The 92,346-nt window shown below is 72.6% G+C and carries 60 protein-coding genes and 50 pseudogenes (1 of these 110 cut by a window edge); 70 read left to right on the forward strand and 40 right to left on the reverse strand.

Annotation, left to right across the window (positions count from 1 at the left end; all coding sequences use genetic code 11):
* The 3 genes and pseudogenes from FF86_RS46600 to FF86_RS11745 form a co-directional block, all read right to left on the reverse strand.
* Positions 1–1,261: part of a transglycosylase domain-containing protein coding region (locus FF86_RS46600; RefSeq protein ID WP_242418610.1), annotated on the reverse strand (this coding region is incomplete at its 5' end). The annotated region extends 661 nt beyond the left edge of the window; the window shows 1,261 of its 1,922 annotated nt.
* A 1-nt stretch (position 1,262) separates the two neighbouring features.
* A pseudogene (locus FF86_RS46605) lies at positions 1,263–2,390 on the reverse strand (transglycosylase domain-containing protein); the annotation flags it as partial.
* Positions 2,391–2,593: 203 nt separating this feature from the next.
* Positions 2,594–2,983, reverse strand: a complete 390-nt coding sequence (locus FF86_RS11745; RefSeq protein WP_255355766.1) for a MerR family transcriptional regulator — start codon at positions 2,981–2,983, stop codon at positions 2,594–2,596.
* 348 nt (positions 2,984–3,331) lie between these two features.
* Here FF86_RS11745 and FF86_RS62200 point away from each other — a divergent pair.
* From FF86_RS62200 to FF86_RS11750, 3 genes and pseudogenes are all read left to right on the forward strand, one after another.
* Positions 3,332–3,440, forward strand: a 109-nt coding sequence (locus FF86_RS62200) for a hypothetical protein (protein ID WP_255355767.1), incomplete at its 3' end; no start/stop codon positions are given.
* A 1-nt stretch (position 3,441) separates the two neighbouring features.
* A pseudogene (locus tag FF86_RS46610) lies at positions 3,442–3,612 on the forward strand (adenosylhomocysteinase); the annotation flags it as partial.
* 1 nt (position 3,613) lies between these two features.
* A pseudogene (locus FF86_RS11750) lies at positions 3,614–4,626 on the forward strand (adenosylhomocysteinase); the annotation flags it as partial.
* An 87-nt stretch (positions 4,627–4,713) separates the two neighbouring features.
* Here FF86_RS11750 and FF86_RS11755 read toward each other — a convergent pair.
* Together FF86_RS11755 and FF86_RS46615 are read right to left on the reverse strand one after the other, a co-directional pair.
* Positions 4,714–5,483 (reverse strand): RDD family protein (locus FF86_RS11755; protein WP_242418612.1); only part of this gene is annotated, 770 nt, incomplete at its 5' end.
* Position 5,484: 1 nt separating this feature from the next.
* Positions 5,485–5,694: pseudogene (locus FF86_RS46615) on the reverse strand (RDD family protein); the annotation flags it as partial.
* Positions 5,695–6,369: 675 nt separating this feature from the next.
* Between FF86_RS46615 and FF86_RS11760 the strand changes: the two are divergent.
* From FF86_RS11760 to FF86_RS11780, 9 genes and pseudogenes are all read left to right on the forward strand, one after another.
* On the forward strand, positions 6,370–7,065 hold the full coding sequence (locus FF86_RS11760) for a response regulator (protein ID WP_044884621.1): 696 nt from the start codon (positions 6,370–6,372) through the stop codon (positions 7,063–7,065).
* 491 nt (positions 7,066–7,556) lie between these two features.
* Positions 7,557–8,142: beta-ketoacyl synthase N-terminal-like domain-containing protein (locus FF86_RS46620; protein ID WP_396229840.1), on the forward strand; the 586-nt coding region annotated here is incomplete at its 3' end.
* A gap of 1 nt (position 8,143) precedes the next feature.
* Positions 8,144–8,831, forward strand: a pseudogene (locus FF86_RS46625) (ketoacyl synthase); the annotation flags it as partial.
* A gap of 176 nt (positions 8,832–9,007) precedes the next feature.
* On the forward strand, positions 9,008–12,681 hold a 3,674-nt coding region (locus FF86_RS46630), incomplete at its 3' end, for a type I polyketide synthase (RefSeq protein WP_255355764.1).
* A 1-nt stretch (position 12,682) separates the two neighbouring features.
* Positions 12,683–14,383: pseudogene (locus FF86_RS62205) on the forward strand (zinc-binding dehydrogenase); the annotation flags it as partial.
* Position 14,384: 1 nt separating this feature from the next.
* Positions 14,385–15,078, forward strand: a pseudogene (locus FF86_RS46640) (KR domain-containing protein); the annotation flags it as partial.
* A gap of 1 nt (position 15,079) precedes the next feature.
* A pseudogene (locus FF86_RS46645) lies at positions 15,080–15,724 on the forward strand (beta-ketoacyl reductase); the annotation flags it as partial.
* Between the two features lie 109 nt (positions 15,725–15,833).
* Positions 15,834–16,844: a stage II sporulation protein M gene (locus FF86_RS11775; RefSeq protein ID WP_044884620.1), complete on the forward strand. Its 1,011-nt coding sequence runs from the start codon at positions 15,834–15,836 to the stop codon at positions 16,842–16,844.
* Between the two features lie 71 nt (positions 16,845–16,915).
* A complete protein-coding gene (locus FF86_RS11780; RefSeq protein WP_044884619.1) occupies positions 16,916–17,395 on the forward strand; it encodes a PPOX class F420-dependent oxidoreductase in 480 nt (159 codons plus the stop codon).
* Positions 17,396–17,526: 131 nt separating this feature from the next.
* Here the strand turns inward: FF86_RS11780 and FF86_RS11785 are convergent, their stop codons facing one another.
* Positions 17,527–17,907 (reverse strand): VOC family protein, encoded by a 381-nt coding sequence (locus FF86_RS11785; protein WP_044884618.1) that lies wholly within the window; start codon positions 17,905–17,907, stop codon positions 17,527–17,529.
* A gap of 160 nt (positions 17,908–18,067) precedes the next feature.
* Here FF86_RS11785 and FF86_RS65860 point away from each other — a divergent pair.
* The 5 genes and pseudogenes from FF86_RS65860 to FF86_RS65865 form a co-directional block, all read left to right on the forward strand.
* Positions 18,068–18,129: hypothetical protein (locus tag FF86_RS65860; protein WP_396229841.1), on the forward strand; the 62-nt coding region annotated here is incomplete at its 3' end.
* Position 18,130: 1 nt separating this feature from the next.
* Positions 18,131–18,406 (forward strand): annotated as a pseudogene (locus FF86_RS46650) (alkene reductase); the annotation flags it as partial.
* 1 nt (position 18,407) lies between these two features.
* Positions 18,408–19,231 (forward strand): annotated as a pseudogene (locus tag FF86_RS11790) (alkene reductase); the annotation flags it as partial.
* A 73-nt stretch (positions 19,232–19,304) separates the two neighbouring features.
* Positions 19,305–19,727: a nitroreductase family deazaflavin-dependent oxidoreductase gene (locus tag FF86_RS11795; RefSeq protein WP_055406666.1), complete on the forward strand. Its 423-nt coding sequence runs from the start codon at positions 19,305–19,307 to the stop codon at positions 19,725–19,727.
* A gap of 102 nt (positions 19,728–19,829) precedes the next feature.
* A pseudogene (locus tag FF86_RS65865) lies at positions 19,830–19,913 on the forward strand (DUF5990 family protein); the annotation flags it as partial.
* A gap of 82 nt (positions 19,914–19,995) precedes the next feature.
* Here the strand turns inward: FF86_RS65865 and FF86_RS46660 are convergent.
* The 5 genes and pseudogenes from FF86_RS46660 to FF86_RS11815 form a co-directional block, all read right to left on the reverse strand.
* Positions 19,996–20,232: pseudogene (locus tag FF86_RS46660) on the reverse strand (DUF58 domain-containing protein); the annotation flags it as partial.
* Position 20,233: 1 nt separating this feature from the next.
* Positions 20,234–21,291 (reverse strand): annotated as a pseudogene (locus FF86_RS11800) (DUF58 domain-containing protein); the annotation flags it as partial.
* 5 nt (positions 21,292–21,296) lie between these two features.
* Positions 21,297–22,322, reverse strand: coding sequence for an AAA family ATPase (locus FF86_RS11805; RefSeq protein WP_370657229.1), 1,026 nt, complete (start codon positions 22,320–22,322; stop codon positions 21,297–21,299).
* 302 nt (positions 22,323–22,624) lie between these two features.
* The gene (locus FF86_RS11810) at positions 22,625–24,046 is read right to left on the reverse strand and encodes a DUF4350 domain-containing protein (protein WP_055406668.1); all 1,422 of its coding nucleotides are present in this window, start codon (positions 24,044–24,046) and stop codon (positions 22,625–22,627) included.
* Positions 24,043–24,804, reverse strand: a complete 762-nt coding sequence (locus tag FF86_RS11815; RefSeq protein ID WP_044884613.1) for a DUF4129 domain-containing protein — start codon at positions 24,802–24,804, stop codon at positions 24,043–24,045. The genes FF86_RS11810 and FF86_RS11815 overlap by 4 nt, the downstream gene beginning before the upstream one ends.
* Positions 24,805–26,390: 1,586 nt before the next feature.
* Between FF86_RS11815 and FF86_RS11825 the strand changes: the two genes are divergently transcribed.
* The 8 genes and pseudogenes from FF86_RS11825 to FF86_RS46690 form a co-directional block, all read left to right on the forward strand.
* Positions 26,391–27,200 (forward strand): ComF family protein, encoded by an 810-nt coding sequence (locus tag FF86_RS11825; RefSeq protein ID WP_044884611.1) that lies wholly within the window; start codon positions 26,391–26,393, stop codon positions 27,198–27,200.
* 328 nt (positions 27,201–27,528) lie between these two features.
* Positions 27,529–28,170 (forward strand): ribosome hibernation-promoting factor, HPF/YfiA family (gene hpf, locus FF86_RS11830; protein ID WP_242418613.1); only part of this gene is annotated, 642 nt, incomplete at its 3' end.
* Position 28,171: 1 nt separating this feature from the next.
* Positions 28,172–28,323, forward strand: a pseudogene (locus FF86_RS46665) (ribosomal subunit interface protein); the annotation flags it as partial.
* Positions 28,324–28,455: 132 nt separating this feature from the next.
* A partial coding sequence (locus FF86_RS46670; protein WP_396229842.1) for a response regulator transcription factor occupies positions 28,456–28,627 on the forward strand: 172 nt, incomplete at its 3' end.
* Between the two features lies 1 nt (position 28,628).
* Positions 28,629–28,831 (forward strand): annotated as a pseudogene (locus tag FF86_RS46675) (response regulator transcription factor); the annotation flags it as partial.
* A gap of 1 nt (position 28,832) precedes the next feature.
* Positions 28,833–28,916, forward strand: a pseudogene (locus FF86_RS46680) (DNA-binding response regulator); the annotation flags it as partial.
* Between the two features lies 1 nt (position 28,917).
* A pseudogene (locus FF86_RS46685) lies at positions 28,918–29,048 on the forward strand (LuxR C-terminal-related transcriptional regulator); the annotation flags it as partial.
* A 1-nt stretch (position 29,049) separates the two neighbouring features.
* A pseudogene (locus FF86_RS46690) lies at positions 29,050–29,169 on the forward strand (response regulator transcription factor); the annotation flags it as partial.
* A gap of 4 nt (positions 29,170–29,173) precedes the next feature.
* Here the strand turns inward: FF86_RS46690 and FF86_RS11840 are convergent.
* On the reverse strand, positions 29,174–29,743 hold the full coding sequence (locus tag FF86_RS11840) for a GNAT family N-acetyltransferase (RefSeq protein ID WP_044884608.1): 570 nt from the start codon (positions 29,741–29,743) through the stop codon (positions 29,174–29,176).
* 344 nt (positions 29,744–30,087) lie between these two features.
* Between FF86_RS11840 and FF86_RS46695 the strand changes: the two are divergent.
* The 4 pseudogenes from FF86_RS46695 to FF86_RS46710 all read left to right on the forward strand — a co-directional run.
* Positions 30,088–31,051: pseudogene (locus FF86_RS46695) on the forward strand (preprotein translocase subunit SecA); the annotation flags it as partial.
* A 1-nt stretch (position 31,052) separates the two neighbouring features.
* Positions 31,053–31,372 (forward strand): annotated as a pseudogene (locus FF86_RS46700) (preprotein translocase subunit SecA); the annotation flags it as partial.
* Position 31,373: 1 nt separating this feature from the next.
* Positions 31,374–31,513: pseudogene (locus FF86_RS46705) on the forward strand (hypothetical protein); the annotation flags it as partial.
* A 1-nt stretch (position 31,514) separates the two neighbouring features.
* Positions 31,515–33,048, forward strand: a pseudogene (locus tag FF86_RS46710) (SEC-C metal-binding domain-containing protein); the annotation flags it as partial.
* A gap of 94 nt (positions 33,049–33,142) precedes the next feature.
* On the opposite strand, the gene FF86_RS65870 reads toward FF86_RS46710, so the two are convergent.
* Positions 33,143–33,607 (reverse strand): Rv3235 family protein, encoded by a 465-nt coding sequence (locus FF86_RS65870; protein ID WP_370657175.1) that lies wholly within the window; start codon positions 33,605–33,607, stop codon positions 33,143–33,145.
* A gap of 1,921 nt (positions 33,608–35,528) precedes the next feature.
* Between FF86_RS65870 and FF86_RS46715 the strand changes: the two are divergent.
* Positions 35,529–36,011, forward strand: a pseudogene (locus tag FF86_RS46715) (hypothetical protein); the annotation flags it as partial.
* A gap of 92 nt (positions 36,012–36,103) precedes the next feature.
* On the opposite strand, the gene FF86_RS11865 reads toward FF86_RS46715, so the two are convergent.
* Entirely contained in the window at positions 36,104–36,340 is a 237-nt protein-coding gene (locus tag FF86_RS11865; RefSeq protein ID WP_009740318.1) for a helix-turn-helix domain-containing protein, read from the reverse strand.
* Between the two features lie 504 nt (positions 36,341–36,844).
* Here FF86_RS11865 and FF86_RS11870 point away from each other — a divergent pair.
* The 9 genes and pseudogenes from FF86_RS11870 to FF86_RS46740 form a co-directional block, all read left to right on the forward strand.
* Positions 36,845–37,383, forward strand: a 539-nt coding sequence (locus FF86_RS11870; protein WP_242418614.1) for an SAF domain-containing protein, incomplete at its 3' end; no start/stop codon positions are given.
* 1 nt (position 37,384) lies between these two features.
* Positions 37,385–37,618, forward strand: a pseudogene (locus FF86_RS46720) (flagellar biosynthesis protein FlgA); the annotation flags it as partial.
* A partial coding sequence (locus FF86_RS46725; protein WP_242418615.1) for a chromosome partitioning protein occupies positions 37,615–38,552 on the forward strand: 938 nt, incomplete at its 3' end. The pseudogene FF86_RS46720 and the gene FF86_RS46725, both read left to right, overlap by 4 nt.
* 1 nt (position 38,553) lies before the next feature.
* Positions 38,554–38,911, forward strand: a pseudogene (locus FF86_RS46730) (MinD/ParA family protein); the annotation flags it as partial.
* Between the two features lie 478 nt (positions 38,912–39,389).
* A complete protein-coding gene (locus FF86_RS11880; RefSeq protein ID WP_041938893.1) occupies positions 39,390–39,890 on the forward strand; it encodes a transcriptional regulator in 501 nt (166 codons plus the stop codon).
* 250 nt (positions 39,891–40,140) lie between these two features.
* A partial coding sequence (locus FF86_RS46735; RefSeq protein WP_396229837.1) for a patatin-like phospholipase family protein occupies positions 40,141–40,354 on the forward strand: 214 nt, incomplete at its 3' end.
* Between the two features lies 1 nt (position 40,355).
* Positions 40,356–41,331 (forward strand): annotated as a pseudogene (locus tag FF86_RS11885) (patatin-like phospholipase family protein); the annotation flags it as partial.
* Between the two features lie 137 nt (positions 41,332–41,468).
* Positions 41,469–41,963 (forward strand): DUF6912 family protein, encoded by a 495-nt coding sequence (locus FF86_RS11890; protein WP_044884600.1) that lies wholly within the window; start codon positions 41,469–41,471, stop codon positions 41,961–41,963.
* A 449-nt stretch (positions 41,964–42,412) separates the two neighbouring features.
* Positions 42,413–43,294, forward strand: a pseudogene (locus FF86_RS46740) (hypothetical protein); the annotation flags it as partial.
* 1,221 nt (positions 43,295–44,515) lie between these two features.
* On the opposite strand, the gene FF86_RS11900 reads toward FF86_RS46740, so the two are convergent.
* From FF86_RS11900 to FF86_RS46750, 3 genes and pseudogenes are all read right to left on the reverse strand, one after another.
* On the reverse strand, positions 44,516–45,277 hold the full coding sequence (locus tag FF86_RS11900) for a PAS domain-containing protein (protein WP_313954322.1): 762 nt from the start codon (positions 45,275–45,277) through the stop codon (positions 44,516–44,518).
* Positions 45,278–45,568: 291 nt separating this feature from the next.
* Positions 45,569–45,912 (reverse strand): annotated as a pseudogene (locus FF86_RS46745) (histidine kinase); the annotation flags it as partial.
* Between the two features lies 1 nt (position 45,913).
* Positions 45,914–46,123: pseudogene (locus FF86_RS46750) on the reverse strand (PAS domain-containing protein); the annotation flags it as partial.
* A gap of 593 nt (positions 46,124–46,716) precedes the next feature.
* On the opposite strand from FF86_RS46750, the pseudogene FF86_RS46755 reads away from it, so the two are divergent.
* From FF86_RS46755 to FF86_RS11930, 11 genes and pseudogenes are all read left to right on the forward strand, one after another.
* Positions 46,717–46,960: pseudogene (locus FF86_RS46755) on the forward strand (CpaF family protein); the annotation flags it as partial.
* Position 46,961: 1 nt separating this feature from the next.
* Positions 46,962–47,168, forward strand: a pseudogene (locus FF86_RS46760) (CpaF family protein); the annotation flags it as partial.
* Position 47,169: 1 nt separating this feature from the next.
* Positions 47,170–47,387: pseudogene (locus FF86_RS46765) on the forward strand (ATPase, T2SS/T4P/T4SS family); the annotation flags it as partial.
* 1 nt (position 47,388) lies between these two features.
* Positions 47,389–48,024: pseudogene (locus FF86_RS46770) on the forward strand (ATPase, T2SS/T4P/T4SS family); the annotation flags it as partial.
* Positions 48,024–48,878, forward strand: a pseudogene (locus FF86_RS11910) (type II secretion system F family protein); the annotation flags it as partial. The pseudogenes FF86_RS46770 and FF86_RS11910, both read left to right, overlap by 1 nt.
* A 182-nt stretch (positions 48,879–49,060) precedes the next feature.
* Positions 49,061–49,528, forward strand: a pseudogene (locus FF86_RS46775) (pilus assembly protein TadB); the annotation flags it as partial.
* Between the two features lies 1 nt (position 49,529).
* Positions 49,530–49,846 (forward strand): annotated as a pseudogene (locus tag FF86_RS46780) (type II secretion system F family protein); the annotation flags it as partial.
* A 1-nt stretch (position 49,847) separates the two neighbouring features.
* Positions 49,848–50,011, forward strand: a pseudogene (locus tag FF86_RS46785) (pilus assembly protein TadB); the annotation flags it as partial.
* Positions 50,012–50,064: 53 nt separating this feature from the next.
* Entirely contained in the window at positions 50,065–50,307 is a 243-nt protein-coding gene (locus tag FF86_RS11920) for a hypothetical protein (RefSeq protein ID WP_044884594.1), read from the forward strand.
* 43 nt (positions 50,308–50,350) lie between these two features.
* Positions 50,351–50,863 (forward strand): TadE/TadG family type IV pilus assembly protein, encoded by a 513-nt coding sequence (locus FF86_RS62210; protein ID WP_370657228.1) that lies wholly within the window; start codon positions 50,351–50,353, stop codon positions 50,861–50,863.
* Between the two features lie 215 nt (positions 50,864–51,078).
* A complete protein-coding gene (locus tag FF86_RS11930; protein ID WP_044884657.1) occupies positions 51,079–51,522 on the forward strand; it encodes a hypothetical protein in 444 nt (147 codons plus the stop codon).
* A gap of 653 nt (positions 51,523–52,175) precedes the next feature.
* On the opposite strand, the gene FF86_RS64070 is transcribed toward FF86_RS11930, so the two are convergent.
* Together FF86_RS64070 and FF86_RS11945 are read right to left on the reverse strand one after the other, a co-directional pair.
* Positions 52,176–52,556, reverse strand: a complete 381-nt coding sequence (locus FF86_RS64070; protein WP_313954323.1) for a PASTA domain-containing protein — start codon at positions 52,554–52,556, stop codon at positions 52,176–52,178.
* 1,635 nt (positions 52,557–54,191) lie between these two features.
* Positions 54,192–54,341 (reverse strand): annotated as a pseudogene (locus FF86_RS11945) (AlpA family phage regulatory protein); the annotation flags it as partial.
* A 170-nt stretch (positions 54,342–54,511) separates the two neighbouring features.
* Between FF86_RS11945 and FF86_RS11950 the strand changes: the two are divergent.
* From FF86_RS11950 to FF86_RS46795, 3 genes are all read left to right on the forward strand, one after another.
* Positions 54,512–55,021 (forward strand): hypothetical protein, encoded by a 510-nt coding sequence (locus tag FF86_RS11950; RefSeq protein ID WP_199865360.1) that lies wholly within the window; start codon positions 54,512–54,514, stop codon positions 55,019–55,021.
* A 1,859-nt stretch (positions 55,022–56,880) separates the two neighbouring features.
* Entirely contained in the window at positions 56,881–57,108 is a 228-nt protein-coding gene (locus FF86_RS11970; protein WP_044884586.1) for a hypothetical protein, read from the forward strand.
* A gap of 578 nt (positions 57,109–57,686) precedes the next feature.
* A partial coding sequence (locus tag FF86_RS46795) for an FtsK/SpoIIIE domain-containing protein (protein WP_304438136.1) occupies positions 57,687–59,074 on the forward strand: 1,388 nt, incomplete at its 3' end.
* A gap of 2,287 nt (positions 59,075–61,361) precedes the next feature.
* On the opposite strand, the gene FF86_RS34210 is transcribed toward FF86_RS46795, so the two are convergent.
* Together FF86_RS34210 and FF86_RS34215 are read right to left on the reverse strand one after the other, a co-directional pair.
* Entirely contained in the window at positions 61,362–61,523 is a 162-nt protein-coding gene (locus FF86_RS34210) for a hypothetical protein (RefSeq protein WP_157866943.1), read from the reverse strand.
* Between the two features lie 84 nt (positions 61,524–61,607).
* Positions 61,608–61,793 (reverse strand): hypothetical protein (locus FF86_RS34215; RefSeq protein ID WP_206778926.1); only part of this gene is annotated, 186 nt, incomplete at its 5' end.
* A 1,906-nt stretch (positions 61,794–63,699) separates the two neighbouring features.
* Between FF86_RS34215 and FF86_RS46800 the strand changes: the two are divergent.
* The 4 genes and pseudogenes from FF86_RS46800 to FF86_RS65875 all read left to right on the forward strand — a co-directional run.
* Positions 63,700–63,810, forward strand: a pseudogene (locus tag FF86_RS46800) (GNAT family N-acetyltransferase); the annotation flags it as partial.
* A 1-nt stretch (position 63,811) separates the two neighbouring features.
* Positions 63,812–64,242, forward strand: a pseudogene (locus FF86_RS12000) (GNAT family N-acetyltransferase); the annotation flags it as partial.
* 530 nt (positions 64,243–64,772) lie between these two features.
* On the forward strand, positions 64,773–65,186 hold the full coding sequence (locus tag FF86_RS12005; protein WP_128423281.1) for a DUF6941 family protein: 414 nt from the start codon (positions 64,773–64,775) through the stop codon (positions 65,184–65,186).
* Positions 65,187–65,439: 253 nt separating this feature from the next.
* A partial coding sequence (locus FF86_RS65875; protein ID WP_396229838.1) for a DUF2283 domain-containing protein occupies positions 65,440–65,749 on the forward strand: 310 nt, incomplete at its 3' end.
* Positions 65,750–65,835: 86 nt separating this feature from the next.
* On the opposite strand, the gene FF86_RS12015 is transcribed toward FF86_RS65875, so the two are convergent.
* The 15 genes and pseudogenes from FF86_RS12015 to FF86_RS12120 form a co-directional block, all read right to left on the reverse strand.
* Positions 65,836–66,807: a tyrosine-type recombinase/integrase gene (locus FF86_RS12015; protein WP_199865359.1), complete on the reverse strand. Its 972-nt coding sequence runs from the start codon at positions 66,805–66,807 to the stop codon at positions 65,836–65,838.
* Positions 66,808–67,373: 566 nt separating this feature from the next.
* Positions 67,374–67,562 carry a helix-turn-helix domain-containing protein gene (locus FF86_RS12025; RefSeq protein WP_044884576.1) on the reverse strand — a complete coding sequence of 63 codons (189 nt, stop codon included), beginning with the start codon at positions 67,560–67,562 and terminating at the stop codon, positions 67,374–67,376.
* Positions 67,559–68,002: a hypothetical protein gene (locus FF86_RS12030; protein ID WP_044884575.1), complete on the reverse strand. Its 444-nt coding sequence runs from the start codon at positions 68,000–68,002 to the stop codon at positions 67,559–67,561. Before FF86_RS12030 ends, FF86_RS12025 begins: the two co-directional genes overlap by 4 nt.
* A 1-nt stretch (position 68,003) precedes the next feature.
* On the reverse strand, positions 68,004–68,567 hold the full coding sequence (locus tag FF86_RS12035) for a hypothetical protein (protein WP_128423279.1): 564 nt from the start codon (positions 68,565–68,567) through the stop codon (positions 68,004–68,006).
* A gap of 15 nt (positions 68,568–68,582) precedes the next feature.
* The gene (locus tag FF86_RS12040; protein ID WP_044884573.1) at positions 68,583–69,314 is read right to left on the reverse strand and encodes a hypothetical protein; all 732 of its coding nucleotides are present in this window, start codon (positions 69,312–69,314) and stop codon (positions 68,583–68,585) included.
* A gap of 1 nt (position 69,315) precedes the next feature.
* Positions 69,316–69,585 (reverse strand): hypothetical protein, encoded by a 270-nt coding sequence (locus FF86_RS12045; RefSeq protein WP_044884572.1) that lies wholly within the window; start codon positions 69,583–69,585, stop codon positions 69,316–69,318.
* Positions 69,582–70,187 carry a hypothetical protein gene (locus FF86_RS12050; RefSeq protein WP_044884571.1) on the reverse strand — a complete coding sequence of 202 codons (606 nt, stop codon included), beginning with the start codon at positions 70,185–70,187 and terminating at the stop codon, positions 69,582–69,584. Before FF86_RS12050 ends, FF86_RS12045 begins: the two co-directional genes overlap by 4 nt.
* Entirely contained in the window at positions 70,187–70,843 is a 657-nt protein-coding gene (locus tag FF86_RS12055) for a hypothetical protein (protein ID WP_128423278.1), read from the reverse strand. Before FF86_RS12055 ends, FF86_RS12050 begins: the two co-directional genes overlap by 1 nt.
* Before the next feature lie 656 nt (positions 70,844–71,499).
* Positions 71,500–71,826 (reverse strand): hypothetical protein, encoded by a 327-nt coding sequence (locus FF86_RS12065; RefSeq protein ID WP_044884569.1) that lies wholly within the window; start codon positions 71,824–71,826, stop codon positions 71,500–71,502.
* A 496-nt stretch (positions 71,827–72,322) separates the two neighbouring features.
* Positions 72,323–72,832, reverse strand: a complete 510-nt coding sequence (locus FF86_RS12075; RefSeq protein ID WP_044884567.1) for a helix-turn-helix domain-containing protein — start codon at positions 72,830–72,832, stop codon at positions 72,323–72,325.
* Between the two features lie 933 nt (positions 72,833–73,765).
* Complete coding sequence (locus FF86_RS12090; protein ID WP_044884564.1) at positions 73,766–74,545, reverse strand: SprT-like domain-containing protein; 780 nt, start codon at positions 74,543–74,545, stop codon at positions 73,766–73,768.
* Positions 74,546–75,362: 817 nt separating this feature from the next.
* Positions 75,363–76,973 (reverse strand): hypothetical protein (locus FF86_RS12100; RefSeq protein ID WP_242418617.1); only part of this gene is annotated, 1,611 nt, incomplete at its 5' end.
* A gap of 1 nt (position 76,974) precedes the next feature.
* Positions 76,975–77,117, reverse strand: a pseudogene (locus FF86_RS65880) (hypothetical protein); the annotation flags it as partial.
* Positions 77,114–77,311 carry a hypothetical protein gene (locus FF86_RS12105; protein ID WP_044884562.1) on the reverse strand — a complete coding sequence of 66 codons (198 nt, stop codon included), beginning with the start codon at positions 77,309–77,311 and terminating at the stop codon, positions 77,114–77,116. The gene FF86_RS12105 and the pseudogene FF86_RS65880, both read right to left, overlap by 4 nt.
* A 1,351-nt stretch (positions 77,312–78,662) precedes the next feature.
* Positions 78,663–78,884 carry an AlpA family transcriptional regulator gene (locus FF86_RS12120; RefSeq protein WP_242418618.1) on the reverse strand — a complete coding sequence of 74 codons (222 nt, stop codon included), beginning with the start codon at positions 78,882–78,884 and terminating at the stop codon, positions 78,663–78,665.
* A 1,542-nt stretch (positions 78,885–80,426) separates the two neighbouring features.
* On the opposite strand from FF86_RS12120, the pseudogene FF86_RS46805 reads away from it, so the two are divergent.
* From FF86_RS46805 to FF86_RS12135, 4 genes and pseudogenes are all read left to right on the forward strand, one after another.
* Positions 80,427–80,738, forward strand: a pseudogene (locus FF86_RS46805) (site-specific integrase); the annotation flags it as partial.
* Between the two features lies 1 nt (position 80,739).
* Positions 80,740–81,282: pseudogene (locus FF86_RS65885) on the forward strand (hypothetical protein); the annotation flags it as partial.
* Between the two features lie 407 nt (positions 81,283–81,689).
* Positions 81,690–81,914, forward strand: a complete 225-nt coding sequence (locus tag FF86_RS12130) for a 4-oxalocrotonate tautomerase family protein (protein WP_044884651.1) — start codon at positions 81,690–81,692, stop codon at positions 81,912–81,914.
* Between the two features lie 658 nt (positions 81,915–82,572).
* A pseudogene (locus FF86_RS12135) lies at positions 82,573–83,713 on the forward strand (RCC1 domain-containing protein); the annotation flags it as partial.
* A gap of 115 nt (positions 83,714–83,828) precedes the next feature.
* Here the strand turns inward: FF86_RS12135 and FF86_RS34735 are convergent.
* Positions 83,829–84,017: a hypothetical protein gene (locus FF86_RS34735; protein ID WP_199865711.1), complete on the reverse strand. Its 189-nt coding sequence runs from the start codon at positions 84,015–84,017 to the stop codon at positions 83,829–83,831.
* A 582-nt stretch (positions 84,018–84,599) separates the two neighbouring features.
* Between FF86_RS34735 and FF86_RS65890 the strand changes: the two genes are divergently transcribed.
* From FF86_RS65890 to FF86_RS12160, 7 genes and pseudogenes are all read left to right on the forward strand, one after another.
* A partial coding sequence (locus tag FF86_RS65890) for a terpene synthase family protein (RefSeq protein ID WP_396229839.1) occupies positions 84,600–85,342 on the forward strand: 743 nt, incomplete at its 3' end.
* Position 85,343: 1 nt separating this feature from the next.
* Positions 85,344–85,589: pseudogene (locus FF86_RS65895) on the forward strand (hypothetical protein); the annotation flags it as partial.
* A gap of 323 nt (positions 85,590–85,912) precedes the next feature.
* Positions 85,913–86,575 carry a response regulator transcription factor gene (locus FF86_RS12150; protein WP_011602538.1) on the forward strand — a complete coding sequence of 221 codons (663 nt, stop codon included), beginning with the start codon at positions 85,913–85,915 and terminating at the stop codon, positions 86,573–86,575.
* Position 86,576: 1 nt separating this feature from the next.
* Positions 86,577–87,183: pseudogene (locus FF86_RS46810) on the forward strand (two-component sensor histidine kinase); the annotation flags it as partial.
* A gap of 47 nt (positions 87,184–87,230) precedes the next feature.
* Positions 87,231–87,317 (forward strand): annotated as a pseudogene (locus FF86_RS62215) (hypothetical protein); the annotation flags it as partial.
* Positions 87,318–87,443: 126 nt separating this feature from the next.
* Positions 87,444–88,151, forward strand: coding sequence for a sensor histidine kinase KdpD (locus tag FF86_RS46820; RefSeq protein WP_242418628.1), 708 nt, complete (start codon positions 87,444–87,446; stop codon positions 88,149–88,151).
* On the forward strand, positions 88,148–89,083 hold the full coding sequence (locus FF86_RS12160) for a TAXI family TRAP transporter solute-binding subunit (RefSeq protein WP_044884555.1): 936 nt from the start codon (positions 88,148–88,150) through the stop codon (positions 89,081–89,083). The genes FF86_RS46820 and FF86_RS12160 overlap by 4 nt, the downstream gene beginning before the upstream one ends.
* A 37-nt stretch (positions 89,084–89,120) precedes the next feature.
* On the opposite strand, the gene FF86_RS12165 is transcribed toward FF86_RS12160, so the two are convergent.
* Both FF86_RS12165 and FF86_RS12170 read right to left on the reverse strand, forming a co-directional pair.
* Positions 89,121–89,846, reverse strand: coding sequence for an ABC transporter permease (locus FF86_RS12165; RefSeq protein WP_044884649.1), 726 nt, complete (start codon positions 89,844–89,846; stop codon positions 89,121–89,123).
* 86 nt (positions 89,847–89,932) lie between these two features.
* Positions 89,933–90,936: pseudogene (locus tag FF86_RS12170) on the reverse strand (ATP-binding cassette domain-containing protein); the annotation flags it as partial.
* 412 nt (positions 90,937–91,348) lie between these two features.
* On the opposite strand from FF86_RS12170, the gene FF86_RS46825 reads away from it, so the two are divergent.
* Together FF86_RS46825 and FF86_RS46830 are read left to right on the forward strand one after the other, a co-directional pair.
* A partial coding sequence (locus FF86_RS46825) for a TetR/AcrR family transcriptional regulator C-terminal domain-containing protein (protein WP_242418630.1) occupies positions 91,349–91,767 on the forward strand: 419 nt, incomplete at its 3' end.
* 1 nt (position 91,768) lies between these two features.
* Positions 91,769–91,930, forward strand: a pseudogene (locus tag FF86_RS46830) (TetR/AcrR family transcriptional regulator); the annotation flags it as partial.
* 269 nt (positions 91,931–92,199) lie between these two features.
* Here FF86_RS46830 and FF86_RS31860 read toward each other — a convergent pair.
* Positions 92,200–92,346, reverse strand: a pseudogene (locus tag FF86_RS31860) (IS4 family transposase); the annotation flags it as partial.

The raw sequence follows: 92,346 nt of genomic DNA on the forward strand, positions 1-92,346 counted from the left end.
ACGTCGATCGGGTCCTTGCTGGAGTCCACGGCCCCGGTGGCGAATCGCGGAGCGCAGCGCAGGCCGCCGCCGGCGATCGTCGCGTAGGCGTCGGCCATCTGCAGCGGCGAGACGTACATGTACTGGCCGCCGCCGATGGCGGTCGCCCCGTCCGTCGGCCCGATCTTGTCGGCCTTCGGCGGGACGACGCCGAGCCGCTTGGCCATCTCCATCACCGCCGGGATGCCGGTCTTCTCCGCGAGCTGCACGTAGAAGGTGTTCACCGAGTCCCAGGTGCCGCGCGGGATGTCGTAGATGCCCGCCTCGGCCGGGTCGGAGTTCGAGAAGCCCTTGGCGCAGTCGCCCTCACCGCGGTCGAGCGGGAACTTCGGGCTGACGTAGCAGGCCGGCGAGTAGAAGGCGGTCGACGTGCCGTAGCCCTGCTCCATGGCGGCGGCGAGCACGAACGTCTTGAACGTCGACCCGGGCTGGAACGTCGCGTTCGTGGGCAGCGGCACCACGGTCTGGTTCAGTCCGGCGTTCGACCCGTACACCCGGTTGACCGCCATCGCGAGGATGTTGCCGGTGCCCGGTTGGATGACCACCTCGGTCGCCGACACCCGGTTGTCCGGGGCGATCGTCGAGTTCACCGCGTCCTGCGCCGCCTGCTGGACCAGCGGGTCCAGGGTGGTGCGGATCACCAGGCCGCCCTCGTAGATGCGCCGGTTGCGTTCCTCCACGGTGGTGCCGAGAGCCGGGCTGGCCCGCAACTGCGAGCGGACGTAGTCGCAGAAGAACGGCGCGGTCGACGTCTCGCAGGAGTCCGCGGCCGGCGGCGGGGCCGGCACCACGTTCAGGGGCATCTGCTTCGCCGCATCCGCCTGCGTCGGCGAGACGTAGTTGTTCTCCGCCATCTTGTCGAGCACGGTGTTGCGCCGGACCAGCGCCGCCTGCGGGTGCGCGGCCGGGTTGTACCGCGACGGGCTCTGCACCAGCCCGGCGAGCAGGGCCGCCTGCTCGAGGGTGACCTGGGAGATGGGTACCCCGAAGTAGTGCTCGGCGGCCGTGCCGACGCCGTACGCACCGTCGCCGAAGTAGGCGATGTTCAGGTAGCGCTCCAGGATCTCGTCCTTGGAGAAGCGCTTCTCGATGTCGAGGGCATAGCGGAGCTCCTGGATCTTGCGGTCCAGTGAGTCGCCGGCGGCCACCTCACGCTCGTGGGTCGTGCGGGCGTTCTGCAGCAGCACGTTCTTGACGTACTGCTGGGTCAGCGTCGACCCGCNCTGGGCGACCCCGCCGGCCTCGCTGTTGCGCAGCGCCGCCCGCAGGACGCCCTGTGGGTCGACCCCGCCGTGCTCGTAGAAGCGGGCGTCCTCGATGGAGACGATCGCCTCCCGCATGATCTTCGGGATGTCGCTGCCCGGGACGACGATGCGGTTCTCGGCGCCCCGCAGCGTCGCGATCACCGAGCCGTCGGAGGCGAGAATCGTCGAGCTCTGCGGCAGCGGGGGGGTGACGAGCTCGCTCGGCAGCCCGAGGAAGTGGTCCGCGCTGCCCTTGGCGAACAGGCCCACCGCCCCCACGAACGGCAGCGACAGCAGGGCGACGACCACCCCGAGCGCGCTCGCCGTCAGCGCCATCTTCTTCAGCACGCGGCGCCGGTCGACCGGCGGCCGCGGCAGGGTGCGGGCGCCCGGCCCGCCGCCCTGCGCGGCTCCGGCCGGCGCCTGGGAGTCGAGGGTGTCCGGACCGCTCGCGGGCCCGTCCTGGCCGCGGATGGCGGTGCCGGTCGATGCCACCGAGGCCGTGCCGGTTGCCGGGCTGACAGTCGTCGCGGCCGCGGTGGCGGCCGCGGTCGTACCGGTTTCGGCCGGCTCCGAACGCGCCGCCGTGCGGCCACGGATCTTCGCGCGGACTCCGGCCTCAGCGGCCGGCCCTGCCTTACCTGCCGGCCCTGTCTTACCTGCCGGCCCTGCCTTACCCGCTGGTCTCGCCTTACCTGCCGGTCCCGCCTTACCTGCTGGTCTCGGCTTACCTGCCGGTCCCGCCCCAGGCGTCGCTGCTTCCGCCGTGGGCGCCGCCGATCCCGGCGTCGCCGGTCCGTCCTTGGACGTCACCGGTCCCGACTTCGGTGCCGCCGGTCGTGGCGGTGCCGCCGGTCGTGGTGGCGCCGCCGGTCGTGGCGGGGTGGCCGATCTCGGCGGGGTGGCGGCGCGTTCGGCCGCGACCCCGCGGGGCGTGCCGTCGGCGCGGGGCGGCACCCCGGCGGATCCCCCTCGCGACGAACCACCCGCCGGTACGGGCGGGCTGGGCCGGGATGGAGTGCTCGACTCCCGTCCGCCAGACGTCGACGTCACCCCCTCGGTGGGCCGGCGGAACCGCCGGGATCTTCGTGGGACCTCAACCAGCATGCGTGACCCGGCGCTTGGTCGCTCATCGGCACCCGGGTGCTCGCGGGCTGACCGAACAGTTCGGGCGAAGCGAACCTGGCTGCGGACGGGCGCCGATTCACGGCAGTTGNCATGGACGGTCCGATACCGCTGGTAACGGTAGACGAGCGTTTCCCGCGCGGGCGACCCGGCGGGCCAGGTGTGTGCGGTACGCCTCGGATTGTTTAGCGACCGTTAAGGGAGTGGGGCTCCGATGGTCCGGATCCGGGGGGCCCGGCCGGGCCCGGCATGCGCAGCAGCCGGCGGCCCTTCTGTGCCTCGAAGTCGAGGGCGGCGACCGGCGGGGACGGCGGGATGCGCCGGGTGAGCTGCCCGAGTCGGCGGACGTCGGCGGCGACCTCCGCCTCGGCCAGCACCCGCACGGCGAAGGCCAGGTCGCTGAGGCTCACGTGGTAGCGCCGCTCCAGCTCGTCGGCGTAGGCGGCGGCGAGCAGCTCGCGCTCGCCGTACTCGCGATGACCGCCGGGGGAGCGGGCGGGCACGAGCAGGCCCAGCGACTCGCGGTAGCGCAGCATGCGCGGCGTGGTGTCCAGCACCGCCGCCGCCCGCGCGATGGGGAGCCGCTGCTCGGNCCGGAGCTGGACCCGCTGACGTAGTCGCTCCAGCACGTGCCGCACGAACGAGTCCTCCCGGCGGGGTGGGGCGGCACCCTCCCGGCCTCTCACGTCGTTCCGATCATGCGACGAAGAGTACGGGCGAGGCGCCGCTTGTGGCCCCGATTCTAACAACAGGCTGTCAGGTTCTTTGACATCGTCTCGGCGGGCTCGTCATCGTTCGAGTTGTCGACGCGGCGTCCGTGAATCCAGTCGCCGCCACGGCGTCCCCAGCCACGGCATCCCCAGCCACGGCGTCGCCAGCCANGGCATCCCGGCTTCGGCGTCTCATCCCACGACAGGAGCACCATGTCCGATCTGGCCGATCTTCCCGAGCTACTGCCCGACCCGTCCGACCGACCCGACGCCGCCGGGCTGCCGCGCCACGACGTCGCTGACCTGGCCCTCGCCGCGCAGGNGCGATCCCGGATCGACTGGGCCGACCGGGCGATGCCCGTGCTGCGCCAGATCCGGGAGCGCTTCGCCGCCGAGCGCCCCTTCGCCGGGGTGCGCATCGCGGCCTGCATGCACGTCACCACGGAGTCGGCGAACCTCATGCGGGCGCTGGCGGCCGGCGGCGCGCAGGTCACNCTGTGCGCGTCGAACCCGCTGTCCACCCAGGACGACACGGCCGCGGCGCTCGTCGCCGAGTACGGCATCGCCACCTTCGCCCGCAACGGCATCGACCGCGACGGCTACTACGCCCACATCGGCGCCGCCCTCGACGCCGCGCCGCACTATGTCTTCGACGACGGCTGTGACCTGGTCAACATCCTGCACACCGAGCGCACCGACGTGCTCGGCGGCGTCCGCGGCGGCTGCGAGGAGACGACCACCGGGGTGATCCGGCTGCGGCAGATGGCCGCTGCCGGAGCCCTGCGCTTCCCCATGGTCGCGGTCAACGACACCGACACCAAGCACATGTTCGACAACCGCTACGGCACCGGCCAGTCGACCCTGGACGCGATCTTCCGGGCGACGAACACGCTGCTGGCCGGCCGTACGGTCGTGGTCGCCGGCTACGGCTACTGCGGCCGGGGGGTGGCGTCGCGGGCCAAGGGTCTCGGCGCCGCGGTGATCGTGACCGAGATCGACCCGACCAAGGCGCTGGACGCGGCCATGGACGGCTTCCAGGTCATGCCGATGAGCGCGGCGGCCCGGCTCGGCGACGTGTTCATCACCGTCACCGGCAACCGGGACATCGTGCGTCGGGAGCACTTCGCGGTGATGCGCGACGGCGCGATTCTGGCGAACTCCGGCCACTTCGACATCGAGATCGACATCACCGCGCTCGCCGAGCTCGCTGTCGAGGTACCGCGTCGGGTGCGGCCCTCGACCGACGAGTACGTCCTCGCCGACGGGCGCCGGCTGCTGTTGCTCGCCGAGGGTCGCCTGGTGAACCTGGCCGCGGCCGAGGGGCACCCCGCCGCGGTGATGGACATGTCCTTCGCCGACCAGGCGCTGACCGCGGAGTGGCTGCACACCGCTGGGCGGGACCTCATTCCGGGCGTCTACGACGTCCCCACCGCGATCGACAAGGACGTCGCTCGGATGAAGATCGAGACGATGGGCATCGAGATCGACACCCTGACTCCGGCGCAGGTNGAGTACCTGAGCTCCTGGGAGCACGGATCCTGACGCGATGATGTGAGGTTTAGCGACCTCGGGGTGTCGAGTCTGACAATTTGATGTCAGGAGTGGGGTCGACCGTTCAGTGAGGGTGCCTGCCTGGGCCAAGCGCCGCCCGGACCGGGCGTGGGCGACCCGGTGCCCGTCCATGAGGCACCCGGCGGCGGGGGGAAGGGGGCCCGCGGGGGAGCCACGCCCGGGGGAGCCGCGAGCGGGCGCTGCGCGGCGAGCCTGGCGTAGGCCCGGCGGGTGCGTTCGGCGAGCACCGCCGACAGGTAGGCCCACCCCGGCGTGCCCGGGGGCGGCGGCGGCGTGACCACCGCGCGCACCTCGTCGACCAGGCCGCGCCCGAGGCGGTCCAGCGCCTGCGGCGACAGGGCGTGCGAACGGCTCAGGAACTGGCGGGCGCGCAGGGCGAGGCCGTCGTCGAGTCCGGTCAGGTCGAGCAGGGACGCCCACCCGAGCAGCGGCGGCGGCACGAACGGCGCGGCGCCGACGGTGCGCGGGACGCTCACCTGCAGCACCACCGTCCCGGCGAACACGTCGCCCAGGCGCTTGCTGTGCCGGGAGGAGATCATGCTGATGATGGCGGGCAGGCCGAGCAGAGGTCCGGGGCGTTCGACGACCGCGCCGATGAGGCCCCGGGTGAAGGCGTGCCGGAACCGGATGGGCCCGCCGTCGTCGCGAACCACCCGCAGGCCCAGCGCCATCTTGCCGAGGGTCCGCCCGCGACTCAGCGTCTCGCACGCCACCGGGTAGCCGAGCACCATGGCGAGGTAGACCAGCAGAAAGATGGCGGCGACCAGCGCGTCGTCCTCGGGTCGTACGACGANCACGACCAGGGCGCCGAGTACGTACAGGATGTAGAGCTGGGCGAGCAGGTCGATCAGCCCGGCCACCAGCCGCGACCCCAGCCTGGCCACCCGCAGGTCGATGGCGACCGCCTCGCCGGTGACGATCGCTTCACCGGCAACGATCGCCTCCGCGCCCGGCGCGCCGGCGTGGCCCGCTCCGCTGGGACCGCTCCGGACGACCTGGTTCATGGGGCCCCCGGGAATCTTGGTGTGCGTGCGGATCTCACCATATGGTCTCCGGCGGGCATCGAGGGCCGCCCGTCCGGGTGATCCAGGACGGCTCCGGCGCTCCCCGTCGGCTGTCAAAACGGTCTGCATCGGCATACTACCGTCACTTACCGCATGCCCGGACCAATCGCGTCGGTCTACAAATCCTGGTTCGGTATCGGGTGTTGCGGGCGTAGTCGGCACCGGCCGTCGCCTTCTTCGGGTAACCCGGCCGGTCTGGTGTGCCGGCTCTTGACGGTGCCGCGGAAATCCCCTCATGATGCAGTGGTGATCTCTGTTCCGTAGTACCGAGAGAAAATGGCCGGCGGTGCGTTCGGCGGCTTTCTTGGATCTCTGGCGGGCTGGGGACATGGCGGTGGATGTGGCCGCGGTGCCCCCGGCCCGATCGGATCCATCATCGGGGATTTTGTGGTTCGGGCGATGCCGGGTTGTCTTCCGCCGGCGGACCGGACGGTGTGGGACCGGTGACTGCGGATGGGTACCGGGTCGGCGCCGAACCAGGCGCTGAATGGTCGACGGCCGCCGATAACCCGCGGCCCGGGTTGCGTCGGACAGCCGGTCGATCATGGCCGAATTTCGGCGGCCCGTTCGTGTTCGGCCGGCCTTCGCGTGCGGATTCCTTTGGAGCGTGACAACATGCCCGACCAGCCGATCCACACGTTGGTAGTGGAGGATGACCCCGTCCTCGCCGCCAGGCTGCGCGGCTATGTCGACAGCGTCCCCGGGTTCGTCGTCAGCGGGGTGGCTCGCAGCGGAGAGCAGGTGCTGTCACCCGCCCTGCACGGTCGGCTCGACCTGATCCTGTTGGATTTCTTCCTGCCGGACATGAGCGGGCTGGACGTGTGCCGGGCCCTGCGTGCCCGCGGCTCGACCCTCGACATCATCGCCGTCTCCCTCGTCCGAGATCTGGCCATGGTGCAGACGGCGATGTCCTACGGCGTCATCCAGTACGTCGTGAAGCCGTTCACCGCCACGGCGTTCCGGCACTGTCTGGAGCGGTACTCGGCCTTCCGGCGGCAGATCACGGCCAGCCCCGGCGGTCTCGTCCGCCAACATGACGTGGACCTCGCCCTGTCCCGGCTGCGACCCGACGGCTCCGGCGTGACGCTGCCCAAGGGGCTGTCCGCCGCCACGCTCGACACCGTGGTCGGTTACCTGCGCGGGGCGGTGCGGCCGTTGTCCGCGGACGAGGTCGCCGGGGGCGTCGGGCTGTCTCGGGTGACGGCGCGGCGTTACCTCGAATGGCTGGCCGGGCAGCGCCTGGCGATCCGGACGATGAGCTACGGCCACATCGGCCGGCCGCGCCACCTGTACCTGTGGCGTCGGCCGTGACGTCCGCCGCCGGATCGGGCCGGGCAGACCACAATGACCTAAACAGCGACAGCGCCCGAGCCGCGCGCAAAGGTAGGTGTTGGCGGCCTCATCGGCCGTTTCCGTGACTGCGGTCGTCCCGCCTCCTCCATCAACCGTCGCCTTGCTCTCCTCTCGGGCCCGGCATCCGCGCGGCGCCTTCCAGGGAATGCCGCATCAGGCGTAGTCACGTCGCCGGCACCGGCCATCAGCCATTCATCGCGCTCACTGATCCGGCAGCCCGGCGCGGTGTGGACGGTTCCCGCTTCTGTTGCGTCCCAACCTGCGCGCCCGGCGCCGCTGTGCGCGCCGCGACCCATGCCTTGCCGACCGGACCACCCGTCTTGCCGACCGGACCACCCGCCTTGCCGACCGGACCACCCGTCTTGCCGACCTGACCACTTGGAGTGACCGCGATGGCCAGTGATCGCCCTGTCGCCGCGCCCAGGGAACGAGACGTGTTGCTGACCGGGATGGGATTCTGCCTGCCCGGTCTCGAACGCCCCTGCCTCACCGCGGACGACGTCTGGGCGGTGGCGTCGAAAGGTGTTTCCTGCCTGCCGCAGGGTGACATCCACTACGGCTCCGTCGCGCTCACCGAGGAGATGTTCGACGACCGGCTGCCCGACATCCCGGCGCTCTACCGCCAGCAGCTCACCCGATCGCACCGGCTCGGACTGGTCTCGTTCGTCCAGGCATGCGAGGACGGCGGGCTGGACTTCCGCGCCGGCGACCTCACCGAGGCGGCCATCCTCACCGGCCGCGGCAGCGTCGACGACAACGTCCGCGTCTACCGGGATCTGATCGATACGCGCCCCGAGGAACTCACCCCGGCCGCCGCCGTCGGGATTTTCATCCAGACCCAGCTCGGGGTCACCCCGTACGACGTCGCGCTGCTGCAGGCGTCCCTCGCCCGCACCCGCGGGCCGAGCTTCTCGGTCACCTGCGGCTGTTCGTCCTCGACGATCCAGCTCGGGAACGCGCTGCGCATGATCCAGAGCGGTGAGGTGGAGGTGGCGGTCGTCACCGGCGTCGACTCCGGCAACGCGGATCTCGCCCNCCGAGGGCAGGGGATCTTCCTCGCCGCCGAGCGGGGCGGCCCGGCGGGCGCCCCTGGGTTCGTCCCGGACCAGCTTCCCTCCACCGACCACCCCATGCACCCATACGACGAGCGGGCGGGCGGCGTCGGGTTCGGCGAGGGGTCGGCGACGGTGGTGCTGGAGAGCCGGGCCCATGCCGAACGCCGCGGCGCCCGTCCCCATGGGCGGCTGCTCGCGCAGGCCACGACCCGCGACGGACTGTTCAGCCCGCTGTCGGTGGACATCACCGGAACGGCTCTGGTGACCGGGGTCCGGCGCTGCCTGGGCGAGCGGTGGAGCATCGACCAGATCCCCTACATCAACGGGGGCAGCGACGGTGACCCCAACGTGACGAACATCGAGGTCAACGCCGTACGGGAGCTGTACGGGCCGAGGGTGCCGGCGGTGCTGCTCAGCTCCCAGGAGGCGTGCTTCGGCCACAGCGGCGCGCCGGCCGGTGCGCTGGGCGCGGCCCTGACGACCCTGATGATCGCCAGGGGCGAGGTGTGTCCCACCGCCGGCTGCGAGCGGCCGGCGGCGGACCTCAGCTTCGACCCGATCCCGGGGACGAGCCCGCGTCCGCTCGACTTCGACTACGCGCTCAGCTTCACCTACCAGATCGGCGGCCTCAAGGCCGTGATCCTGCTGGGCTCTCCGGACGCGACCTGACGTCCCTTTCCTGATTTCCCGTTCCCTCCCCGTGCTTCCCGTTCCCTCCCGTCTCCCCGCCCATCGTGGCCGGGCCCNACGGGCCCGGCGCGGCTCCGCTGATTTCGCCATGTCTGTGTGCCGCCCGAGGCCGGGATGTGCCGTCAAGAGCCGTCAAGAAAGGAACTGCACCCGTCATGAGCGAGGCACCCGTTCAGAGTGTTGACGTGGCCACCCGGCCCGGTGAGCAGCCGGCGTCCGCGGTCGGTGCGGCCGAGGACGGCATCGCGGTGATCGGGATGGGCTGCCGGTTGCCCGGGGGAGTGGACTCCCCGGCGTCTTTGTGGGAGCTGCTGGTCGCCCGGCGCGACGCCATCCGCGAGCCACCGCCCGGTCGCTGGGTGGCCGAGGAGTACCTCGACCCGACCCTGACGGCGCTCGGCCGGTCGGTGCCGCGCCAGGCCGGCTACCTGGACGACATCGCCGGCTTCGACGCGGACTTCTTCGGCGTCTCCCAGCGGGAGGCCGACGTGCTCGACCCGCAGCACCGGCTGCTGCTGGAGGTGGCCTGGGAGGCGTTCGACCACGCCGGCCTGCCGGCGGATCGGCTCGCCGGCACCTCCACCGGCGTGTTCATCGGGCTCAACGGCTCTGACTACGCCGAGCGGCTCGTCGGGCGGCCCGAGGAGCTGGAGGGGTCGCTGCTCGTCAACGGGCCGTGCGTGGCCAGCGGCCGCATCGCCTACCTGCTGGGCCTGCACGGGCCGTGCCTGACGGTGGACACGGCCTGCTCCTCCTCGCTCGTCGGCGTGCACCTGGCCTGCCGCAGCCTGGCGGGCGGCGAGTGCGACGTCGCGATCGCCGGGGGCGTGGCCATGATGCTCTCTCCCCGGGCGTCGAAGTCGATGGTCCGGATGAGCATGCTGTCGCCGACGAGTCGCTGCCACGCCTTCGACGCCGCCGCCGACGGCTTCGGCCGCGGCGAGGGCGCCGGCCTGGTCGTGCTCAAGCGCCTCGCCGACGCCAGGCGCGACGGCGACCGGGTGCTCGCGGTGATCCGCGGCACGGCGGTGAACCAGGACGGCCGCACCGACGGGCTGAGTGTCCCCTCCGAGCAGGCGCAGTACGCCGTGGCGAAGGCCGCGCTGCGCCGGGCCGGCGTCGACCCGGCGGACGTCGGCCTGGTCGAGGCGCACGGCACCGGGACGACGGTCGGCGACCCGATCGAGTTCAGGGCCCTGTCGCGGGCCTACGGCGCGGGAACCCAGCGTTGCGCCCTGGGATCGGTGAAGACGAACCTCGGCCATCTCGAGCCCGCCTCGGGCGTCGCCAGCCTGATCAAGGTCGTGCTCTGCCTGCAGCATGCACAGATCCCGGCGAACCTGCACTTCCACGAGTGGAACCCGGCGATCGCGAGCGTCGAGTCCCGGTTCTTCATGCCCACCGACCTGGTCGAGTGGCCCGTGCGGGACACGGGTCGGGTCGCGGCCGTGTCCTCCTTCGGATTCTCCGGCACCAACGCGCACGTCGTCGTCGCGCAGGCGCCGCCGTCCGCCATCGACCCGCTGTCCGCCACCGACTCGCTGTCCGCCACCGACCCGCTGTCCGCCACCAACCCGCTGTCCGCCACCGACTCGCTGTCCGCCACCGACCCGGGGGCGGCCCGCGTCGCGTCGGGGCCGGGCGGCCCGGACGTCGTCGTCGTCCCGGCCGGCTCGGCCGAGGTGTTGCCGGCCGCCGCCACCCGCCTCGCCGACTGGTTGGCTGCCGGCGCCGACCCGGTTGCCGGCGCGGTGCGCGACGTCGCCTACACGCTGGCCCGTCGGCGCGCGACGGGACGCGGCCGGCTCGGGGTGGTCGCCACCTCTCGGGAGGAGCTGGTCGCGGGCCTGCGCGCGTTCGCCGCCGGTCGCCCCGCGCCGAACGTGGTGACGGGCACCGCCAGCGCCGGCGTGCCGCGGGACACGGTCTGGGTGTTCTCCGGGCAGGGGTCGCAGTGGGCCGGCATGGGCCGCGACCTGCTGGTCGTGGAGCCGGCATTCGCCGCGGCCATCGCCGAGGTCGACCCGCTGATCCTGGCGGAGACGGGGTTGTCGGTCCTCGACGCGTTGCGGGCCGGCGAGGAGCTGGCGGGCTGCGACCGCATCCAGCCGGTGCTGTTCGCCGTGCAGCTCGGGCTGGCGGCGCTGTGGCGGGCGCACGGCGTGCGGCCCGCCGCCGTGATCGGGCACTCCATGGGGGAGGTCGCGGCGGCCGTCGTCGCAGGCGCGCTGAGCGTCGCCGACGGCGCCCGGGTGATCTGCCGCCGGTCGCGGCTGCTCACCCGCATCGCCGGGGCCGGCGCGATGGCCACCGTCGGGCTCGACCGGCGGGCGGTGGAGGCCGATCTCGCCGCGACCGGCGCCGACCGGGAGGTCTCGGTGGCCGTGCTGGCCGCGCCGGGCTCGACGGTCGTCGCCGGAGCCGCCGTCCGGATCGACGAGCTCGTCGCGCACTGGACCGCCCGCGGCATCCCGGCCCGCCCGGTCGCGGTCGACGTCGCCTCCCACTCGCCGCAGGTCGACCCGCTGCTCGGCGAGCTCGCCAGGCAGCTCGTCGAGCTCGACCCGGGCCGACCCGAGATCGGCTTCTACGGCACGGTCGAGGACTCCCCGCGTACGGTGCCCGCCTTCGACGCCGCGTACTGGTGCGCGAACCTGCGTCGCACCGTCCGGTTCACCGACGCCGTTGCCGCGGCCGCCGCCGACGGACACCGCGTCTTCCTCGAGATCTCCCCGAACCCGGTGGTGGCCCGCCCGATCGCCGACAGCCTGACCGGTGGCAGCCGCACCCCGGTGGTGCTGCCGACGCTGCACCGGGACGGCGACGGTCAGCAGGAGTTCCGGATCGCGCTCGCGGCGGCTCACTGCGCTGGCGTGCCCGTCGACTGGTCGGTGCTCTACCCCGACGGAGTGATCGTCGACGTCCCGCCGTTGGTGTTCGACCGCCGCCGCCACTGGATCGACGCCCCCCTTCCCGGCCCGCGGACCCTCGCGGCGACCCCCGGCGGCGCGGGCACACCACCACTGCCGGGCTCGCACTCCGAGGTGCCGAGCGGCCCGGTGCGGCACCTGTGGCGTTCCGACGTCGGCACCGCGGCCGTCGGGTGGCTCGCCGACCACCGGGTGCACGGCCGGGCGGTGCTGCCCGGTGCCGCGTACTGCGCCTTCGCGCTCAGCGCCGCGGCGGAGGTGTTCCCCGGCGCCGGGTCGGGGGAGGTCGTCCTGACCGAGACCGCGTTCGAGGAACTGCTCGACCTCGACGATCACACCGACGCGCTGATGACCGCGACACCCCAGGACCCGGACCGGACCCTGATCGAGATCTTCGCCCGCAGCGACGGCACGGAGAACGGCTGGAGCCGGCGCATGTCCGGCGTGCTGCGGCGGACCACCCGGCCCGCGTCGGACGGGGGCGCGACGTTGCTCGACCTCGCCGTCGCGCACCCCCGCCGCGTCGGACCGGACGAGGTCTACCGCAACCTGCGCCGCCGCGGAATCGATCATGGACCCGCCTTCGCCGCCATCACCGACCTGCACGCGGGGGTGGACAACCGCGGAGTCTGGGCGACCGTGACCGTCCCGCCGATCGCCGCCGCCGGCGTGCAGGAGCTGCCCATCCATCCCGTGCTCATCGACGCCTGCGCCCAGGCGCTCGTCGTCAGCCTGCCGGCCGCGACCGAGCAGGGTCTGGTCCTGCCCGCCGGCATCGACGAGATCCGGGTGTTCGGGGACACCGCGACCGTGCGGTACGTCCACGGCTGGATGGAGTACCCGGACGGGGGCGACGTCGGCAACCCCATCGGGCACGTCCGCCTGCTCGACGCCGCCGGNACACCCGTCGCCGCCCTCGACGGGATGCGCTACCTCCACCACAGCACGGCCGACTCCGCCGCCGCGGGCTCCGCGCCGACGGAACTCGCCGCGCGGATCGACGGCTGGCTGTACGGGTTGGCCTGGCAGCCGGCCCCGCGCCCGCCGGCCGATGGGCCCGGCCGGCCGGGCCGCTGGCTCGTGCTCGGCGACCCCACCGGCTCCGGGCGCGACCTCGCCGCCGCGTTGGTCGTCGCCGGGGCGGCCGCCGAGTTCGGGCTGCTGCCCGACGCCGCCGACGACACCCAGCGGTGGGCCCGCGGCACCGGGCAGGCGTGGACCACCGCGGGCCGGCCGGAGCGGGTCGTCGTCGTCCTCGACGGACCGGCCGCGGACTCCGACGTACCCGACGTACCCGACGTACCCGACGCGCTGGCGCTGTCCCCGGTGGTCGCCGAACGGGCCGTCCGGGCGTTGCTGACGGTGGTGCAGACCCTCGCCGGGCTGTCGGGCGCCGCGCCACGGCTGTTCACCGTCACCCGCGGCGCGCGGGCCCTGACGCCCGCCACCGTGCCCGACCCCCACCGGGGCGGGGTGCGCGGCCTGCTGCGGGTGCTCGCCCATGAGCACCCCGAGTTCCGCATGGTCCACCTCGACGCCGACCCGGCCGGAGTCCTGCCCGCGGGGGCCGGTGCCATCGCCGCTCCCGGCGGTACTGGTTCCGGCGGTACTGGTTCCGGTGGTGCAGGCGCCGGGCGCGGCCCGTCGTTCGCCGCCGACGCCGACGATCTCGCCGACGAGCTGTTCGCCGCCGACGCGCTCGCCCCGCCCGGCACCCCCGGCCCCGTCGCCGCCGACGACGAGATCGCCCTGCGCAGCGGGATCCGGTTCGTCGCCCGCGTGGTGCCGACGCCGGTGACGGCCGCCGAACGGCACGACGCCGCCCACCAGTCGGTGCGCTACGGCCGCGACGGCTTCGCGCTGCGCACCCCCGAATCCGGTGACCTCGACGACCTGCACATCGCCGTCGCCGAGCGGCGCCGGCCGGGCCCCGGGCAGGTGGAGGTGCGGGTGCGCGCCGCCGGGGTGAACTTCCGCGACGTGCTGCTGGCCCTCGGGGTGCTGCCGCCGACGCCGATCGGGTTCGAGTGCGCCGGCGTTGTCACCGCAGTCGGCCCGGGCGTCACCGTCCCGCGCCCCGGGGACGAGGTCATCGCGGTGGACCTGCTCGGCGGCGGGGCGTTCGGCTCCTTCCTGACCACCGACGCCGACCTGACCATGCCGATCCCCGCCGGGGTGGACGCGGTGGCGGCAGCCGGCATCCCGGTCGCCTTCGCGACCGCCTGGTACGCCCTGCGGGAGGTCGCCGACCTGCGCGCGGGCGAGTCGGTCCTCATCCACTCGGGCACCGGCGGGACCGGGCTCGCCGCGATCGCCGTCGCCTGGCTGCTCGGCGCCGAGGTCCTCGCCACCGCCGGCACCCCGGAGAAGCGGGCCTACCTGCGCGGCATCGGCGTGCGCCACGTCATGGACTCCCGCTCGCTGGACTTCGCCGCGCAGGCGCGCGCGGCGACGGGGGGCCGGGGCGTCGACGTCGTGCTGAACTCCCTGCCGGGCCCGGCGATCCGCGCGGGGCTGGACACCCTGGCGCCGTTTGGCCGGTTCGTCGAGCTCGGGCTGCGCGACATCCTCGCCGACAACCCTCTCGGCCTGCTGCCGTTCNGCAACAGCATCACGCTGGCCAGCGTCAACGCGATCGAACTGTGCCGCGAGCAGCGGCACCGGGTGGTGGCCCTGCTCCGCGAGCTCTCCGCCGCCTTCGCCGCCGGCGACCTCGTTCCGCTGCCCGTGCAGAGCTTCCCGCTCGCCTCGGCCGCCGAGGCGTTCCGGTTCATGGCCGGCGCCCGCCACATCGGCAAGATCGTGTTGACCGTCCCGGACGACGGGCAGGCCGTGGCGATCCGGCCCGGCGGCGCCCCGTCCCCGGTACGGCCCGGCGCGGCGTACATCATCACGGGGGGTCTCGGCGGGGTGGGCCTGGCGACCGCCGCCTGGCTGACCGCTCGCCGGGCCGGCCGCGTGGTGCTCAACGGCCGGTCGGCGCCGAGCCCGGAGATCGACAAGCGGCTCACCGAGCTCGCCGCCCAGGGCACCGACGTCCGGGTGGTCCTCGGCGACGCCGCCGAGGCGGGGGTCGCCGAGCGGCTCGTCGCCGCCGCCACCGCCGACGACGTCACCCTGCGCGGCGTCGTGCACTCGGCGATGGTGCTCCAGGACGCGGCGCTGACCACCATCACCGCCGAGCAGTTGCACGGCGTCTGGCATCCCAAGGTGCTCGGTGCCGCCCGCCTGCACGCGGCGACCGAGGGCCGTCCGCTGGACTGGTTCGTGCTCTACTCGTCGATCTCGTCGCTGCTNGGCATCCCCGGCCAGGGCGCCTACGCCTCGGCGAACTCCTGGCTCGACGGTTTCGCCGACTGGCGCAGCGCGCAGGGGCTGCCGACCATCTCGATCAACTGGGGGGTCTGGGGCGAGATCGGCGGCGGGGAGATCTTCGGGGCGCGGGGTTACGAGACCATCCCGACCCGCGACGGCCTGTACGCCCTGGAGACGGTCCTCGCGCTCGGCCGCCGGCACGCCGGCCTGCTGCCCGGCGACCCGACCGCCTGGATACCGCCGGCCGGTCGTCCGCTGTCGGTGTTCCGGGCCATCCTCCGGGCCGATGGTGCGCAGGAGGCCGAACACGACGGTCCGACCGACATCCGGGCGAGACTGCGGGCCGTGGCGGCGGGGGTGCCCCGGCGGACGCTGTTCGAGGAGTACCTGGGCGAGCATCTGCGGGTGGTGCTGCGGCTGAGCCAGAGCACGCTCGATCCGGACACGCCGCTGCGCTCGTTCGGCTTCGACTCGCTGCTCGCCCTCGAGCTGCGCTCCCGGCTGGAACCCGCGCTCGGCATCACTCTGCCCGGCAACTTCATCTGGAAGTACCCGACGATCACGGCCCTCGCCACCGGCCTCGCGGACTTCGCCGACCTGGCCCTCGACGGCGGCGACGGGTCCTGACGGGACGGCGGTGCCCCGGCCGGTCCCCGGCCGGTGCCACGGGTGGTGCCACGGGTGGTGGCGGCGGGAAGTCCCGGCGTCACCACCCGTCTGCGAGGATGGGACCGCCATGGATCTCGATGCGTTCGTCGCCGTGCACCGCCCGGAGTGGATCCGGCTCGGCCGGCTCGTCGACCGGGCCGGCCGGCCGCGCCGGATGAGCGCCGACGAGCTCGACGAGCTGGTCGAGCTCTACCAGCGGGCCGCGACCCACCTGTCGGTGATTCGTACCCGTTCCTACGACACCAGCCTCGTCGACGACCTCACCACCCTGGTGACCCGTGCCCGCGCGGCGGTGGGCGGGGCGCCCGACCCCGGGTGGCACGTCGTCGGCCGGTTCTTCGCCGTGACCTTCCCGCTGGCCGTCTACGAACGCCGCCGCTGGGTGCTCGCCACCGCGCTCGGCTCGGTGCTCGTCGCGCTGGCCGTCGGGCTCTGGATCGCCAACGACGCCGAGGCGCAGGCCAACCTGGCCCCGCCGAGCGCGGTCGCCAAGCTGTGTCGCTCCGACTTCGCGTCGTACTACACGGAGAACCCGGCTCCCTCGTTCGCCAGCCAGGTCTGGACGAACAACGCCTGGGTCTCGGCGACGGCGGTCGCCGCCGGCGCGCTGCTCGGCCTGCCGACCCTGCTGGTGCTGCTGATGAACGCGGTGAACACCGGGGTGGTCGGCGGGTACATGACGAGCTGCGGGCAGAGCGGCCAGTTCTGGAGCCTGATCCTCCCGCACGGCATGCTGGAGCTCACGGTCGTGTTCCTGGCGGGGGCGGTGGGCCTGCGCCTGGGCTGGTCGATCATCGCGCCGGGCCCACGGCGCCGCGTCGAGGCACTGGCCGCCGAGGGACGGGCCGCGGTGACGATCACGCTCGGCGCCGCGGTCGCCCTGGCGGTCTCCGGCGTCATCGAGGCGTTCGTGACGCCCTCCGGGCTGCCGACGGCGGTGCGGATCGGGATCGGCGCGCTGGCCTGGGCCGGCTTCGTCGCCTACGCCTGGAGCTACGGTTCGCGCGCGGCGGCGGCCGGTCAGACGGCCGACCTCGACGCCGCCCACGGCGCCGCCGACCTGGCCCCCGTGGCCTGAACCCGCCCCCGCCGACTCCACCACGCTTTCCCCGGCGCACTGCGTCGCCCGGACGGCAATAGGCTGCCGGGATGAGTCCGACCGCAGCCAGGGATGTCAGCGTCGACCGCGTGGGCCTGCTCGACTTCGTCCGCCCCCGCCACCGCGGCATCCTCGTCACCACCCGCCGCGACGGCGCCCCGCAGCTCTCCCCGGTGACGATGGGCGTCGACACCGCCGGCGACATCGTCGTGTCGACCTACCCGGAGCGGGCAAAGACCCGCAACGCGCGCCGCGACCCGCGGGCGTCGATGTGCGTGCTGTCCGACGAGTTCAACGGCGAGTGGGTCCAGGTCGACGGCACGATCACCGTGGTCGACCAACCCGCCGCGGTCGAGGAGCTGGTGGAGTACTTCCGCTGCATCAGCGGCGAGCACCCCGACTGGGACGAGTACCGCGAGGCCATGCGCCGTCAGGAGAAGGTGCTGCTCCGGCTGCGGATCGACCGGTGGGGGCCGATCAGCCGCGGCGGCTTCCCCGCCCGCCTGCTCGCCCCGGCCGACGAGGGCTAGCTAGCCCGGGCCGCGGGCTCGCGCTCGGCCGTTCGCCGCCTGGAGATGGCCGGCGACCAGGTTCGTCACCGCCGCCGTGGCCTCGCGGTGGGGAAAGTGGCCCACGCCGCCGAGGACGACCCGGCGGTCTCCTAGAACCCGTGATGGACGGCCTCGACGTTGTGGCCGTCGGGATCGCGCAGGAAGACGCCGTAGTAGGTGGGGTGGTACTCGGGCCAGACGCGCGGCGCGTGCAGCACCTCGACGCCGTCGCGCACCGCGGCCTCGTGCACCGCGTCGACGGCGGCCCGGTCCGGGGCGCGGAAGGCCACGTGCAGCTCCCGGGTCTCGGCGTCGGCCGCGGGACTGAGCCAGAACGACGCCATCCCGTCCGGCCCGGACAGACCGACCACCACGGAATCGCCGGCTGGGAAGCGTTTCGCCTCGCGGATGCCGATGGCCGCGAAGGTACGCAGGTAGAAGGCGAGCGATGCCTCGACGTCGGCCGCCTGGACACCTATGTGATCAAGCATGGCTGCATGCTAGCGCCGCCCTCCNACAGTTCGGTCACGATCCGACGCCGTGACCACCGTCCTGTCCGGGTGGCGCGGCTCACACTCGATGCCACCGGGAAGAGTCGTCGGCGGGCGTGAGGTTCGGACTGGGTAGTCCGCGACCGCGCTCGGCGGGGGCGTGACGGTGACGAGAGGGAGTCCGATGACCACCGCCTTCGACCCGATCGACCTGGCCGGCCTNCACCTGGCGAACCGCGTCGCGATGGCGCCGATGACCCGCAACCGGGCCTTCGGTCCCGGCGCCACCCCGACGCCGTCGATGGCGACCTACTACGCCCAGCGGGCCGGCGCCGGCCTGATCATCACCGAGGGCGTCCAGCCCTCCGCCGTCGGCCAGGGCTACCCGAACACCCCCGGCCTGCACAGCGCCGAGCAGGTCCAGGCATGGCGGGCGGTCACCGCCGCAGTGCACGACGCCGGCGGAGTGATCTTCGTCCAGCTCATGCACGCCGGGCGGNTCAGCCACCCGAGCCTGCTGCCCGCGGGCGCGATCCCACTCGCCCCGTCCGCGGTCCGTCCCGCCGGCCAGACGTTCAGCGCCACGGGCATGGCGGACTTCGAGACCCCGGCCGAACTGACCGAGGAGCAGATTTCCGAGATCATCGCGGAGTTCGCCGAGGCGGCCAGCAACGCCATCGCCGCCGGCTTCGACGGCGTCGAGGTGCACGGCGCGAACGGTTACCTCATCAACCAGTTCCTGGCCACGAACGCCAACCGCCGCACCGATGGCTGGGGCGGCTCGGTCGCCGGCCGGATCCGGTTCGCCGTCGAGGTCACCCGGGCCGTGGTCGAGGCGATCGGCGCGAACCGGGTGGGGCTGCGGATCTCGCCCGGCGGCAGCTTCAACGACATCGTCGTCGACGACGTGCCCGCCACGTACACCGCGCTGGTGGACGCGGTGCGCCCGCTCGGACTGGCCTACCTGCACATCGCCGAGAACGCCGAGCGGTCGCTGACCGTGGAGCTGCGCCGCCGCTTCGGCGGCACGCTGATCCTCAACCCGGCCACGGGTGACCAGCCGACCGGGCTCGCGGACCTTCCCCTTGTCGAGGACGGCACCACCGATCTGCTCAGCTTCGGGGCTGCCTTCCTCGCCAACCCGGACCTGCCGGCCCGGCTCGCGGCCGGCGGACCGTTCAACCCGGGCGACCGAGCGACCTTCTACGGCGGCGACGACCGTGGCTACCTGGACTACCCGACGCTTCTCCCGGTGGGGATCGGCGCTCCCGGCGCTCCCGCCGTGCCCGCCCAGCAGTCAACCGCCGCGGACCTGCCTGCCTGAGCCACAACGGATGTCGGAAATTCGTATACCGTCCGGACCCGACCAGGCGGTTTGACGAGGGGAGCGCCCACCCATGGCAGACACCGACGATTTCAACGCCCGGATCATCGCCGACTTCCGGGCCACCGGGGGGCACCCCGGTGGTCAGTTCGCGGGAACTCCGATCCTGCTGCTGCACACCACCGGGGCCCGCAGCGGCACTCCGCGGATCAACCCGTTGGTGTACGCCGAGGACGGCGATCGGTACCTGGTGTTCGCCTCGTACGCCGGGGCACCCAAAGATCCGGCCTGGTACCACAACCTGAAGGCGCACCCCGAGGCGAAGATCGAGATTGACGCCCGGACCCTGGCCGTGCGTGTCGACGAGGTCACCGGCGCCGAACGTGACGCCATCTACGCCCGGCATGCCGCGACCTACCCGGCTTTCGCCGAGTACGAGGCGAAGGCCGGCCGGAAGATCCCCGTCGTCGCGCTGACCCCCGTCCCCGCGACCTGACGGCGCCCGCCGCGACGAACGCGGCGGCACGAGACCGCTCGCGGAGAGGCGCCGTGCCGCCGAGCCCCGGCAGGCGGCCGGGCGGGGGACGGCCTGCTTGACCTGACCGGCCTGCTTGACCTGACCGACGCCCGCGGCCAGCCGCTGTGCGCGGCGGTCCGGCCGCCGGCGATCACCTGGTCGGCGGTCAGAGCCGACCGAGGGACTTCAGGGTTCAGAGCCGACCGAGGGACTTCAGGGTTCAGAGCCGACCGAGGGACTTCAGGGTTCAGAGCCGACCGAGGGACTTCAGGGTGAGGTAGGTGTCGGTGACGGCCGCGGCGTAGCCGGCGGGCGGCGCGTCGACGACCTCGACGCCGCGGCGGCGCAGCGTCTCGGTGAGCTCGCGGCGGCGCATCAGCGTCTGTTCGGCCGCTGCGGCGGCGTATACGGCGCGGACGTCGCCACGGCCGGCGGCGAGCTCGTCGACGCGAGGGTCGCGCAGCGCCGCAACCAGAACGGAGTGNCGCGCGGTCAACGTCCCCAGTGCCGGTAGCAGCCCCTCCTCGATCACGGCCGGCGCCAGCTCGGTGAACAGCACGACCAGGGATCGGCGCGAGGTCTCCCGCAGCACCGTCGAGATCATCCCGGCGTGGTCCGCCTCGACGATGGCCGGTTCCAGCCGGGCCATGGCGTCGGTCATCCGGGCCAGGTACGCGTGGTCGTGCGAACCGGGCAGCGTCACCCGGGGCACGCTGTCGTGCGCGACGAGACCGACCCGGTCGCCGGCCCGCAGCGCGACCGCGGTGAGCAGCAGCGCGGCGTCGAGCGCATGGTCCAGCCTGGGGACGTCGCCGACCCGCCCGGCGGAGGTCCGCCCGGTGTCGAGCACGCAGACCACCCGCCGGTCCCGCTCCGGCCGGAAGGTCCGGACCACCACCGCTCCGCGTCGGGCGGTGCCCCGCCAGTCGATTAGGCGGACGTCGTCGCCGATCACATAGTCGCGCAGGCTGTCGAACTCCGAGCCGGCGCCGGCCCCGCGGATCGCGACCTCGCCCTCGACCTCCCGCAGCCGGGCCAGCGCCGCGGGCAGGTGCCGGCGCGACGTGAACGGCGGCAGCACCCGGACCCGCCACGGAGACTGGTGGCGGCCCTGCCGGCCGGCGAGGCCGAGCGGACCGACGGAACGCACCGTGATCCGGAACGGCTCCCGGTCGCCGCGCCGCGTCGGATACAGCGTCGTCTCCAGGAAGCGCCGTTCCCCGGCGGGGACGACCACCCGGTGCTCCCGCGGCCGGGCGCCCGCGGACGGTGGCCAGGCGTCGCGGACCCGGGCCCGCACCGGCCGGCCACCGCCGTTGGCGATCCCGAGTACGAGGGGGACGGGCTGGCCCAGCCGGGCGGCCGTCGGCCCCGACCGGGTGAACTCCAGCGTGCGGACCCCGCCGGCCAGCGTCAGGTCGACCCCGACGAGCGCCACGATCACCACGTCGACGACCAGCATCGTCAGGCCGGGCGCGGGGGAGAGCAGGACGACCAGCGCCCCGAACAGGGCCAGCGCGACGGCGCGCCCGGTGATCGCCACCGGCCCTACCGGGGCACCGGGACGGTGGCCAGCACCTGTTCCAGCACGACGTCCGCGGTCACTCCGTCGAGTTCGGCCTCGGGCCGCAGGCTGATCCGGTGGCGCAGCGTGGCCCGGGCCAGGGCCTTGACGTCGTCGGGGGTCGCGTAGCCGCGTCCCGACAGCCACGCCCAGGCCCGCGTGGTCGCCAGCAGCGCGGTGGCCCCGCGCGGCGACACCCCGAGCTGCACACTCGGCGCCACCCGGGTCGCCCGCGCCAGGTCGACGATGTACGCCAGCACCTCCGGGTGCACCGCGACGGCGAGCACCGCCGCGCGCGCCGCGGCCAGCTCCGCCGGGCCCGCGACCGGCCGCACTCCGGCTGCGGCCAGGTCCGTCGGGTCGAAGCCGCCGGCGTGGTGGGCCAGCACCCGGATCTCGTCGTCGCGTGGCGGCAGCGGCAGCGTCACCTTGACCAGGAACCGGTCGAGCTGCGCCTCGGGCAGCGGGTAGGTGCCCTCGTGCTCGATGGGGTTCTGGGTCGCCAGGACGGCGAACGGAGTGGGCAGCGGCCGGGGCGTTCCCTCCACGCTGACCTGCCGCTCCTCCATCACCTCCAGCAGGGCCGCCTGGGTCTTCGGTGGCGTCCGGTTGATCTCGTCGGCAAGCAGCAGGTTCGTGAAGACCGGACCCTCGCGGAAGGTGAACGCGGAGCTGCGGTTGTCGTAGACGAGCGAGCCGGTGACGTCACCCGGCATCAGATCCGGGGTGAACTGCAGCCGCTTGGTGTCCAGCGACAGCGCGGTCGCCAGGGTGCGCACGAGCAGGGTCTTCGCCACGCCCGGCACGCCTTCGAGCAGCGCGTGCCCGCGGCAGAGCAGGGCGACCACCAGCCCGCTGACGGCGGCGTCCTGGCCGATCACGGCCTTGGCGACCTCGCCGCGCAACGCGATCAGCGCCCGGCGCGCGGCGTCGGCGTCGGGCGGTGCGGGCCACCCGCCCGGCCGGGCGGCCACCGGCGCCGGCGGGGCCACCGGCGCCGGCGGGGCCACCGGCGCCGGCGGGGCCACCGGCGCCGGCGGGGCGGACGGCGCTGGCGGGGCGGACGGTGCTGGCGGGGCCGGCGGAATCTGATGCGTCGATGCGGCGCCTGGCCGGCGGAGAGTCTCCTCGGCCTGCGCGTCATCCCGGGCCGGTGGTACGTCGGCTGCGGGGCCGACGTGCTTGCCGGGAGTTCCCGAAACGGCCTGCGTGGCCGGAGCGGGCTGCCCGGACCTGGCGGGTGGGTCCGGGGTCGGCGCCGCGGGCCGGGCCGGTCCCGCGGCGGTCGGCTCCGCGTCGATGTTCGGAGAGGTCACCGTCCACCTATCTGTCGGTCGAGTTCGTCGAGCGCTCGGGCCAGCGCGAGCAGCGCGGCGTCCCGATCACCCGGCCGTCCGGTGCCGCGCCGGGCACCGGGCCCATCGCCCGCCGCCGTCGGCGCCCCCGGCGAGGCGGCGTCCGGCGGGAGATGACGCGACTGGTAGCGGTCCCGGGCCCGCCCGAGTGGGCTGGGCGCGCCGGTGGTCTGCGGCGGCATGCCCGAACCGTACAGGAGCGATCCGATTTCCGAGGGTGACCGCCCGGTGCGTTCGCTGACGGAGGCCACGAGGGCTACGGGATCGGGTCCGGGTGTCCCGCCCGGTCCGGCCAGCACGGGCAGCCCCGTGCGTTCCGCCAGTCGAACCCGGGTGCCGGCCCGCAGCGCGTCGGCCGCCCGGTCGCGGGCGTGCGCGGCGGCGTAGAGCCGGCCGCGACCCTCCACGGTCTCCGCGGCCCGCACGATCACGGGCAGCGGCTCGGGTACCGGCGGTCCCAGCCGCCGCCCCCGCCACAACGCGAGCAGCACCAGTACGACGAGGGCCTGCAGGCACGCCCACCGGAACCCGGCGGGCAGCAGCTCGGCGACGCTGCGGGTACCGACCCCGCCGGTGGCGTCCGCGGCCGGGGTGATCCAGGACAGCGTGGGATGCCGGGCGAGCAGGCCGAGCGCGAGCGCCGCGTTGCCCGAACGGTCCAGCTCACCGTTGGTGAGGAAGTCCGCGGAGCCGAGCAGCACCAGCCGCCCGGCCGCCGGCGCGGCTTTGGTCCGGCCGGGGTTGAGGACCGCGAGCTCGGCCGCGTCGGGCGGGTCGCCGTAGCAGAGCGTCGGACGCATGTCGCCGAGATCGGCGCCGTCGGCGGGGGTGAAGGCCCGGCCCGCGCCGATCGTGACGCTGCCCGCCACCGCCGCCTCGGGCAGCGCGCACCGCGGGTCGGACTCGTCGCCGGCCGGCTGCCGGTCGGCCGTGACGATGCCAACGTCGAGCGCGTCGAGTACGGCGTCACCCGGCGCCACCAGCACGACGTCGGAGCCTCGCCAGACGCGGCCGAGCAGGTCGGTGAGCGCGTCGTGGGTCAGCCGTCCGGGGCGGACGACGACGAGCGTGTCCTGCCGGCCGGCCGAACCCGCGGGCACGGCGTCGGCGGCGGACACCACCACGCCGCGGGCGCGCAGGATCTGGGCCAGGGCGCGGGTTCCGTCGGACTTGGGCGAGGCCACATCCAGCGCCGGCCGTCCGGCCGGGCGGGTGGCCAGGGCGGTGATCACGAGGAAGCCGAGCACGATGGTGCCGACGACGGCCGTCACGAGGATCCCGCGGCGCACCGCCGGCGGGCGGGGCCCGCTGCGTACAGCGCTGGGCGAGGCGCCCCCCGGGCTGGTGCCCCCCGGCGCCAGGGTGCCGCTGGCCGTCATGCCGGCACCGCGAGGCTGGCCGCCGCGCCGTCCCGCCCGCCGGCGCCGCTTCGCAGCCGCGACAGCGCGGCGTCCGCGTCGACGAGCATCTGGTAGCCGGCGGCGGTGGCCGGGCGGCCGCCGTACCAGATCTCGCTGAAGACCTCCACGGCGGCGGCCAGGGCAGCTCGCCCGCCCCCGGCCGGGCCGGCGCCGGCCGGGTCATGGTCGGTGCTGGGCGTGCCGGGGACGGTGGCGGGCGGGCCGGCCGGCCCGCGGTCGGCGGCCGGGGCGATCCGGGCGACCTCGGCGACGAGCTCCCCGGCGGTGCGTCCGGGGCGCGGGTCGAGCACACCCTTTTCCTCGAGCATCCGCACGATCGCCCGTAGCCGGGAGCGCACCGCCCGCGCGTAGTCCTCGCTGGCTGCGTGCCGGTCGGCCTCGGCCCGCAACTGCGCGGCGGTCAGCGGGCTGGACAGGTCGTCCGCGGCCGCCTGCCGGGCCCGCGCGGTCCGCCGGACCGGCCCCAGCCACCACCGCAGCGCGACCGCCCCGACGACGAGCACCACCACCAGCGCGAGGACCCCGAGACCGCGTGAACCGCCGCCCGACCCGCTGTGCGGGAGGATCCAGTCGAACAGGTCCGCGATCCGGTCGCCGATCCAGCTCAGCAGCCGGTTCCACCAGTGCGGCCGGCTGTTGCCGTAGATGCCGTCCGACAGCTCGCGGTGCGCCTCCTGCCGGGCGCCGTCGCGGGTGACCGGACCGCCCAGGGTCATCCGGGCGTCCCCATCCCGGCCGCGCGGGCCCGGGCGGCCTCGGCGAGGGTGACGTCCAACCCCTCCCGCCGGATCCGTAGGTCGATGTACAGCAGCACGACGGTGCCGGAGACGATCGGCGTGGAGATCGTCGTGGCCAGCAGCTCGCCGATCCCCTGGACGATGTGGCCGGTGACCGTGAGATCGCCGTTCAGGAAGTCGCCGAACACGTCCGACGACTCCAGGATCACCACGGTGACGGCGGTGAGGATCGCGCTGAGCATGAACGCGACGAGCGTCGAGAGAAGCAGGATGCCGAGGCTGNGCCACCAGGAGCCGCGCACGATCGCCACCGAGCGTCGCAGGGCCTGGCGGACGCCGCCGCCCTCGAGGACGTACGCGGGCGTCGCCAGCCCCAGATAGACGCCCACGACGACCGCGCCGACCAGCAGGGCGACCAGCCCGAGTGCCACCGCCACCGTGACGATGACCGTGAGGGCGAACAGGCCGCCGAGGCGTGGGGCGACCCGTCGGACGGCCTCGGTCGGCCCGATGCGACTACCCAGCGTCGCCTCGCTCACGACCACGCTNAGCACGCCGGACAGGAACAGCCCGAGGATGAGGTCGAGCGCGAAGGACGCGATGATGCCCAGCGCCGACACGGCGGTCGAGGCGTTCTCCGTGGTGATCGCCACCACCGTGGAGATNGTCTCGACGACGGTCGCGGACGCGACGGTGACTCCGATCGTCGCGCCCGGATTCGCCCGGATCGTGGCGAAGGTGCCGTCCAGGATTTCGCCGAGGGCCAGCGGACGCAGTGGGATGATCCCCGGCTTCGGTGCCGNCGCGCCCCAGCGCCACGGCCCTGGCGGACCGGGTGGGGGCCCATAGCGCCCGGGCGGTCCGCCCTGGGGAGGCCCGTGCCAGCCGGGCGGTCCGCCCGGCGGGGGCGCGTCGACGGGCACCGGCGGTTGACCGGCGGGTTGGTCGGGGCGCCCCCACCCGTCGTGGGGTAGCGGCGCGCCCCACGACGGCCCGGCGGAACCGTCGCCCGGAGGCGACGATGTGCCGGGCGCGGCCCAGCCGGGTCCGTCGGTCATGGGTGTGTCTCCACTCGTCTGCTCAGGTCCCACGTCTGCTCAGGTCCCACGGTTGCTCACGTCTCGCGGTTGCTCATGAGGCGACGTGGCTCCAGGCTTTCGCGGTCAGGGGTCTGTCCGGCGGCGGGGCGCCGCGCGGGGCCGTCCCCGTTGTCAGGATTCTGTGCCCTGGGACGGGGGTGTGCCGAGGCCGGCGCGCGGATATCGCCGGTCATGGCCGGGATCGCCCGCCCGGACGTGCTCCCGGTCGGCTGCACTGCGCACCGTCCGCACTGCGCACCGTCCGCTGCACGGAGATGATCCGCCCGGCAACGATCGTCTCAGACGGCNCCCGGGTGCCGTGCGACGACCTCCCCCGGCCCGCTTCTCTCCCGCCCGCTCCCTGCGGGCACCGGCCCCGGAGGGGTCCGTGGATATTCACAGCCGGTCGGACTGCGCGGGGTGCGTTGTCCACAGATCGCCCGCGGGGGCTGGCGGACGCATCGGCGGATGGTGATCCTTCCTCCTATGGCCCGCGCCTTGCTGCCCCTGCTCATCCGGAACCTGGCGATCCTCGCCGACCTGATCGTGCCGCTGTCGTGCGCCGGCTGCGGCGGTCGGGGGGCGGCGGTGTGCCCGGCGTGCGCTGCGGAGCTGCGCGGTCCAGCCTTCCTCGCCGCCGCGGGTCCCATGGCCACCCCGCGGCGGCGAGGGCTGCCGCCGTGCCTGGCGGCGGCTCGCTACGGCGGCCGGGTCCGGTCGCTTCTGCTGGCCTACAAGGAGCGCGGCCGAGTGGACGCCGCCCGGCCGCTGGGTGCCGCACTGGCCGGCGCGATCGCGCGGGCGTTGCCCGCAGCCCTGGGCGCGCCCACCGGGACGTCCCGCACGTCGGCCCCCGCGCCTGCGTGCGTGCTCGTGCCGGTGCCCTCGACCGCGGCGGCACGTCGTCGGCGCGGCTTCGATCATCTGGCACTGCTGTGCTCCGCAGCGGCCACCGTGCTGCGCCGGCACGGTCACCGGGTGCGCATCGCGCCCGTGCTGCGGCCGATGCGCCGGCTCGCCGATCAGGCCGGGCTGGGTGCCGCGGCGCGGGCGGCGAACCTCGCCGGCGCCTTCGAGCTGGCGAATCCGGCGCGCGCGGCCCGGCGTGCGGCGTTGCCGGCGGGCGCGCGGGTCATCGTCGTCGACGACGTGCTGACGACGGGGGCGACGGTGGGGGAGGCGGTGCGGGCGCTGCGGGCCGCCTCGGTGCGGACCACCGCCGTCGCCGTGGTCGCCGTCACCGATCCGACGCGCGGAAGAGCCGCCCTACCCGCGATCCACGGCCCGCCGGGGTGAAACTGCCGGTACGCACCGTCCGTGTCTGTCCGCAAGGGGCGAACGAACGGGCGGCGGCGGGCCCTGAGGCCTGTCGGGCGTAGCGCATGCGTCGTGCGGATGCTGGGCCGATGGGCGGAGTAGGCCCGCCGCTGCGGGGAAGGAGGCGAACGCGGGCGACCAACCGCAAACGGCACGACGGGAAGGTGCGACAACCGTGGACAGGGCGTCCGTGGATCGTCTCGGCCCGAGGCCGGACGGATCCCGGGGGGCGCCACAACATACCGGCGCACGGCCGGCCCCCGGCGCAGGTCGCGTCGCCGGGATTGGCGAACGGGAGGTGGATCGCGTGGACATCGTGGTCAAGGGCAGGCACACCGCGGTTCCGGAACGGTTCCGCAATCATGTCGAGGCCAAGCTCGCCAAGTTGGAGCGGCTGGACTCCAACATCATCAGCGTCGACGTCGAGCTGTCGAAGGAACACAACCCCCGGCAGTCCGACGTCTGCGACCGGGTTGAGCTCACCGTGTACTCGCGGGGCCCGGTGATCCGGGCCGAGGCCGCCGCCGCCGACTGCTACGCCGCCCTCGACCTGGCCACCAGCAAGCTCGCCGAGCGCCTGCGCCGGGCCGCCGACCGGCGGGTCCGTCACCACGCCAACCACGCCGGTGCCAAGCAGTCCGGCATCACCTCCGTGCCACTGGAGAGCCTGATGCCGCTGGAGGGCACCCGACCGGCCGACCTGCATCCCGCCGCCGAGGCGGCACCGTCCGGGGGAAACTCGGCGCGCCCGGTCGTCGCCGCCCCCGCCGACTCGCTCGCCGCGGCCCACAGCCCGACTGGCCGGGGCGCGGCGGAGGAGCAGGAACCGCTGGTCGTGCGGGAGAAGACGCACGAGGCCGACCCGATGACACTCGAGGACGCCCTGTCCAACATGGAGCTGGTCGGCCACGACTTCTACCTGTTCCTGGACGTCGACCTCGGCCTGCCCNGCGTGGTCTACCGCCGCGTCGGGTACGACTACGGCGTGATCAGGCTCTCGGGTCCGGCCGGGGCGGCGGCCGCCGCATCGCTGGACGCGCACCGTGACGTGGACCGATCCGCGCCGGATCGCGGCGCGTTCGCGAACTCGGCCGCTCTTTAGACGATCTGCAGGTCACGCCCACCGGCTGACGTGGGACCATTTGCCTCGGGTGTCGGAGTGCACGGCACTCCACCCCGCGCGCAGTCGCGCGGGGTGGAGTGGCCCGGGTGAAAATGGTCCTAAGGAGGTCAGATGACGGTGGAGGAGCAGCGCTCTGAGGATGTGCTGCCGACGCCATCGGAGGCGAACCCCATCCGGGTGCTCATCGTCGACGACCACGCACTGTTCCGGCGCGGGTTGGAGATGGTGCTGGGCCAGGAGGTCGACATCGAGGTCGTCGGGGAGGCCGCGGACGGGTCCGAAGNCGTGACGATGGCGAAGGAGATGGCTCCCGACATCGTGCTCATGGACGTGCGGATGCCGCGCCGCGGCGGGATCGACGCCACGAGCGCCATCAAGGAGGCGGTGCCGAGCGCGAAGATCGTCATGTTGACGATCAGTGACGAGGAGGCCGACCTCTACGACGCGATCAAGGCGGGGGCCATGGGCTACCTGCTCAAGGAGATCTNCATCGACGAGGTCGCGGCCGACATTCGCGCCGTCTACGGCGGCCAGAGTCTGATCAGCCCTTCGATGGCGTCGAAGCTGCTCAGNGAGTTCGCGGCGATGATCAAGAACAAGGACGACCGGCCGCAGCTCCCCACCCCCCGGCTCACCGACCGGGAGATGGAGGTGCTTCGCCTCGTTGCCAAGGGCATGAACAACCGCGATATCGCCAAGCAGCTNTATATCAGCGAAAACACCGTGAAAAACCACATCCGAAATATTCTGGAGAAGCTGCAGTTGCATTCCAGGATGGAGGCGGTGGTCTACGCGGTCCGGGAGAAGCTGCTCGAAATCACCTGAGTCATCACCGCGGGTCCCCGGGCGGGGGCGGGTCGTCCGGGAGCCGCGAGCCCACCCAGCAGTCGACCCGCCGTCCGTCGCCCACCACCAGGGCCCGTCGCAGGGTTCCCTCCAAGGTGTATCCGGTTTTCTCGGCCACCCGGAGGGAGGCGACGTTGCCCACCGCGGCCCGCCATTCGATCCGGGCCAGTCCCAGTGCCCCGAAGGCCCACCTGGTCAGCGTCGCCACCGCCTGTGACATCACGCCCTGGCCGCGTGCCGACGCCGCACACCAGTAGCCGATCTCGGCGCCGCTTGGGGCGGTTAGCTGGAGCAGCGCGATCGAGGCCAGCAACTGCTCGGTCGTCGCGTCGACCACCGCGAACGCGGCTCCGGTCCCATCGGCCCAGGTCTGGGGTGCCTCCCGGGTGACGAAGTCCTCGGCGTGGTGGCGCCCGTACGGAGCGGGCAGCCTCGTCCACCGGGAGATCTCCGGATCCTGGCAGGCCTGGTGGACGGCGTCGACGTCGTAGGGGCGCCAGGGGCGCAGATGGAGGCGGCCGGCGGTGATCTCCACCGGTTCGAGAGACGGCATGGCTCTTCTTCTACCGGCTCACCGCCGGGCCGCGCCCCTCATTTCCGACCGGACCGCGACCCAGCGCCGGTGCCGTCGTCCACTCGCCCGGGCACCTCGCGGCGCCCCCGGTCGTTGGACGGGTGACGGATCGCGGGTACCCGCGTCGTCGCCCAAGTTGTCCTGGTCGTTTGTGCCCGCGCAATCCCTGCCCAGGGGCGTTGGCGCCTCGTCCCCGCATCCACAGCCCATCGTCGACCGCGGCCGGAGGAACCGCGTCCCGATGGATGTTGTGGGGGACGGTCCAGGGGCTAGCATCGTGTGGTCGGTGCCTCGCCGACATGCCTGCCGGAGGAGTTTCGCCCGTGGTTCTAGACAAGATCTTGCGTGCCGGCGAGGGCCGGATTCTGCGCAAGCTCAAGGCGATCGCCGAGCAGGTGAACCTGATCGAGGACGACTTCACCGGGCTGTCCGACGGCGAGCTGCGCGGCATGACCGACGAGTTCCGTCAGCGTGTCGCGGAGGGCAAGGAGTCCCTCGACGACCTGCTGCCCGAGGCATTCGCCGCCGTCCGGGAGGCGGCCCGGCGCACGCTCGGCCAGCGGCACTTCGACGTGCAGATCATGGGCGGCGCGGCGCTTCATCTCGGCAACATCGCCGAGATGAAGACCGGTGAGGGCAAGACGCTGGTCTCCACCCTGCCCGCCTACCTGAACGCCCTGGCCGGCAAGGGCGTGCACATCGTGACGGTCAACGACTACCTCGCCCAGCGCGACGCCGAGAACATGGGACGCGTCCACCGTTTCCTCGGCCTCACCGTCGGGGTGATCCACCCGCAGATGCCGCCTCCGGTCCGTCGCGCCCAGTACGCCTGCGACATCACCTACGGCACGAACAACGAGTTCGGATTCGACTATCTGCGCGACAACATGGCCTGGAGCGCGGACGAGCTGGTCCAGCGCGGCCACAACTTCGCGGTGGTCGACGAGGTCGACTCGATCCTCATCGACGAGGCCCGCACGCCGCTGATCATCAGTGGCCCGGCGGACCATCCGACCCGCTGGTACACGGAGTTCGCCCGAATCGCCCCCCTGCTGGAGCGCGACGTCGACTACGAGGTCGAAGAGGGCAAGCGGACGGTGGCCATCACCGAGTCCGGCGTCGAGAAGGTCGAGGATCAGCTCGGCATCGAGAATCTCTACGAGTCGGTGAACACGCCGCTCGTGGGCTACCTGAACAACTCGCTGAAGGCCAAGGAGCTCTACAAGCGGGACAAGGACTACATCGTCACCGACGGCGAGGTCCTTATCGTCGACGAGTTCACCGGCCNGGTGCTGCACGGCCGGCGCTACAGCGAGGGAATGCACCAGGCGATCGAGGCCAAGGAAAAGGTCGAGATCAAGCAGGAGAACCAGACCCTCGCGACGATCACCCTGCAGAACTACTTCCGGCTCTACGACAAGCTTTCCGGAATGACCGGTACCGCCATGACCGAGGCGGCCGAGTTCCACCAGATCTACTCCCTCGGCGTGGTGCCGATCCCGACGAACAAGCCGATGATCCGCAACGACCAGCCGGACGTCGTCTACAAGACCGAGATCGCGAAGTTCGACGCCGTGGTCGAGGACATCGCCGAGCGGCACGAGAAGGNCCAGCCGGTCCTGGTCGGCACCACGAGCGTGGAGAAGTCCGAGTACCTGTCCAAGCAGCTCACCAAGCGGGGCGTGCCGCACGAGGTCCTCAACGCCAAGCACCACGAGCGGGAGGCGACCATCATCGCCGAGGCGGGTCNCAAGGGCGCCGTCACGGTGGCGACGAACATGGCCGGCCGCGGTACCGACATCATGCTCGGCGGGAACCCGGAGTTCATCGCCCAGGCCGAGCTGCGCCAGCGCGGGCTGTCGCCCATCGAGACCCCCGAGGACTACGAGGCGGCCTGGCAGGAGGCGCTGGAGAAGGCCCGTCAGTCGGTGAAGACCGAGCACGAGGAGGTCGTCGAGGCGGGCGGCCTGTACGTGCTCGGCACCGAGCGGCACGAGTCCCGGCGCATCGACAACCAGCTACGCGGCCGCGCCGGCCGGCAGGGCGACCACGGCGAGTCGCGCTTCTACCTCTCCCTCGGCGACGACCTCATGCGGCTGTTCAACGCGGCTGCCGTCGAGGGGATCATGGATCGCCTCAACATCCCCGAGGACGTCCCGATCGAGTCGAAGATCGTGACGCGGGCGATCCGGTCGGCCCAGACCCAGGTCGAGGGCCAGAACTTCGAGATCCGCAAGAACGTGCTCAAGTACGACGAGGTCATGAACAAGCAGCGCACCGTCATCTACGAGGAGCGCCGCAAGGTCCTCGACGGCGCCGACCTGCACGAGCAGGTGCGGCATTTCGTCGACGACACCGTCGAGGGGTACGTGCGCGGTGCCACCGCCGACGGCTACCCCGAGGAGTGGGATCTCGACACCCTGTGGACCGCGCTCGGCCAGCTCTACCCGGTCGGGGTGGAGGCGCCCGACACCGACGATCGCGACGGGCTCACCCCCGATCACCTGCTGGAGGATGTCCAGGCCGACGCGCAGGAGGCGTACGACCGCCGCGAACTCGACCTCGGTGAAGGCGCCGATGACGAGCCGATCATGCGCGAGCTGGAGCGGCGGGTCGTCCTCGCCGTGCTGGACCGCAAGTGGCGCGAGCACCTGTACGAGATGGACTACCTGCAGGAGGGCATCGGCCTGCGGGCGATGGGACAGCGCGACCCGCTGGTCGAATACCAGCGCGAGGGTTTCGACATGTTCCAGACGATGATGGAGGGCATCAAGGAGGAGTCCGTCCGCCTCCTGTTCAACGTCGAGGTCCAGATCGCCGGTCAGGAGACCGAGGCGGCGCCTGCGGAGAGCGTCGCTGTCGCCCCGGCGGCCCCCGCGGGAGCCGCCGCCCTGCCCGCCGCGGTTGCGCCCGTGGCCCTGCCGGACGCCGAGGACGACCGGGCGGCCGCGCGCCGGACTCCGCCGGAGGTTCCGGCCGCACTGGCGCCGCCTGCCGCGCCGCCTGTCTTCGTCAAGGGTCTCGAGCCGCGTCGCCCGACCGGCGGGCTTCGCTACACCGCGCCGTCGGTCGATGGCGGTGCCGGACCGGTGACCATCCTGGACTCGGGCGCCGAGTCGTCGGTCGGTGGCGGTGCGGCCCAAGCCGCCCATGGTCCCGCCGGCGGATCAGCGGCAGGTGCGGGTGCTCGCCCCGCTCGCAACGCCCCCTGCCCGTGCGGCTCGGGTCGCAAATACAAGCGGTGCCACGGCGATCCCGCGCGGCGCAACGCCGAGGTCGAGTAAGGGACGCGCTACCCGCACCTTCGCTCCCGGCCGTCGGACGGCGGGTGACCCCGCTGCCCGACGGCCGAGAAGCTGGCGCCGGGGCACCGATCGGTCAGCCGACCTGCAGAGTCGTGACTCGCCATCGGCCGCCGGTGGCCTCCATCCGCAACGCCAGCGCTGCGGCCCGCGCGCCGCGGCTGATCACCGCAGACACCTCGGCGACGCCCGGCCGCGGCTCGCTCACTCGCACGCTGCGCACCTGGCCGCGGCGGCGGTCGCTGAGCTGCGCGGCGATGCGCTCGAGATCGTTCTGAAGCCGGGGAGTCGTCCAACCGGCGAGGTGGGACACGGGACGGACGCCGCCGAGCGCCTCGACGATGGCCCGGACGACGATCACCGCGGCCTCCCGCGCGGGCGCGGTCGGTCGGCCGGCCGCCGGGCCGCGGGCCGCTCGGCGTCCCGTCGCGGGCAGATCGCTCGAGGCCGGTCCCAGCGTCGAGCCGGCCTCGGTGAACACCTGCTCCGGCACGGTTAGCTGCCGGGGCGAGCGGTCCACGACGGCGTCCGGGCGGCCCACGACGGTGTCCGGGCGGTCGGCGTCCGGGCGGTCGGGGGCCTGGCCTCCGGGGGGAGGGGCGGAACGTCCGCCGCCGCGGCCTCCGCTGGAGCCGCGGCGATGGCCGCCCCCGCCGGGAGCGGCCGCGGGCCGGCCTGACCGGTCGGCGGCGCCGCCGGCTCGCCGAGCGGGTCGGATCCGAGTGTGGGCCGGTCGACCGCTTGCGGCTACGGGCTCGATCTCGTCGTCGTAGGGCGGTTCGTTTGGGGCTACGGGGAGCAGCCGCATGCCGGGGACCGAGTGTGGTCGCCGGGGCAGGGTCAGGGCACAGGTGGCGGTCACGGCAGGCTCCGATGGTGGCGGGCGGGGTCAGGGCCCGGATGGCGGTTTGAGGCGTTGGCCGGGAAGGATCAGGTTCGGGTCGTGGCCGATCACGTCGGAGTTCGCGGCCCACCAGCGGGGCCATTCGGCCGCGATCTGCTCGTGTGTGGCGGTGGGGCCGAGATGACGGGCGGCGATCGTCCACAGGTTGTCCCCGCGCAGGACGACGACCTCCTCGGCCTCGCCGGCGCGAGCCGACTGGCCGGTGCCCGACGGGCTGGCCGGAACGCCGGTGCCGCGGTGCGAGGACGGGACAAGCGGGTCGCGTGCCGGCGCCGAGGACGCGGGTTGTCGCGCGGGCGCCGCCGAGGCACCGCCGGCGGGGGCCGGGCCGGTCGGTGCCGTCGACGGCGCCGCGGTGCGCGGCGGATCGGTAGCCGGACGCTCAAGATCCGGCCAGCTCACCGACGTGCGTGCCGCGATGAGCCGGACGGGGGGGCCGGGGTCAGGGGCCGCCGGAGCGCCGCTCTGGGCGGCGTCCGGAGAGTGGGGCGGTGTCGACGAGGTCGACGCCGGTGCGGTTGCGTGCAGGTCGACGACGGGGATGGCCTCGCCCAGGCCCNGCACGGAGATCGTCGGGCTGGCGCCCTCGTCTGCGGTGGTGGCCGGGGTGGCGGAGGCCGGGCGGCCGAGGTCGGGTAGCCGGGGCGTGGCCGGGGCGGGGCGATCGAGGTCGGGGCGATCGAGGTCGGGCAGCCCGACCGCGCCGGGTGAGGCCGGCGCCGGACGGGCCGCCTCGCCGTGGTAGGTCACGCCCTGCAGCCGGGGTCCGGGCGCGGCGGAGCGGGCGCCGGCCGCGCCGGTCGGGGCCGTGTCGGTAGCGGCCGCGTCGGGCGCCGTCGCGGCCGGGCGGTCGAGGGACGGCAGGCCGGTCGCGTGACCTGAGGCCGGCACCCCCGCGTCCCCGAGACCGACCGTCGCCGGGCGGCCGAGATCGGGGAACGTCGCCGGCGCCGTGACGCCGATCCCGGTCGCCGGGTGGCTGCCGGCGGCCGCGGCGGGCATCGCCGCCATCACCGGCGCGACGCCGGCGACCAGGGTGACGCCGAGACCGATTTCGATCATCCGACGCATCGCGCGGGGCAGGATCAGGCGGGCCAGCGCCGCGCTGAGCCGGCCGACGCCGCCGGGGATGGCGGCGGCCACGCCGAGCAGGACGCCCAGGCACAGCCAGAGCAGGCACAGCCACGCCACCGCACCGACGACCGTAACGAGGGCCTGCTCGGGTGCCGCGGTGAACCAGTCGGGCACATCGCCGACGCCGGCCGGCAGGTCCGCCAGCCGAGGGCCGAAGACGATCAATATGATCGCCGTGCCCGCGGCTCCGGCCGCACCGGCGAACAGCGCCAGTGTCCGCCGAGCCGCTCCCGCGATCATCGTCGCTGCTCCTGTCTGNCGGATGTCGTCGAACGACTTCGTTTGCCTATGTTTGGTTGTGTAAACCTCTGGCGTCCCACTGTCAATCCCGCTTGCGTCGTGCGTGAGGGATCGAGTCGCCCGGTGTGCAGCGGAACGTACCCGTACGGGAGGAGACCCGATGCGTTGGGAGGACCTGTTCGCNGACCTCGAGCTGCAGTGGGAGGCGAACGAGGCTGCCGAGCTCGCCGCCGAGCTCGCCGACCGCAGCCGCCGGGAGGCCGCCTACCTGCGGCTGATCGATCGCCTGCGGCCCGTCGTGGGACACCCGGCGCGCTGCCGGGTGCTGGGCGGGCAGCGGGCGCCGGAGACGCTGCACGGCACGCTGTCCGCGCTGGGGGTGGACTGGTTCCTGCTCGCGGAGCCCGGCGCGACGGAGGTGCTGGTGCCGATGCGCTCGCTGCTCGCGGTCGAGAACCTGCCGGTCGTCTCCGCCCAGCCGGGGCACGAGGGGCCGCTGGCCGCGAAGCTGGACCTGCGGTACGTGCTGCGCGGGCTCGTTCGGGACCGCTCCGTGTGCACGCTGTTGTTCGTGGACGGGACGAGCCTGCACGGGACGCCGGTCCGGGTGGGGGCGGACTTCCTGGAGGTCGCCGAGCACGCGGTGGGCGAGTTCGCCCGCCGAGGGNGGGTCCGGTCGGGGTGGACGATGCCGCTCGACGCGATCGCCTACGTGCGCCGCGTCCCCTGACCGGTCCGGGGAGTGGCTCGATGGCGGTGTCAGTCCTCCGGCACGGCCTCGTTGCGGCTCATGGGATTGGCCGCGACGAAGGCCCTGGTCTGCTCGTAGGCACGCTGGATGTACGCCTCCAGCTCCGAGCGTTCCACCCGCCACTGCCCCCGACCGCCGATCTTGATGGCGGGGAGCTCGCCCGAGCGGACGAGGGCATAGGTCTGGCTGGACGAGATGTTGAGGATGTCCGCCACATCGCTCAGCTGAAGGAAGCGGTCGTTCATCAAAGTCCTCCTACTGAGGGCGGATGTCTCTCCTCACGTGTGTATCAGAGATTCCACTGTTCATCGCGTCCAGATGCTTCAGCTTGTGGATAACTACGCGCGGACGCCCCCGAAAGCTCTCGCTCGTGGCTGTTCTGGTCCGCTACCATCCGCGCCTGCCGTCGCCGGCCGGCCGCCGGGCCCGGCGGCTCCCTGAGCTGCGTCGCCACCCGTGGGAAGCGGCGCGGAACGCCCGGGCGGTCGGACCCGGCGACGCGAAAATCGCGCGGCTTCGTCCCGGCGCGCATCGCACCGGGCCCGCTGCGCGTCCAACTGGTGAGCTCAGGACACCCGGGATGTCGCTGCGCGCGGGCGGTCGGTGGACACCGATTGTCGACGGTGGCGTTCCGCAGCGGAATCCTCGCTGGTTTCGGTGGGTTCGGGGCCTTCGACCGCGTACGCTCTGCGACCGGAAGGTGTGAACATGCACCAATGGTCCGGCCAGGAGAAAAGGGAGGTCTCCCGGTGACCGAGCTCGCCGCGGCGCCGGTCCGTCCCGAGGCGCCCCCGCCGCCGGGCTCGCCTCCCGCCCGCCGGCTGACCCGGCGGCGCTGGCGGGACTCCCGGCTGCTCGTCGGGGTGCTGCTCGTGCTCGTCTCGGTCGTCGTGGGGGCGCGGCTGTTCGCGTCGGCGGACTCGACCCGGCAGTGGGCGGTGGCGAGGACCGGCCTGCCCGCCGGGCACGTCATCGTGGCGGGGGATCTGACCACGGTGTCCGCCCGGCTCGATGCCAGGACGTCCGACCGCTACTATCCGGGCGGCCGGCTGCGTGACCTGACCGGTGCCACCCTCGCCCGGCCCGTCGACGCCGGGGAGCTGGTCAGCGGGGCCGACTTCGCCGGGCGGAACACGCAGTCCACCAGGCTGGTTCCGGTCATGGTCAAGGCGGGCCGGCTGCCCGTCCTCGAGCCCGGCGACCACGTCGACGTCTACGTGTTCTCCGCCGGGGCCGCGGCGGCCACCGGCTCCGGGGACCAGGCCGGCAACCAGCCGAACCAGCCGGCNCCGGCCGCGGGGGCCGGCGCCGAGTCGCTGGTCCTGCACGACGTCGAGTTCGTCGGGCTGGAGAAGCTGGCCAGCGGTGACCGCTCGCTGACGTTGCGCGTGCCGGTCGACAACGCGATCCAGGCCGTGGCGGCGTCCCAGAGCGAGCGGGTCGACGTCGTGAAGCTCGAACGGGACTCCCGCGGCGGCGTCGGCTCGACCGGACCGACCACCGTGGCGGGGTACGGCCGGTGAGCCTGCCGATCCTGACCGCGGTGACCGACTCCGAGGTCGAGGCCGGCCTGGTCTCGGCCTTCGATCGCCGCGATCTCGGCGTCACCGTGGTGCGCCGTTGTGTCGACCTGCCGGATCTGCTTGCTGCGGCGACGACCGGTGCGGCGCGCGCGGCGCTGCTGTCGGCCGATCTGCGCCGGCTGGACCGCGATGCGCTGACCCGCCTGGCGATGGCCGGCATCGCGGTGGTCGGCCTGATCGCGCCCGGGGACGAGGACGCGGACCGCCGCCTGCGCCAGCTCGGCGTCGCGGCGGTCATCCCCGCCGACGCCACCGCCGAGGTGGTTGCCGGCGCCGTCGTCGAGGCCTCCCGTGCGCTGGCGTCCCACGCCGCCGGCCCGGCGGCCTGGCCCGCCGCCGCCTCCTCCTACAGCGAGCCGCTGCTGGGCTTCGGGCAGCTCGCCCCGGCCGGCACCGGCACCGACGGCCTCGGCCTCGGGGAGGCCGGTGACGGCCGGGTGATCGCGGTCTGGGGGCCGGCCGGAGCGCCGGGGCGCACGACGATCGCGCTGTGCCTCGCCGCCGAGATCGCGGCCTTGGGGTTCTCGACGCTGCTGGTGGATGCCGACTCCTACGGCGGGGCGATCGGCCAGCTCGTCGGCCTGCTGGAGGAGGCGCCGGGCCTGGCCGCCGCGGCCCGGTCCGCCAACCAGGGCCTGCTCGACGTGCCGCGGCTGGCCGTGCTGTGCCGGGACCTGGGCGAGGGCCTGCGGGTGCTGCCCGGCATCTCCCGGCCGTCGCGGTGGCCCGAGCTGCGCCCGGCGTCCATCGAAACGGTGCTGTCGATGTCCCGGCGGCTGGCGTCGTACGTGGTGGTGGACTGCGGCTTCTGTCTGGAGACGGACGAGGAGCTGTCCTTCGACACCGCGGCGCCGCGGCGCAACGGCGCGACGCTNGCGGTGCTCGAGGCGGCCGACATCGTCCTCGCGGTCGCCTCGGCGGAGCCGGTCGGTCTGGTCCGGTTCGTCCGTGGACTGGCCGATCTGCGGGAGGCTGTCCCGGCGGCAGATCCGCTCGTGGTGGTCAACCGGCTGCGGGCCTCGGTTGTCGGCGGCGACCCGTCCCGGGAGGTCGGCCGGGCGATCCTGCGCCACACCGGGACCGAGCCGGTCGCGCTCGTGCCCTATGACCTCGCCGGGCTCGATGCGGCACAGGTCGCGGGTCAGCTCCTGCGGGACATCGCCCCCACCTCCCCCGCCCGGCTCGCGATCAGGGATCTGGCCGCTCGGCTGGCCGGGCGGCCCGCGGTCGGCCNCCGGCGCCGCAGCGGGTTCCGGCGCCAGTCGCGCTAGGTGATCGTCGGCCGGTGAGCGCGGCCGACTGGACCGGGCGATGACAACTCACCGTTACGCTCACGGCATAACCGTGACATAAAGCATTCGTCTCATCATGAATGTGTAGCGGTCATGGTTACAGCGAGCGATTCGTGGGCATCGCTGTGTGGAACGGTTCCGGTCAAGAAGTGAAGGGGATCTTACTCAAAGCTTCCAGTGGCAGGAGATCGGCCACGAAAGGACGTCGGTCTGATGCACTATGAAGTATGAACGTTAATGGCGGCGCAGTCACGCTGCATAGCGTGATGCAATGTATGTCTGCGTGAGAGTCCCCTTTCGGCAACGTTACGTTAGTGTTGAGCAGGCCTCGAAGGTGCCATCCGGAGCGCGGCCGCAACCGTGTCCGGGGAGCCGGAGGCACGGGGATGCTCGGGCGAGACGGCTAGGGGGTGTGTCGGGTGAGCCGGGAGTACGCGAAGGCGGTGGGCGCCCGCCTGCGGGCGATTCGGATACAGCAGGGGCTGTCGCTCCAGGGGGTCGAGCAGAAGTCGCGCGGCCGCTGGAAGACCGCCGCCGTCGGCTCCTACGAGCGCGGGGACCGGATGATCAGCGTCCACCAGCTCTCCGAACTCGCCGGGTTCTACGGAGTGCCGGTGTCGGCGCTGCTGCCCAGCGAGGACCAGTTGCCCCCGCGCGAGCGCCGCCCGCGCACGGTCCTGAACCTGGAGAAGCTCAGCGAGGCGCCACCCGACACCTCCGCGCTCGTCCGGCGGTGGGTGGCGCAGATCCAGCGCCAGCGCGACGACTACGCCGGGCACGTGCTGTCCATCCGCGACGGCGATGTGCGCGCGCTCGCCCTGCTGCACGACACCACGCCGCAGGAGTTCGCCGAGCGCCTGCGCAACTGGGGCGTCCTGGAGACGACCTTCCCCGAGGAGAGCGAGGAACCGCCGGAGTAGCGGCGAGAAACCGCCGGCGTAGTCCGGTGGCCCGTCCGGGCGCGTCACGCGCCGCAGGCAACGAACGGTCGACGCGGACCGTGGACTGCGACTGGCCCATCCCCGGGAGGTCCCATGCGGCGCACACCGCCGCCGGCGGCCGCCCGGTCCAGGTGCGACCGGGCGGCCCACATGGCAGCGGGCGGACCGGGGCGGCAGGTGCCCCGCGCAGGGCACATCCCCTCCCGACCGCCGCGCCGGGAGGTGGACAATGACCAGAAGGCGGGCCCCGCGCAGGGGCCTGGTCCTCGGGGCGGGCGGAGTCCTCGGCTCCGCCTGGATGATCGGCGCCATGCGGGCCGTCGAGACCGAGACCGGCCGTGACCTGGGCAGTAGCGACCTGGTGGTCGGTACCTCGGCCGGCTCCGTCGTCGCGGCTCTGCTCGGCCTCGGCGTCGGCATCGACGTGATGGCCAACTCCGAGCNCGGGCTGTACGAGGCGGGCGACCCCGTCCTCGACTACCGCGACCTCGGCGCCTCCCTGCCCCCACGGCCCCGGATGCGAATGGGCTCGCCACGGCTGCTCACGGCCAGCGCGCTGCACCCCCGGCACGCCTCGCCGATGGTCACCCTGGCGGCGATTCTGCCGCAGGGCCGCGGCAAGATCTCCGCGGTGGGCGACCTGGTCTCCGCCGCTATGGACCGCAGGGGACTGGACCTCGCCGACTGGCCCGCCCCGCCAAACCTGCGGGTCGTCGCGATGAACTTCGACACCGGTCACCGGGTGCTGTTCGGCTCGCCCGACGCACCCCGAGTGACACTGCCCGAGGCGGTCATGGCGTCCTGCGCGATCCCCGGCTGGTACGCCCCGATCGAGTCAGGCGGTCAGCGCTTCGTCGACGGCGGGACCCGCTCGCCCACGTCGGTCGACCTGCTCGCCGACGCCGAGCTCGAGGAGGTGCTCGTGCTCGCGCCGGCCTGCTCGCTGGCCAGCGACCGCCCCCGTGGCGCGGTGGCCCTGGTCGAACGGCAGGTCCGGCGCGCGGCGACCCGTCGGTTGCTGCGGGAGATCGAGCTGGTCGAGGCCGCGGGCACCCGGGTGACGGTGCTGTCTCCCGGACCAGAGGACCTCGCGGTGATGGGCGGCAACCTGATGGACCTGACCCGCCGCGCGGAGGTGTTCGAGACCAGCCTGCGGACCACGTGCGCGGCCCTGCGCGCGAGCGCCCGCGCGCGCCCACGGCCCCGGTCGGCCCGCACCGGCGCCACCACTGCCACCGGCGCCACCACTGCCACCGGCGCCGGCGCGACCTCCGCCGCCCGCGCGGTCGCCGCCGCAACCACTGCCGCTTCCAGGACCGGGACCGGCACCCGCGGCGGTGCCGGCGTCGAGGGGGGCGCCGGCACCGGCGAGGGCGCCGGTCAACCGAAGGGCCGGCTCGGCTTGGACCTGGCCGGCTGAGCGGGCGGTCCCGAGCCATGGCACCGGCCCGCTCCCAACCACCGCGCCCCGACGGTGCGGCTAAGACCGCGCCCGTGGTGCCCGCCGGATGGGACCCTCGTTGGTCGTCCGGCGCGGCTGGTTGCGAGACTGGTCGGGTGCGCATCTACCTGCCGTCCACGCTCAACGCCGCGCGATCGGTGTGGGAGTCCGGGCAGGTGCCGGCTGGGACGGGCTTTGCGGTCACGCCGGCGCTGCGTGAGTGGTACGCCCAGTCGGAGTCCGAGGAGGAGCTGGAGTACGCGGTGCTGCACGACGCGGCGCGCGCCAGCCTGCGCCTGCTCGACGCCGACCCGGCGGCCCCACGCCGACGCCTGGTCTTCGTCGCGGACCTCGCCGACGGCGACGTCCGCGTCCGGGACGACCTCGAACGAGGCGCCGTCGAGGTCGACTTCCCGGTGCCCTGGTCGGCAGTGGGAGCGATCCACGTCGACGACGGCGACGATGGCGAGGTTCTCGACGCGGTGGCCGAGGCGGCGGATCACATTGTCGAGGCCGACCTCGGCGGCGAGGACGCGGCCTTCACCGTTGACAGCGTCGAAGGCTTCGAGTTGCTCTGGTTCGCCCCGCAGGAGCTGCCCGACCTGCTGTGAGCAGGCCCGCCCCGTCGTTGGCGGGTCGGCTGGATGCCTGGACGGTGTTCGGCACGCCGACTGGCCTGCAGTGTGAGGTAGACCACACCCATTGATGGTTCGTTGGGGTGTGATGTCCGGGCNGGTGCTCACCCGGCGTGAAATGTTGGCGTCGGACGGCGTTTGCGGTGGCCATCCGGCTCCATCACACCGGTCTGCCTCGCCGATCGGCGTCCGCGGCCGGCTTTTCTCCACGCAAACCGGTCCAGATGGACAACGGTTGTGCCTCCCCGGGGTACGGCCGCTGTCGTGTGTTGCGAATAATGCGTAGGCAGGCCGTGAGGTGTCGGTCGGGTTCCTGCCCGGTTGGCGTCGATCGTCCGTTTTTCTCCCAACACCCTTCGTGCCGGGATGCCGGCCCGGGCGGGTATGGATCTTGGTAACCCACCGCGTAAGGAGGCTGGCAGCCGATGCTGTACCTCGCCGGGCAGATCCTGGCGTATGTGCTGGTGGCGATGGTCATCGGCGCCGCGCTTGCGTGGGTGTTCCTCATCGCCCCGCTGCGCCGGCAGGTGCGCCAGACCCGCGACGCCCAGCCGGAACCCAGGGTCGGCGGCGCCGAGCCGACGCCCGACGCCGTGGCCGACGCCCGGAGAAGCGACGCCCGGGGGACCGGCCCTCAGACGGCCGATGTTGCTGGGACAGCACTCGCGCTCCCGCCGCACCCCGGGGAGCTCAGCGGCGACATCGCGCTTGAGGGCGACTCCGAGCGTTTCCCGGAGCCTGTCGAGTCCGCCGAGCGCCTGGATCCCGCGGTGGCCGCCGGCGACCGGCTCGGGCCTGACGCGGATTCCCGTGCCTTCGGGCCCGACACGGTGGGGGCGGAACTCGCCACCACCGGGCCGATCCCGTTGCCGATCAACGCCGTGCGCGTCGGGGAACCCGTCGCCGAGCTCGTCGCCCTGCTGCGCCGCCAGCGGGACGACGCCGCCCTGGAGAAGGCCGACCTGACCGCCCGCCTCGCCGTGGCCGAACAGCGAGCGGCCGAATCCGAGCAGCGGATCGGGGCCGCGGAGCGGCACGCCATGACGGCGAGCGCCCGGGTCGAGGAGATCGAGGCCACGCTGCGCGCCAGGGTCGAGGCCGTGACGAGCGCCGCCGGCGGCGCGCGGGCGGCGGGTGACGCGTCACCGGCCGACCCGGACACCACCGCGGCGGACACCGGGCTCACCGTCGCGGAGCTCGCGCGCGAGGCCGAGCTGCTGCGCCAGCAGCTTGTCGAGGCGGAGGGCCGGGCGGCGAAGTTCTCCTCCCGGCTGGCGATGGCGCGCACCGAGGCCGAGGACGCCCAGNGTCTCGTCGCGACCATGACCACCCGGCTCGACCGGCATCAGGCCGAATGGGCGGCCGAGCGCGTCAGCCTGCTCGGCCGGATCGAGCGGACCGAGTCCGCTCTCGGTCGCGGCACCGAGACCGCTCCCGCCGCCGACCCGGCAGCGGAGCCCGCCCCCTCCGCCGCTGCGACCTCCACCCCCGGCACCTCCGCGGCTGCGGCCTCCACCCCCGAGACCTCCGCGGCCGGGCGCAGGGTGGAGTACTCCGCCGCCGTCGAATACGCCGAGATCGTCGGTACGGCGAAGGCCGTGGCCTCGGCACGCGCCGTCAGCTCGGCCCGGGCCGCCGCTCCTCTCCTCGCCGCCGAGCCGACCCAGGTCGCCGAGCCGACCCAGGTCGCCGAGCCGGTGGATGTCGACGAGCCGGTCGACGTTGTCGAGCCGGTCGACGTTGCAGGGCCGGCTGATGTTGCCGAGTCGGCTGATGTCGCCGAGCCCGCCAACGCTGGTGAGCCGGCCGCCGACGTCGCGTCGGCGAGGGCCGCGGGGCCGGCACTCCAGGACGAGCTGGCGGTGGGCGCGGAGTCCGCGCGGCTCGACGAGCCGGCGCGGCCGGATTCGGATGGCGCCGCCCTCGCGGCGGCCTCGGCCGAGTCCGGGAGTGCCGGTGAGCCCGGGAGTGCCGGTGAGCCCCCGAGTGCCGATGAGCCCGCGAGCGGGATCGAACCGGTTCGCTCGGGCACGCTGGGCGTGGCCGGAATGAGGGCCCGGACCTCCGGCGTCACCAAGGAGCGACCGGCGGCAGTGGCGGGGATCCCGGCTCCGACCGGCAGCAGCCCTGTCACCACGTCGGGCGTGCGGTCGGGCGCCACGGGGGAGCAGGGCGCGGGCGGCCGGGTCGTCCAGGAGGCCGCGCCGCGCTGGAACGGACTGCTCGATCCGGGCGGCGTCGGCGGCGACAACCTCAAGGAGATCGTCGGTATCGGCCCGGTGATCGAATCANGGCTGCGGGCGCTGGGCATCACGACCTTCAGCCAGCTCGCCGAGATGGGCGACACCGACGTCGACCGGCTGGCCCACAAGCTCGATGGTTTCGGCGATCGGATCATCTCCGACGACTGGGTGGGCCAGGCCCAGGACCTCCAGGTGCGCCACTACGGCGGCGTCTACTAGGGCGCGTGTCACGCCCGTAGCTGGCCCGGGGCGTCGCCATGGCGCGGCGACGCCCGGGTCCGTGGCTCAGAGTCCGGAGATGAGTCCCTCGATCTCGGCCTCGAGGATCCGGCGGTCGGTGACGTCGCTGTAGAGCCACAGGTGGCCGCAGTAGCCGTCGGCCGCGGCCAGCGCGATGTGGCTGCGTTCGAAGACGCGGCCGTCGGCGAACATGACCGGCTCGCGGCGCAGCGTCCGGCGCCGACGCAGCAGGGTGTCCAGACGGGCAGCGAAGCCGGACGGGTCGTCGACCAGCCCGGCCCGCGGCCGCAGATGGCGGCGGCAGTCCGTGCCAACCAGGTCGACGGGCGAGTCCGCCAGGTCGAACAGGTCGCAGTACATCTGGTTGACGGCGACGACGCTGCCGTCGCGATCGGCGATGAGGACCGCGGTCGCGAGCTCGGCGAGCAGGGTCGTCAGCCAACGCTCCCGGTCGCGGCAGGCCTCCTCGATCCGGCGCACCTCGGCGAACAGGCAGCCGCAGCCCTCGGCCGGGTGCCCGCCGTCGGCGTGCGCTGGGCGTGGATGCAGGTCGTCTTCCTCGTTGCGGTGCAGGACGACCGCGGCGCGCCACTCGGCGCCGGGGGGGAGCGCGCCGCGAGGGTAGCTCGTGGATCGGTCCTCCGGGATCTCACGGGGGGCCGACCGGCCGGGCGTCGGCTCGCCGGGGATCGGCCGGCGGGGGAGCGGGACCGTCCAGCGCCGATTCGCCACGGCGTCGTCCGCGTCGGGCCACCGCGCCGGTGGCCCGGACAGGGGGTGCCCGGTTCCAGCGGGATGACCGAGCACCGGGCCGTCGAGATCCGGCGAGGGATCGGCCGGGCCGTCCGCGGACCGGTTTGCTCCAGCGGTGTGGTCCGGACTTTCCGGTTCGCCCGGGCCTGCCGGCGCATCGGTCCAGTGGAACGGGTCGTCGGCGGACTCGCGGAAGGCACGGGCGGCGTCGTCGAACGGGTCGTACCCGCCCAGCCCGTCGAACAGGCCAGATCGATCGGGGCCGCCGGGCAGGACCCCCTCCGGTCCGACATCCTCCTGGCCGAACAGCTCGTGACCCAGTAGCTGCTCGTCGAAGAAGTCCGNGTCGAAGGGGGTGAGATCCAGCGCCGTCTCCTCGGACTCGACGGGCACAGCGGCGTGTTCGGCGTCGTCGGCGGTGAGCCACCCAGTGTGGCTGTCGGGGTGCGCCGGGACGTCCAGGCCGTGGGTGTCGCGGCTGGCGGCGTCGCCGACGGTGGGCGCACCCACCGGGGCCGGCGTGAGGGTGCCGACGAAGCGGCGCCGCCCGTCGCCGGCGGACGTCGCCACCGTCTGGATGATCGCCCGCCGGGCCTCCCCGCCAGGTAGCACCAGCCGGATCTGCACGGAGAACCCGTCGCCATGCGTGACCAGGCGCCGCCAGTGGTCGCCCACGGTGGCAACGTCGTNGGGATGGACGACCCGGTCCCATCCCCAGCCGACCGCCTCGTCGCGGGGAAGTCCGGTCAGTTCGGACCACGGGCGGTTCACAAAGAGATGGCGACCGATCGCGTCGGTGGCGAATACCGCCACCGGGCAATTTTCGACAATTCGCCAGAACATCTTCCAAGCGGTCTTGTCGAACATGTCCGAAGGCTGGAAATCTCGGTTTCCACTCATCGGGTCGCCCCTTTCGAACCGCGCGTAGCGGNCCGCAGGCAGGTCCTGGGCAGCGTCGCCGCGGTGGGCGGACGGGCTTCTCGCAAGCGGTTGCTGAGCCCGTGGATCGATGGCTGACCGGACACGGAAGGGACCCCCGAGGCAGGCGTTGGTGGCTTACCGGGTGAGATCGGCAGGGTGGGGGAGGCTCCACCGGTCGACCCAGCAGGCGATTGTGGCTTCACGGATGAGCGGGTTAGGGACCGCCGCGAGGCTACCGCCTCCGGGGCGATTCGGCGGCGAAATCCTGCGGGCGTTTCCGGGGCGGTCGGCGCACTGCCGACCCGCGGGATGTACGCGCGCCGCGATGGTCGCCCCCCGATCCGTGACCGCACTCTTGATGCGGAGAGTAACTAAATGGGTGGTCAAGGTGGGACGCTGTGCACACCGTGACCTGCCTGTGTCCTACCCGGCCCACACCCCCAGAGGGGGTTGTGCGAACGTTGTTGCGTCCGCCCTGATGGTCGGGGCTTGATAAGCGGTGACCTTCTTCCTACGCTTCGTAGCAATTGTCCGGCCGAGGAAGAGGCGGAGCTGGAGGAGCGGCGGTTTTCGTGGCGGTGGCACGTGGCGGTTGGTTGGACGCCACCTCGTTCGTGGAGGACGAGGTCCGGGAGCTCGTCCGGCGGCGTTCCCTGGATCCCGTGCGCGATCCGGCCCAGGTCCGCCAGCTCGTTCAGGAGGTGCTCGCCGACTACGAGGAACGCGTTCTCGTCAGCGACCTTCCGCCCGTCGTCGACCGGGATGTCACCGCTCGGCTGGTCTACGACGCGGTCGCCGGCTTCGGGCCGTTGCAACNCCATCTCGACGATCCCACCGTCGAAGAGATCTGGATCAACGAGCCGGGTCGGGTATTCGTCGCGCGGGCCGGTCGCAGCGAGCTGACGACGACAATTCTCACCGCTGACCAGGTGCAGGATCTGGTCGAACGGATGCTCAAATCGTCCGGCCGGCGGGTGGACCTGTCGACCCCCTTCGTCGACGCCATGCTCCCCGACGGTTCCCGNCTGCACGTGGTGATTCCCGACGTGACCCGGGTGCACTGGTCGATCAACATCCGCAAGTTCGTGCTGAGCGCAGGCAGCCTCGACGAGCTGGTCGGGCTCGGCACGATCACCTCCGCGGCGGCCGCGTTCCTGGAGGCCGCCGTCGTCTCCGGCCTCAACATCATCGTCGCCGGTGGCACCCAGGCCGGGAAGACGACGCTGCTCAACTGCCTCGGTTCNGCGATCCCCGCCCGCGAGCGGGTGATCTCGTGCGAGGAGGTCTTCGAGCTGAAGCTGCGCGCGCCGGACTGGGTCGCGATGCAGACCCGGCAGGCCAACCTGGAGGGCAGCGGGGAGATCCGGCTGCGCCGGCTGGTCAAGGAGGCGCTGCGGATGCGCCCGGACCGCCTGGTGGTCGGCGAGGTTCGCCAGGAGGAGGCGCTGGACCTGCTCATCGCGCTGAACTCGGGCCTGCCGGGGATGTGCAGCCTGCACGCCAACTCGGCCCGCGAGGCGGTCACCAAGCTGTGCACGCTGCCGCTGCTCGCCGGGGAGAACGTCAGCCACGCCTTCGTCGTGCCGACCGTGGCCGCCAGCGTCGATCTCGTCGTCCACCTGGAGAAGGACGTCTCGGGTCGCCGGCGCGTCACCGAGATCGTCGCGCTGCCCGGCCGGGCCGAGGGCGACATCGTGGAGATCGCCCAGATCTACCGCTCCCGCGCCGAGGGCCTGGTCCGCGCCGACGGCTTTCCCCCGCACGTCGACCGCTTCACCCGCGCCGGCTACGACCTGCCCACCCTGCTCGCGCAGGGGGACCGCGACCATCCCCACCGCCGGCCTGGCGGTGGCTGGCCCGAGATCGCCGTGGAGCGTTGATGGGCATCTTCCTCGGCCTGCTGTGCGGGCTCGGCCTGTTCCTGATCATTACCAGCGGCCGGCCCCGCGAGTCCCGCGGCCCGACGACGATGCGCTGGGAGCACACCACCGCCGAGCTGCTCGCCCAGGCCGGCATCCGCGGCCTGAGCCCCCGCCAGTTCGTCGCGATCAGCGCTGCGCTCGGCCTGCTCGTCGGTCTCGTCGTGCTGGCGTTCACCGGGACCCTGTCGCTCGCCGGCGCGTTCGCGGTCTTCGCGAGCCTGCTGCCGCGGGCGCTGGTCGTCCGCCGCCGCCACGGCCGGATCCACGACCTGCGGGAGCTGTGGCCGGACGTCGTCGACAACCTCGCCAGCGCCGTGCGCGCCGGGATGTCGCTGCCCGAGGGCCTGGCCGCCGTCGGGGTGCGCGGGCCGGTGCAGCTACGCCCGGCGTTCACCCGTTTCGGCGAGGACTACAGTGCCACCGGATCGTTCTCGACCTGCCTGGACCGGCTCGCCGACGAGCTCGCCGACCCGGTCGCCGACCGGATCATCGAGTCGCTGCGGATGGCGCGAGAGGTCGGCGGCACCGACCTCGGCCGCCTGCTGCGCACCCTGTCGACCTTCCTGCGCGAGGACGCGCGGACCCGGGCCGAGCTGGAGACCCGCCAGGGCTGGACGGTCAACGCCGCCCGCCTCGCGCTCGCCGCCCCCTGGATCGTGCTGCTCCTGCTGGCCACCCGCGGCCAGAACGTGCAGGCGTACGACAGCCCGACCGGCGTGCTGGTGCTGGTCGTCGGCGGCGGCGTGTCGGCCCTCGCCTACCTGCTGATGAAACGGATCGGCCGGCTGCCCGAGGAGGGCCGGGTGCTGCGCGGCGGGGTCGCCGCCGCCCAGGCTGCGGCCACCGCCACCGCCACCGCCGGGCGTGGCTCCGGATCACGCCCGGACGATCCTGCGGGCGCCCGCCCGATGATCGCCGCTCCCGACCTGGACGCGCTAGGGGGCTTCGACGGGCCTGGGGGCTTCGGGGCGGGGCCCGATCGGGGGATGCAGCCATGACGATGGTCGCCGCCGGGGCGCTGCTTGGCCTGCTCGTCGGGCTCGGCCTGGTCATCGTCGTCTACCGGTCGCCGCGGGCCCGGCGCATCCAGCTCGCCGACCGGATCGACCCCTACCTGCGCGACACGCCCACCCCGTCCCGGCTGCTCGCCGACCGGCCACGGGCGTCGACTCGTCCGGGTTTCGCCGCCGTCGAGGCGCTCGTGCGGCCGTTGCTCTCCGACGTCGCCGGCCGGCTCGATCGCTTTCTCGGCGGCCGGGTGGCGTTGCAGCGCCGGCTGACCCAGGCGGGCGGGCGGACCAGCATCGAGGAGTTCCGGGTCCAGCAGGTGATCTGCGCGGTCAGCGGCGCGCTGGTCGGCGCGTTCCTGCTGGCGCTGCGGGCCCTGCTCGGCATCGGCCCGCCGGCACTGGTGAGCGTCGCCCTCGTCGTCGCCGGCGCCGCCGGCGGGGTGGTCGGCCGCNAGTACTGGCTGACCCGCTCGATCACCGAGCGCGAGGACCGGATGCTGCTGGAGTTCCCCACGGTCGCCGAGTTGCTGGCGCTGGCGGTGACCGCGGGGGAGTCCGCGATCGGCGCGCTCGAACGGGTCAGCCGCCTCACGCACGGTGAGTTGGGCCGCGAGCTGCGCCTGGCCCTCGCCGACGCCCGTTCCGGCGCCACGCTCGTGCAGGCCCTGGAGGGCATCGCCGCCCGCACGGCGCTCGCGCCGCTGACGCGGTTCGTCGACGGCATGGCCGTCGCGATCGAGCGCGGCACGCCGCTGGCCGACATCCTGCGCNCCCAGGCGATGGACGTCCGCGAGGCAGGCAAGCGCCAGTTGCTGGAGGCCGGCGGCCGCAAGGAGATCGCGATGATGATCCCGGTCGTCTTCCTCGTCCTGCCGACGACCGTGATCTTCGCGTTCTACCCCGCCCTGGTGAGCTTCACGGTGATCGCGCAATGACCAGACGCAGGGCTCAAGGCACGGGGCTCGGACCGGACGGTGATGGAGGAGACATGGGACGGCGTATCGGGCAGACCCTGAAGGCGAGGTGGCTGGCCTGGCGGTCGGCCATCCACACGACCAGCGTCGGCGGCGACGGCCGCGACCGGGGGGACGTCCCCGGCTGGGTGATGATCACGGTGATGACGGCGGCGCTCGTCGTCGCCATCGCCACGCTGGCGACGCCGGCGTTGCAGAACCTGTTCACCTCGGCCATCAACTCGGTGTCGGGCGTCGGCGGCGGTGGCGGCGGCTGACCTCCCGGCCACGCCGGCCACAGCCGTGCGAGAGGGCACACGCCTGGTCGGGCCCGACGGCGAGGACACGACGGGCGAGGACAGCGCGGCGGGCGGCAGGCCCACGTCTGGCGACGGGTTCCCGCTCGGCGATGGGGTCCCGCTCGGCGACGGGGTCCCGCTCGGCGACGGGGACTCGCCTGGCGACGAGGGGTCCGCCGTCGTCGAGTTCATCCTGGTGGGGACGTTGCTGCTGTTCCTGTTCCTCGGGATCCTGCAGGTCGGCCTGATCCTGCACATCCGCAACACGCTCGCGGCGGACGCGGCGGAGGGCGCCCGGCACGCCGCCAACCTCGGCGTCCCGGCCGCGGACGGCGGCCCCTACGCGCAGGCGCTCATCGCCCGGACGATCCCCGGCCGCGCCGACACCGTCTGCACCGGCACCGATGTCGAGGGCCCCGGCGGCACCCCGCTGGTCCAGGTCACCTGCAAGGTCGCCGTCCCGCTCGTCCTCGTCCCCCTCGGCGACGGCGTGACGATCACTGTCACCGGCCATGCCGTCAAGGAGCAGCCGTGACGCCCCGGCCGTCGCGCACCGCCTCGACGGCCCGGGGCCGGACGACGCGGCCCCGGACGGCCTCGGCAAAGGCGGTACGGCCGGAGAAGCTCCGTGCCCGGTCGGTCCGAGCGCGGACGGCCTGGGCCCGGGCGGTGTGGGGGAAGGATCGGCTACCCCGCGCGGGCGCGGGCCGGGTGCGCCGTGAGGGACGGGGGGTGGACGACGGCTCGGCGATGATCGAGTTCGTCGGGCTGTCCATCGTGTTGCTCGTCCCGTTCGTGTACCTGTTCCTGTGCGTGTTCGCGGTGCAGAAGTCGGCGTTCGGCGTCACCCAGGCGGCCCGCGAGGCCGGCCGCGCCTTCGCCACCGCCGACAGCGAGACCCAGGGCGCCGACCGGGCCCGCCTCGCCGCCGCCCTCTCCCTGCAGGATCAGGGCGTGTCCGGCCAGCCGCAGATCCATTTCGCCCCGGCCGGCGCGAACTGTGGCGCCGGCAATCCCGGCGATGGCGCGCAGACCCTGGAACCGGGCGCGTCGTTCGTCATCTGTGTCCGGACGGTCGTCGCCCTACCCGGCACCGGCGCCCTGTTCGCCGGCATCACCGACGTGACCGTCAACGGCCAGTTCACCGTGGTGATTGATCAGTTCCGTGCCGATAGGCAGAATCCCCAGCCCTAGCAGGGGTTTCGTGCGTTCACGGGGTTACGCGGGATCACGCGGTTTTACAACATCATGCGGACTTTTTGCGGACCGTGATCATGGCCTGGTCCGTGGCTGCCGGCACCCGGCAGCCAGCGTCCGCCGCCGGTGGTGCGGGCGCCCGCTCGGACATCGCAGTTACGTCTGAGCGGCCGTCACGTTCGGTTGCGACGGCGGACCCGCCATCAGTGGCGGCGGGTCGGGCCTCGGTGCTGCCCTCCGGCCGGAGCTGAACGTCCAGCACCATCCGGACCGTGGACCACCGGGGGTCAACTTCGTCCGCCCCCGGACGGACAGGGGACCGGTTGAGGTTCGTACGCACAAAGTGCGTACGAACGCGCCCGCTCCTGGGTCAGGTGCTCCAGTGGAGCGCCGAGGGTGTCCACACTGTGGATACCCTTCGCCGGCCCGGCTGTGGCGATCCACGGCATACGCCGTCCACCTGATCACTTTGCCGGCACCGGCAAGCCGATCTTCGCGGCGCCGCGAAGATCGGGATACTGTCCCGATCTTGCCGGCTCCGGCAAGATCGGAAGCGTACCCGGCCCTTCGCGTTCCGGGCATTCNGTCAGGCCGGCGCCCGGACCGCACTGGTCAGTCTTGGGCCCGGCCGCTGTTGGTCCGTGTCGGGATCACGGGTCGGTGTACTTCTTCGACCGCAGCATCACCTGCGCGTCGGTGCTGATAACTGTTCCGGCTGCGGGTTGCTGGGAAACGACATGCCAGTTCCGGTCCAATACCAGGAGCCGCCCCTGGCCGGTCGCGTCCTCTTCCGCCAGGTTGTAGAAGCCGGCCGCCTGGAGGGTGTCCTGGGCGGTCTGATGGTTCAGGCCGACCACGTTCGGCACGGCCTTCTGCACGGCCGGAGCTGCAGTGACCGCTGCTGCCGGCGCGGAGCCTACGGGTGCTGTGGCTGCGGGTGCTGTGGCTGCGGGAGAATTGGCGTCCACCGCGGCGGCCGCGGCCGGAGCGGTAGAGGTTCCGTTTCCCCCGCCGGCGGCGACGCCGATCACGATGAGGAGGATCGCGACGCCCGCGCCGATTCCGATCTTCGCGTTGCGGGAAAGGCCCCTCTTCTCTGGCGGCGGGGGCNATGTGGACGGGCGGTGGCCGGCATACTGATCGCGGGCCGGTGGCGGATAGTCGTAGCGCGGATCACGCCAGCCGGCACGATCGTTGGGCGGATAGCCCCGGTCGTCATAGCCATAACTCATAGTGCGATTCCCCCGTTTCGTACGTCCGAGGGCGCATGCTAGCGATCAGCCCTGGAGCGGACGCTCAAGGCGTTCGATGGTTGACGGTGCGTTGATGGGGTCGCGGGAGTCTGGCGCGTAGCTCGGCGATGCCGTCCAGGGTGGACAGCGGCCGAGCGTGGGCCGCGAGCACGCCGTCGGCGCGGGTCTGCAGTGCGACGCGGGCCGGCGTGGCCGGTGCGCCGCCGTCGTCGGCTTCGAGGTCGGCGCAGACCGGGCATGGCGCCGGCTGGGTGTGCCTGCGGCACATCTGGTGCAGGTTCGGGGGGACGAACACCGACGGCGCCGAAGTGGCCAGGGTGGCGGGTTCGGGGTGGAGGTCGCGGATACGCCGTCGGCGGACCGCGATGGAACTGCGGACCGTGCCGGTGACCGGTGCTTGGTAGGCGGCGGTGATCTGCTCGGGGGTGCAGCCGCGGGCGAGGGCAGCGGCGATGTCCGGCTGCCAGGAGGCGGGGAGCTGCTCGTCGTGGGCCAGGCGGCCGGCGAGGTCGGCGTACGGGTTCACCTCGACGGCGCCGCTCAGCTCCTCGGTGGCCTGGTGCTCACCGTGAACGCTCGAAGCGATCTTCGAGCCTCCTTGAAGATCGCTCCCCGGTTCGTCGTCGGTGGGCTCCGCTGCTGCTGCTTGTACTTCCAGGGAGCTTGCCAGGGAGGGGTCCGGTCCACCGGACGCAATTCGGGGGCCGNCCGGACGCAACTCATCGGTAACTTCCGTGTCTGCGTCCGGTGTGCCGAACCCAATCCCCGCGGGTTCTTGGTGAGTTGCGTCCGGCGAGGCGGACGCAACGGCGACGGCGGTTGGTTGCTCCGCAGGTGGTTGCGTCCGGTCCACCGGACCCATCTCGGTGTCCACGTCGAACCGGACCTCGTCGAACAGGAGTTCGTAGACGGCGACGTGGCCGCGCCGGGCGCGCTCGACCTGTCGGATCAGTCCACGCCCGGCGAGCCGGCCGAGTACGGCGGCGAGTTGGCTACGGCTCTTCAGTCCGGAGCGGGCAAGGAGCTTCGGTAGTCCGGGGGATGCGCGGCGCGAGCCGCGGCGGGCGTTCTCGGCGAGAGCGAGCACGACGGTTCGCTCGGCCGGGGGGAGATCGCCGGGGAGTATGTCGAAGGCGGCGGCGACCCATCCCCAGCTCATGAGGAGCCCCAGCGGGCAAGTGGGGTGGTGACGTCGGTGGTCTGGCCGCCTTCAGGCAGGCTGCCGCGGGCATGATGGGACACAGGTCGGTGCCCTTCTGAGGAAAGGGTTACTGATCAAGGGCCGGTCAGGAGGTGCGAACTCCTGGTCGGCCCGCTTCATGTGCGCTGAGACCGTGGGTCTTCAGCCGGCACGCCCCGTGCTGTCGATCAGCCGGAATCGGCTGTGGGCCTGGTGGGTGTGCGGCCGGTGCNTCGCATCCACTCCTCGATGTCGGTGGCGAGCCAGATCTTGCCGACCCGCAAGGTCGCGATCGGCTCGGGGAACGTCGGATCGGACTTCATGATCTGGTAGATCCGCGCGGAGCCCAGACCGAGAGCCTGCGCGATCTCCGCTGCTGCCATGAGCCGAAGNTCCTTTGTCATGGGCGCCAAGTCTAGTAGGCGAGTCGCCAGTATGCGGGTTGCATGCTAGACTACTTCTCTAGTAACGTGCCACTTGAGCGGCCCCGGCCAGGAGGTAGGAGCTCCGAGCCAGGGCCTGACGGACCACCTGCCAGAACAGGAGACCCGCTGTGCCCCACCTTGTCATGCCTCCGCGCGCCCGTGAGCGGTTCGCTCGCACGGCCCGCCGCCTGGTCGTCGCGGTGGCGGTCCGCGTGCTGGACCGCCTCGGCCCGGCCGCGCTCCCCCCGGCCGTCGAGTTGGCCCCGGCCGCCGTCCCCGCCCCGGTGGTGGCCGAGCCGACGCTGGCGGCCGCACCGAAGCTGTTCGCCGTCGACGAGCTGCCCCCGCTGGAGGTGATCGACGCGGCGGCGGTCGCGTTCGACCTGGCCGGTGAGGCTGCCCGCGCCGGTGACCGCGGCAAGCGCAAGGCCCGCAAGCTCCTCGACCGGCTTCCCGACGGCCTGTACGGCCGGTGGATGGTCGAGCGGGTGCCGTCGGCGAAGACCACCCCGGACCTGGAGCAGATCCGCGCCGACTACACCCGCGCCGGTCTCGGCGAGGTCCCGATGCGGGACGTCGCGCCAACCCTGCGGGTCACCATCGCCGTGGCCGAGCCGATGCTGGCGGTGGCCGCGTGAGCCCCACCGACCTGTTCGCCNACCATCCCGACCTGATCGACGTGGGGAGCCGGTATCCGCTGGCCCGCGCCGCCATGACCTTGCAAGAGCGCATCAACGCCGAGGGCGCGGGCCGCTTCGACCCGACTCGGTCGCCGGCCGAGCAGCGCGAAGCCTGGCAGCGCGCGCTCGGCATGTGCCAGGCCCGCGACGTCATCCCCGACGTCTTCGAGGGGCGCCCGCAGGCGCTGGCCGATGGCCTCCTGGCCCTGCGGGCGAAGGCGGACGACCCGACGCTGCTCGACGACGAGCGGCAGGACTTCGACTGGCAGTCCGACGGCTACGCGGACGCCCTGCTGACCTTCGACGCCGCCGTGCGCCCTCTGCTCGGGAGCACGGCGACCAGCACGGAGGAGGCCCGATGACCGCGAAGACGATCCCGCTTACCGACCTGCTCCCCGACGACGTTGTTCAGGGGTTCGCCGATCGGACGTTCGCGCGGGCGATGANGGCCGAGCAGCTCCAGGTGCAGACGGCGTACGGCTCGATCTACGCGGAGGTCCTGGTCGACGCGATTGACACGAACGACGTCGAGCTGGCCGCGGCGGCGGTCCGCTGGCTGGTCGCGCACGTCCGTGCCGGCCGGGCCCGCTGGCACGAGCTCGACCAGNGCGCCGGGGGTGCCNAGTGAGCGGCTGGGCGACGCAGCGGTTGGCCGACCGGATGGCGGCCCGCGAGCAGAACCGGCTCGACCTGGATGCGGCTGCCGCACGGCAGGCCGTGGCGCTGGCCCAAGCCGACGAGCGAGCCGAGAAGCAGCGGGCCGCGCGGGATGCGGCCATGTCTCGCCGGCGGGCGCGGCGGAGTGCGGCCCGGCAGGCGGCAGCCGGCTGGCTCGCCGTGCACACCGTCGAGGTGCTCATCTACGCCTTGGCGGTGCTCTGCGCGGCGATGGCGGTCCCTGCGATGGCCGTCTACGGGCTGCGGATCTACGGGGCCGTGACCGGCGTCCTGCTGCCCGCGTTGACCGAGCTGGGCGCGTGGGCGTTCGCCGGCGCGGTGCAGGCGTCCCGGCGGCGGCACCCGGACCGGCCGGTGCGCTGGCTCGCGGTCGGCGTCATCGTCTTCGCGGCGACCGGCGCGGCGCTGAACCTGGCGCACGGCTGGTCGACTCACGGCCCGCTCGCCGGCGTGGTGATGGCCGCGGTGTCGGTGGCGGGCATCGTCGCCCATCAGCTCGCCGTCGCCTCGCCGCCGCGCTCGCGCGCCGAGCGGACGGCGGCTCGGCATGGCCGGCTAGTCGAGCGGCGGTTGGCGCGGGCGCGGCGGGCGGCGGTGCGCCGCGCGGTGGTCGAGCTGTCCCCCGACGGCACGGTCCGTCTCGTCTACCAGACCGGCGTCTACGGGACGCGCCGCCGCGGCCTGGCCCCGGCGGTCGCTCCCGGACTGCCCGTCGACCCGGTGGACGGCTGGGATGCCGGCCTGTCCGTGCTGCTCGCCAGCGCCCTCCCTGAGGGTGTCGTCGAGCCGGCCGGAACGGACCTGACCGACCCGACTCCCGCGCACCCGACTACCGAGCTCGACCAGCAGGTTTCCGACGGGGAGTCGGCCGACTCGGTGGGCCGGTCGGGTGGGGTGGCGCTCGCGGACCCGCCGCCGTCCGATCCGCCGGCGACGAAGACGGGTGGACGCCGGGTGAACCCGCAGGCGCGGCGGAAGCTGACCGCTGACGAGGCGCTCGCCGCCGCCCGGCGCTACGCCCGCCGTAAGGGCCGCCCGGTGACCGCGGAGGAGCTGCGGGAGCGGCTCGGCGTCGGCGCGGTGACCGCCCGCCGGCTCCGCGACAAGGTCAACGCCGAGCAGGCCGACGGCGGTGCCCAGTGACCGGCGGGGGAATCCGCGCGGACCTGCGCGCGCTGCCCTGGTGGGTGGCGACCGGGCTCGTCGTCCTGGCCGTGGTCGTACTGGCGGTCCGTGCGGCCGGTCTGGTCGTGCTCGCGGTCGTCGACGCGGCGGAACGGTTCGAGGCCGCGGTGTCCGGCGCGGCCGGGGTCCGGCCGCTGGCAGCGTCGGTCGTCGTGCTCCCGCCCGGTGGTGAGGGCCGGTGACCGAGCTCGACGAGGCGCCTGCGGCGCACGGGGGCACGGTCGTCACCGGGCCCTGGGCGGCCGAGCCGATGGTGGAAGCCGGGCCTGTCGTGGGCGAGGTGCTGCCCGCGGCCGGTCCGGTGGCGGCCCGCCCGGCGGTGCCGCTACGGCTCGACGATCCGCTGCGGCTACCGGTGTGGATGACCGACCGTGCGGTCGCCCGGGCCCGTGCTCGGCGTGCCGGGCTGGTCGCCGGCCGGCTGGCGGTGCGCTCGACGTGGCGGACCCCGGCGGCGGTGGCGCGGGGCTCGTGGCAGCTCGGGCGCTGGTGGTGGATGTGGGTGCGCGCGGAGGATCTGGCCGTCGAGCTCCGCGACCCCGCCGGCCGGCTCGGCAAGGAGATCTTCGTCGTCCGTGAGCACCGCAAAGCCCGGTGGATCATCAGCGGTGGGGTGTTCGGCGGCAGCAGTCTCGCTGAGGCGCTGGGCGCGGTGATGGTCGGCGACTGGCTGCCCGTGCTGAGCGTCGCCGTCGGGGCGGGCGCGGCCGGCCTCGCCGGGCGGCGCCGGGCCCCGGGTGGTGTACTGGCCGTGGGCGGGATGGAGCCGGACCCGCGGGCGGATCTGGCCCCGGAGCATCTCAACGCGGCGTTCCGCGCCGCCGGGCTACTCAAGCCGGGCACGACGCTGGTGCTGTGCGCGCCGATCGTGCGGGACCGGCACGGCCGCGGCTGGGAGACCGTCCTGGACCTGCCCCGCGGGGCGGGGAAGACCGCCGCCCACGCGATCGCCAAGCTCGACGTGCTCGCCGCCGAACTCGGCGTCGACGAGATCCAGCTCATCCTGAGCCGGGTCCGCGCCCACGAAGGCGGCCACGGCCGGCGGCTGTCCCTGTGGGTCGCCGACGACGACCCCTACCTTGGCACCCCGATCCGCTCCCAGCTCATCGACCTCGACCGGTTCGACTTCTGGAAGCCGGTGCCGTTCGGTCGGGACGCCCGCGGGAACCGCATCGACGTCCTGCTGCTGTGGCAGTCCGCGTTCTTCGGTGGGCTGCCCAGACGCGGCAAGACGTTCTCCATGCGGCTCCTCGTCGCCGCCGCCGTCCTGGACCCGTGGTGTCAGCTCTGGCTCGCCGACGGCAAGGGCGGCGCCGACTTCCGCGCCGTCGCCGGCGTCGCCCACCGCTACGTCTCCGGCGCCGACCCGGACGACCTGACCGCCTTCGAGGCGATGCTCGACGAGCTGATCTCGGAGATGTCGCGGCGGTTCGCGTTGCTCGCGAGCCTGCCCGCGTCGGTCTGCCCGCAGGGGAAACTCACCCCGGAGATCATGCGCCGCTACCGGCTGCCGCTGATCCCGCTGGTGATCGACGAGTTGCAGGAGTACTTCGAGGCCGTCGAAGACGAGAAGGACCGTCAGCGGATCATCGGGAAGCTCGCCCGGATCGCGCGGCGCGGCCCGGCCGCGGGAATCATGCCGGTGTACGCGTCGCAGCGGCCGGACGCGAAGAGCGTCCCGACGAAGCTGCGGGAGATCGTCACCTACCGGTACTGCACGCAGGTCACCGACAAGACGTCGTCGGACATGGTGCTCGGGGACGGGAAGGCCCGCGCCGGCGCGGACGCGTCGATCCTTTCCGAGTCGGAGCATCACAAGGGCGTCGGCGTGCTGGTCACCGGCCCGGCGTCGTTCGTCGTGGTGAAGGCCGACCTGCTCGAGAACCCGGACTTCGAGGCCGTGTGCCAGCGCGGCCGGGAGCTACGTCTCGCCGAGGGCACGCTGACCGGGGAAGCCTGCGGCGATCTTGCCTCAGCTGCCGCGAGCGTCCGGTTCGTGATTCCTACCGTCATCGCCGACGTGCTGGAGGCGTTCGGCCGCCGCTCCCGTATGTGGACCGAGGATCTCCTGTCCGCCCTGGTCAACATCGACGAAGACACCTACGGCGAATGGGACGGCACCCGCCTCGCCTCCGAGCTGGAGGACGCNGGCGTCGTGCGGAGCATGAAGCAAGTCAAGATCGATGGGGAGAACCGGGCCGGCTGGCTGCTGCGCGACCTCGAAGGCGCGATCCCACCCGAGGCGCTCGCNGCACGGCCGGTAGACGGGGCCCCGTCTACCCGCGCCGCCAGCGAACCCCCCGCTACCCCGCTCGGCTCCACACCCGCCCCGTAGACGGGGCCCTCTACCCCAGTAGCGGCCCCGGTAGACCCCTCTGACCTGCACGGTAGCGGCAGTAGAGGGGTCCCGGGCCTGCCCTCAACCACCCCGTCAGGACCGACCTGGCGGGCAGGCGAAGGGAAGACGCGATGCCACTGCGACGTACCCGGACCGATCGTCAGATGCCGGCGGCCGGCACGACCCCGCCCGAGCACTGCGCGGCCTGCGGCCACCCCGGCGGCCCGACCCGACCCCTACGCCACNACACCGGCGCCTGGGTGCACCACCCCGGACANCACGGCCCCCACGGCACCATGCTGATGCCCTCCGAGACCGACGGCGAGTACTGATGGGCCTAATCGACTGGATCGCCGCCGGCCCGGCGAGGTCCGCGAGACGGACCTGGGCGCGCGCCGACCGCGACCAGGCCCGCGACCGGCTGCGGGACGTGACCGACGGCAAGGGCCTGACGCCCTGCGGAACACCGACCCGCGCGCCTATGCCCACCTGCGAGAGATGCGGCCAGTACGGGCGCCCTCTCACCGTCCGCCACGGCCGAGCCGTCTGCCGGGCCCGCTGCTGACCTGTTCTGCGGGGTGTGCCGTCCGGGTCAATGCACTCCCGGCAACGGCAACCCCCAATCAGCGTCCCTGCCGGGTGGCCGCGTACCGGCGGGCCGACCGGGCGCGCCAGGCGGCTGCCGAGCCCCCTGTCTGGGTGGCGCGCAGTGTCCACAACCCGGCGACGTAGCAGGCGAAGGCGGTCAGGGTGTCTGGGGCGACCGTCCAGCAGTCGAGCCTGGCGGCCCATCGTTCGGCGTCCGCCGGTTCGTGGCCGGCCCCGACGAGTCGAATCACCAGGAACGCCGCGTCGACCCAGCACGCGGCGGCGGCGGGCCGCGCCCAGTCGACGACCCGTACCAGCGGGCCGTCGAGGAGAAACTGCCCGCCGTGCAGGTCGGTGTGGGTGAGCCGGTCTCCGGCGACCAGCCGCGGTGCCGCGGCGGCGAGGGGTGCCGCCGCGGCCGCGTTCCAGCCGTCGAGTGTGCCCGCGGGCAGCGCCCGGATCTCGTCCCACCAGTCCGCCCCGGACCATCGGAGCTCAAGCGGACGCAGCTCACCCGCGGGAAGCGCCGCGATGGCGTCCACGGCCGCGGCGACCGCCGGCAGGTCGGCCGACCCAGGGCGCAGGTCAGCCGACCGTCCGGCGGCGTGGTCGAATCCGACGAACAGCCAGTCGTCGATGTCAACGACGAACCGCGGTGTCGGCGCGATCCCCGGGGCAAGCCGACCGTTGGTGTACTCGGCGCGCAGACGCCTGGCCCGCACCCCACCGCCGTGGACGCCCTTGACGAACATCCTGACTGCCGGGGTGGTCACGACCGCGGCGACGTCGCAGCCGTCCCCTCCGCCCACATCCGCGGTGGAGGTCACCGGACCGGTCTGTTCGATGATCGCGGCCCGCGCCTCGCCCGNCAGATCGTCCCATTCGATCATTGATATGGCTCCATGGTCCGTTACTTGGGGATACGGCTGCCCTGGTTCTCGTCGCCGTCCTTACCGCTCGCCGAGCAGTTTCCATCGTCGGCGCAGTCGGCCGCGGTCGCCCACAGGTCGGGTTCAAGCTGGTAGCCGAGACGTTCGATCGCCCGCACCGTCCGCGCGATCCGCATCGATCCGGGATGCCCGCTGAGGTCCCCGCCGGCCTGGCATCCCTCCGGTTCGGGGGCGCAAGCACCGGCGCTGACGGGCCTGTCGTCGGGGGCATGGTGGATGAACGTGCCGGCGACCTTTCGGCAGAACAGCGCGTAGTCCTTGGTGAACAGCAGGAAGGTATGCCAGCCCAGGTCAACGGCGCGGGATGGACGCAGACCGCGGTCGAGCGTCGGGCCGCACGCGGCGAGGAACGCCAGGGCCTGGTCGATGATCCGACCGGCGNCGTCGCCGACCTCCGGATGGTCGGCTTCGAGGCGGGCGACGAGTCGCGTGTAGAGCTTCTGCGGGATCAGGTCCCGGCCGAGTCGGGGCAGGGCAAGGGTGGTGGACATGGTTCTCCTTCCGTCCCTGGTTTCAGGCAGGGGCTCCCGTGTGGTGGGGAGGCTCATGGGCGGGCAGGTCAAATGGCCGCAGGTTCGCCCGCGGCGCCTGTGACCCCGGCGAACGCGTCGGCCGCCTGGCCGCGGCGGATCCGCACCGCCTCGCGCCGCTGCTCGCCGTCGAGCAGCGTGTAGCCCTCCTGGAACAGAGAGGTCCACAGGCCGAGAACGCTACGGGTCACCCGGATGTACTCGGTGATCGCCAAATCGAGAGCGGACAGGCTGTCGGGGTCGGCGGCGCGGGCGGCACGTTCGACGTCGGCGGCCTAGCGCTGGTCGGCGTAGGAGCGGCAGAGCACCCGCAGCCCCTCGGCCTGCGCGCTGGTGAGGTTGAGGGCATCGGCGTGGTGAAGCTCGACGACGAACAGGTTGTCGACCGGGGCGGGCAGTTCGGCGGCGGTGGCAAGCAGCGCGGCAATGGGCACAGAGCGCGGCCTTTCGCTGGTAGATGGNGGCTGCCCTACCCACGGTGGTCCCGCGGCGCGGGAGTCCAGTCCGGCACGTCGCGGGCCGCGGGTAGGGCAGCGTCAGATGCCCGGCGCGCTCGGGGGGAACACGCCGGGCTGATCTAGGGGCCGGCGGCCCGGTTGATCAGATGGATCGGGATCACCGCGGAGTGCGCGAGGCCGCGCAGCCGCGCGGAGTGCACCTCCGCCTCCGCCACGGTGGACCAGCCGGCATGCACCTCGGTGTCCCCGCTGGTCCAGACGACGAGCACCCCATAGACGATCGGGACGACGGTGGTGCCGTCTCCCGGCCGTTCCGGGGCTGGGGCCCGGGCGGGGAGCAGCTCACGGCGCGACGGCGCTGTCCCGCCGTGTCCCTGCCCGGGTGGGACGACATGAGGAGGAGCGGCCCCGCCGTCCCGTCCCGCGGTCCCGGCCGGCNGGGGAAGGGGCAGGGAGTCCATATCCTGTCTCCTCCCGTCGTGGCCGGCTGCCGGTGTGGATATGACACAACGCGCGACAGATCTGGTACAGACTGCGAGAATCTCTCGCGCGAGAGGAAGCCCTCTCGCGCCGAGATGCAGGACGGGGAAATGGCCATGGCACCTGCTCGTGCCGCTTTTGTCGCCGAGCTGGGGAAGCTGATCGGCGAGCGCGGGACGAACCGCACCCAGCTCGCGAAGAAGATCGGCGTCAACCGGATGGTCGTCTCCGCCGCTGTCCGCGGTGAGCAGCACGGGAGCCCGAAACTGCTGCCGTCACCGCACGTCGTCGACGGGCTCGACCGGGAGTTGGGCGCGGCCGGCCGTCTGCTCGCGCTGTGGCGCGAGGCGATGATGGAGCACACCGCCAACGAGATCAACTTGGATCGTGGACGCGGACCGTCTCTCGCCCCCACAGTGGCAGAGGGGATCCTGAGAGAGGAGACGGCCACGGACCGGCGGGAATTCGTGGAGCTGGCCGCCCTGTCCGCGCTGGCGGCATCGACACAGACGGCAATGGACAAGGCGGTCACCGCGGCGACGCTCGACGAGTTGGAGGCCGACGCGGACGAGATCGCCCGGGTCTACGGCTCCGCACCGCATGCGTCTCTGCTGCCCGAGGTCGGCGCCCGCTGGAGGCAGATCACGACGATCCTCGGCGGCCCGGTCGCCCCCGAATCTCGGCCGCGGATCACGCTGCTGGGTGGCCAGTTCACCTACTTCCTCGGCCGGTTGGCGTTCAACACCGACGACATGCGCTCGGCGCGCCGGTTCGCCGGCCTCGCCGGCCGGTATGCCGCCGAGGTCGGTGACCCGGTGCTGATCCTGTCGGTGGCGGCGCTGCGCTCGAGCATCGCCTACTGGCGGCAGCGTTACGGCCCGGCGCTGGCCGACCTTCAGGCGGTCAGCCACATCACCGACCCGTACATGGCGGCCCGGATCGCCGCCTATGAGGCACGCACCCACGCCGCTCTCGGCAACGCGGCCGCGGCCCGCGAGGCGCTCGGCCGGATGGAGGCGACCGCGGACACCTTCGCGCCCAGGCCTGGGTCAACGCCGGTGGGCCCGGCCGGCGTCGCGATGTTCCGCGCGGGCGCCGCGCTGGCGCTCGGCGACATGGACGATGCCGGCCGGTGGGCAGCGATCGCCGTCGACGGGTACCAGCGGCGCGGCGGCGACTACTCGGCCGAGGAATCCCACCACGCGACGCTGACTCTCGCGCTCGCGCACCTGCGTGGCAGCAGACCCGAGCCCGANGAGGCGGCGCGTATCGCGAGCGCCGTCCTGGCCGAGAGCCCGGTTCCTGCCCACACCGTCAGCGGGAAGCTCCGCAGTCTCGGCCGTGCATTCAGCGCGGATCACCGCCAGCTCCCCGAAGTCGCCGCCTACGTCGAGGCATACCGGGCTCTGCCGGCGGGGACGGGCGCCCCGTGACCACGATTCCCACCCTGACCACCGACCGGCTGATCCTGCGTCCCATCGCCCGAGCCGACCTCGACGCCTACGCCGAGATATGGAGCGACGAGGAGTTCACCAGGCACNTCGGCGGTCCATCTGACCGGCACGGCACCTGGCACAACCTCGCCGGCAACATCGGGTGCTGGACCCTCGAAGGCGTCGGCCCCTGGTCCGTCGTCGAACGCGCCACCGGCACGCTCATCGGCCGCGCCGGCCTGTGGAACGAACCAGGCTGGCCGGGCATCGAAGCCGTCTGGTTCATCGGTCGCCCCTGGTGGGGCCACGGGTTCGGTACTGAAGCCGCGACCGCCGCGATCGGCTGGGCCTTCGACGAATACCCCGATCTACCCGAGGTCGTCTCGGTCATCCGGGCCACGAATGCCGCCTCGATCCGGCTCGCCGAACGACTCGGCATGCACCTCACGCGCACCGAACGCCTTCACGGCGCAGAGAAAGGCATCTACGCGATCGCCCGCTCCGAGTGGGTCTCACGAGCGCCAACCATCGAAGCCTGACCGAGTACACCGTCCCCTCGCTCTGGTGCAGCGTCTGGTCGAGGCCGACCAGGATGACGGCGGTGGACCGTTGGCGAAGCCGTCGGTCACGCTGATCCCGGTCGCATAGCGGATCACGTGGGGACTACGGCGCGGACCGACGGAACGGGCCATCCTCAGCAACATGGATGATCCGGCGGCGAAGCCGCAGAACCCGGCGGCGATCGTCTTGCGCTGCCGGAAGCATCGCCGCCCGCAGACCGGGCCCGGGGTGAAGCTGACGTTCCGCCGTCCGCCGTCGTCCAAGGAATGCCCGAACTGCCGGACCGTGCACGCCCCGAAGCGGCCGGAGTAGCCGACGCTTCCCGGGCCCGGGGATCGCGACGGCGTCGGTGCCGTGATGGCCTTCGCGCCGGGCGGACCGGTAACGAGGAGCAACGAGCGCCGTGCGTTCTTCGCCTCGCTGCCCTCGCGATGTCCGGCGCACGGCGCCCCTTGTAGGTGGATCCACGTCAAGGGGATATCTTGCCTAAATTCAGGAGGAGGTGCCGTTGATCAAGTATGCGATCCTTGCCGATCATGCCCGGGTGGACGGCGACGCGGCCCACCTACTCGGTGCGAGCCCGATCGTGCCAGTTCCAGCGGTGCCCTGGGCGCGGCCGTTCGCTCTGCTCGTCGAGCTCCTGTTCACCCAAGAGAAATGCGGAGCTGAGCAGCTCTTGACGATCATTTCGACCGCACCCTCGGGCCAGACTCACCTGACCATGGAGGTGCGAACCACCCCCATCTGGCCGCCTGTTCCACCGCCCGGCGCTGTGGTGCGCGTCGTGATGGCCATCAATGGGCTTCTACCGATTGCCGAGCTGGGTGACCATCTCATCCAGCTGGCACTTGATCAGAGCGAGCCATATAAGATCAACTATCGGGTAGTCACGCCACCGCCGGTAGCTACGGAAACTTCCTAACGAAGCCGACTATGCCCGTCACAATCAGCTACCACGGTAGAGAACGCATGATCCTGCGCCGAGCCACGCATGCGCAGGTCGAGCAAGCCCTGAGCAGGGAGCTTCGACGCGAACCGGGCCAGCCTGGGTCGGTCTGGATCTACGGGCAGACCGATCAGGGCATCCTGAAGGTGTGTGTGAGCGCACCCGTCGCAGGCAATAATCGTTTTGTGATCACGGTAGCCTGGCCGGACGGATGAGTTAGGGTGNAGCCATGTTGGTGACGTGGGACCAGACGGCCAACGCGATCTATCTCGCGATGGGTGAGACTGCTCAGTCCGCCTCCCGAACAGTGCAACTCGACTCAGGCACCCTAGTTGATGTTGATGGGTTCGATGTCGTCGTAGGCATCGAGATCATCAATCCATATCGCGCGCTCCCAACGAGCGACATCATGGCGATGCACATCCCCGCGACTGATCGATCGGCGCTGGAGCGCTACCTCAGGGGCCTGTCTGGTCAGTCAGCCGAGATCAGCTCAACCCCTGGCGGCTCGCCTCCATCGCTGATCCAGCGCGAGGGTCNCATCGCCGTCAGCTGACGCACGCAGGTCCGTCTACTCAGACAGCGGCCGATGATCGCCACCTGCAGGGGCCCAGGCTTCTTGGCTCTACTCGCCGAGGAAGGCGCTCAGCGCGTAGGTGCCGTGGCGGTCGAGGTTGCCGCGGGCGCGGTCGTAGCCGCGGGTGGTGCGGGGGTCGGCGTGGCGGGCGAAGTCCTGGGCGTCGCGCAGGCTCGCGCCGGCGTCGAGTAGGAGCGTGATGGCGGTGGCCCGCATCGAGTGCGGAGACAGCCGGGTCTGGGGCAGGCCGGCCCGGCGGCCAAGTTGGCGGACCTTGCGCCACACCGCCGGCCGGTCGAGGCGGCGGCCGGTCGACGTCGCGAACAGCGGACCGTCGGCGCGGCCGTCGAGGTAGACGTCGAGGGCGTGGCCGGTGGTTGGGGCGAGCACGATGACCGCGGCCTTCGCGCCCTTGCCGACCATGCGGATGATCCGGTGGCCGCGTTCGGTGTCGAGGTCGGTCACGTCCAGGCCGATCGCCTCGGACACCCGTAGCCCGTTGCGCAGCAGCAGTCCCATAAGCGCCTCGGTGCGCGGCCCGTCGGCGGCCGCCGCGGCGAGGAACCGGCGGGCCTCGTCGAGGGACATGCCGGGGGCCTGGTGCCGGTCGCCGGTCTTCGGCCGGCGGACCCGCGCGGCCGGCGAGGCGGTGATGACGCCCTCGTCCACCGCGTAGCTGTAGACCGACGCGACCGAGGACAGCTTCCGGGCGATCGTGGTGGAGGCCTGCCCGGCGGCTTCCAGCTCGCGGGCCCACCGGTCGAGGTGCTGGCGGCGGGCGGCGAGCGGATGGACGTCCCACCCGGCGCAGGCCCTCGTCCACTCGGCGACCCCGCGGCCGTACGCCTCCCGCGTCTTCGCCGCGAACCCGGAATCGAGCCAGAGCGCGACCAGCGGCGGCCACGGGTCCCCGCCGTCGGCCGGCATGAGCGCGCCCGGCTCGATGATCTCAGCAAGGGCGACGTCGGTGGACGGTGCGGCGGACTCGGGAATCATGATCCGAAGATACAACAGAATCACCGTTCTGTTGTATCCGTGAAGGACCCTGGCGGACCGGTCGTGACCGGGGTGTCCCTAGGCTCCGTGCATGGAGGGCACCGCGTTCATCGTCTCGATCATCTCTCTGCTGGTCGCGGTCGGCAGCGCGGTCTATGCCNGGCAGGTCGCCCGGATCGAGCGGGAACGCCGTCGCGACGAACGCCAGCCCACCTTCAGCGGCACGATCGAGATGGAGCCGGAGTCGGTAGGCGGGTGGTACTCCCACCTTCATCTGCGCCTCGAATCCCCGTGGCCGCTCACCCGCCTGACCGCCTCGGTCATCGAGGGCCACGGCGTCGAGTTCACCCCTGACCAGGACAGCATCGACCCGTCTTCGTCCGTCCCTCGCCTGCGGGTCCAGCACGGTGCGCTCCGTACCGGTGATCAGACGGACTGGCTGGTGCGCGTGCTCGAGGACCGGTCCGAGCGGATATGCCTGCGCGTGATCTGCGGGGACGACGCCCGGCGGCAGTGGGAGACCACGGTGTACGTCNCCNCCCCGCCGCAGCTGTCGCACCCGATGTTCGGGGCCTGGCGGTAGACCGCGCTCACCCAGCCGGCCGGTAGCAGGACGCCAGATACGCCTCGACATCCGCAGCCGAGACGTACACCCGTCGGCCGACCACCCAGCAGGGGATCGTGCGCTCGTCGGTGAGCCTGCGGGCCATCCGCTCGCTGATCGCCGGCCAGCGGTTCGGCACCTCGGTCCGCGGGACGAGATCCGCCGGGGCGGTCATCGTCGGTCCAGGCGGGCGACGGCGAGCTGACATCCGTCCTGGGCGAGCGTGGTGGCCAGCGGGCCGGTGGCGGTCAGCTCGAGGTAGTCGCCGGCGGCCAGGCGGACGATCGTGACGGCCAGCTCCAGTTCCGCGCCGTCGGCGGCCGGGCCGGTGGACGCGGACATGACGTCGGTGCCGTTGCGCCGATAGGTCGCCCGCCGGTCGGCCTCGCCGGCGGCGAACGTGACGATCCCGTAGACCGCGTACGCCCCGGCGGTGCGCACGGTGATCCGGGTCGGCTGGGCCGGATCCCACATCCCCTCGTCGTCCACCGCGGCGGCGCCGAACACGACCGGGCTGTCCCTGCCCGGGGTGAGGGTCTGCGTGGCGGTCGCACGGACGTGGCACACCCCGGCGGCGGGCAGGAGGGCGGCGAGGCCGCTGTCGATGCTGGTCATATCAGGCTCCGATCCACACGACGGTCAGGCTCGACCCGCCGTCCGCCACCGACGTCTGAATGGTGTTCCCGCTGTTCTGCCGGACGCGCAGCTCGACGTAGTCGCTCACGGCGAGCCGGGCGATGCGCGGTCCGACGGGCATGAACGGCTCGATGCCGGTCATCGCGGCCCGCTGGGTGATGGCCAGCGTGATCGGGTTCGCTTCGCCGCCGTTGACCATGAGTTTCGACGCGCGGAAGCCGGTGCCGTTGACGGCGAGAGCCGCCGTCCCGGCGATGAGATAGTTCCCCGGGGTCTTCACGACGTAGCGGGAGGTGTTTTCCTGGTCGGAGTGGCCGCCGTCCCGGTCGACCTCCTCGTTTTCCATGGCGATCGGATAGTCGGAGTCCGGGGGGATGTCGTGGGGCACGGTGTTGGTGAGCTGGCAGAACCCTCCTGCTCGGAACGACAGGAACGACAGCATCGTCGAGATCTTGTTCATTTCGACCGAGGTGAGGTACGGGTCAGGCCAGTCGGGTGGGCTGGGGATCGTGTGGGCCTTGGTTGGGCCCGACGGTGTCGTCATTTGTGCTCCAGAGGGTCAGCGGCGACCAAGCCGCCAAGCTTTCGAGATCTTCGTCTTCTTGTGGATCTTCACGTTGCCGACGCGCAACTTCGCCAGCTCGGGCGGGAGCTTCACCGGCTCCGGCTCGGGCGTGCGAGGAATGACCGCGAGGGCGTTCCACTGCCCGCCCGGCTTCGCTCGCGTAGCGCGGGCAGCCTGGCTCATCGGGAGCTTCAGCGCGACCGTGTCCGCCTCACGGGCCGGCGGCCGGCGGAGCGCCACCGTAGGCGCGTCCTGGACGGCCGGACGGGGCGGCGAGAGCGGGCGGAGCGTCTTCGGTGCCGACCGGGACGTCTCGCGGGGGAGGACTAGCGTCGGCGCGGCCCCGTGCAACGCCCGGCCGATGTCCGTGCGGGACAGGCGCATCGTCGGCGCATCCCCACCACCACGGTGCGCCCGGGGAGCGGCGTGGACGCTCGACGGGTCGTGACCGGCCAGCCGGCGAGTGCCGACTCCCGGGTGGCGGGAGCGGCCCTTGTGGCTGTTCAGCCCGCCCTTGCGCCGGCCCAACCAGATCAGGAACCCCTCCGGGTTGCGGATCTTCGGGTCGGCCATGACCTGAGCGCGCAACGGATCGGCGTGCTCGGCACGGGCACGGCCAGCCAGCTGGGCGATGGACAGCCCGGAGCCGCGGCGGGGGCCGAAGTCACCGGAGCCGTTGACGACGGCGGGGACGGCTTTCGGGCTGTGGCCGGGCAGTGTCGCCACGTCAGGCCGCCTCGTCAGGGTCGCCGCCGGCGAGGAGCTCGGAGAGGTCACCGCGGCCGAGCGCGGCGGCGATCTGGTCGGCGCTGGCCCCTTCCAGGTCGGCCGTCACCCACTGCACGCCGTCTTGGACGTCGATGGCCGGCGTGGCGCCGAACAGGTCGGCCAGCTCGCCGCGGCGCCGCGCGGCGTCGATCTCCGCGGCGTTCGCCGAGCCCAGCCACTCTGCGTCCCGCTGGACCACCGGGCGGGTGGCGCGCCGGGTGTCGGTCACGGCCGGTCCGGGGCGCCGAACTGGGAGCGCAGATAGCCGGCCGGGTCATCGACCAAAGCCCGCTGGAAGGGCTCGCAATGCTCGGCGAGGGGGTGGCCGGACCGCAGCTCCGGGTTGACCCCGGCGGTGGCGACGGCCTGGTGGATCACGAGGCCGGCGAGCTGTCCGGCGTCCGGACGGCCGATCCGCTGTCCGTCGAAGATCACCTCACCACCCGACTCGAGCCAGCTGAGGCCGGCGTCCTCGGCGCGGCCGGTCGCACCGGCGGGGACCTGCTCGGCGCGTAGCCGGGCACGCCACGCGTCGTGCAGCCGTCCGCGCTCGTCCACCGCCTTCAGCAGCGCGGCGAGAGCGTCGGTGGCGGTCTGGAGCAGATCGTGGAGACGTTCGGCATCGACGTGCGCGGCCCCGATCTCACCGGCGAGAGCCTCCAGCCGGGCGAGTCGCTCGGCGTTCGCTTCGGAGGCGAGCCGTGCGCGGGTCCGTTCGGCGCGGGCGGCGACCAGCCGGCCGAGGAGCCCCTCAGCTCGCGCCACGGACGCACCGTCGGGGGCCTGGTCGAGGTCGGCGAGCAGCGTCTCCGCCTCGGCGGGCGTGGCCATCAGGCGTCCTCACCGAGTTCGCGCCGGAGGACCGCGGTCAGCTCGTCGCTGTCGGCGGCGTCGGTCGAGGCGGCGGAGGGCAGCGGCAGCGTCCAGCCGGACGGCGCGCCTCCGAAGGCTCGGCGCAGTGCGAGCGCGACGAGCAGCTCGGGGTTGATCTGGTCCACGCGGCGTCCGCCCGCCCCGACGGCCCATCCGGAGACGGGGTCGGCGTGCCACACGCCAGCCGCGCCCCGTGGCCCAGCGGGGATCCCGCAGGCCCGCAGACCGGTGGCGGTCCGGCTGATGAAGGTCCGCCGGTCCTCGGCGATGCGACGTAGCCCGGCGACGGCCTGGCCGATGGCTTCGAGGTGTTCGACGACCCGGGCGGCGTCGCCGGGACGGTCGACGATCGACGCGACGAGCTCGTCTCGCCGGTCCCGGCGGACTGCTTCCCGCCGGGCTGCCTCGGCCTCGCTGCCGCGCAGCCGGGCGCGAGCCCGAGCGAACAGACCGAGCGCCTCAACGTCGTCGGGGTCGGCGTCGCCGGCGGCGGCCCGCTCGACGAGCGCCTGGGCGGCGGCGTGGGATGTCTCGGCGTCCCGCTGGTACTCGGCGAGCTCGGCCGCCGACATCGAGCTCAGATCAGGGGTAGGGGTGGGTGGTGCGGGGGTCATCGGCGTCTGGCTCCTCGAGGATCCACACCCCGCCCGACCGTCGAGCGGGGATCACGCCCCGCCGGGCCAGCCTGCGGACGTAGGACTCGGTGCAGCCCATCCGGCCGGCCATCTCGGTGACGCTGACCCCACGCTGCACGGTGGGCTGGCCGCTGGTACCGATGTCGGTACCGGNATGCTCCCGGGACGCGGCGCGGCCGAGCTGGTCGAGCAGGGCGACCACACCGTCGGATCGCGGGAGCCCTCCGTCCCGGTGAGCGCGGGCGGTCAGGCCCTCGGCGAGCAGCGCCCGCACCGCACCGGCCAGGGATGCCGGCACGATCACGGCGCCGCCGAACGCCTGTTCCCTTCGGACGAGCGCCTCGGTGAGGAGCGCGGCCGGGCCCCACGCTGCCGGCGGGTCAGCGCCGAGCAGGTCGCGGACCCGCCGCAGCCTGTCGAGGTCGGCCTCGGCGATCGCGGCGGCGAAGGCGACGACCGGCCGGGCGGGAAGCTCGCACAGATGCCGGTCGAGCGCGTCGATCACCCGCGGATCCAAGGCCCCCCACAGCCGCGCCCGCACCGCCGCGATGGCCCGCTCGTACCGTGCGACGCGGCGGGCGACGGCGTCGAGGTCCACCAGGCCGAGTGCGGCCACGTCCAGGCCGCCACCGGCGTCAGCCATCAGCGTCCCGTCGCCGCTCGGCCTCCATCACGATTCCGGCCACCACGTCAGAGAGCCACGTCTCCGCGGCGTCCGGGTCTTCCGTGGACCACTCGTCCAGGATCTCCGCTGTGAACCTGGCGAGGGTCATGACCATCGCGGCGACCTGTACGCCGGACTCCTCGGACGCAAGTCCGCACTGCTCGCCGAGGTCCCGAACGATCCTGAAGAACGTACGTTCGAGGTCGGCCGGGGGCATGTGCCGGGCCGTCCCCACCAGCTCGGCCGCCCGCAGCGTTGCGGCGACCACGTCCCCCGCATGCTCGCCGCGGCCAGTCACGAGGCGTCCGGCAGGTTCGCGGCAGCGACGTCCAGCGCGCGGGCAAGATCCCCCAGCATCGACCGGGCCTCGGCCGCGCCGTCGCTGGCGGGGACGGAGGACAGCCGCAGGATGCTCGCCGACAGGCTCGACACCGCCGAGCACAAGTCGCGCGCTGCGCCCGGGGTGATCCGCGCGAGAGGCGTCTCGACCGCGTTGCCCTCCTTGTCCGAGAACACCGCGGTGTAGGGGCCGCTGATCTGGGAGACGAGCTCAGCCGCCTTGTCGATCATCTCGGATACCAGTGCGGTGCGCCGTGAGGCAGCATCCGCGACTACCGCCGCGGTGGCCTCCTTCGTGGCGNCACGGTCGAACTCCAGCCCCAGACCCTTAGCGATCTTGCTGANGGTGGNGGGCGAGCGGCCGATCTCCCGGGCGATCGCGTTCCGGCTGAACCCCCGGGCGTGCAGCTCCCGCACGGCGTCCTCGTCCTCCGGGCCCACGACGCGCAACCGGGTCACGCTGACCTCCCCGACATCGCACGCAGCCACTCATCGACGGCGCTCATGGACGCGGCGCCGTCGTCGACGGCCTCCAACCTGGAGATCACCGACGACAGCCGATCCGAGGCGGTCGCGAGGGCCTGGACGTCGCGGGCAGGAAGCACCGTCACCGAGCTCTCCACGATCTCGCCGTCCTTGGTCTCACCGTGGGCCAGCGGCTGGCGGGCACCCAGCCGGGACAGCACCTCGCCGAGCCGCTGGTACGTCGCAGTGAGGATCTCCGCGCGGCGTGCGGCAGCATCCACCACGGCCGCACGGGTAGCCGCGCGGGTGGCGGCTCGATCGAACTCCAGACCGAGCGTCTGAGCGAGCTTCGAGACTGTCGACGGAGACCGGCCCAGCCGCTCGGCGATCTTGTTGCGGCTCAAGCCCTCGGCGTGCAACGCGCGCACCTGCTCGGCCTCGCCGTCCGCGACCGGTCGCAGATGGGCGCGGCCTAGTCGGCCACTACTTTCCGTACTCATTTTCGGGACATGCTCCTATCGAACAGGTGTTTCATACGTTAGCCCTCCGCCTGCCGGTGACAGACCGTGGCACTGTCAGCCTCGCGCGCGTGCGCGAGCGACCGGACGCCCGCCACCGTCTCCCGTGTCGGGGTGTGGCACGGTGGCCGGATGACGGGGGATGTGTGGGATGGCGACGGGGAAGACTGGGCCGCAGAGGAAGAGGAGGAGGCGCCAGGCCCGCGGGTGCGGCGGTACGACGTGGCGCGCGAGCCGGGNGGGGNGGTTCCGCGGCGGCTCAGTGATCTCGGGATCCGGGTATTCACGTCGGAGGGTAACGACGAGTTCGTCGCCTGCTTCATTCCGACGATCTTGTATCCGGGGGATGCGGATTACGAGGCGTACGACCGGGATCTGCCGCCCGAGGTCGTGGCCGAAGCGTTGCCGGAGCGTCGGGCGCGACGCTGGCGGGGTCGTGGCAGGCCACGGTGAGCTGCTGCTGGTCCTCTCGGGCTGGTGGGGATGGGGTCGGGCGGGGTGATGGCCGCGCCCGGCGCGACGGATGGCGTGCTACTAAGCGGGGCGGGGCAGCTCAGTGACGGTCAGCANGCGGTAGGCGAGATCGTCCNCAGTGGTGCTCCAGCCGACGATGACGCCTTCCATCTGCATCAACAGGTCGAAGATCAGCGGGGACGGGAAGCCGTTCAGCGCGGCGGAGGGGAAGAGATCCCTGGCGAGGGTGTCTTTCTCGCTTTGCAGGAGGCGGCGGAGCCAGTTGGCTGCCGCGTCCTGCTCGGCCTGGGTGGGTGGTGCCATGTCGGCGCGGTCGTCCACAGCGCGGGCAGCGAGCCCTTTCAGGGTCCGGTAGATCTTCCGGCCGTGGTCGTTTTGCATGCTCGCGGGGATCATGTGGGGGTCGTCCTCTCGGGTCGGGTGGGGTGTCGTCAGGTCGGGTCACCGGCTGGTCCTACTGGTCGTGTTCAGGGGGTCACCGGAGGATCGGGGCCGGGTCTTGCCCGGGTTCCGCTGGCGTTTGAGTACGTGGGTGAAGCCGCCTGTGGCGACGGCATGCCGGGCGAGTACCGCGCTGATCTCGCATGCGGTGTTGACGTCGAGGTCGTCGAGGTCGTGCGGGCCGAGCTGTTCCCACAGGGCGGCGGCGTGGGTCGTGGTCTCGATGATCTGCGCGATCAGATCGGTGTCCCCACTGGCGGGGACGTAACTACCGGCGTAGTGGTCGACGGGGCGGACGCAGTGCGGCCACTGCGCGCAGCTCGGGAGGTCGGCGTCGGGGCCGCGGCGCTTCGCCGTGCGCACCGGGGGGAGACCGAGGGCGGCACCGATCTCGTTGGCCCGGTCGCGGAAGGCGGGCCCGTGCCCGTGGTATCCGCGGTCGGTGCGGCCAGCGACCTCGTGTTGCCACTGGTGGATGCTCTCGTGTAGTAGGACGTCGGCAACGAACCGGCGGCGCGTCGTCTCGTCTGCGTCGCGCAGGTGCGGGTGTGTCCCTGCCAGCAGGGACGGCCGGATCATGATCTGACCGCGCCCGCCGAGTCCCCCGCGGGCGGCGAACTGGCCGTAGCGCCGGGGCACTGACGGCTCGTCCAGGAGGATGTACGGCGGCGCCATCGCCCCGCCGTAGTAGCGGACGTTGTACGTCGCCCAGAGCTCGTGCAACTGCTTGAGATCATCCCGGCCGGCGGCGAGGGCGGCGGTTGCCCGCCGGTGCGCCACCTCTGTCTCCGTCAGCGGGGACGGTCCAGGGGCGGCCGTCACGGTGCCGGCCGGGCGTTCGGGCAGCCACCGGCGTGGCGGGCGAGCAGGGCACCGTGCGGGCCGGGCTCGGCAGGGGTCCGGCAGGACGGGCAGGTCCAGGCGGTGGGCGAGCGCAAGCCCGCCCACGGGGCACGTGCCTCGGCACTGGGCGTGCCGTCGGGTCGGGCGTGGCCGGTCCACTCCCGGGCGGGCCGAGGGGCGCTCATGCTGCGGCCTGGGTGGGGTCGAGGGTGGGCACGGCGGCGGTGCCGAGGGCACCGTGGTGCCGGCCGCCGCACGGGCATGTGCAGGTCCGGGGCGGGCTGACGGCGAGCAGGCATCCGGGTGCGCATCCGCCGGTGTCGATCAGGGTGCGGGCGGTGGGCGCTCCGTGGGCCGGCGACGCGCCGGGGGTGANGGTGGGCATGGTGGGGGCGCCTCCAAGTCGGTTGATCTTGCGGTCGTGCCGGGCTGCGAGTCCGGCGGTGCGGGCGGCCTGCTTTGCGAGGTCTTCAGCCCGGCGGGCGTTGGCGCGTTTCCGGGCGTCGGTGATGCGGGCGGCGACCCGGTCCTCGGTCTCCTTGTCGATCTCGGCCAAGTCGTTATCGGTGATCACTTTCGGCCCTTCAGGGGTGGCCACGAGGGGGGGACATTCAGGGGTGGCGGCCACCCCTGGGCCTGACGCGCGGTGTCCCGCGGGTGAGCTGTAGTCCTGTGACCTGGGGTTTTCTGTGAGCAAGGAACCGGAAATCTGCTGACAGGGGGGACAGCGTCCCCACCTGCCCCCCCTGGAATTTCAGGTCGGGACACGGCGGTACTTTCTTCCCTGTTGACCTTGGTAGACGACCGTTTCGATCTCGATCTGTCCTGCCTCGGCGAGCCGCCCCACGGCGTCGTCCAGGTAGTCGCGGTACCGCCGCGCGGCCGATCGCAGATCGGACTGCGACACCCACCCGTCCGCCCGGTGAAGGCATCGCATGATCGCCGCGCATGCCTTCTTCGTCTGGGCGCCGTCGGTCCGGTCGGCGACGATGACGGCCCGCTCGGCGTCCGCCTCGGCGCGGGCCCGGTTCCGTTCGGCGGCGGCCCGGCGCAGCGTGTCCACTACGGATTGCCGGGTCCGGTCCGAGATGTCCATCAGCGTCCCGGCCAACCGCCAGTCCTCGGCGGTGACGCGGGCGTGCCCGTCGAGCAGACCGAGCGCGGCGGCGACCTTCAGCCGGCACAGCAGGGCGTGCCCGTCGAGTGCCTCGGCGTCCCCCCGCTGGCGCCGGCGGTGTGCCTCCCGGATCGTGACGATGGCCTCGGCGCACACGTCGAGAACACGCAGCCGGCCCGGGTGGAACTCGACGTCGTCCGGCCAGCCGGGCAGGTCCCACTCCCACGGTTTCGGTTCGGCCGGCATCTCGTCGGGCATCGCGGGGTCGGTGCCGGGCAGCCACACGAACCGTTGCGGGGTGCCCCCGGCGGCCTCGGCCTCGTTGAGCAGGACGTCCGCCCGACCGGGCTGCACCCCGACGACCAGGCCGAGGCGGTAGGCGTGCGGGGCGACCTTCAGCCGGCGGGTGGCATCGGCGTTGTTAAAACCGACTTCTTCGCCGACCCATCCGCTTCGCAGGACAGAGAGGATCGTTGCGCCGGTACGGCCCTTGACCGCGCCGAGCTGGTCGACCTCGTGAATCTCGATGACGGCGGACGTCTCGTCCTGAACGATGTCCTCGGCGTCCTTGTCGTAGTGCACGAAGGTCTTGACCAGACCCTCGCCAGTCCCGACCGGCCAGACGTTGACGTCGCCGACGTCGCAGGCGTCGCGGGCCGCGCCCATCGCCGCGCCCTTACCGCCACCCGAGGGAGCCACGACCGCGAGGAACAGGTTCAGGCTCGCGTGGCTGCCGATGGTGGCCGGCAGGACGTACTCCGGCGGTACCTGCGACAGCACCCGCACCAGGGCCACACCGAGGACAGCCCATGGCGACGCCATCCGCGCACGGGCGAACTCGCGCACATGGGCCAGGCACGGCCGGGCAAACCAGAACGACTCATCGTCGACCGCGGCGGGCCCGGCCAGGCCGCGGGCGACGGTTCGAGACAGCTCGGTGGTGGTCCACCCGATCACCTCGGCCACGTCGGCATCCGGGCTGTCGAGGTAGCCCAGCGCCGACAGGAACGTCTCCCGGGTGCGACGCCGGTCGGCGGCGTCGGCGACCTGGCGGGCGTACCAGCCGACGTTGCCCACGGTCGCGGCGACCTCGACGCACTCGACGAGGTAGACCACCTGCATCCCGTAGGCCGCGCTCGAGGTCTCCACCTCCGACCGGCGCAGCATCTCGGTCCACACGGGCAGCGGGTCCGTGAGCAGACCGTCCGACCGCAGGTCGCACGACACCCGGAACGCCAGGCCATGCGCNGACCGGTGGAAGTCCTCGGCGGTCAGCGTCGCGGCGAGGTCTACCGCGGTCTCCAGGTCGCCGGACATCATCGCCCCGACGACCACCCGCTCAGCGAGGATCAGATCATCACCGACGTCCGCCCGGATCGGGCTTACGGTCACTCGCCCACCCGCCGCATCCGCGCGGCCTCGCCCCGCCGGCGAGCGTCGAGGTGCTCCCGCTCGGCATCCAGGGTGCGCAGCCGGCCGCCGCAGACGCGGCGGAGCTGAGCGCGGAGTTCTTCGATGGGGTCGGTGGCCGGGTGGTCGGGGGTGTCGGCGGTATCGTCACGCCGACCGATGACGGGTATCTTCACAGGTAGTCCTGATCGTGTGATGGCGGGCGGGATCTCAGACCTGGCGGGTCTGTGGGGNGGGCGGAGCCGGCGCTGGGGAGCGTCGGCTTTGTCATTTCCGGGGCTAGTCAGGCCGCCTCTGCGGCAGGAGCCTCGGGGGCGGTGGTGCGGCGACGGCCCTTGCCGGCCTGGCCGCCGAGCCGNCCAACGGTGGCCATCCACTTCGTCCGGCATCTGCTCGCCAGCAGGGTGCGGGTGTCCTCGTCGAGATCGCCCGCAGGGTCGAGCGCATCCGCCCAGTACCGCAGCGTTGCCGGGCCACGTACCGGGTTGTCGATCTCTGCCATGACCCCACCGTGCGCCGGGTAGCTGTCGCGCGAACGCTGCCAGCGTTCGCGCGACAGCCAATTTCAAGATCGGCGGAGTTCGCGGCGGAGGGTGCGGAGGTCGTCACCGATCCGCTGGCGGGTCGCCACACCGGTCGCGCTGTCGCCGTAGGCGGCCAGCGGCAGACGGTCCAGGCCGAGCGCGGCCCGCTCCTGCTGGAGCGCGGCGGCCTGCGGGGACAGCCGACTACCCGACTCGATCTTGAATTCGGCGGCGGTGACCTCGGGCCAGCGGCGCAGTACCGGGCGGAGAGCGTCCCGGCGGAGTTCGGCGCCGCGCTGCTGCGCGCCCGGACGACGCTGTCCCCCACCGGCGTACGGCAGGACGTGCGGGGCCGGACGGCCTATGCGCGNGCGAGCCCGTGCCTCGACTCGGCGCCGCAGCACCGCGGCCTCCCGCTCGGCCTCCCCGCGGACCCCGGGGCGGTACCGGACAACNAGTCCGGACGGGTTCACCGCGTAGGGCGTCATCGGCTGGAGGGCCTCAGCAAGGAGCCGCGCAGGCTGCCATGGGTCGACGTCCGCAGCGAGCAGAGCCGCGAGGGTGATCCGGTCCCCGGGCCAGGACGGCTCGATGGGCGCGCCGAGGCGGGCGAGCGTCGCGGCCACATCGTCCGCCAGGCAGATCAGCCCCGCAAGCTCGTCGACCGCGGACCGGCGAGCGTCCATGCTCATCCAGCGCCACGGCCACAGGTTGCCGACAAGAGATCCATCCGGGGCGATCAGACCGACGCGATACAGCGGGGCCAGCAGGGGCACCGTCAGGGCCGGATGGCCGAGCAAACTCCCTACCGTCGCGAGGTCCAGGAGCGGGCGGGCCTCGCTGATCACGTAGGGCGTCAGCCGGTAGCCCACCCACGAGACTGCGGTGGCGAGGGCGGACTCGACCGGGTGGCGCGGCCGGGCGGCCACGACCACCCGGGGCACGGCCGGGCGGTCGACCCACCCGGCCGTGGCCACGACGCCAGGGTCAGCGGGGGTCGGGGTCATGCCGACGCCCGGCCGGCGCAGTAGGGCGCGCGTTCCCGCTCGGCCCGCTCTTGCTCCGCCAACCATCGGTCGACTTCGCTACGCCGGTACACCACGGTCCCGCCGACCCGGAAGCCGAGCGGACCGAACCCCCGGTGACGCCATTGCCTAAGCGTGCCGACAGGCACCTTGATCAATCGGCTGAGTTCGCTGGTCCGCAGCATCTCGTCGTCGCTCACCGACTTGGCCCTCCAGCCCTTCGTACGGGTGACTTCTCACCCGATCCAGGCCAGTCATACACGCGTTCGATTGGTTCTGTCCAGCGGGTGGAGCTTCACCCGCTCGACCCTGGTACGTTCGGCCTGTGACTCCCGAAGATCCGGCCGATCCGCCTCGGGCTACGGTCGATTCGCTACGCACTGTGATCGGTGGTGCGGCTGCAAGGATTCGACGAGAGGCTGGTCGCAGGCAGCAGGACGTGTCCGACGCGGCTCGGCTTTGCGGACTCGCTTGGGATCGGTCGAGGATTGCCGCGCTGGAGCGCGGAGCGAAATCAATCAGCATTGAAGAGCTTGTTGTTCTGCCGTTTGTACTTGGTGTGGCCTGCGAGCGCCAAGTCACCGTGTCAGAGCTACTCGACTCGCCGGATCTTGTGGCGTTGACCCCTCAGATCCACGGATCGGCGCGAGATATAGCGGACATCCTTGCCGGGGAGACGCCGGAGGACATNATCGTGCCCTCTCGCGTCGCGGACGCTATTGGGCGCGGTACCTGGGATTTCGGCCGAATAGCCGGCCCGCCACCTGTACCGAGTGACCCGGGAGCACATTCCTTCACAGATCTCCCGCTGAGCCCCGAATTGGCGGGCGGGGCCGATGAAGAAATCGATGCCCAAGTAAGGGAGCCGATCCGGAACCTCGCGGCGCGGACGATCTTAGAGGCGATGCCAGTTGCTCGCCGTGCCTTCGAACTGGGGCTGTGGCCGCGCGGTGGCACTGTCGGCGACGTCACTCGCTGGGCGTGGCTAGGTGGCGAGACCGAGGAACTAGCGGGACGCCGACTCGGTGAACCGCCGGCAATCATCGTGGCGCTATCGCTCGCGTTGTGGGGTCGGACCCTGTCCGCTGAACGGGACCATATCCTGAGTGAAAAGAGTGTCCCGAGCGCGGCGACACGCGATACGGTCCGCTCCGTACGTGGGAGAATAACCCGAAACTTGCTGAATCAGCTTTCTGGCGATATTCGGTTGCGTGAGCTTGCTGGAGAAAACAGGGAAATTGAAAAAGCTACTGGCAGGGGCGCGGCCTTCGTCGCGCTTGTTGCCCGGGATCTCTGGGGTAATTCGTTGGCCAATGAGCGGGACCGGCTTGTGGCTGAAAGCGAACCCGACGCGAGCCCGGACCGGCGGCGCGAGCTACGCGAGCGGGTCACCCGTCAGCTTGTCGACCAGGTGACCGAGGAGATCCGACGACGGGAGACCGGGGGCGATGGCCAGCGTCAAGAAGAGGCCGGACGGTAAGTGGCGTGCGCGCTACTACGACGCGGCCGGCAAGGAGCACTCGCGGCACTTCGCCCGGAAAACCGATGCCTCGCGCTGGGCCGCCGACCAGGAGTCCGCGGTGCAGCGTGGCGTGCACGTCGACCCGCGCGCAGGCCGCGAAACCGTGAAGGCGTTCGCTGAACGCTGGCGAACGGCCCAGGTGCAGCATCGGCCGCGTACTGCCCGCCAGGTCGAGATCGTNATGCGGGTGCACACGTATCCGACGCTCGGCGATCACAGAATGTCGGCGGTCAGCCGCACCGCGGTGCAGGCGCTCGTGACGTCCTGGGCCTCGACGGCGGCGCCCCGGACGGTCGTGATGCGGTTCGCCTTCCTGCGGGCGATGTTCGCCAGCGCGGTAGACGACGGGGTGATCGGCAGGAGCCCGTGTGTCCGGATCAAGCTGCCGGAGATCGTGAAAGAAGCGGTCGTGCCGCTAACCGTCGAGCAGGTGCGGGCGCTGCACGATGCGATCGCTAAGGCGTACCGGCCGGCCATCCTCGTCGGGGCCGGATGCGGCCTGCGGATCAGTGAGGTCCTGGGGCTGACCGAGNCGGCGGTCCGGCATCTCGCGCGTGACCTCGACGTCCGGTGGCAGCTCTCCGAGGCGCCCCCCTGGAAGCTGCTGCCCGTCAAGACTACGAACGGTGTCCGTGAGGTACCCGCGCCGGCGTTCGTGCTCGACGCGCTGTCAACGCTGACCGCGGGGGAGATGCTGGGGACCCTGCTGCACCGCGGCGACGAGCAGTGGGAGCCGATCTCCGCGCGCATGGTGCACCTCGCGTTCGCGGACGCCGTCGAAGTCGTGAACCGGGCGGCCGAGCGGCGCAAACGCGATCGGAAGGCCCGGCGGACGACCGCACCGGAGCTTCCGTCCGTGCCGACCGGCACGACCTTTCATGATCTCCGCCATCACTATGCGTCGACCCTGATCGATGGCGGGGAGTCCGTGACGGTGGTCGCGGCCCGGCTCGGCAACGACCCGGCCGAGACACTGAGGACATACAGCCACTTGTTCCCGGACTCGGCGGAGCGGACGCGTCGGATCGTGGATGCAGCGTGGGCGCCGGCGGACCCGCAAGATCAAGCGGACGGATNNCGGACCGTGGGGGAGTAGGTAAGCCGCTGACCAGGCAGAATGTGGCCGTAGCGGTCAACGGCCAGTTCACCGTCGTCATCGACCAGTTCCGCNCGGACCGAACCCAGCCCTGACCAGCCCTTGCACTGCTTCCTGGAGCAAGAAATCCGAAGATCTGCATCATCGAGATCGGTGNTCTCGCCCAGGATGGCGAAGACGGCCGGTACGAGCTGACCACGCGGAGGCGCCCACCAGGGCCGTTCGTGCCTGCGCGATGTCAGGCTGATCCGAGGATGACCGTGGCCGAGACGGTGCGGAAGACGCCTGACTTTCGTCGGCATGCCTGGGTACACCCTGGTCAGCCCGGCTGCCGGACGGCGGCTGGGGTCAGGGGCACAGCGTTGGAGGTAGGTGGAGGTAACGGACATGCCGTTCGTCAACGTGAAAGTGATCGAAGGCGTATTCACCCCCCAGCAGAAGCAGGAGATGATCGCCAAGTTGACCGAGGTCATGGTCGGCATCGAGGGCGAGGCGACGCGATCAGTGACCCATGTCGTCGTCGAGGAGGTTCGTAGCGGGGACTGGGGCATCGGAGGACGGTGCCTGACCACCGAGGACGTGCAGAAACTCCAGGCCAGCGAGAGCACCTGAGGAGTCGAAGCCGAAGCCGCCGACTACTCNCCGAGGAAATCGGCAGCGCATCCTCCTGCTGACACAACGGGTGGACCTGAAGGTCGATCGAGGCGGTGNGGCCCTGGCTTGCGGCCCGGTCGGTCAACTCGCGCAACAGCCGCGACTTGCCGATGCCGCCGACACCCGTGGCATTGAAGACGCGCGGTCCCGCGCCGATGCGCGTCATGTCCTCGGCGAAAGCCGCCAGTATCGGTTCGCGGTCGACGAAAGGACGCTGCAGAGCCGCCACCCGGCGAAAACGTGGCGCTGGCGCCATGTAAATTTCCGGCCATCACAGACCGCAATGCCACCGAGGACGATGAAAAATCATAGTCGTGGTCGGCATGCCGGTTGATTCCCCTGCTCGACCGGTCCCGATCGCCGCGGGCTCCCCCGTCGTCCGCGCAGCAACGGCCCATCGCCCGGCGGTCGTATGTCCAGGAGTGTGAGCAACACGCAGCGCAACGAATATATCACTCAGATAACGGCGTAGTGGCTCCGTGTGATTACTCTTCGTGGCCAACGGGTGTCGATGACGGCACCCATGGTTCTGAGGAGCGGACATGTTTCGTCGAGGACGGCTGGGGATGGGGGCGGTGGCGCTGGCCGCCGCCGGCATCGTGGCCCTGCCGGCAGNGGCCACCGCGGCCCCCGCATGGGGGACGCCCTCCAGGCAGCACCTAGCCGTCGCGGGGCCTGGCACCGAATGGTCCTGGGGTTACAACGGACTCGGGCAGCTGGGCAACGGCACCACCACGAACAGCGCGGTACCCGTCCGGGTCAGCGGCCTGACCGACGTGGTCGGCGTCGCCGCGGGCAGGTACGCCGGGTACGCGGTGCGCCGGGACGGCACCGCCTGGTCCTGGGGCTATAACGCCTACGGGCAGCTTGGCAACGGCACCATCACGAACAGCAGGGTGCCCGTCCGGATCAGCGGCCTGTCCCGGGTCGTCGCCCTCGCCGGCGGCGCCGCCAACGGGTATGCGCTGCGCCAGGATGGCACCGTCTGGTCCTGGGGCTACAACAACTACGGGCAGCTTGGCAACGGCACGACCACCAACAGCCGGGTGCCCGTCCGGGTTCGCGGCCTGTCCCGGGTCATCGCCATCGCCAGCGGGGGCCTGACCGGGTATGCGCTGCGCCAGGACGGCACCGTCTGGTCCTGGGGCTACAACGACGAGGGGCAGCTCGGCAACGGCACCACCGCCAACAGCCCGATACCCGTCCGGGTCAGTGGCCTCAGCGGGGTGACCGCAATCGCCGGCGGCCGGGAGACCGGGTACGCGCTGCGCCAGGACGGCACCGTCGGGGCCTGGGGCGCGAACGACGAAGGGCAGCTGGGCAACGGCACCACCGTGTCCAGCACGGTACCCGTCGCGATCCGCAACCTCTCGGAGGTGACCGCCATCGCCGCCAGCAGCGAGGGCAACAGCGGGTACGCGCTGCGCGGGGACGGCACCGCCTGGGCCTGGGGCCTCAACAACACCGGGCAGCTTGGCAACGGCACCGACGACACCTCCCTGGTACCCGTCCAGGTCAGCGGCAGCACCGGCCTCGTCGGGGTCACCGCGATCTCCGCGGGCAGCTTCAGCGGGTACGCGCTGCGCGCGGACGGCACCGTGTGGGCGTGGGGCAGCAACTTCTTCGGGCAGCTGGGCCACAGCACCACTCCCCCCTACAGCCTGCTTCCCGTCCAGGTCAGCGGCGTCGCCGGGGCGGAAGCCATCGCTGGTGGTGGCTTCAGCGGGTACACGCTCGTCAACACCTTGATCAGGTGACCGGGCCCGACCGCCAGGTCGATGACGGGCGGGGAACCTGACCCCGCCCGATCCCCGCGGCCCCGGCCCGACATCCTCGTCGACCGGGGCCGCGGCACGTCCCCCAACCGCGGCGTCACCAGCGCCGCGGCATCACCCCGGCGAGCCGGCCCGGCACGGTGCGCATGGTGTGCGCGCCCGCGGGAAGGTGTCCCCACACGTCGGGCGTTGCGCTGGACGTGCGCCGCGGGGTCGGCCGAGCCGTGACCCCTCGCCGCTCCACACCCCTGGCCCCGCCGAGACCAAGACCCACTGGGAGACTCACGATGATCCCCGCCCACGGCTACACCGCCTTCTTCAGGCCCAGCTCCGAAGGCGGTGACAAGAACATCGTGGGCGGGCTGNCCGCCAGCACGCGTGACGGGGAGAAGCTCGTCTGCCAGGTGCCGGTCGTCGCCTGGGGCAACAACGGCGAGGCCCTGGTTGCGGACATGGCAGACGGTTGTCTACGCAGTGTCCGGGGCGCCGAAGGGTTCATCCGCCTCACCCGGGCCGCGAGCGAGACGGTCGGCCACGGTGAATCCCGGTCGCCTGCCTGATCGCGCTTGCGGCGAGTGGTGATGTGACGAAATCCACGCCGGATCTGGAGCTGGAGTCGAAGTCGGAGCCGGAGCCGGATTTCGGTCGGCATTGGCAGCCAGCGATGCTCGATAAGTTCGGCTGAATGCCTCCGCCGGGCAATCCTGTCGCGCCATAATGACCGGCAGACGGTTCCCTGTCGGCCTGCCCTGTTTCCGTAGGGGCTGGTTCCCGGTCCGACTCGGCTCGCCCCACCTCACCAGCGTCTTCGCTATGTAGGCATGTCAGCCGGGCGGACTCCGCCCCCTCCCTGCACCGAGGCCACCGCATGAGTCAGCTCTGTCCCACCGGCGTGCCCAGACCCGATTTCGGGATCAGCATTCCCCAACGGGTGCATCCCGCGGCCGACCGCATCGGCGAACATCTCCTGGCCTGGGCCGCCGGGTTCGGGCTGGCCGTCGACGATGCCGCACGTGCCCGGTTGGACGCCGCCGGATTCCACCTGGCGGCCGCCCGGATCCTGCCCGATGCCGAGCAGGCCGACGTCGAGCTCTTCGCCCAGTGGGCGGTGTGGCTGTTCCACCTCGATGACGAGCAGGACGAAGGGCCCATGGGCCGCGACGCCGCGATCGTGCGCGAGACCTACGCCTCGATCACCTCGATCACCTCGACGGCCGAAGGGCAGCCCGCGCCCGCCGGCGCCCCCGCGTCGGTGACGGCCCTGGCCGACCTGTGGCCCCGCACCGCCCGGGGAATGTCCGCGCCGTGGCGTCGCCGCATCCGTCAGCACATCCACGACCACCGCGACGCCTTCCTCACCCAGATCGCCCACCGGCAGAACGGCACGGTGGCGACCCCCGAGGAATACCCGACGCTGCGCCGGAACGACAACGCCATGTTCATGTACGACCTGGTGGAAGTCGCCTACCGGACGGAAATCCCCCCGGACCTCGCGGCGACGAAGAGCTGGACCGAGCTGTGTGCCGCGTCGAGTGACATCATCGCGTGGACCAACGACGTGGTATCCCTGCCGCGGGAAGCCGCCCTCGGGGAGACCACCAACTACGTCATNGTTCTCCAGCGCGCCACGGGCTGCGACGAACGCACCGCCCTCGAACAGGTCCACCTGTACATCACCCGACGGCTGCGCGCTCTCGACGACGCCCAACGCGCCTTCCTCGTCGACGCGCAGAGCCTGGCGCCGACGGCGCACTGTGACCGGCTGCATCCAGACCGGCTGGACCGGGTCGTCCGCACCGTCTGCGACATGCCGGGAGCACACCTGGCCTGGATGTTCACCTCCGGCCGCCACCGGTAGCGGTCTGCGCCCCGCTACCGCCGACACCTCCCCGCGGGCGCAACCGATCGCCCTCGGCCGCCGTGATCCAGAAGGGCGGTCGGGATGGCGTCGCTCGATGCCGGGCGGCCGAGGCCGGGCGGGTCCGGCGCCGGCGGCGAGGAATCGCCGAACGACGTGTCGCCGGGGCCGCATCGCGGCCGAACGCGTCGCACTGGCCCGAACGTGCCGCCCCGAAGCCGTTTTCGGGCTACTACGCGGGGGCCTGCCTGCTGGTGTCGTTGCTGATCCACGTATTGATGGAGGAGACCTCACCAGTCGGGGCTTGAAGATCGGGGCTGACAATGCGTGTGTTGCTGGTCGAGGACGACCACGGCGTCGGCGGCGCGATCAAGGATGTCCTGGATGCGCGCGGCCACCCGGTCGAGTGGGTGACCCGGGGGGCGGACGCCCTGCTCCGTCATCGCAACGCCGACCTGCTGCTCCTTGACCTCGGGCTGCCGGACATCAGCGGGCTGGAGGTGCTGCGTCGCCTGCGCCGGCTCGCCGCGACCCCGGTCCTCGTCCTGACCGCGATGGGCACCCACGAGCGCGACATCGTGCGGGGCCTGCGCCTCGGCGCCGACGATTATCTGATCAAGCCGGTGCGGATGGACGAGCTGCTAGCCCGGATGGAGGCCATCCTGCGCCGCACCGAGCGCGGCGGTGCCACCCCGGTCGGGCGGGTGCAGGTGAACGACATCGCCATCGACCTCGACACCCATCTGGTGACGGTCGCCGGCGAGGAGGTCGTGCTGACGCGGATCGAGTTCGAGATCCTGGCCGTGCTCGCCCGCAAGGCGGGCGCGGCCGTCAGCCGCGAGCAGTTGCTCGACGAGGTGTGGGGCGACGCCTACGTGGCGGTGTCGCGGACGTTCGACGTGCACCTGTCGAAGCTGCGCAAGAAGCTTGGCCGGCCGAGCCCGCTGCACAACATCCGCGGCTTCGGCTACCGGCTGGGCGACTGAGATGCGCCGACGGCTGCTGATCGTCCTCATCGTGGCCGGTCTCGGCGCGCTCGCCGCGTTCGCCGTCCCGCTGCTCTACACCACCTCGGCGGAACGCTCCGACCGGTTCGTCAGCCGGCGCACCGCCGACATCAACCGGTTCGCCGAGCTCGCGCTCACCGGCTCCGACCAGCTCGAACCGGAGATCGATGCGCATGCCGACCTCTATGGCGACGCCGTGGCCGTCGTCGACGCGGCGGGCCGGCCGATCGTCTCGCGCGGCGACCTCGGTGATCTCGGCGGCGGCGGGCAGGTCGCGCAGGCGATCGACGCGGCGCTGCGCAACCAGCGCCAGGCCAGCCTGCCCGATATCCGGCCCTGGTCGTCCGGGCGGGTGCTGTTCGCCCGCCCGGTGGGCAACGGCGTCGAGGTGAGCGGCGCGGTGGTGCTGGTGTCGAGCCGGGGCCGTGCCGCGGCGGACGTCGGGCGGGTATGGGGGCACGTCCTGCTCGGCGTGCTCGCCGTCGCCGCGGTGTTCGCGACGGTGATCCTGCTGATCGTCCGCTGGGTGCTGCGGCCCATCACCCAGCTCGAGCACGGCCTGCGGGCGGTCGGCAAGGGGGTGGTGGNGGCGCACGTGTCGCCGCNGCAGGGGCCGTCGGAGGTACGCACACTNCTCGCCTCGTTCAACCGGATGTCGGACGCGGTCGCCGACTCGGCGCGCCGTCAGCGGGCGCTCATCGACGACACCTCCCACCAGTTGNGCAACCCCCTGATGGCGATGCGGCTGCGGATGGACATGCTGGCCGGCTCGTTGCCGGACGAGGCGCGCGACACCTACGCCTCGATGGTCGCCCAGGCCGGGCGGCTGCAGGTCCTGCTCGATGGCATGCGCGCGCTCGCCGTCGCCGACGCGGCCGCCACCGAGCTCGCCGCCCATCCCGCGACCCCGGCGGCCTGCGACGCGAGCGCGACGGTGCTCGAGCGGATCGACTTCTGGCTGCCCGCCGCCGTCGCCCGGGACGTGACGCTGGTCGATCACGTCCCGGCGGAACCCATCCCGCTGCTGTGCGCCGATACGGACCTGGAGCAGATCGTCGACGTGCTGATCGACAACGCCATCAAGTACGCCCCGGGCAGCACGGTGACCGTGACGGTGACCGCTCGCTGGCCGACGGGGCGGGGCCGGGTGACCGTGGCCGACGACGGCGTCGGCGTGCCACCCGGCGAGCTGCCGCGCCTGACCGAACGGTTCCACCGCGGCAACCACGACCTGTCCGGCTCCGGGCTCGGCCTGGCGATCGCCGAGCGGCTGGTGACCAACAACGGCGGGCGGCTGATCCTGGAGACGGTGACGCCGCACGGGCTGTCCGTCGCCGCCGAACTGCCCGTCGGAGAACGGCCCACGTCCCCGCCGGTCGACTCCGCGCCCACGGGCACGCCGGCGAACGGCGGGCGTGGCTCGGGGTTGCCCGGCCTGTCGCGGTCGGGCGGGACCGACACGATGCCGACGATCTGGCTGCCCAGGTCCCAGCGCCGCCGGGCCCGACGGCGCGACGACCCGGCGAGTGCCACGACGCCCGGAGCCGCCTCGTGACCGTCTCTCGCCGCGCGGTGCTGCTCGGCACCCTGGCGGTCGGGGCCACGGCCGTCACCGTCGCCAGTGCCGGCGGTTGCTCGTCGGACGACCCCACGGTCTCGATCGCGGCCGGGGAGCCCGACGGCTTCTACATCGAGTTCGCGAACCTGCTCCGACCGTTGCTGCACGCCCAGGTGGTTCCGACGCTCGGCAGCGTGCAGAACATCCGTAGCGTCTCGGCCGGCACGGCGGACCTCGGGCTCGCCCTCGCCGATGCCCTCGACGCCGCGCAGAAGGGTCTGCCCGCCTTCGGCCGCCCGGTGCAGCTCTACGCGCTCGGCCGGGTCTACGAGAACTACATGCAGCTCGTCGTGCGCGCCGACAGTCCGGTGCGCGCCGTGGCGGACCTGGCCGGCCGGGCCGTGTCGCTGGGCGCCAACGGCTCCGGCGCCGCGCTGTTCGGCGAGCGCCTGTTCGCCACGGCGGGGGTGATGCTCGGCCAGGCACGCCACCTGTCGCTCAAGGACGCCGTGGGCGCGCTGCGCGAGGACATGATCGACGCCATGCTGTGGTCGGGCGGGGTCCCGACGGAGGTCCTGGCGCAGGCGGACCGGGAGTGGGGCATCCGGCTGCTGGAGCTCGGCGCCTACGTCCCCGAACTGCGCCGCCGCTACGGCCGCTACTACAACGAGGTCGCCCTGCCGGCCGGCACCTACCGGGCGGCGGGCGCCGTGCATACGGTCGGCGTTCCGAACCTGCTGGTCGCCGGGTCGCACTGCCCCGATCAGGTGGTCCGCAACACCGTCCGGGTGCTGGTCGAGCACGCCGGGCAGCTCGTGCCGAAGCAGGCCCGGGGCACCCAGTACCTCGACGTCGGCAACCTCATCAACACCGAGCCGCTGCCGCTGCACCCGGCCGCCGCCGAGACCTACCGGGCGCTGCGGGGATAGCCCGGCCACCCGTCCCAGGAGGCCGCCGCCTCGCTCGTCAGCGGGTCCGGCGGTTGAACAGGACGCTCGAGGCCACGACCGAGACCGCGATGATGCCCAGGCTCCACAGCACCGCGTGCCAGGCGACGGAGCCGACCGGCCTGCCGGTGAGCGCGGCGCGGGTCGTCTCCACCACGGTGTTCACGGGTTGGTCACGGGCGAAGCCCCGCAGCCAGGACGGCATCGTGTCGACCGGGACGAACGCGCTGCTCGGGTAGGCCAGGAAGCTGACGAGGAAGGTGAACCCGTTCGCCGCCTCCGGTGAACCGGCGAGGATCCCGACCGTCGCCGACAGCCAGGACAGCGCCAGCACGAACAGCGCCAGCACGCCCACGGCCACCAGCCAGTCGCCGACACCGGCGGACGGGCGGAAGCCGATGGCGAGGGCCACGGCGACCACCAGCGCGGTGGAGACGAGGTTGCGCACCACGCTCGCCACCACGTGCCCGGAGATCAGTGCGGCGCCGGAGACGTCCATCGACCGGAACCGGTCGATGACGCCGGTGGTCAGGTCGCTGGACACGGTGACGGCGGTGGTCGCCGCCCCGAAGCCGGCGCAGACCAGCAGCACGCCGGGCACGACGTAGTCCACGTAGTCGATGCCGGTCTGCAGCGCCCCGCCGAACAGGTAGACGAACATCAGCATCAGCATGATCGGGAGTGCGAGCGCGGTGATCATGCCGTCGACGCTGCGCACGGTCAACCGCAGGCTGCGGCCGATCATCGTCGCCGCGTCGCCGGCGGCGTCGACGAACGCCGGCCGGGGCGCGGGGCGGACGGCCGCTTTGGGCAGGGCCAGCTCAGACATGNGCGCTCCCCCTCTGGAGGGCGGTCGGGCGGATCTCGGTGGGCGACGGGCGGGTCTCGGCGCGTGCCGGCCGGGCGGTGAGGGTGAGGAAGGCGTCGTCCAGGGTGGTGCCGTGCACGTCGAAACGGGCGACGCGATCGCGGCCGGCGTCGATCTCGTCGAGCAGGGCGCGTACGTGGGCCGCCGTGCCGTCGGTGGTGATGCCGAAGGTGCGCCGAGCCGGATCGGCGGTGACGGCGCGCGGGCCGAGTTGGCGCACGACGGCCGCGAACGCCTCGGGCCCGGCGGCCGCCGTCAGCTCCACGTCGAGGCGGTGCCCGCCGACCTGCTCCTTGAGCTGCGCCGCGGATCCCTCGGCGACCACCCGCCCGCCGTCGACGATCGCGATGCGGTCGGCCAGCCGGTCGGCCTCGTCCAGGTACTGCGTGGTGAGGAAGACGGTGACGCCGGCGACGGCGAGCTCGCTGACGATCTCCCACATCGCGGCCCGACTGCGCGGGTCCAGGCCGGTCGTCGGCTCGTCCAGAAAAATGATCTCCGGCTCGCCGACGAGGCTCGCCGCGAGGTCCAGCCGGCGGCGCATCCCGCCGGAGTAGGTCTCGACCCGGCGCCGGCCGGCGGCGGTCAGGTCGAACCGTTCCAGCAGCTCCGCGGCGCGCCGGCGGACCAGGCGGGGCGGCAGGTGCAGCAGCCGGCCCATCATCCGCAGGTTCTGCTCGCCGGTCTGCGCCTCGTCGAGGGCCGCGTACTGGCCGGTCAGGCTGATCCGCCGGCGGACCTCGCGGCGCTGGGTGTCGACGTCGTGGCCGGCGACCCGGACGCGCCCGGCGTCGGCGCGCGTCAGGGTGGCCAGGATCCGCACGGCGGTGGTCTTGCCCGCGCCGTTCGGGCCGAGCAGCGCGAACACGCCGCCGCAGGACACCCGCAGGTCGACGTGGTCGAGCACGGAGGTCGAGCCGTAGGACTTGGCCAGCCCGACAGCCTCGATCGCCAGGTCAGTGGACATCGTGAGGGCTGCTCCTCGTCGCGAAGGTGAACTGCGTATGGCGTACGTTCAATAGCGTAGATGGTACGCAGATCTAGGATGGCGTCAACGGCGGTGCGGCGAAGGGCGGCTGTCGGATCCCTGACGCGGCGCGGAGGNGACGATGGCCAGGAGCCCCGGACCGGGCGGCGGCCCGGCCAGCGTGCCTGCGGACTCGGGTGTCGTGCCCGCGGCCTCGGGTGTCGTGCCCGCGGCCTCCGCCGTGGGCGGCAGGCCGGAAGCGCCCGGCGTCTTCGCTCTTCCGCCGGCCGTCGAGATGCTCTGGGGGATCCGGGAGCGGCCGAGCCGGGGTCCCCGCCGCGGGCTCAGCCTGGAGCGCATCGTGTCCGCCGCGGTCGACGTCGCGCAGGCCGACGGCATCGGCGCGCTGTCGATGAGCCGGGTCGCCGCCGAGCTCGGCGCCGCGACCATGTCGCTCTACCGGTACGTCGCCGCCAAGGACGAGCTGCTGCTGCTGATGGTGGACGCCGCGATGGGCAGCCCGCCCGGCCCGCGCGAGCCCGACGACGGCTGGCGGGCGGGCCTCAGTCGCTGGGCCCAGGGCGCGCGGGCGGCGTACCACCGTCATCCCTGGGCCCTGCGCGTCCCGATCAGCACCCCGCCGCTCGGCCCGAACATGGTCGCCTGGATGGACGACGGCCTGCGCTGCCTGGCGCACACCCCCCTGACCGAGCAGCAGAAACTGTCCTCGGTGCTACTGCTGAGCGGTTTCGTCCGCAACGAGGCGACGCTGTCCGCCGACCTCACGGTGGCGTCCGGCGGGGAGAAGATGATGCCGGGCTACGGCGCGCTNCTCTCGCGGCTCATCGATCCGGCGCTGTTCCCCTCGTTGCAGCGCGCGATCGATTCCGGCTCGCTCGACGATGACGACGACATGGACGGCGAGTTCGACTTCGGGCTCGCCCGCCTGCTCGACGGCATCGCCGTGCTCGTCGACCGCCTCGCCGCCACCTGAAAGCCGCGGCAGATGCGTTCTCGGCGATGTGGACGACCNCACCACCCGCGCCCTCGGACTACTGCTGATCTCGCCTCCGCCAGGCGAGCTACCTTCCCGGGGCGCAATACCAGGAACTTTAGGTTCGGATCAGGACTGTGACCACGGTGGNNGGCGGTCCTGCGAGGTGCTTGTCGATCGGCTTCTTGGCGGGGAACGGGGTGCGTTTGGTGCGTCGGACGACGCGGGGGTGGGAGCGGAGCCGTTTCGGTAGGACGTGTTCGGCGATCTCAGCGGTCACCGCGGCCAGGATCCGGGCCGTCCGGCGGAGGGGGGAAAAGCGCCCGGCGCACGACTTGGCGGCGGACGACTTTGACGGTGTGGGTGAAGGAGAGCCGGTCGGGGTCGATCCCTTCGACCAGCGCGGTGTCGTGGAT

The sequence above is a fragment of the Frankia sp. CpI1-P genome, assembly GCF_001421075.1.
GTDB lineage: Bacteria > Actinomycetota > Actinomycetes > Frankiales > Frankiaceae > Frankia > Frankia torreyi.

Coding starts and splice junctions, on each gene's coding strand:
- FF86_RS12035 (WP_128423279.1), bottom strand. CDS start 68,567: ATGACGACACCGTCGGGCCCAACCAAGGCCCACACGATCCCCAGCCCA.
- FF86_RS11840 (WP_044884608.1), bottom strand. CDS start 29,743: ATGCCGTCTCTCGAACCGGTGGAGATCACCGCCGGCCGCCTCCATCTG.
- FF86_RS12025 (WP_044884576.1), bottom strand. CDS start 67,562: ATGACCGCCCCGGCGGATCTCGTCCCGCGGACCGAGGTGCCGAACCGC.
- FF86_RS11785 (WP_044884618.1), bottom strand. CDS start 17,907: ATGCTTGATCACATAGGTGTCCAGGCGGCCGACGTCGAGGCATCGCTC.
- FF86_RS11795 (WP_055406666.1), top strand. CDS start 19,305: ATGGCAGACACCGACGATTTCAACGCCCGGATCATCGCCGACTTCCGG.
- FF86_RS12030 (WP_044884575.1), bottom strand. CDS start 68,002: ATGACCAGCATCGACAGCGGCCTCGCCGCCCTCCTGCCCGCCGCCGGG.
- FF86_RS11810 (WP_055406668.1), bottom strand. CDS start 24,046: ATGACGGCCAGCGGCACCCTGGCGCCGGGGGGCACCAGCCCGGGGGGC.
- FF86_RS11760 (WP_044884621.1), top strand. CDS start 6,370: ATGCCCGACCAGCCGATCCACACGTTGGTAGTGGAGGATGACCCCGTC.
- FF86_RS12150 (WP_011602538.1), top strand. CDS start 85,913: ATGCGTGTGTTGCTGGTCGAGGACGACCACGGCGTCGGCGGCGCGATC.
- FF86_RS12055 (WP_128423278.1), bottom strand. CDS start 70,843: ATGACCCCCGCACCACCCACCCCTACCCCTGATCTGAGCTCGATGTCG.
- FF86_RS11815 (WP_044884613.1), bottom strand. CDS start 24,804: ATGACCCTGGGCGGTCCGGTCACCCGCGACGGCGCCCGGCAGGAGGCG.
- FF86_RS12130 (WP_044884651.1), top strand. CDS start 81,690: ATGCCGTTCGTCAACGTGAAAGTGATCGAAGGCGTATTCACCCCCCAG.
- FF86_RS11930 (WP_044884657.1), top strand. CDS start 51,079: ATGATCGAGTTCGTCGGGCTGTCCATCGTGTTGCTCGTCCCGTTCGTG.
- FF86_RS11775 (WP_044884620.1), top strand. CDS start 15,834: ATGGATCTCGATGCGTTCGTCGCCGTGCACCGCCCGGAGTGGATCCGG.
- FF86_RS11865 (WP_009740318.1), bottom strand. CDS start 36,340: ATGAACGACCGCTTCCTTCAGCTGAGCGATGTGGCGGACATCCTCAAC.
- FF86_RS11825 (WP_044884611.1), top strand. CDS start 26,391: ATGGCCCGCGCCTTGCTGCCCCTGCTCATCCGGAACCTGGCGATCCTC.
- FF86_RS11780 (WP_044884619.1), top strand. CDS start 16,916: ATGAGTCCGACCGCAGCCAGGGATGTCAGCGTCGACCGCGTGGGCCTG.
- FF86_RS12165 (WP_044884649.1), bottom strand. CDS start 89,846: ATGATCGGCCGCAGCCTGCGGTTGACCGTGCGCAGCGTCGACGGCATG.
- FF86_RS12050 (WP_044884571.1), bottom strand. CDS start 70,187: ATGGCCACGCCCGCCGAGGCGGAGACGCTGCTCGCCGACCTCGACCAG.
- FF86_RS11920 (WP_044884594.1), top strand. CDS start 50,065: ATGGGACGGCGTATCGGGCAGACCCTGAAGGCGAGGTGGCTGGCCTGG.
- FF86_RS12075 (WP_044884567.1), bottom strand. CDS start 72,832: ATGAGTACGGAAAGTAGTGGCCGACTAGGCCGCGCCCATCTGCGACCG.
- FF86_RS46820 (WP_242418628.1), top strand. CDS start 87,444: ATGCGCGCGCTCGCCGTCGCCGACGCGGCCGCCACCGAGCTCGCCGCC.